At 62.7% G+C, this 114,838-nt stretch carries 102 protein-coding genes and 1 pseudogene (2 of these 103 cut by a window edge); 52 read left to right on the top strand and 51 right to left on the bottom strand.

Annotated elements, in window-relative coordinates; all coding sequences use genetic code 11:
• A protein-coding gene (locus tag AC57B1_RS27785; RefSeq protein WP_091807353.1) for a TetR/AcrR family transcriptional regulator crosses the window boundary here: on the top strand, window positions 1-428 show its 3' portion. It extends 268 nt beyond the left edge of the window; 428 of the gene's 696 nt are visible here — the last part of the coding sequence; the start codon falls outside the window, past its left edge; the stop codon is at window positions 426-428.
• A gap of 72 nt (window positions 429-500) precedes the next feature.
• On the opposite strand, the gene AC57B1_RS27780 is transcribed toward AC57B1_RS27785, so the two are convergent.
• The 3 genes from AC57B1_RS27780 to aroQ are packed head-to-tail and all read right to left on the bottom strand — an operon-like array spanning window position 501 to window position 3,265.
• On the bottom strand, window positions 501-1,877 hold the full coding sequence (locus tag AC57B1_RS27780) for an MFS transporter (RefSeq protein ID WP_408295731.1): 1,377 nt from the start codon (window positions 1,875-1,877) through the stop codon (window positions 501-503).
• A 45-nt stretch (window positions 1,878-1,922) separates the two neighbouring features.
• Window positions 1,923-2,813, bottom strand: a complete 891-nt coding sequence (locus AC57B1_RS27775; RefSeq protein ID WP_496419265.1) for a shikimate dehydrogenase — start codon at window positions 2,811-2,813, stop codon at window positions 1,923-1,925.
• Window positions 2,810-3,265: a type II 3-dehydroquinate dehydratase gene (aroQ, locus tag AC57B1_RS27770; RefSeq protein ID WP_408342578.1), complete on the bottom strand. Its 456-nt coding sequence runs from the start codon at window positions 3,263-3,265 to the stop codon at window positions 2,810-2,812. The genes AC57B1_RS27775 and aroQ overlap by 4 nt, the downstream gene beginning before the upstream one ends.
• 307 nt (window positions 3,266-3,572) lie before the next feature.
• On the opposite strand from aroQ, the gene AC57B1_RS27765 reads away from it, so the two are divergent.
• The 3 genes from AC57B1_RS27765 (at window position 3,573) to AC57B1_RS27755 (ending at window position 6,397) form a co-directional block, all read left to right on the top strand.
• Window positions 3,573-5,456 (top strand): bifunctional sugar phosphate isomerase/epimerase/4-hydroxyphenylpyruvate dioxygenase family protein, encoded by a 1,884-nt coding sequence (locus AC57B1_RS27765; protein WP_496419264.1) that lies wholly within the window; start codon window positions 3,573-3,575, stop codon window positions 5,454-5,456.
• Window positions 5,457-5,647: 191 nt separating this feature from the next.
• Window positions 5,648-5,980 carry a YdgH/BhsA/McbA family protein gene (locus tag AC57B1_RS27760; RefSeq protein ID WP_091807342.1) on the top strand — a complete coding sequence of 111 codons (333 nt, stop codon included), beginning with the start codon at window positions 5,648-5,650 and terminating at the stop codon, window positions 5,978-5,980.
• Between the two features lie 156 nt (window positions 5,981-6,136).
• The gene (locus tag AC57B1_RS27755; protein WP_091807340.1) at window positions 6,137-6,397 is read left to right on the top strand and encodes a hypothetical protein; all 261 of its coding nucleotides are present in this window, start codon (window positions 6,137-6,139) and stop codon (window positions 6,395-6,397) included.
• Window positions 6,398-6,505: 108 nt separating this feature from the next.
• On the opposite strand, the gene AC57B1_RS27750 is transcribed toward AC57B1_RS27755, so the two are convergent.
• From AC57B1_RS27750 to AC57B1_RS27725, 6 genes are all read right to left on the bottom strand, one after another.
• A complete protein-coding gene (locus AC57B1_RS27750; RefSeq protein WP_007177862.1) occupies window positions 6,506-6,835 on the bottom strand; it encodes a hypothetical protein in 330 nt (109 codons plus the stop codon).
• A 10-nt stretch (window positions 6,836-6,845) separates the two neighbouring features.
• Window positions 6,846-7,613, bottom strand: a complete 768-nt coding sequence (locus AC57B1_RS27745; RefSeq protein ID WP_496419338.1) for a PAS domain-containing protein — start codon at window positions 7,611-7,613, stop codon at window positions 6,846-6,848.
• Between the two features lie 154 nt (window positions 7,614-7,767).
• Complete coding sequence (locus tag AC57B1_RS27740) at window positions 7,768-9,051, bottom strand: FAD-dependent oxidoreductase (protein ID WP_496419263.1); 1,284 nt, start codon at window positions 9,049-9,051, stop codon at window positions 7,768-7,770.
• Between the two features lie 82 nt (window positions 9,052-9,133).
• A complete protein-coding gene (locus tag AC57B1_RS27735) occupies window positions 9,134-9,412 on the bottom strand; it encodes a (2Fe-2S)-binding protein (RefSeq protein ID WP_408342572.1) in 279 nt (92 codons plus the stop codon).
• On the bottom strand, window positions 9,402-10,532 hold the full coding sequence (locus tag AC57B1_RS27730) for an NAD(P)/FAD-dependent oxidoreductase (RefSeq protein WP_496419262.1): 1,131 nt from the start codon (window positions 10,530-10,532) through the stop codon (window positions 9,402-9,404). The genes AC57B1_RS27735 and AC57B1_RS27730 overlap by 11 nt, the downstream gene beginning before the upstream one ends.
• Complete coding sequence (locus tag AC57B1_RS27725) at window positions 10,529-11,485, bottom strand: 4-hydroxyproline epimerase (RefSeq protein WP_091809192.1); 957 nt, start codon at window positions 11,483-11,485, stop codon at window positions 10,529-10,531. Before AC57B1_RS27725 ends, AC57B1_RS27730 begins: the two co-directional genes overlap by 4 nt.
• Before the next feature lie 347 nt (window positions 11,486-11,832).
• Here AC57B1_RS27725 and AC57B1_RS27720 point away from each other — a divergent pair, with 347 nt between their 5' ends.
• Complete coding sequence (locus AC57B1_RS27720) at window positions 11,833-12,738, top strand: dihydrodipicolinate synthase family protein (RefSeq protein ID WP_408342566.1); 906 nt, start codon at window positions 11,833-11,835, stop codon at window positions 12,736-12,738.
• Window positions 12,739-12,754: 16 nt separating this feature from the next.
• Here the strand turns inward: AC57B1_RS27720 and AC57B1_RS27715 are convergent, their stop codons facing one another.
• On the bottom strand, window positions 12,755-13,513 hold the full coding sequence (locus AC57B1_RS27715) for a response regulator transcription factor (RefSeq protein ID WP_496419261.1): 759 nt from the start codon (window positions 13,511-13,513) through the stop codon (window positions 12,755-12,757).
• A gap of 396 nt (window positions 13,514-13,909) precedes the next feature.
• Between AC57B1_RS27715 and AC57B1_RS27710 the strand changes: the two genes are divergently transcribed.
• Window positions 13,910-15,211 carry an MFS transporter gene (locus AC57B1_RS27710; protein ID WP_496419260.1) on the top strand — a complete coding sequence of 434 codons (1,302 nt, stop codon included), beginning with the start codon at window positions 13,910-13,912 and terminating at the stop codon, window positions 15,209-15,211.
• A 170-nt stretch (window positions 15,212-15,381) separates the two neighbouring features.
• Window positions 15,382-16,875, top strand: coding sequence for an MFS transporter (locus AC57B1_RS27705; RefSeq protein WP_496419337.1), 1,494 nt, complete (start codon window positions 15,382-15,384; stop codon window positions 16,873-16,875).
• Window positions 16,876-17,024: 149 nt separating this feature from the next.
• On the opposite strand, the gene AC57B1_RS27700 is transcribed toward AC57B1_RS27705, so the two are convergent.
• The 6 genes and pseudogenes from AC57B1_RS27700 to AC57B1_RS27675 form a co-directional block, all read right to left on the bottom strand.
• Entirely contained in the window at window positions 17,025-17,297 is a 273-nt protein-coding gene (locus AC57B1_RS27700) for a hypothetical protein (protein ID WP_408182811.1), read from the bottom strand.
• Between the two features lie 63 nt (window positions 17,298-17,360).
• Window positions 17,361-17,819 carry a DoxX family protein gene (locus tag AC57B1_RS27695; RefSeq protein ID WP_408295758.1) on the bottom strand — a complete coding sequence of 153 codons (459 nt, stop codon included), beginning with the start codon at window positions 17,817-17,819 and terminating at the stop codon, window positions 17,361-17,363.
• A 222-nt stretch (window positions 17,820-18,041) separates the two neighbouring features.
• The gene (locus AC57B1_RS27690) at window positions 18,042-18,449 is read right to left on the bottom strand and encodes a VOC family protein (RefSeq protein ID WP_496419259.1); all 408 of its coding nucleotides are present in this window, start codon (window positions 18,447-18,449) and stop codon (window positions 18,042-18,044) included.
• 164 nt (window positions 18,450-18,613) lie between these two features.
• Window positions 18,614-19,078: an RbsD/FucU family protein gene (locus AC57B1_RS27685; protein WP_091807314.1), complete on the bottom strand. Its 465-nt coding sequence runs from the start codon at window positions 19,076-19,078 to the stop codon at window positions 18,614-18,616.
• Between the two features lie 292 nt (window positions 19,079-19,370).
• Window positions 19,371-19,601, bottom strand: a pseudogene (locus AC57B1_RS27680) (hypothetical protein); the annotation flags it as partial.
• A 25-nt stretch (window positions 19,602-19,626) separates the two neighbouring features.
• Window positions 19,627-19,995, bottom strand: coding sequence for a nuclear transport factor 2 family protein (locus AC57B1_RS27675; RefSeq protein WP_408342560.1), 369 nt, complete (start codon window positions 19,993-19,995; stop codon window positions 19,627-19,629).
• A 291-nt stretch (window positions 19,996-20,286) separates the two neighbouring features.
• On the opposite strand from AC57B1_RS27675, the gene AC57B1_RS27670 reads away from it, so the two are divergent.
• The 6 genes from AC57B1_RS27670 to flhC all read left to right on the top strand — a co-directional run bounded on the left by AC57B1_RS27670 (window position 20,287) and on the right by flhC (window position 24,172).
• Window positions 20,287-20,658 (top strand): type II toxin-antitoxin system RelE/ParE family toxin, encoded by a 372-nt coding sequence (locus AC57B1_RS27670; RefSeq protein WP_496419258.1) that lies wholly within the window; start codon window positions 20,287-20,289, stop codon window positions 20,656-20,658.
• Entirely contained in the window at window positions 20,655-20,957 is a 303-nt protein-coding gene (locus AC57B1_RS27665; protein WP_496419257.1) for an addiction module antidote protein, read from the top strand. The genes AC57B1_RS27670 and AC57B1_RS27665 overlap by 4 nt, the downstream gene beginning before the upstream one ends.
• Before the next feature lie 187 nt (window positions 20,958-21,144).
• Entirely contained in the window at window positions 21,145-22,011 is an 867-nt protein-coding gene (locus AC57B1_RS27660; protein ID WP_496419256.1) for a helix-turn-helix domain-containing protein, read from the top strand.
• A 78-nt stretch (window positions 22,012-22,089) separates the two neighbouring features.
• On the top strand, window positions 22,090-22,620 hold the full coding sequence (locus tag AC57B1_RS27655) for a GNAT family N-acetyltransferase (protein WP_496419255.1): 531 nt from the start codon (window positions 22,090-22,092) through the stop codon (window positions 22,618-22,620).
• A gap of 641 nt (window positions 22,621-23,261) precedes the next feature.
• The gene (gene flhD, locus AC57B1_RS27650) at window positions 23,262-23,582 is read left to right on the top strand and encodes a flagellar transcriptional regulator FlhD (protein ID WP_028194930.1); all 321 of its coding nucleotides are present in this window, start codon (window positions 23,262-23,264) and stop codon (window positions 23,580-23,582) included.
• Between the two features lie 14 nt (window positions 23,583-23,596).
• Window positions 23,597-24,172 (top strand): flagellar transcriptional regulator FlhC, encoded by a 576-nt coding sequence (flhC, locus tag AC57B1_RS27645; protein WP_091807302.1) that lies wholly within the window; start codon window positions 23,597-23,599, stop codon window positions 24,170-24,172.
• A gap of 125 nt (window positions 24,173-24,297) precedes the next feature.
• Here flhC and AC57B1_RS27640 read toward each other — a convergent pair whose 3' ends face one another.
• The 10 genes from AC57B1_RS27640 to AC57B1_RS27595 all read right to left on the bottom strand — a co-directional run bounded on the left by AC57B1_RS27640 (window position 24,298) and on the right by AC57B1_RS27595 (window position 37,309).
• A complete protein-coding gene (locus AC57B1_RS27640; protein WP_408182828.1) occupies window positions 24,298-25,626 on the bottom strand; it encodes an Nramp family divalent metal transporter in 1,329 nt (442 codons plus the stop codon).
• Window positions 25,627-25,686: 60 nt separating this feature from the next.
• On the bottom strand, window positions 25,687-26,889 hold the full coding sequence (locus tag AC57B1_RS27635) for an acyl-CoA dehydrogenase family protein (RefSeq protein WP_496419254.1): 1,203 nt from the start codon (window positions 26,887-26,889) through the stop codon (window positions 25,687-25,689).
• 183 nt (window positions 26,890-27,072) lie between these two features.
• Complete coding sequence (locus AC57B1_RS27630) at window positions 27,073-27,729, bottom strand: methionine ABC transporter permease (protein ID WP_408342550.1); 657 nt, start codon at window positions 27,727-27,729, stop codon at window positions 27,073-27,075.
• Window positions 27,722-28,882: a methionine ABC transporter ATP-binding protein gene (locus tag AC57B1_RS27625; RefSeq protein ID WP_496419253.1), complete on the bottom strand. Its 1,161-nt coding sequence runs from the start codon at window positions 28,880-28,882 to the stop codon at window positions 27,722-27,724. The genes AC57B1_RS27630 and AC57B1_RS27625 overlap by 8 nt, the downstream gene beginning before the upstream one ends.
• 13 nt (window positions 28,883-28,895) lie before the next feature.
• Window positions 28,896-29,045, bottom strand: coding sequence for a hypothetical protein (locus AC57B1_RS27620; protein WP_496419252.1), 150 nt, complete (start codon window positions 29,043-29,045; stop codon window positions 28,896-28,898).
• 11 nt (window positions 29,046-29,056) lie between these two features.
• Window positions 29,057-29,896, bottom strand: coding sequence for a MetQ/NlpA family ABC transporter substrate-binding protein (locus AC57B1_RS27615; protein WP_496419251.1), 840 nt, complete (start codon window positions 29,894-29,896; stop codon window positions 29,057-29,059).
• A 383-nt stretch (window positions 29,897-30,279) separates the two neighbouring features.
• The gene (locus AC57B1_RS27610) at window positions 30,280-31,887 is read right to left on the bottom strand and encodes an efflux transporter outer membrane subunit (RefSeq protein WP_408342542.1); all 1,608 of its coding nucleotides are present in this window, start codon (window positions 31,885-31,887) and stop codon (window positions 30,280-30,282) included.
• A 13-nt stretch (window positions 31,888-31,900) separates the two neighbouring features.
• Window positions 31,901-35,086: an efflux RND transporter permease subunit gene (locus AC57B1_RS27605; RefSeq protein ID WP_408182842.1), complete on the bottom strand. Its 3,186-nt coding sequence runs from the start codon at window positions 35,084-35,086 to the stop codon at window positions 31,901-31,903.
• Window positions 35,087-35,142: 56 nt separating this feature from the next.
• Window positions 35,143-36,399 carry an efflux RND transporter periplasmic adaptor subunit gene (locus AC57B1_RS27600; protein ID WP_408342540.1) on the bottom strand — a complete coding sequence of 419 codons (1,257 nt, stop codon included), beginning with the start codon at window positions 36,397-36,399 and terminating at the stop codon, window positions 35,143-35,145.
• A gap of 55 nt (window positions 36,400-36,454) precedes the next feature.
• A complete protein-coding gene (locus tag AC57B1_RS27595) occupies window positions 36,455-37,309 on the bottom strand; it encodes an alpha/beta hydrolase (RefSeq protein ID WP_091809182.1) in 855 nt (284 codons plus the stop codon).
• 183 nt (window positions 37,310-37,492) lie between these two features.
• Here AC57B1_RS27595 and AC57B1_RS27590 point away from each other — a divergent pair, with 183 nt between their 5' ends.
• Entirely contained in the window at window positions 37,493-38,497 is a 1,005-nt protein-coding gene (locus tag AC57B1_RS27590; protein WP_408342538.1) for a LysR family transcriptional regulator, read from the top strand.
• 235 nt (window positions 38,498-38,732) lie between these two features.
• Window positions 38,733-39,041: a DUF4148 domain-containing protein gene (locus AC57B1_RS27585; protein WP_408342536.1), complete on the top strand. Its 309-nt coding sequence runs from the start codon at window positions 38,733-38,735 to the stop codon at window positions 39,039-39,041.
• A 221-nt stretch (window positions 39,042-39,262) separates the two neighbouring features.
• Here AC57B1_RS27585 and AC57B1_RS27580 read toward each other — a convergent pair whose 3' ends face one another.
• Window positions 39,263-40,336: a purine-nucleoside phosphorylase gene (locus AC57B1_RS27580; protein ID WP_496419250.1), complete on the bottom strand. Its 1,074-nt coding sequence runs from the start codon at window positions 40,334-40,336 to the stop codon at window positions 39,263-39,265.
• Between the two features lie 261 nt (window positions 40,337-40,597).
• Here AC57B1_RS27580 and AC57B1_RS27575 point away from each other — a divergent pair, with 261 nt between their 5' ends.
• A complete protein-coding gene (locus AC57B1_RS27575; protein ID WP_408182854.1) occupies window positions 40,598-41,578 on the top strand; it encodes an aldo/keto reductase in 981 nt (326 codons plus the stop codon).
• A 16-nt stretch (window positions 41,579-41,594) separates the two neighbouring features.
• Here AC57B1_RS27575 and AC57B1_RS27570 read toward each other — a convergent pair whose 3' ends face one another.
• The 4 genes from AC57B1_RS27570 to AC57B1_RS27555 all read right to left on the bottom strand — a co-directional run bounded on the left by AC57B1_RS27570 (window position 41,595) and on the right by AC57B1_RS27555 (window position 49,486).
• Entirely contained in the window at window positions 41,595-42,500 is a 906-nt protein-coding gene (locus AC57B1_RS27570) for a cation diffusion facilitator family transporter (RefSeq protein ID WP_408342534.1), read from the bottom strand.
• Between the two features lie 156 nt (window positions 42,501-42,656).
• Window positions 42,657-47,498: an NAD-glutamate dehydrogenase gene (locus AC57B1_RS27565; RefSeq protein WP_496419249.1), complete on the bottom strand. Its 4,842-nt coding sequence runs from the start codon at window positions 47,496-47,498 to the stop codon at window positions 42,657-42,659.
• Between the two features lie 156 nt (window positions 47,499-47,654).
• Complete coding sequence (locus tag AC57B1_RS27560; RefSeq protein ID WP_496419248.1) at window positions 47,655-48,455, bottom strand: alpha/beta fold hydrolase; 801 nt, start codon at window positions 48,453-48,455, stop codon at window positions 47,655-47,657.
• Complete coding sequence (locus tag AC57B1_RS27555) at window positions 48,452-49,486, bottom strand: M14 family zinc carboxypeptidase (protein WP_408295809.1); 1,035 nt, start codon at window positions 49,484-49,486, stop codon at window positions 48,452-48,454. Before AC57B1_RS27555 ends, AC57B1_RS27560 begins: the two co-directional genes overlap by 4 nt.
• A 291-nt stretch (window positions 49,487-49,777) precedes the next feature.
• Between AC57B1_RS27555 and phnC the strand changes: the two genes are divergently transcribed.
• The 4 genes from phnC to AC57B1_RS27535 all read left to right on the top strand — a co-directional run bounded on the left by phnC (window position 49,778) and on the right by AC57B1_RS27535 (window position 53,682).
• Window positions 49,778-50,683, top strand: a complete 906-nt coding sequence (gene phnC, locus AC57B1_RS27550) for a phosphonate ABC transporter ATP-binding protein (protein ID WP_496419247.1) — start codon at window positions 49,778-49,780, stop codon at window positions 50,681-50,683.
• A gap of 41 nt (window positions 50,684-50,724) precedes the next feature.
• The gene (phnD, locus tag AC57B1_RS27545; protein WP_408342524.1) at window positions 50,725-51,702 is read left to right on the top strand and encodes a phosphonate ABC transporter substrate-binding protein; all 978 of its coding nucleotides are present in this window, start codon (window positions 50,725-50,727) and stop codon (window positions 51,700-51,702) included.
• Window positions 51,699-52,541, top strand: a complete 843-nt coding sequence (gene phnE, locus AC57B1_RS27540) for a phosphonate ABC transporter, permease protein PhnE (protein WP_091807260.1) — start codon at window positions 51,699-51,701, stop codon at window positions 52,539-52,541. Before phnD ends, phnE begins: the two co-directional genes overlap by 4 nt.
• 304 nt (window positions 52,542-52,845) lie before the next feature.
• Window positions 52,846-53,682, top strand: a complete 837-nt coding sequence (locus AC57B1_RS27535; RefSeq protein ID WP_408182871.1) for an EamA family transporter — start codon at window positions 52,846-52,848, stop codon at window positions 53,680-53,682.
• Between the two features lie 9 nt (window positions 53,683-53,691).
• Here AC57B1_RS27535 and pdxR read toward each other — a convergent pair whose 3' ends face one another.
• Window positions 53,692-55,197 (bottom strand): MocR-like pyridoxine biosynthesis transcription factor PdxR, encoded by a 1,506-nt coding sequence (pdxR, locus tag AC57B1_RS27530; protein WP_496419246.1) that lies wholly within the window; start codon window positions 55,195-55,197, stop codon window positions 53,692-53,694.
• Between the two features lie 123 nt (window positions 55,198-55,320).
• Here pdxR and AC57B1_RS27525 point away from each other — a divergent pair, with 123 nt between their 5' ends.
• The 21 genes from AC57B1_RS27525 (at window position 55,321) to AC57B1_RS27425 (ending at window position 81,380) form a co-directional block, all read left to right on the top strand.
• Window positions 55,321-56,604, top strand: a complete 1,284-nt coding sequence (locus tag AC57B1_RS27525; RefSeq protein WP_408182875.1) for a 4-aminobutyrate--2-oxoglutarate transaminase — start codon at window positions 55,321-55,323, stop codon at window positions 56,602-56,604.
• A gap of 10 nt (window positions 56,605-56,614) precedes the next feature.
• Window positions 56,615-58,075, top strand: coding sequence for an NADP-dependent succinate-semialdehyde dehydrogenase (gene gabD / locus AC57B1_RS27520; RefSeq protein WP_408342520.1), 1,461 nt, complete (start codon window positions 56,615-56,617; stop codon window positions 58,073-58,075).
• A gap of 419 nt (window positions 58,076-58,494) precedes the next feature.
• Window positions 58,495-60,090: a methyl-accepting chemotaxis protein gene (locus tag AC57B1_RS27515; protein WP_496419245.1), complete on the top strand. Its 1,596-nt coding sequence runs from the start codon at window positions 58,495-58,497 to the stop codon at window positions 60,088-60,090.
• A gap of 135 nt (window positions 60,091-60,225) precedes the next feature.
• Complete coding sequence (locus AC57B1_RS27510; RefSeq protein WP_408342516.1) at window positions 60,226-61,158, top strand: hypothetical protein; 933 nt, start codon at window positions 60,226-60,228, stop codon at window positions 61,156-61,158.
• A gap of 198 nt (window positions 61,159-61,356) precedes the next feature.
• Window positions 61,357-62,895 carry a methyl-accepting chemotaxis protein gene (locus AC57B1_RS27505; protein ID WP_408342514.1) on the top strand — a complete coding sequence of 513 codons (1,539 nt, stop codon included), beginning with the start codon at window positions 61,357-61,359 and terminating at the stop codon, window positions 62,893-62,895.
• 101 nt (window positions 62,896-62,996) lie between these two features.
• Complete coding sequence (locus AC57B1_RS27500; protein WP_408342512.1) at window positions 62,997-63,374, top strand: hypothetical protein; 378 nt, start codon at window positions 62,997-62,999, stop codon at window positions 63,372-63,374.
• A gap of 837 nt (window positions 63,375-64,211) precedes the next feature.
• On the top strand, window positions 64,212-64,439 hold the full coding sequence (locus tag AC57B1_RS27495) for a hypothetical protein (RefSeq protein WP_496419244.1): 228 nt from the start codon (window positions 64,212-64,214) through the stop codon (window positions 64,437-64,439).
• A 41-nt stretch (window positions 64,440-64,480) separates the two neighbouring features.
• The gene (locus AC57B1_RS27490) at window positions 64,481-64,735 is read left to right on the top strand and encodes a hypothetical protein (RefSeq protein ID WP_496419243.1); all 255 of its coding nucleotides are present in this window, start codon (window positions 64,481-64,483) and stop codon (window positions 64,733-64,735) included.
• Between the two features lie 91 nt (window positions 64,736-64,826).
• Window positions 64,827-65,024: a hypothetical protein gene (locus AC57B1_RS27485; RefSeq protein WP_496419242.1), complete on the top strand. Its 198-nt coding sequence runs from the start codon at window positions 64,827-64,829 to the stop codon at window positions 65,022-65,024.
• A gap of 207 nt (window positions 65,025-65,231) precedes the next feature.
• Entirely contained in the window at window positions 65,232-65,630 is a 399-nt protein-coding gene (locus AC57B1_RS27480) for a hypothetical protein (RefSeq protein ID WP_496419241.1), read from the top strand.
• A 351-nt stretch (window positions 65,631-65,981) separates the two neighbouring features.
• Window positions 65,982-66,971, top strand: coding sequence for a GlxA family transcriptional regulator (locus tag AC57B1_RS27475; protein WP_496419336.1), 990 nt, complete (start codon window positions 65,982-65,984; stop codon window positions 66,969-66,971).
• A gap of 599 nt (window positions 66,972-67,570) precedes the next feature.
• A complete protein-coding gene (locus AC57B1_RS27470) occupies window positions 67,571-68,590 on the top strand; it encodes a GlxA family transcriptional regulator (protein ID WP_496419335.1) in 1,020 nt (339 codons plus the stop codon).
• 50 nt (window positions 68,591-68,640) lie between these two features.
• Window positions 68,641-70,029 (top strand): undecaprenyl-phosphate glucose phosphotransferase, encoded by a 1,389-nt coding sequence (locus tag AC57B1_RS27465; protein WP_496419240.1) that lies wholly within the window; start codon window positions 68,641-68,643, stop codon window positions 70,027-70,029.
• Between the two features lie 112 nt (window positions 70,030-70,141).
• Window positions 70,142-71,266, top strand: coding sequence for a polysaccharide biosynthesis/export family protein (locus AC57B1_RS27460; RefSeq protein WP_496419334.1), 1,125 nt, complete (start codon window positions 70,142-70,144; stop codon window positions 71,264-71,266).
• Window positions 71,267-71,312: 46 nt separating this feature from the next.
• On the top strand, window positions 71,313-72,968 hold the full coding sequence (locus tag AC57B1_RS27455; protein ID WP_496419239.1) for a hypothetical protein: 1,656 nt from the start codon (window positions 71,313-71,315) through the stop codon (window positions 72,966-72,968).
• Window positions 72,953-73,525 carry an arsenate reductase/protein-tyrosine-phosphatase family protein gene (locus AC57B1_RS27450; RefSeq protein WP_496419238.1) on the top strand — a complete coding sequence of 191 codons (573 nt, stop codon included), beginning with the start codon at window positions 72,953-72,955 and terminating at the stop codon, window positions 73,523-73,525. The genes AC57B1_RS27455 and AC57B1_RS27450 overlap by 16 nt, the downstream gene beginning before the upstream one ends.
• Window positions 73,522-75,783, top strand: a complete 2,262-nt coding sequence (locus AC57B1_RS27445) for a polysaccharide biosynthesis tyrosine autokinase (protein ID WP_496419237.1) — start codon at window positions 73,522-73,524, stop codon at window positions 75,781-75,783. The genes AC57B1_RS27450 and AC57B1_RS27445 overlap by 4 nt, the downstream gene beginning before the upstream one ends.
• Complete coding sequence (locus tag AC57B1_RS27440) at window positions 75,780-77,933, top strand: glycosyltransferase (RefSeq protein WP_496419236.1); 2,154 nt, start codon at window positions 75,780-75,782, stop codon at window positions 77,931-77,933. The genes AC57B1_RS27445 and AC57B1_RS27440 overlap by 4 nt, the downstream gene beginning before the upstream one ends.
• A gap of 49 nt (window positions 77,934-77,982) precedes the next feature.
• On the top strand, window positions 77,983-79,023 hold the full coding sequence (locus AC57B1_RS27435; protein WP_496419235.1) for an EpsG family protein: 1,041 nt from the start codon (window positions 77,983-77,985) through the stop codon (window positions 79,021-79,023).
• 6 nt (window positions 79,024-79,029) lie between these two features.
• A complete protein-coding gene (locus AC57B1_RS27430; RefSeq protein WP_496419234.1) occupies window positions 79,030-80,193 on the top strand; it encodes a glycosyltransferase in 1,164 nt (387 codons plus the stop codon).
• A complete protein-coding gene (locus tag AC57B1_RS27425) occupies window positions 80,190-81,380 on the top strand; it encodes a polysaccharide pyruvyl transferase family protein (RefSeq protein ID WP_496419233.1) in 1,191 nt (396 codons plus the stop codon). Before AC57B1_RS27430 ends, AC57B1_RS27425 begins: the two co-directional genes overlap by 4 nt.
• A gap of 116 nt (window positions 81,381-81,496) precedes the next feature.
• Here the strand turns inward: AC57B1_RS27425 and galU are convergent, their stop codons facing one another.
• Window positions 81,497-82,378, bottom strand: a complete 882-nt coding sequence (galU, locus tag AC57B1_RS27420; protein WP_496419333.1) for a UTP--glucose-1-phosphate uridylyltransferase GalU — start codon at window positions 82,376-82,378, stop codon at window positions 81,497-81,499.
• A gap of 437 nt (window positions 82,379-82,815) precedes the next feature.
• On the opposite strand from galU, the gene AC57B1_RS27415 reads away from it, so the two are divergent.
• The 3 genes from AC57B1_RS27415 to AC57B1_RS27405 all read left to right on the top strand — a co-directional run bounded on the left by AC57B1_RS27415 (window position 82,816) and on the right by AC57B1_RS27405 (window position 84,636).
• The gene (locus AC57B1_RS27415; RefSeq protein ID WP_496419232.1) at window positions 82,816-83,049 is read left to right on the top strand and encodes a flagellar transcriptional regulator FlhD; all 234 of its coding nucleotides are present in this window, start codon (window positions 82,816-82,818) and stop codon (window positions 83,047-83,049) included.
• 367 nt (window positions 83,050-83,416) lie between these two features.
• The gene (locus AC57B1_RS27410) at window positions 83,417-83,725 is read left to right on the top strand and encodes a hypothetical protein (protein WP_408342510.1); all 309 of its coding nucleotides are present in this window, start codon (window positions 83,417-83,419) and stop codon (window positions 83,723-83,725) included.
• Window positions 83,726-83,775: 50 nt separating this feature from the next.
• Window positions 83,776-84,636, top strand: a complete 861-nt coding sequence (locus AC57B1_RS27405) for a transposase (protein WP_496419231.1) — start codon at window positions 83,776-83,778, stop codon at window positions 84,634-84,636.
• A 42-nt stretch (window positions 84,637-84,678) separates the two neighbouring features.
• On the opposite strand, the gene AC57B1_RS27400 is transcribed toward AC57B1_RS27405, so the two are convergent.
• From AC57B1_RS27400 to AC57B1_RS27380, 5 genes are all read right to left on the bottom strand, one after another.
• A complete protein-coding gene (locus AC57B1_RS27400) occupies window positions 84,679-84,888 on the bottom strand; it encodes a hypothetical protein (protein ID WP_091807236.1) in 210 nt (69 codons plus the stop codon).
• A gap of 416 nt (window positions 84,889-85,304) precedes the next feature.
• Window positions 85,305-85,937 carry a response regulator gene (locus tag AC57B1_RS27395; RefSeq protein ID WP_408342504.1) on the bottom strand — a complete coding sequence of 211 codons (633 nt, stop codon included), beginning with the start codon at window positions 85,935-85,937 and terminating at the stop codon, window positions 85,305-85,307.
• Window positions 85,912-87,564, bottom strand: coding sequence for a response regulator (locus tag AC57B1_RS27390; RefSeq protein WP_496419230.1), 1,653 nt, complete (start codon window positions 87,562-87,564; stop codon window positions 85,912-85,914). Before AC57B1_RS27390 ends, AC57B1_RS27395 begins: the two co-directional genes overlap by 26 nt.
• On the bottom strand, window positions 87,561-89,720 hold the full coding sequence (locus AC57B1_RS27385) for an ATP-binding protein (RefSeq protein WP_496419229.1): 2,160 nt from the start codon (window positions 89,718-89,720) through the stop codon (window positions 87,561-87,563). Before AC57B1_RS27385 ends, AC57B1_RS27390 begins: the two co-directional genes overlap by 4 nt.
• Before the next feature lie 197 nt (window positions 89,721-89,917).
• Window positions 89,918-90,259 (bottom strand): hypothetical protein, encoded by a 342-nt coding sequence (locus AC57B1_RS27380; RefSeq protein WP_408342498.1) that lies wholly within the window; start codon window positions 90,257-90,259, stop codon window positions 89,918-89,920.
• A gap of 268 nt (window positions 90,260-90,527) precedes the next feature.
• On the opposite strand from AC57B1_RS27380, the gene AC57B1_RS27375 reads away from it, so the two are divergent.
• A complete protein-coding gene (locus tag AC57B1_RS27375) occupies window positions 90,528-91,409 on the top strand; it encodes a transporter substrate-binding domain-containing protein (RefSeq protein WP_496419228.1) in 882 nt (293 codons plus the stop codon).
• A 31-nt stretch (window positions 91,410-91,440) separates the two neighbouring features.
• On the opposite strand, the gene AC57B1_RS27370 is transcribed toward AC57B1_RS27375, so the two are convergent.
• The 5 genes from AC57B1_RS27370 to AC57B1_RS27350 form a co-directional block, all read right to left on the bottom strand.
• Entirely contained in the window at window positions 91,441-92,130 is a 690-nt protein-coding gene (locus AC57B1_RS27370; RefSeq protein WP_496419332.1) for a substrate-binding domain-containing protein, read from the bottom strand.
• 31 nt (window positions 92,131-92,161) lie between these two features.
• On the bottom strand, window positions 92,162-92,845 hold the full coding sequence (gene ligK, locus AC57B1_RS27365; RefSeq protein ID WP_496419227.1) for a 4-carboxy-4-hydroxy-2-oxoadipate aldolase/oxaloacetate decarboxylase: 684 nt from the start codon (window positions 92,843-92,845) through the stop codon (window positions 92,162-92,164).
• Between the two features lie 2 nt (window positions 92,846-92,847).
• On the bottom strand, window positions 92,848-93,873 hold the full coding sequence (locus AC57B1_RS27360) for an amidohydrolase family protein (protein WP_496419226.1): 1,026 nt from the start codon (window positions 93,871-93,873) through the stop codon (window positions 92,848-92,850).
• Window positions 93,874-93,938: 65 nt separating this feature from the next.
• Window positions 93,939-95,288: an MFS transporter gene (locus tag AC57B1_RS27355; protein WP_496419225.1), complete on the bottom strand. Its 1,350-nt coding sequence runs from the start codon at window positions 95,286-95,288 to the stop codon at window positions 93,939-93,941.
• Window positions 95,289-95,513: 225 nt separating this feature from the next.
• Window positions 95,514-96,809, bottom strand: coding sequence for a gallate dioxygenase (locus tag AC57B1_RS27350; protein WP_408478609.1), 1,296 nt, complete (start codon window positions 96,807-96,809; stop codon window positions 95,514-95,516).
• A 502-nt stretch (window positions 96,810-97,311) separates the two neighbouring features.
• Between AC57B1_RS27350 and AC57B1_RS27345 the strand changes: the two genes are divergently transcribed.
• Window positions 97,312-98,550, top strand: a complete 1,239-nt coding sequence (locus AC57B1_RS27345; protein ID WP_408342486.1) for a LysR family transcriptional regulator — start codon at window positions 97,312-97,314, stop codon at window positions 98,548-98,550.
• A gap of 320 nt (window positions 98,551-98,870) precedes the next feature.
• Here the strand turns inward: AC57B1_RS27345 and AC57B1_RS27340 are convergent, their stop codons facing one another.
• A complete protein-coding gene (locus AC57B1_RS27340) occupies window positions 98,871-99,200 on the bottom strand; it encodes a DUF4148 domain-containing protein (protein WP_408342484.1) in 330 nt (109 codons plus the stop codon).
• A 247-nt stretch (window positions 99,201-99,447) separates the two neighbouring features.
• On the bottom strand, window positions 99,448-100,401 hold the full coding sequence (locus AC57B1_RS27335) for a GlxA family transcriptional regulator (RefSeq protein ID WP_496419224.1): 954 nt from the start codon (window positions 100,399-100,401) through the stop codon (window positions 99,448-99,450).
• Between the two features lie 370 nt (window positions 100,402-100,771).
• Between AC57B1_RS27335 and AC57B1_RS27330 the strand changes: the two genes are divergently transcribed.
• From AC57B1_RS27330 to AC57B1_RS27310, 5 genes are all read left to right on the top strand, one after another.
• Window positions 100,772-101,728 carry a choline ABC transporter substrate-binding protein gene (locus AC57B1_RS27330; RefSeq protein WP_496419223.1) on the top strand — a complete coding sequence of 319 codons (957 nt, stop codon included), beginning with the start codon at window positions 100,772-100,774 and terminating at the stop codon, window positions 101,726-101,728.
• Between the two features lie 41 nt (window positions 101,729-101,769).
• The gene (cdhC, locus tag AC57B1_RS27325) at window positions 101,770-102,699 is read left to right on the top strand and encodes a 3-dehydrocarnitine:acetyl-CoA trimethylamine transferase CdhC (protein WP_496419222.1); all 930 of its coding nucleotides are present in this window, start codon (window positions 101,770-101,772) and stop codon (window positions 102,697-102,699) included.
• Window positions 102,700-102,775: 76 nt separating this feature from the next.
• The gene (locus tag AC57B1_RS27320; protein WP_408342480.1) at window positions 102,776-103,741 is read left to right on the top strand and encodes an L-carnitine dehydrogenase; all 966 of its coding nucleotides are present in this window, start codon (window positions 102,776-102,778) and stop codon (window positions 103,739-103,741) included.
• Window positions 103,742-103,836: 95 nt separating this feature from the next.
• A complete protein-coding gene (locus AC57B1_RS27315; RefSeq protein ID WP_496419221.1) occupies window positions 103,837-104,346 on the top strand; it encodes a thioesterase family protein in 510 nt (169 codons plus the stop codon).
• The gene (locus AC57B1_RS27310) at window positions 104,339-105,304 is read left to right on the top strand and encodes an alpha/beta hydrolase (RefSeq protein ID WP_496419220.1); all 966 of its coding nucleotides are present in this window, start codon (window positions 104,339-104,341) and stop codon (window positions 105,302-105,304) included. The genes AC57B1_RS27315 and AC57B1_RS27310 overlap by 8 nt, the downstream gene beginning before the upstream one ends.
• Here AC57B1_RS27310 and AC57B1_RS27305 read toward each other — a convergent pair.
• The 3 genes from AC57B1_RS27305 to AC57B1_RS27295 all read right to left on the bottom strand — a co-directional run bounded on the left by AC57B1_RS27305 (window position 105,295) and on the right by AC57B1_RS27295 (window position 108,723).
• The gene (locus AC57B1_RS27305; RefSeq protein WP_408182922.1) at window positions 105,295-106,731 is read right to left on the bottom strand and encodes a sensor histidine kinase; all 1,437 of its coding nucleotides are present in this window, start codon (window positions 106,729-106,731) and stop codon (window positions 105,295-105,297) included. The two genes, AC57B1_RS27310 and AC57B1_RS27305, sit on opposite strands and share 10 nt — an antisense overlap.
• Before the next feature lie 23 nt (window positions 106,732-106,754).
• The gene (locus tag AC57B1_RS27300; RefSeq protein ID WP_408182924.1) at window positions 106,755-107,717 is read right to left on the bottom strand and encodes a response regulator; all 963 of its coding nucleotides are present in this window, start codon (window positions 107,715-107,717) and stop codon (window positions 106,755-106,757) included.
• 331 nt (window positions 107,718-108,048) lie between these two features.
• Window positions 108,049-108,723, bottom strand: coding sequence for an HAD family hydrolase (locus AC57B1_RS27295; RefSeq protein WP_091807190.1), 675 nt, complete (start codon window positions 108,721-108,723; stop codon window positions 108,049-108,051).
• A gap of 142 nt (window positions 108,724-108,865) precedes the next feature.
• On the opposite strand from AC57B1_RS27295, the gene AC57B1_RS27290 reads away from it, so the two are divergent.
• On the top strand, window positions 108,866-109,834 hold the full coding sequence (locus tag AC57B1_RS27290) for a MerR family DNA-binding transcriptional regulator (protein WP_408342472.1): 969 nt from the start codon (window positions 108,866-108,868) through the stop codon (window positions 109,832-109,834).
• 196 nt (window positions 109,835-110,030) lie between these two features.
• On the opposite strand, the gene AC57B1_RS27285 is transcribed toward AC57B1_RS27290, so the two are convergent.
• The 3 genes from AC57B1_RS27285 to AC57B1_RS27275 all read right to left on the bottom strand — a co-directional run.
• Window positions 110,031-112,319 carry a hypothetical protein gene (locus AC57B1_RS27285; protein WP_496419219.1) on the bottom strand — a complete coding sequence of 763 codons (2,289 nt, stop codon included), beginning with the start codon at window positions 112,317-112,319 and terminating at the stop codon, window positions 110,031-110,033.
• A 1,212-nt stretch (window positions 112,320-113,531) separates the two neighbouring features.
• Window positions 113,532-114,272 (bottom strand): peptide-methionine (S)-S-oxide reductase MsrA, encoded by a 741-nt coding sequence (gene msrA / locus AC57B1_RS27280; RefSeq protein ID WP_496419218.1) that lies wholly within the window; start codon window positions 114,270-114,272, stop codon window positions 113,532-113,534.
• 53 nt (window positions 114,273-114,325) lie between these two features.
• Window positions 114,326-114,838 carry the end of a cytochrome c biogenesis protein DipZ gene (locus tag AC57B1_RS27275; RefSeq protein ID WP_496419217.1) on the bottom strand. The gene runs 1,356 nt beyond the window's last position, so the window shows 513 of its 1,869 coding nt (coding positions 1,357-1,869); its start codon lies beyond the right edge, outside the window — the gene reads right to left on this strand; it ends in the stop codon at window positions 114,326-114,328.

Here is a 114,838-nt window from a genome sequence, read left to right as displayed (position 1 = left end):
ACATTCGCGCGCTCGAACAGGATCTGCACGTCAGCGAACTCGACCCAATCGAGGGAATGCGCGCGCTAGTCGAGTTCACGTTCGACTATCACGACCGTCAGCGCGATTTCGTGCGGCTCGTCACCATCGAAAATATTCACGGCGCCAAGTACGTCGAGCAGGTCAAGAGCTTCAAAGGCCGCAACGTCACCGTGATTCATACGATCGAAGATCTGCTCAAGCGCGGTATCGCGACCGGGCAGTTCCGCAGCGACCTCGATCCGATCGATCTGCATTTGCTGATCAGCTCGCTGTGCTTTCACCGGGTCGGCAATCGCCACACCTTCGGCGCGGCGTTCGGGCGCGATCCGTCGCATCCGCGCTTGCGCGCGCGGCATCGCGCCATGATCGTCGACGCCGTACTGCGTTTCGTGCGCAAAGACGACTGAGGCAAGCCTCAAAGTGAAAAACGGGACGTGGCTCGCGCCACGTCCCGTTTTTTTCGTCTGGTCCCGGACCGCTCAATCCACCAGCACGATCCGCTTGATATCGCCGACGATAAAGATGTACGACAGCGCGCCGACCAGCGCGATCGCGCCGATGAACACCAGCGCGCCGACAAACGAGCCGGTTGCCGCGACGATGAAACCCACCACCAGCGGCGTCACGATGCCGGCCAGGTTGGCGGCGAAGTTGAAGATGCCGCCGGTCACGCCGAGCAGGCCTTCCGGCGCAATGTCCGACACCAGTGTCCAACCCAGCGCCGCCATGCCTTGGGCAAAAAACGCCACCGACAGAATCGCGATCACCGCCACGTTGCTCTCGACATAGTTGGCGAGAACGATGGTCGACGCGAGCAGCAGGCCGGCAATGATCGGCAGCTTGCGCGCCACGTTCGCCGACTTGCCGCGGCGCAGCAGCCAGTCGGAGAAAATGCCGCCGAACATCACACCGATCGAAGCGGCAATGAACGGCATGATCGCGAAGAAGCCGATCTTTAGCCATGCCATGTGGCGTTCGGTGGCGAGATACGTCGGGAACCAGGTGAGGAAGAACACCAGCGTCGAGTTACCCGCGAACTGACCGAGACAGATGCCGGCCAGTTGACGATGCTTGAGCAGCCGTCCAATGGTGCGCCATTCGAAGCCGCTCTTCGCCTTCGCCGCCGCACCTGTGGCGTCCGATGCATCGCCGCTCTTCTTCGCGCTCGTGAGACCGCCGCCCGCTTCGATATAGTCGAGTTCCGCCTGATTCGCCGACGGGTGATCGCGCGGCTCGCGATAGAACATCCACCAGATCACGCCGAACACGAGCCCGACGCCGCCCACCACGTAGAACAGCGAGCGCCAGCCGAAAGCGCCCATCAGCATGAACAGGAACGGGCTGAAAAAAGCCAGGCCGATGTATTCGCCGACCGTGTACGTGCCGGTCGCCATGGCGCGTTCGCTCTGCGGGAACCACGTGGCGACCACCCGGCTATTGGTCGGAAAACACGGCGCTTCCGAGACGCCCAGGCCGAGCCGGAACGCGAACAGCCCGCCGATGCCGTGCACCAGCCCTTGTGCGAGCGTGCACAGCGACCAGAAGGTCATCGACAGAAAATAAGTGAGTTTGCTGCCGAAGCGGTCGAGAAACAGACCGCCCGGAATCTGCGAGGCCACATAGCTCCACGAAAACACCGAGAAAAGCAGCCCCATGAGCGCGGCGTTGATGCCGAGCTCTTTGGTCAACTGCGGCGCGGCGATGCCGAGCACCGTCCGGTCGAGATAATTGATCATCGTTCCGACCGCGAGCAGCGCCAGAATCTGATAGCGGGCTTTCGAGCGGCGCGCGGTGCTTACCGCGGCGCCTTTCGGCGGCGCGGCGTCGGCCTGGGTGGATGAAATGGGTTGCTGCATGTGGTGATCGTCTCCTCTGCTTGTTAGCGGTTGGTGCGCTGCCGCTTAGCGTTGCAGCAACGATTGAAAATGGCTGTACACCCGCTCGGCGTCGGGTTCGAGACCGGTGAAGATGCGCATGGCGTCGACCGCCTGATACACCGCCATGCCGCCGCCGCTCAGCGTGCGGCAGCCGATTGCCTCGGCCGCCTCCAGCAGCGCGGTGCGGATCGGAAAATAGACGATGTCCGCCACCCACAAATCGCGGTGCAGCAATTCGACCGGCAGCGGCAGGCCGGGCAATTTCGCCATGCCGGTGGGGGTGGCGTGAATCAGGCCATTGGCGGCCGCGAGCGACTCGGCGAGCGAACTGCCGGCGCTGACCGCGGCGGCAGGAAAACGCTTCTGCAATTCCTCGGCTAGCGAGGCGGCGCGCGTGGCATCCACATCGAATAGCGTGAGCGATTTCGCGCCCATGTTCAGCGCGGCGTGCGCGACCGCCGCGCCGGCGCCGCCCGCGCCCAGTTGCACGACGCGCTCCAGCAACACGTCCGGCAAGCCGCGCTGGAACGCGCGGGCGAAACCGGACCAATCCGTGTTGTGGCCGATACGTTTGCCGTCCTTGAACAGGACCGTATTGACCGCGCCAAGCGCGCGCGCGTCGTCGGACAGATCGTCGAGCAGGGGAATTACGGCCTGCTTGCACGGATATGTGATGTTCAGACCGTTGAAGCCCATGCGTTCGGCGGCCGTGAGCAGATCAGGCAAGGCGGCGATGTCGAGTTTCAACGCTTCCAGGTCGATACGCCGGTACACGTAGTGCAGGCCGAGCTTGCTGCCCTCTTCCTCGTGCATTGCGGGCGTCAGCGATCCGCCAATGCCCGATCCGATCAGACCGACCAGATAGGAATGAGGTGTTGCTTGTGAGTTCACTTGTGAGTTCGCTTGTGAGTTCATTTCGCCGCCCTATGCTTAAGAATGCTGGCCATCCGCTCCAACGCCAGTACATAGCCTTGCGTGCCGCAACCGATGATGACCGCCTCCGCCACCGCTGACACGTACGAGTGATGCCGGAACGCCTCGCGGCGATGCACGTTTGAAATATGCACTTCGATCACCGGCTTTTCGATTGCGGAAAGCGCGTCGGCGATGGCAACCGAGGTATGGGTGTAAGCCGCCGGATTGATCACGATTCCATCGACCTTGGTCCGCGCCGCGTGCAGCCAGTCGATCAGTTGATGCTCGGCGTTCGACTGGCAGAAGTCGATCGACAGATCCAGCCGCTCGCCGGCATCGCGGCAGAGTTTCGCGACGTCGTCGAGCGTTTCCGAGCCGTAGAAGGTCGGCTCGCGCGTGCCGAGCAAGTTGAGATTCGGTCCATTGAGGACCAGTACGGAGGCAAAACTCATGAGATCCACTCCTGCAAAGTGAGGCCTGAGCCAACCACGGCGACCGCGATGCTCTGGCAACGTGACCGAAGTGTGCGCGCATTGGCCGCCGCCGTCATTCGGGGTTTCTACGAATTTGTACCATCTAGTTAGTTTGTATAAACTGTCGGAAACTTCGGTTAGCGTGGGCCATTGTGGCCTGCGTCTTGCTGATATTGGTAACGGAGTGGCTCATTTTGCGCATTGCAGCATGCCTGCCGAGTGCCGCGCGAGACGCCGTTGCCCGCCTTATCCAACAGCCGTTTGATTGTTTTAGCAGGAGCCGTCCATGCAACGTTCGATTGCCACCGTGTCGATCAGCGGAACCCTTGTCGAGAAGCTGGCCGCGATTCAGGCGGCGGGCTTCGAAGGCGTCGAGATCTTCGAAAACGACTTGCTGTATTTCGACGGTTCACCCGCCGACGTACGGCGTATCGCCGAAGATCTCGGGCTGAAGATCATGCTGTTTCAGCCGTTTCGCGATTTCGACGGTGTCAGCCCGGAGCGCCTCGAACGCAATCTCGACCGCGCAAAGCGCAAGTTCGACGTGATGCATGAACTCGGTACGGACCGCATTCTGGTGTGCAGCAACGTATCGCCCGACACCATCGGCGACGATTCGCTGATGACCGATCAGCTCGGCGCGCTGGCCCGCGCCGCCGAGGCTGCCGGTGTGATCGCGGGCTACGAGGCGCTCGCGTGGGGCAAACACGTCAAGACGTACCGGCACGCGTGGAAACTCGTGAATGCCGTCAATCATCCCAATCTTGGGCTCGTGCTCGACAGCTTTCACACGCTTTCGTTGAACGACACGGTGGACGGCATCGCCGATATTCCGGGCGAACGCATCGCCTTCGTGCAGATCGCCGACGCGCCGAAGCTCGCCATGGACGTGCTCGAATGGAGCCGTCACTATCGCTGCTTCCCGGGCCAGGGCGATTTCGATCTCGCCAATTTCACCGCGCAGGTCGTGAAAACGGGCTATAGCGGGCCGCTTTCGCTGGAAATCTTCAACGACGGCTTTCGCGCCGCGCCCACCACCATCACGGCCGCGGACGGCCATCGTTCGCTGCTGTTCCTCGAGGAACAGACGCGCGCGTTGCTCGAATCCACGCAGCAGCCGGTCGGCGACCTGTACCGCTCGCCCGCGGCGCCCGCGCACGTCGGCTATCAGTTTCTCGAATTCGCGGTGGACCACGGCACGCGCGCGCAACTCGTCGACTGGCTCGGCAAACTGCGCTTTCGCGAGGCCGGCCGGCATCGTTCGAAAGAGGTGACGCTTTACCAGCACGGCGCGGCTTCGATCGTGCTGAACGCCGAGCCGGATTCGTTCGCCAATGCGTTTTTCCAGCAACATGGTTTGTCGCTGTGCGCGTCGGCGTTTCGCGTGGACGACGCCCACCAGGCGTTCGAGCGCGCCGCCGGCTTCGGCTACGCGCCGTTCTCCGGGCAGATCGGGCCGAACGAACGCGTGCTGCCCGCCGTGCAGGCGCCGGACAGCAGCCTGAATTATTTCGTCGACGAAACGCCGGATCAGCCCACCTTGTTCGAGGCCGATTTCGTTCTCACCGACGTCAACGGCCCGACCGAAGTCGGGCCGCTCAGCCGTATCGACCATGTTTGCCTGTCGGTGCCGGCGAATTCGCTGGATACGTGGGTGCTGTTCCTGCGAACCGCCTTGGGGTTCGACGCCGAGCCAGGCGTGCTGGTGCCCGATCCCTACGGTCTCGTACGCAGCCGCGCGCTGCGCAGCCGCGACGGCTCGGTGCGCATCGTGCTGAATGCCTCCGTGGACCATCACACGGCGGTAGCCGAGGCGCTGCACACGTATCACGGGTCCGGCCTGAACCACGTCGCTTTCAGCACCGGCGACATTTTCAGCGCGATGCCCGAATTCGTCGCCGACGGCTTGCCGGTGTTGCGCATTCCGCGCAATTACTACGAGGATCTCGCCGCTCGCTACGCGTTACCGGACGAGACGCTGGAGGCGCTGCGCGCTAACAACATCCTGTACGACCGCGACGAGCGGGGTGGCGAATTTTTCCACGCTTACACGGAACAGCTCGACCAGCGTTTCTTCATGGAAATCGTCGAGCGGCGCGGTGGTTACGACGGCTATGGCGCGGCCAATGCCGCCGTGCGGCTTGCGGCGCAAGCGCAGCGCCGCAAATAGGCTTTCCGGCGGGTCGCACAGGCACAGGAAGGTCCGTCCGGCGGGGCCAGCCGGGCACGGCGCGTGCGGCATCGACTGGGGAGCCGCGCCGCACCGATATAATGGCGCCTGATTTCGCGGTCCATGCCGCGCGGCTGTGCCATGTGCGGGCGTCGCACGTACTGTCAGCCGAATGTAACGCCAGGAGAGATATGAAGAAGTTTGCCGTAGTCCTGTCAGTTCCCCTGCTTCTCAGCGCGTGTGCGTACTTCCAGAAGAATCCGGATGCCGGCGAGCCGGTCGCGGACACCACCACGCAGCGCTCCGTCAACGACGTGGTCTCGTGTCTGACGCAAGTGGCCTCCAGCCACAACGCCGCGTTCAAATCCACGGCGATTCCGCAAGGCCAGATGCTCGACTTCGGCGATTCGAATATCGTCAAGGTGCGCAGCGACAATGGCGCCACGACTTACCGTTTCTACGCGGGCAAACGCCACGTGAACAACCTGTGGATCGAGACAGCGGGCAAAACCTGCGCCCCGTAAGGGTTTGCGGCCGAAAGCACGTGTCAGTGTGACAAACGGTAACTTGGGTCGGTGCAATCTTCGTGTCACGGTGTTACAGGATAATGGTGTCTTAAGAATCGTTTAAGACTTCGTCCTCATCATCCAGTCGACACTAACCCGCACAAGGTGTGCACCATGAACCAGCCCGATTCGAACACAAACGACGCCGCGGCGCCGGCAAAGCGGCCTACCATCCTGCGCCGCCTGCTGAGCCACCACGAACTGGCGACGTTGCTGCTGTTGCTGCACGCGCCGATCGACGCGTCCGCCAAACCCGAGATCCCGCAGCTTCACGAAGCCGGACTGATTGAAACGGTTTCCAGCGACGCCGGCAATTCGCATATCCGTTTGACGCCTGAAGGCAACGCCGTGCTGCGTGGCCTCGGTGTGAAGTAACGCGCGCCGCGATAACCGCATTCAAAGGCGCGCGCGAAGGTTCGAGCCCCTTAGGCGGTCAAGCGGTGACGAGCCCCGCGGACAAACGCCACGGCCGGATCGCGCAACTCACGCCTGCCACACCCCGTAGCCCGCTTCGCGCAGTCCAATCGCCAGTTCCACCTCCATATCCTGTGCGCCGCGGTAAGGCATGGGATTGAACACCTCATATAACTCAGGCACGAGCCGCAAGCCGTAATCGCGCACATAGCGATTGGCCTGAATGCCGGCCTTATGCCGGTCAAAGCGCAGATCCGGGTCCAGTCCCGTCATTCCCACATAGACGCAAGGCTTGTCGAACCGGTAGTCCGGATTCGCGCGCCGAAAGCGCGCCTCGTTCCACACCTTGTCGTCCAGCGCGACGACGTAGACATAGTAGTGATGCTTGCGACGAGCCATGTCCGGCGATTCAGCTCCGCGAAGTGCCGTGCAGCAGCATGCGGTACTCGGTCGGCGTCACGCCGACGGTCGCCTTGAATTGCCTCGTGAACGCACTGTGGTCGGTGTAACCGCACAGCGCGGCGACGTCGGTGACCTTGTCGTGCGAGACCAGCAGCGCCGTCGCGGCGTCCAGCCGGGCCTTCAGCAAGACCTGGCGCGGCGTCAGATGAAACACCTTGTGAAAATAGCGCTCCAGTTGCGCGACCGACATATCGGCCATCGCCGCAAGCTGCTTCAGATTCAAAGGCTGAACGTAGTTTGCCTGGATGGACTGCACCACCGCGGCGAGTCGGCTGTAGGCCGGATGACTGCTTTCGTCCGCTTTCAGGTCGCGGGAAATGCCGGCGAGGCCGACCACCTTGCCCGCCGCATCCCGCAGCGGCTGCTTGCAGGTCAGACACCAGCCCGGCTGCCTGCCGGGATACAGATGCAGTTCCAGCTGGTCGATCAGCTGATTGCCGACGTTGATGATCGCCTTGTCCTGCGCCGTGTAGATGCGCCCAAAACGGCGCGGAAACACGTCCTCGGCGGTCTTGCCGAGCAGCGCCGTCTTTTCCTTGAAGCCACAGCGGGACGCGAGCGTGCGGTTCACCAGCGCATAGCGCGCCTCGGCGTCCTTGACGAAGAACACGACATCCGGCATCGCGTCGAACACCGGCTCCAGCAGCCTGAAGTGCGACAGCATGCCGGACAGCGTTGCGTCGTCCGTCTCGAGCGGATGAGCCAGCGTGTTCATCATGCGGGTCTCGTTGGTCCGTGCGTTGATGGAGCATTGGGGGGCGCGACCGCCGTTGCAGGCTCGCGGTCGACGCGTGCGGTCGATTATAGGTCCGCGCCACGGCCGAACAATATCCGCCAGCCTGTGTCCACACGGCCTGTGGGCAAACGGCTTATTCGGTTGGCGGCGGCTCCACATTCGCCGCCATCAAGGTGCCGATTTGCGCCGGGCTGAAAGGCGGGCGCGGCGCCGCGGCCTCCCAACCGAAATACAGGCTCGCCGCCGCGCCGCAAATCCTTCCCTGACAGGCGCCCATGCCGCAGCGGGTATGCAGCTTGGCGTCGCGCGAGTTCGCAAACTCGCGGACTTCGCCGATGCTCACGTCCTCGCAGCGGCACAGCAGCGTGGCGTCAGCGGGCGGCGTGCGTGCGGCGGCGCGCAGGGCGAAGGCCGCGTCGACACGTCGGCCGAACCCGCGCCATCGCGTCCGCTGCGTGTCGAGCGCGGCGTGGACCGCTGCCGCGCCGCTTGCAGCGAGGCCGGCGATCTCGCCCTCCACACCGGCCAGCTCGGCGCCGCCGACCCCGGTACACTCGCCCGCCGCGAACACGTTCTCCACCGATGTGCGCTGTTCGCCGTCGACGACAATCTCGCCCGCCTCGCCAATCGCGCAGCCGAGCGCTTGCGCCAGCGTGACGTTCGGCACGAGCCCATAGCCGCACGCGATGCGGTCGCAATCGAGCGTGACGCGCCTCCCCGTCCCGCGCGCGATGGTGACACGCTCGACGCGGCCGTCCCCATGCGCCGCTTCGACGATACTGCCGGTCCAGTAATTCAGGCCCGCGAACCCGCGCGTCATGCCGACGGCTTGCCGCAACTTGGCGGGCTCGGCCAGCAGGGAGACGCCGAAACGCGCGACGTCGAATGCCGACGCCTGCTCCACCACCGCCACCACCTGCGCCCCCGCCGCGCGCGCCGTGGCGAGCGCGGCGATCAGCAACGGACCGCTGCCGGCAATCACGATCCGCTCGCCACGCACCGGCATGCCGCCCTTGATGAGCGCCTGCAGCGCGCCCGCGCCGGTCACGCCCGGCAATGTCCAGCCTGGGAACGGCAAGAGCCGTTCTCGCGCGCCGGTCGCAAGGATCAGGCGCTCATACGTGATACACGCGCCGCCGTGCTGCGCGGATTCGAGCAGCAACCCGCGTGAATCCAGCGGCGCAACCACGCGAGTCGACGGCCAATGCGTGAGGTTGCCTTGCCCGCTCAGCGCGTCGAGGAGGTGACGCAACGGCGCTTGCGGCGAATCGCCCGGACCTTGCCGCCAGATCTGGCCGCCGGCGCGCGGATTGTCGTCCAGCAGAGCGACCGTGGCTCCCGTGCGCGCGGCAGCGTGCGCGGCGTTCAAGCCGGCCGGACCCGCGCCGACAATGACGATCTCGAAGTGTTGTTTCATAGTGTGGCTGGCGCGTCGTCGAGTCGGCCCAGACGGGACTGCGCCAGAGAACGCCCTCCGCCTTCGATGTCGAATGGCTGTTTCACGGCATGTCCACCGCAATGTTCGTACGAACGACCTGGTCCTCCCGGCACACGGCCTGGCACGCCAGCACATGCGCCCGGCCGTCGATCGTCACGCGACATTCCTGGCACACACCCATGCCGCACAGCGCGGCGCGAGGCTCGCCGCTCACCGACATCCGCGTGCTGCGAATGCCCGCCAGCACGAGCGCAGCGGCCACCGTCGTGCCGGGCGCGACAGCGATGCTCCGGCCGTCGATCGTCAAGTGGATGCTTGCCGCATCGCTGCTACGAGTCATGCGCCACCTTTCGGGCAAAACGCTCAGGTAGATAAGGCTCGACCGCAATCGGCGCGACGCTCGCCACGATTTGCGCGGCAAGCAGCTTCGCGCTCGCGAGCGAGGTCGTCACGCCGAGGCCCTCGTGCCCGACGGCAAGCCATACGCCGGGGGCGAAATCGCCGGCCGCGCCGATCATCGGCAGGCCGTCCGGCGTGGCCGTGCGAAATCCGGTCCACGCGCGAATGCCGTTGAGCGTCGGCAGCACCGGCAGGTAGTGCGCGGCGCGCTGCAGCATCTGCGCGAGCACGGGCATGTCGACGGCGGGATCGGTGCTGTCGAACTGGCGCGACGAGCCGATCAGCAATTGCCCCGTGGGCCGCGGTTGCGCATTGAACGCCACCGACGTGCCCGCCGCGTGATGCGCGCTCTTGATGTAGCCGAGTTCCAGCAGCTGATGCCGGATCAGGCCAGGATAACGGTCCGTGATCAGCAGGTGGCCCTTTTTCGGCTGCAGCGGCAGCGACGGCACGAGGTGCTGCGCACCCAGACCATTGGCAACGACGACGTGCGCCGCGCCGACACGTTCGCCGTCGGCAAGCGTGAGGCCGTTCGCGCCGATCGAGGTCACCTCCGCACCCAGGCGCACGCGAATATTTGCGGCGGCCGGCGATTGCGTCAGCAGCCATTCGGCAACGGTCGGCGCATACACGATGCTGTCGTGTTCAATGCGCAAACCGCCCGCCATCGACGGCGCCAGTGCCGGCTCGCAAGCCCGCAACGCGGCCGCGTCGAGCAGTTGCGCCTTTATGCCTTGAGCCTCGAACGCGGCATGCATCACGCGGGCGGCCTGTCGCTCCTCTTCGTCCGCCGCGACCCAGAGCGTGCCGCAGCGCGCGAACGCGTCGCGCGCGCGCAGTTGCGGCGCGAGTTCGAGCCACAAGTCTCGTGAATACCGACTCAGCGCGAATTCCGCCGGCGAGTCGTTCATCACGACGATGTGGCCCATGCCCGCCGCCGTCGCTCCGCCGCCGATGCCCCGCGCGTCGAACACGTCGACCCGCATGCCGAGCGCCGCCAGTTCCGCCGCGCAGGCCGCGCCGACAATGCCGGCCCCGACGACCAACACGTCTGCCGTCATGCCGTGCGGATGCCCCACGCAAAGGGATCACGCTCGTCGAAGCACAGACGCGCTTCCGCCGTAATGTAGGCGTGGCCGGTAATGGTGGGAATCACGTGGACGGCGTCGCCGGCATGGCGATAGCTCGCCTCGAACACGCTGCCGATAATGCTTTCCTGCCGCCACACGGCCCCTTCGGCGAGCTTGCCGTCGGCGGCGAGACAGGCCACTTTGGCGCTGGTGCCCGTGCCGCATGGCGAGCGGTCGTATGCATTGCCGGGACAGAGCACAAAGCTGCGGCTGTCGATACCGTCGCGCGAACCGGGGCCAAAGAGTTCGATGTGGTCGATCAAGGCACCCTCCGCGCCGGTGATGCGCTGTGCGATCAGCGCGTCGCGAATCGCTCCGCTGAACGCCGTCAATTCGCCGATACGCGAGGCCTCCAACGCGCGCCCATGATCGGCGACGAGAAAGAACCAGTTGCCGCCCCAGCCGATGTCGCCCGTCAGCACGCCGTGGCCCGGCACCTCCACCTGCACGGACTCGCGATAGCGATAGGCCGGCACGTTGCGTACGGCGACGCTGCCATCCTCGTTGAGCGTTGCTTCGACCACGCCGACCGGCGTCTCGATCCGATGGCGCCCCGGCCCGATCCGTCCCAGGTGCGCGAGCGAGACGACGAGCCCGATCGTGCCGTGCCCGCACATGCCGAGGTAGCCGACATTGTTGAAAAAGATCACGCCGGCCGCGCACGTGGGGTCATCGGGCTCGCAGAGCAGCGCGCCCACCACCACATCCGAGCCGCGCGGCTCGGTGACGATGCCCGCGCGCCAGTCGTCGAAGTGCGTGCGGAATACTTCGAGCCGTTGCGCCAGCGTACCGCCGCCGAGATCCGGGCCGCCCGACACCACGAGGCGGGTCGGTTCACCGCCGGTGTGCGAGTCGATGATGTTTAAGGTTTTCATGATCGTCATGGTAGAAACGGCGGACAGCCGAGTCTTGGTGTGCTTAAGCGCGGATTGTGACGATTTCGGCATAGTCACACTAACGCGCGGCGACCTCGCGCTCTCAATAGATAGCGGTCCAGCAGCGTCTGCCGGGCGCGCACGGAGAGCGGCCCGCAGCAGGTGGCGTCGCGCCGGCCATGCACTTCAACTCACTTCGCGTCTTATCCCAAAATAAGGGATACGCCTTGACCCGGCGACGCTTCAGGCAAAGCGGTTATGCTGAAATCGTCATTCGCCGCGCGCGATTCACGCAAGACGGCAGGATTTTCCCTGCTTACACTGCGCTGGAACACATCACACTCAGGAGAGCAGTCGTGGCGCATATCTGGGAAGGCGTATTGCCCGCAGTCACCACCAAATTCAACGCGGATTTCAGCATAGACCGCGCATGGACCGGTAAGAATATCGAGGCGCAGATCGACGCGGGGGTGGACGGCATCATTGTGTGCGGATCGCTGGGCGAAGCGTCGACACTCTCGCTGGATGAAAAGCTGCAAGTGCTCGACATCGCCGTCGAGGCCTCGCGCGGCCGTGTGCCGGTCCTGTTGACGATCGCCGAAAACAGTACGCTCGACGCCTGTCGTCAGGCCGAAGCCGGCAGCCGCCATGGCGCGGCCGGTTACATGGTGCTGCCGGGACTGCGCTATCTGTCGGACCGCCGCGAGACACTGCACCATTTCCGCAGCGTCGCCGACGCGAGCGAACTGCCATTGATGATCTATAACAATCCGCTCGCCTATGGCGTCGACATGACGCCCGACATGTTCGCGGAAATCGCCGACGAGAAGAAGATCGTCGCGATCAAGGAGTCATGCGGCGACGTGCGGCGCGTGACTGACCTGATCAACGTGGTCGGCGACCGCTTCGCCATTCTGTGCGGGGTCGACAATCTCGCCATGGAAGCCATCCTGATGGGCGCGCATGGCTGGGTGGCCGGTCTCGTGTGCGCGTTTCCGCGTGAGACGGTGGCGATCTACAAGCTATTGAAGGCGGGACGCCTCGAGGAAGCGCGAGCGATCTACCGCTGGTTCGCACCGCTGCTCGCACTCGACGTCTCGGCAAAGCTGGTGCAGAACATCAAACTCGCCGAAACGATCGTCGGACTGGGTACCGAGCCGGTGCGCCCGCCGCGCTTGCCGCTGGTGGGCGACGAACGCAAAGCGGTCGAAGCGTTGATTCGCAAGTCGATCGAAACACGGCCCACGCTGCCGCAGATCTGATCTGACCGGATCGGCTTCAGGCTGCCTGCTTCTCGGTGTCGGCGTCGGCATCGACGTCTGCATCTGCGTCTGCGTCGACGGATTCGCCGCGGCGCAGATGCAGCAGCCTGTAGCCGCTTTTATAAACTGGTTGCAACCGGAATTCGTTTTGCGGCTCGATCTCGAGCAGCAGGCGCAGCCGCGAAACGTGACTGTCGATCGTGCGGGTGAACTCGCGGAATTCGCGCCCCCATACCATTGCGAAAATGTGATCGCGTGACAGCACGCGGCCGATATTGGAGAAGAACAACGACGCCAGCCGGTACTGCGTGCCGGATAGCTGGACCGGCTGGCCGCGCAGCATGACGAGCTGGCGGCGCGTGTCGAAATGGTATGGGCCCACGTCGAAACTCGCGGCACTGAACCTGTCCGGATACGCTCGCCGCAGCAGCGCAGCAACCCGCTCGCGAAACTCGGCAGCGCGCAGCGGCAACCCGACATAGTCGTCCGCGCCGGCAACGAAGGCGCGCACGACATGATCCTCCGCCATGTCCGCCGAGGCGAACATCACCGGCAGACGGTCGCCGCCCACCGCACGCGCCGCCCGTAGGACCTCGCCGCCCGAGAGCCGCAGACCCTGCCAGTCCAGCACCAGCAGATCCACGGTGGAGCGCGCGAGCATTCTCGACATGCTCAAGCCGTCGTCGAAAGCTGTGCAGGTGTGGCCGGCGGACGTCAGGACCCTTTCGATCGACTGACGCATGACCGGGTCACGTTGAAGGATGGCGATGCGCATGGGATAACTCTTAACTGATAGCTCGGACGCGATTCTCAGAGGCACGCCCGCGCCATCCCATAGGAGCAGTCCGAATTTGCATATGAATCCGCCGACCCCGACACCACTGGCGCGTATTCCCATACTCGGTTGCGACGATTCTGATGGCGCCATCGTCAATGCCACGAAAAAGCGCGTTTTGCGGAACTTTTTCAGTCCAATTAAGCACCTCCAGAAACGATTGGCTTTCATCCTGTAAAATCCCCGCCTGGCCCCAGTCGTCATCGTGCTTGCCCCAACCCGGGCCGGCGCGCCGGTGTCCCGTGCTCTACCCAGCGCCTGCCACACTTCTCGCCCGACGACCGCCGTGTTTCCACGCGCTACGTGTGGCTCCCAATTCAAGAAAAGACACAAGCAATGCAAGCGACAAATCTGGGTGGAGCGCAGGCTGTCACCCCACGCCCTCTTGGGCGCAGCGATTACAAGACGCTCGGCCTCGCCGCCCTCGGCGGGGCTCTGGAGTTCTACGACTTCATCATCTTCGTATTCTTCGCGCCGGCGATCGGCCAGCTGTTTTTCCCGGCGGCGATGCCGGACTGGCTGCGCCAGGTGCAAACCTTCGGCATCTTCGCCGCGGGCTATCTTGCCCGGCCGCTCGGCGGCATCATCATGGCGCATTTCGGCGATCTGTTCGGCCGCAAGCGCATGTTCACGCTGAGCGTGCTGCTCATGTCCGTGCCGACGCTGATGATGGGTCTGCTGCCCACTTACACCAGCATCGGCGTGCTGGCGCCGGTCCTGCTGCTTCTGTTCCGCGTAATGCAAGGCGCGGCGGTCGGCGGCGAAGTCCCGGGCGCATGGGTATTCGTGTCGGAGCACGTGCCGCAGCGGCACGTCGGCTATGCGTGCGGCACGCTGACGGCCGGCCTCACGGCGGGCATTCTGCTCGGCTCACTGATCGCCTCGGCGGTGAACCGCAACTTCGCACCGGCGGAAATCTCCGCTTACGCGTGGCGTATTCCATTCCTGGTGGGCGGCGTGTTCGGCATGTTCTCGGTCTACCTGCGCCGCTGGCTGCATGAAACGCCGGTGTTCGCCGAACTCAAGCAACGCAAGGCGATTGCGGCCGAAGTTCCGCTCAAGGCCGTGCTGCGCGACCACGGCCGCGCCGTGATCGTCTCGATGCTGCTCACGTGGATGCTGTCGGCCGCGATCGTCGTGGTGATTCTGATGACGCCGACGCTGCTGCAAAAGCAGTTTCATATCGCGCCGGCCACTGCGTTGCTGGCGAACTGCGTGGCGACGCTGTGCCTGACGATCGGTTGCGTGATGGCGGGCTCGATTGCCGGCCGCATTGGCGCGGGGCGCACCATTTTCATCGGCGGCCTGGCGCTGGCCGTGACGTACTACGTGATGTTCCAGCAACTCGCGCTCGATAGCTCGGCGCTGCTGCCGCTGTACGCGCTCGCCGGCCTGTTCGTCGGCGTGATCGGCGCGATTCCGTTCGTGATGGTCAAGGCGTTCCCGCCGGTGGTGCGCTTCTCGGGCATCTCGTTCTCGTACAACGTGGCCTACGCGATTTTCGGCGGCCTGACGCCGATCGCCGTCTCGCTGATGATGAAGTCGAATCCGATGGCCGCACCGATGTACGTCGGCGCAATCTGCATTCTCGGGGCATTGACCACGCTGTTCATCAAGGACGCGCCGCAAAAGCGCTGATCGGCGGCTTTTTCTGCTGTTCTCGGCTGCTGTTTTCCGCTTCTGCTTCGCAATGACGGCGCGCCACACGGTGCGCCGTTTTTGTTTGCATTGAGGTCGGCGTCACGCGCTTCTGGCGACATCCACAGTTCACGCCGCCGCGAAACATCATGCGCCGCATCGGCCCTACGATGTATCGCATGAACTCCGCTCATCTCCCCCATTCGCCGGCCCTCGGCCGTGTCCTCGCGACAGTCAGCGTCGGCTTCGTCGTCACGCAACTCGACGTCACTATCGTCAACATCGCGCTGCCGAAAATCGGCGCGGACCTGCATGCGAATGTGGCAGGCCTCCAATGGGTCGTCGATGCCTATACGCTCGCGTTCGCCGTGCTGATGCTGTCCGCCGGCGCGCTCGGCGACCGCTTCGGCGCGCGGCGCCTGTACGCCGCCGGAATCGTACTGTTCGCACTCGCGTCGCTCGCCTGCGGCCTTGCGCTCGACGCGGCCCTGCTGGTCGCGGCGCGCGCGCTGCAAGGCGTCGGCGCCGCCGCCATGCTGCCGAATTCGCTGGCGCTGCTCAATCAGTCGTACGGACACGATCCCAAGCTCCGGGCTCGCGCGGTCGGGCTGTGGACTGCCGCGGGGGCGATTTCGATCGCCGCGGGCCCGGTGGTCGGCGGCGTGCTGATCGCGGCGTTCGGCTGGCGCAGCATTTTTCTCGTCAATCTGCCGATCTGCGCCGCCGGTTTTCTCGCGACCTTGCTATGGGTGCCGCGGCCCGAGACCGCCGTGCGTCGTCCGGGGCTGCAATTAGCGGCGGGCACAACGGCTCACGCAAGCCCGCGCGGCATCGATCTGAGCGGTCAGTGTCTGGCCATCGTCGCGCTGACCGCCTTCGTCGCCGCAGTGATCGAATGGCGGCCGCTCGGCCTCGGTCACCCGCTCGTCGCCGGCGGTTTCGTGCTGGCGCTCGTCGCTGCAGGCGCCTTCATCGCCGTGGAGTCGCGCGCCGCGGCGCCAATGCTGCCGCTCTCGCTCTTTCGCAAGCGTTCCTTCAGCGTGGCGGTGCTGTTCGGCATCTGCGTGAACCTGACCTACTACGGCATGGTGTTCGTGCTGAGCCTGTATTTGCAGCGCGTGCGCGGCTATACGCCGTTGCAGGCCGGCCTGGCCTTTCTCCCATTGACGGGCGGGTTTCTGCTGTCGAATGTGGCAAGCGGCTGGGTAGTCGGCCGCTTCGGCGTACGGGTGCCGATGATCGCGGGCGCGATCACCGCCGGTCTCGGCTACGGCCTCCTGCATTTCGTCGCCGCCGGTACGCCGCTCATCGGCTTGCTGCTGCCGTTTCTGCTGATTCCGTCGGGCATGGGCCTCGCGGTTCCGGCAATGACCACCGCCGTGTTGGCCTCGACCGACGCGAAACGCGCCGGTACGGCTTCCGCCGTGTTGAATACGGCGCGGCAGGCCGGCGGCGCGGTCGGCGTGGCGGCCTTCGGCGCATTGGCGAGCGGCGCGGCCGCTACGCAAATCGTCTCGGGCATGCAGGCGGCGACCGCCGTGTCAGTCGCCCTGCTGATGCTCGGCGGCGGGTTGAGCTGCCTCGTGCATCCGCAGCCGCAGCCGCAGTCGTCGGACTCCGCGCTTCGCGTTGCCGGCCGCGAGAGAGTCGGCGAATCGAACTAAGCGTACCGCCTGCTGTATTGGGCGCGCAAAAAATAACCCCCGCCATGCGCGTGCATGGCGGGGGGTGGTCCGGGTTCACACTGGCGATTAGCGCGATGCCGGCGGCAAGTGCCGGCGACGCCCTGCCCGCCGACGCCGCGCCGCCTGACTTAAAGCGACGCTTCCTGGATCGTGCCGGTGTCGATTGCGCGCTCGATCAGGCCTTCGTTTTGCGCTTTGGCGATGGCGTCGGCGATCAGTTTCTCCGGCTCCTCGATCTCGGCCTTGATCGTGCTGATGATTCCGGATGCGTCCAGAATCACGAGGGTTGTCGCCGAATCGGCCAGACTGATAATCACTCGATGCGGCGTGGGCCCTTCACCGAGACTCGCGCACAATTGCGTGGCCTTGCCGCCAATGGTTTGCTCAAAACTTTGAATCATTATTTGCTCCCTTGGTTACAGCTGGAATCGAAAGCGACTCGCACAGACTACCTTACTGCTGCTTCAAAGACCAAGCCCGCCGCGCGGCGAGCGAGCGCCGAGAGAATTGCCTCCGGGACGCGCGCCGTCGATGCTGATGCGACCCGCGCCAGTCACGAACAGCAGCAGGAAACCACCGGCAATGCCGATGTTCTTCCAGAAATGGATCACCATGTCGCGCTGCAAGGCGGCGTCGGTGACATTCCAGAAATCGTGGCCGAGAACTGCCGTCGCCACCGTGTACACGGCCATGATGAGCGCAAGCGGGCGCACCTTGAAGCCGACGATCAGCAACAGACCGCCGAGCGCCTCGACGGCGACGGCGATCGGCGCGGCGACCTGCACGAACGGCACACCCTTCGAATGCAGGTAGCCGACAAAGCCCGCATAGCCCAGCAGTTTCATCACACCGCCCCACAGGAACAGCACGGCAAGGGCAATACGCGCGATAAGAATTACGCCGGAATCGACGGGACGCGTCATGAGGGGCTCCTGTAGATGAATAAGCAGCAGACCCGGCCGGGAGGCCGCAGTTCCCCGTATCGCAACTGAGAATATGTGCATTGCCCGCCTTTTCCAAGCTCACAAGCTCGGGCGAAGATGCGCGGGCACACGGCGCGCCGCATGCGGGGCGAGAAAAAGGGGCTCGCGAGGGCCGCAGGGTAGCCTTGGCGGTGCCTGCCGCGGGCGGAATCGCCGACGCGCTTATGCTCGAGGATAGGTCGCGACTTCGATCAGATTGCCGTCCGGATCGCGGCAATACACCGAGGTCATCTTGCCGCGCGCGCCGTCGCGCTCCACGGGGCCGGCCTCGATTTCGACGCCTTGGGCAAGCCAATGCGCCTTGACCTCGGCCGGGCTCGTGGTCGTGACGAAACACAGATCGGCGCTGCCGGGCACCGCCTCGCGGCCGGTGAACCACGCGACGGTGTCGGCCACCACGGGACGCAGGTTGATCTTCTGATCGCCATAGGTCATCGCGACCCGCGTGCCGGTGCGCGATTCGAACTCGTGGCGCCGCATGCCGAGCATGCGCGCGTACCACGCCGCACTGACTTCCACGTCGGCCACGTTCAGAACGAGATGATCGAGACTTTCTATAGAAAAGCTCATGGCTTCAGTTACCGTGATGTGAGCCGATGCCTGTTGACGAATCGGGCCGATCCGCCAACAGCGGCCAGACGAAAAATCAGCACCCGCGCGACGTTCGCGTACGGCTGCCGGCTGATGGCGCTCATGACCTCACGCCCGCGCTTGCCGCGACACTTGGGCCCGGGTTACGACTGCGGCGCGTCCGGGGCGAGCAGAACGCCCTTCGTGAAGACGAAGCAACCGTAGCCGCGCGCTTCGCCGGTGGCGATCACGCAATACGCTTTGCGCGCCCGCTCATAAAACGCAAACCGCTCGATCGACGCAAATGGCACATCGCGCCCTTCCGCGGCATTGACCTCGATCTGCGCTTCACGCTGCACCGACGGAATCGTGTGCGGCTCGCCCACCACTTCCATGCGCGACGCGGGGTGCTCGATGAACGTGTCCAGCGGCATCACCGAAAGCACCGCGCGAATCGCCCGCGGCGCGTTCACGCCGTCGAGGCGCAGCACCTTGCCCAGCACGCTCTCGCGCGCAACCGAGTCGCCCGGGAAATTGGCGTCGCAAATGACGAGTTCGTCGCCGTGGCCCATCGAGCGTAGCGCATGCAGTATGTCGGCGTTGAGCAGCGGGTCCAGATTCTTCAGCACGGTGTCTCCTTGTGTTCCGGTTAGGTCCGGTTGGTCCGGTCAGGTCCGATCGCCGGCTGGGCGCCAGGATCTGGACGTTGGTTTTCGGATGCGCGAAGCACTCGCCTCACGCCCGTGTTCGAATCGGGCCGAAGCGGCAGCCACTCGGCTCGACGAAGACGGGACAGCGCTTCGAATCGCATTCGAGCGGACGATTGTAGCAAGCAATGTTGCGCGCATCCGTTGAAGGCGACTCGCGGCGACGGCACGCTGAGTGGTTGCAGCGGCGCGTGTTCTGCATGGCGGACACGGCCGCGCCGCCACCGCATTGCCAACGCAACCAGCCGACCAGCGCCAGCAGCACGAGACCCGCGCCGCCGAGCACCGGCTCGCGCCAGCCCAGCAACGCGATGAACATGAACGCGCGCGCTCCGCCGAGCAGCGCAAAGCCGGCGATTGCGCTGGACAGCGAGTCGACGGCGCCCGTCAGGCGCGCGAACGCGATGGCCGTTTGTGGACCCGTGGCGACGGCGGGCTCGTCCATGATCTTCTCCGTCAAGAAGCGATGCTCAGGCGCCGTCCGGCACCTGATCGAGGAAGCCCGTGACCGTTTGCAAGCGTCCTTGTGGATCGACCACACCGAAGTCCGATCCCTTCACGACCGCCTCGCCCGAAGGCGTGATCAGCTCCCAGGAAAAACGCAGCCGGTTGGCGAAGCCGTCAACCTGGCCTGTACGCCGAAACGTGTGATGCGGGAAGCGCTCATGCACCGCCCGGATCATCGCGTCGATGCCTGCGTGGCCCGAGCCCGCCAGCAGCGGATCGCAATAGTCGGCGTCGGCGCTCCATGCCGCGGCGATCAACTCGCGACGGCGCGCGCCATCGGTTTCGTTCCATGCGTCGAAATAACGGTTGATCAGATCGGTATGCGCATTCATCTCAAGACTCCTTCATTGGCATGACTGAGCACTACGCTCGGCAGACACGGTTGTGTGCGGCGGGCTCGGATTGAAGCTTGAGGGCCGGGGCGCGGTGCGTCGATTACCTGAGAGGTAAGCAGTCTTGCGCTGCGGCGCGAGCGCATCGCGTCGAGCGCCGGATTGGCCATCCGGCCGAGTCGTCAGCCGCGGCGGCAGCCGCTAATCTCGTGTGGCAATGGGGGCTGCGCGGCGCTGGCGCGCGGCTTGTGACGCACTCAACAAACACGGGCACGGGGACGCTTTTTCAATATGGTTTTTACACTTGCAAGATCGTATCTACACGGATACACTTCTCGGCAGATCGGTTCACCACCTGAGTACACGCTCAACCGCACCGAGGAGTTCGACACCTGGCTTGCACGGCTCTCCGATTTAAGAGCCAGGGCGAAAATACTCGTGCGTATCCGGCGTGCGGAACGCGGGCATTTCGGCGACGTGAAGTTGCTTGAAGAAGGTGTGTCCGAGATGCGCATCGATTGTGGCCCCGGCTATCGGGTCTACTTCGCGCGTGAAAAGGGCATGATCTATCTGCTGCTATGCGGTGGCGACAAATCCACCCAGCCGGCCGATATCAAGCACGCCAAAACAATGTGGGCAGCAATCAGAAAGGAACTGTCATGAGCAGAATCAAAACCGCACGGTTCGACGCGTCGCATTACCTCGATAGCGAGGAAATGATCGCGGAGTATCTCAACGCAGCGCTCGAAGAAGGCGACGCCGACGTCCTGCTCGCCGCGATCGCCGACATCGCCAAAGCGCGCGGCATCACCAAGGTCGCGGCAGATGCCGGACTTGGCCGCGAAAGCCTCTACAAGACGCTCGCACCCGGCTCCAAACCGCGTATGGACACGGTGCTCAAACTGCTGCGTGCGCTCGGGGTCAAACTCAACGTGGTACCGGAAGGCGTGGCGGCGGCCTGAGTCGGGTGTCCCGCTCTGTCGGCTTTGCCATTTCGTCGATATGCCGCGGCTTACTACGGTGTCACGGCTCTTTCCGAAGTTTCGTAGGCGTGGCAGACGGTATTCCGCGGTATTCCGCGGTGTTACGGGGTATTCCATTACCTCTGAGGTAATGGATCGCTAGCGCGGTTTGGCTATGATCGGTGGCATGAACACACTCTCTCTTGCGCAACCCGTCCCGCCGCACTTGCCGGCGGCGAGCCGCACGGTCGGCGACCTGCTGCGCGAATGGCGACAGCGTCGAAGAATGAGCCAGTTGCTGCTCGCCGCCGAAGCCGAAATTTCGACCCGGCATCTGAGCTTCGTCGAATCAGGCCGCGCGGTGCCGAGCCGGGAAATGGTCATGCATCTTGCTGAACGGCTCGACGTGCCGCTGCGCGCGCGCAATGCACTGCTGGTCGCCGCAGGCTACGCGCCGCTGTTCCGGGAACGCCCGCTATCGGATCCGCAGTTGGCCGCTGCACGCGAGGCGGTCGAGTTGGTGCTGAAAGGACACGAACCCTACCCGGCGCTTGCCATCGACAGGCACTGGACCATCGTTGCCGCGAACGGCGCGCTTGCGCCTTTGCTGAACGGCGCAAGTCCGGAACTGCTGAAGCCGCCGGTCAACGCACTGCGCCTGAGCCTGCATCCGGACGGTATCGCCGCGTCCATCATCAATTGGCATGCATGGCGCGAGCACATACTCGCGCGACTTCAGCGGCAAATCGACGTGAGCGGGGACGACACGTTGAGCGCGCTGCGCGAAGAATTGGCGGCGTACCCCGCGCCGCCGGGCGCGGATGCGACCGAGCACGACAACACCGCCGTCAACCAGATTGCAGTACCGCTGCGGCTGCGCACGCCGATCGGCGTGCTATCGTTTTTCAGCACGACCACCGTGTTCGGCACGCCGGTGGACGTGACGCTCTCGGAACTCGCCATAGAGGCATTCTTTCCGGCCGACCCGCGAACCGCTACGGCATTGCGCGATTTCGGCGAAAGCCAGCGCGCCGAAGCGGCCCGCCAACCATAGCCTGACCGTGACAGACAGGTCGCAGTTCGATATCGAATCTTTTAGCCTTTCAATCGCCGCCCCCGCACGGAGAGACACTTGAGCGAGAACGCCGTACTCGTACGCCAACTTGGTCCCGAAGACCGCGACGACTACTTCCACCTGCGGCTGCGCGGACTGAAAGCGCATCCGGATTCGTTCGGCCAGAGTTACGAAGAAGCATTCGCCAAAGGTCCGTCGCAACACAGTGCAATGCTGGACGGCTCGCGTGCGGCCGAAGGTGACTTCTTGCTCGGCGCTTACGCATCGGCAGGAACACCATTGATCGGCGTGGTTGGACTGATCCGGATCCCGAGCGACAAACAGCGGCATAAGGCCGCCGTGGTCGGCATGTATGTCGCGCCGGAGGCTGCCGGCCGCGGCGTCGGGCGCGCTTTGCTGAAGGAGTTGCTGAGGCGGGCCTCACGTATGGACGGCCTGCGGCAAATCCAGTTATTAGTCGGCAGCCGCAACGAGGCCGCGAGGAAGCTTTACGAGTCGCTCGGCTTTCGCAAATATGGTTGCGAAGTCGGAGCGCTGAATGTCGACGGGGTCTTCCACGACGCCGATCTGATGGCCCTGTTTATCTAGTAAGCCATAACGGCGCGGCGGCCCGCGCCACCTTCCCCGCCGTTCAGGAGCACGTCTGCGGCCGGCGTTTCGCGTCGAAGTCGAGCATGTCCACCGCGCCACCCGATCGAAGTTACACAAGAAGTTACAAATCCGACCTCGTTTGTAACTGGGGCGCGACCAACCTGTTACACCTCTGTTGTGTCCCCCAAGCGTAGCCAAAGAGCGGCATTTATTACTTTATATCGACCTCGCTTTCTATTTCCTTTCTGACTTGAGTGGGAATTACCGGTACGTGATGGGTCCAGCCTATTTGCTCAGACGAAAGAGCGAAAAGCCCGTCGTACAAGGGTTTTCATGGATCAGACAAAAATCCAGGGTAGCGGAAAATTCGCTATGCATCGCGTATTACGCGACTGTGAAAGAGTTACCGAAAATTGATGTATCTTTTTGAGATATTTTTTTGAGAAGGGATTGATTTCTTGTTTTACCCTTCATACAATTCGTCCCAAGCTGTTACGAAATGTAACGCCATGTATCAAAAGGTCGCCGTCTGTATCAGGTGGTGACAGTAGCCGGAGGACAACGTTTCCGGCGAGGCAAAAAAGACATAACGGCAAAAAATGCCGACATCGTAATTCGGGGCTTCGGAAACAGAGAAAATGGACCGTAGCAGCGAGACGCTGGATTCAATCCGCGAGATCAACTTGTCTTACATCATGCTCGCGCAACGTATGTTGCGTGAGGACAAACCGGTCGGCATGTTCCGGCTGGGACTGTCGTCGGAACTGGCTGATTTGCTTGCCGGGCTGTCGCTCGCGCAGATCGTCAAGCTGGCCGCTTCCGATCAGCTTTTGTGTTTCTTCCGCTTCAACGACCACTCCATGTTGTCGGCTTTGACGCAAACGACGAAACACGCCGCAGTTGCACCGACTCACGCGGCGATCCTGCTTGCAGGCCAGCCTGCTGAACAGTTCGCTTGACCGGGGTGACTGCCATGCTCAAGCGTAGCCTGACGGAAGACGCACAAGAAGTATTCCGCGCCATCGCACTGATCGAACTCGGCGCGCGCATGCAAGTGCTCGAGAGTGAATTGACGCTCTCGCGCGACCGCATGATCCGCCTGTACCGCGAGGTCAAGGGCGTATCGCCGCCCAAAGGCATGCTGCCCTTTTCGGCGGACTGGTATATGACGTGGCTGGCGAACATTCACGCGTCGCTGTTCTACAACACGTACCTGTTCCTGAAGAACGAAGCCCGCTGCTCGCATCTGGATGCGCTGACCAAGGGGTATCGGCTGTATCTGGAACATTGCAAGCACAGCGAGACCGAACCGGTGCTGGACTTGACGCGTGCGTGGACGCTGGTGCGTTTCTTCGACGCCGACATTCTGCAATTGACCAAATGCTGCCGTTGCACCGGCAAGTTCGTGGCGCACAAACACGATCTGCAGCACAACGTGGTGTGTGGCGCATGCCAGCCGCCGTCGCGTGCCGGCAAGACGAAGAAGGCCGCCGCCGCTCGTCAGGAACAGGAAGCGCTCGATGCAGCGCAGATCGCGCAAGCTGCCTGAGCTGCATCGACTCTCACTCGACGAGGGCTGGTCCGGCCCGACTCGAACCGAAGCCCGAAAAAAAGTCCGCCTCCGCGGACTTTTTTTTCGCCCCGATCACGCCGCGCTGGCAGCGCGAGGCCGGCTCATCCGGCGAGGCCCACCGTCTGCACCACCAGCCAAAGGTTCGCCGCGCTGATCACCACGAACAGCATCCACGCGACGCAGCGGGTCAGCAACGTGTTGGCGAATTCGCCCATCAGCGAACGGTCGTTGGTCATGCGAATCAGCGGATAAAGCGCGAACGGCAATTGCAAGCTCAGCACGACCTGGCTTGCGACCAGCAGCTTGCCGACGGCGCCGTTGCCCATCATCTGCACGCCGATCAGCGCGGGGATCAGAGCGAGTGCGCGCGTAATGAAGCGCCGTTGCCAGCAGGGAATCTTCAGCTTCAGGAAGCCTTCCATAATGACCTGCCCCGCCACCGTTCCGGTAAAGGTCGAGCTTTGTCCCGAGGCGAGCAAGGTCACGGCGAACAGCACCGCCGCGAAACCCGTGCCGACAATAGGCGCGAGCAGCTTGTAGGCATCTTCGATTTCGGTGACCTGATTGTGGCCGGTGGCATGGAACGCAGCGGCGGCCAGAATCAGGATCGCCATGTTGATCAGCAACGCGAGCATCAGCGAGACGATCGTATCGATGCGCGACATACCGATCGCCGATCTGATGCTGGCTGGATCGCGCTTGACCGCGCGCGTCTGCACGATCGACGAATGCAGATAAAGGTTATGCGGCATGACCGTCGCGCCGAGAATGCCGATCGCCAGATACATAGGCTCGCGCGAACTCAAAGCCTGCCACGACGGAACCAGTCCCTGCGCGACCGAGGGCCAGTGCGGCTGCACCAGCGCGAGCTCGATGATGTAGCCGACGCCGATCGTCGCGATGAGGCCGAGCATGATCGCTTCGAGATCGCGGAAATTCTTGCCCTTCAGGCCGAGCACGATCAGCGTATCGAACGCGGTCAGCAGCACGCCGGTGGTCAACGAGCATTTAAAGAGCAGATGGAAAGCAAGCGCGCCGCCAAGCACTTCGGCCAGATCGCAGGCCACGATCGACAGTTCAGCGAGCAGCCACTGAAAACGTGCGACGGCAGGCGAATAGCGCGTTCTCGACAACTCGGCGAGGTCGCGCCCGGTCGCAATGCCAAGACGCATGCTCAGGCATTGGAGCGCCATCGCCGCAAGACTCGACAGCATGACGACGAACAGCAGGCTGTAGCCATAGCGCGATCCGGCTTCGATGTCGGTGGCCCAGTTGCCTGGGTCCATATAGCCGATCGAGACCAGCAGGCCGGGCCCCGCGAATTGCAGAATCTTCTTCCAGAACGGCGCGCCTTGCGAAACGGCCACCGAGCCTTGCACTTCGGATGGGCAAAACGGTGCCGTTGCTGTGGTCGGTAGTTTGAACTGCAATCCGGGAGCCTCTTGAAGGGAATAAACCACGGCGCATCGTACAGGCCGCCGCGAACCGCCTCAAGTGTACAAAGAAACCTCCGGCAACGCGCCGGTGAGCGCGTAGCGGCCAACGTCGCGCACGCGATAGTCGAGCGGATCATGCAGCGTATGCACGCGGGCGTTGCGCCAGAAACGGTCGAGCGCGAGCGGCGCATGCGTGGCGCGGGCGCCACAGGCGTCGAAGAGTTGCTCGCTGACGTCGAGCGCCGCGCGGTGCGCGACGATCTTTGCCTCCGAGGTGGCGAGCGCAACCTGCGCGCGAGCCTCCGCGGAAAGCGCCGGACCTTGTTGCCAGGCGTCTTCGAGCAGCCATGCGGCGCGCGTGGTCAGCGCTTCGGCGCTCACCGCTTGCAGGCGCATCTCGCCGAAACGCTGGATCAGGTAGGGATCGTCGGTCGCTTTGTCGACGCCCGAATAGATCCACGCCTTGCCGTGTCGCGTGACGTAGGCCCGTGCTTCGTCGAGCGCGCCCTGTGCGATGCCCACGAACAGATTGGTCAGCACCAACTGCGAGATCAGCGTGCGCAAACTGGCGTACGGCGTGTCGGGCCGCACCATCACTTCGTCCGGTTCGACCTTGACGCGCACGAAGGACACGCTGCCGCTGTCGGTCTGCCGCTGGCCGATCGGATTCCAGTCTTCGTGAACGGTGATGCCTTCCCGCGTGGTCGGCACGACGCCGAACACCGGGGTGCCGGTGACCGGATCATGCGCGGAAACGGTCATCATCTGCGAGCCGCGCGTGCCGGAGCAAAAGCCCTTCTGGCCATCGAGCAGATAGCCGCCGTCGCTGGTTGCGCTCGCAACGAGTCGCGTATCGAGCGGATTGACGGCATTGCCCCACCACCATCGGTTTTCGACGGTGCCGCCCAGATAGCGGGCACGTTGTTCGGGACTGCCCCATACATTGACGCTGACCACCTGCAAGCACGTAAAGCCCAGCAGATGCGCGAGCGCGCTGTCCACCCGCGCAATCTTGCGAACCGTCTCGTAGATGTCGGGCCAACGCGCGCCGAGGCCGCCGAATTCGCGCGGCACCGCGAGCGTGAGCAGCCCCGCGTCGGCGATCCATTGTTTTTCCTGTGCGGCGTGGCCGCCGTCGAGATCGCGCTGCGCGGCAGTGGCGTGCAACGCGTCGAGCAAACTCGCGAGATCGCGCACCACCGCCGCAGCGGATGCCTGAGGCGTGTGTAACGCGTCGGCATGACGAGGATCGTTCATGCAATTTCCACGTGAAAAGTTTTTCGGCGAGCGGTGGCAGGCAGAACGCCCGCGGCGCTCAATGCTTTAGCTAGCATGATAGGCGTTGTTGATGCGGACGACGGAAACGTGCGCGGCGATTCTTCATGCAAATAGCCGCAGCAAGGCAGAACGGGACAGAACGGATCAACCGATCATGTGCGATCACGCTCGCTGCGCGAGCCGCCGCACGAATCGATCGCCGACGAACTGCACCGCCGTGACGATCACGATCAGCAGTACGATCACCGTCACCATCACGGTCGTATCGAACCGCTGGTAGCCATAGCGAATCGCCAGATCGCCAAGACCGCCGGCGCCGACCGCGCCCGCCATCGCCGACGAACCGATCATCGCCACCACGGTTATCGTGAAGCCGCCCAGGATGCCCGGCAGCGCCTCAGGCAGGAGCACATGCCGGATGATGTGCCGGCGCTGCGCACCCATGGCCTGCGCAGCTTCGATCAGACCGCGATCCACTTCACGCAAACTCACCTCCGCCACGCGCGCGAAAAACGGAATCGCCGCGATGCTGAGCGGCACGATTGCGGCCCACACGCCGATCGTCGTGCCGATCAGCAAACGCGTGAGCGGCAGCAAGGCGACCAGCAAAATGATGAACGGCGTGGAGCGGAACGCATTGACGAGCGCACCGAGCGTGCTATTCACCGCCCGCTTCTCGAAGATCCCGCCGCGTGTCGTGGTGACCAGCACCAGTGCCAGCGGAATGCCAACCAGCGCCGCGATAAAGGCCGACACGCCGACCATGACGATGGTGTCGCGAATCGCGTCGGCGAGTTCGGAAAGCCACAACTCAGACATAGCCCAATACCTCGACATGGTTCGCATAGCGGCGTGCGCGGTCGAGCAACGTCGCGACCTGCTGTTGCACGGTGCTGTCTGCATTCGCATGCACGTGCGCTGACACCACGAGGCGCCCCTGCGCATGCCCCTGAATCCGGTCGATGCCGCCATGCACGAAACTCACACGCCCGCAGTCCGCACTCAACGCCGACGCCAGACCGCCGAGATCCGGCTCGCGCGCGTCGACGCCGGTGAAACGCACGTCCAGCAGAATCTGCGCATCCGCTTGCGCGATGTCGTGCAATGGCTTGACACGTTCGGCGAGATCCGCCGGCAAATCGTGCACCAAGGTGCGCAGCAGGGCCCGTGTCGCGTCATGTTGCGGATCGCCGAACACGCGCCACACGGGGCCGGACTCCACCACTTCGCCACGCTCGATCACGGCAACCGTATCGCAGACCTCGCGAATCACCTGCATTTCATGCGTGATCAATACGACGGTCAGGTTCAGGCGCCGATTGATATCGCGTAGCAACGCGAGGATGGCTTGCGTCGTTTCCGGATCCAGCGCGGAGGTGGCTTCATCGCACAGCAGAATATCCGGGTCGGTGACCAGCGCGCGCGCAATGCCGACTCGCTGCTTCTGACCACCCGACAGGCTCGCAGGATAAGCATCGCGCTTGGCGGAGAGGCCCACCAGCTCCAGCAATGCATCGACCTTTTTCTCGATGACCGCCTTCGGCACACCGGCGATTTTCAGCGGCAGCGCAATGTTCTCGCGTACCGTCTTTGCGGAAAGCAGATGGAAGTGCTGGAACACCATGCCGATACGTCGGCGCAACGTGACCAGTCCGCGCTCGTCGAGTTCGCCGACACTGACGCCGTTCACGCGCACCGCGCCTGAACTCGGCTTCTCCAGGCCGTTGACGAGTCGCAGCAGCGTCGACTTGCCCGCGCCGCTGCGGCCGATAATGCCGAACACTTCGCCCCGCGCCACGTTCAACGTGACGTTGGCGAGCGCCGCGGTCGGCACGCCGCGCGTGTTGGCAAACACCTTGCCGACGTTGTCGAATATCACGGCGGGGTGCGTCGCCGCTGCGGGCGAACCCGCATGCACAGCGAGAGACGGCGCGTCTTCGATGAACTGCGGCGCGTCGAAAAGATTGCCCATGATTTAGCTCCTTTCAGGCTTTCGCAATGGCCAGCGCAGCGGTTTGCATCGGGCACCGAGGCTGTGCGCCGGCATGCACGCCGCACAGCCGGGCAAGCTCGCCGCTGAACCGCTTCTTGCGCGGCGTCGGCGCGGGATCGTCGTCTTCGAACGGTCCACGCATGACGGTGCGCGTTACCAAGCGACGGCGTAGAGATTGCCGAAGGCCTTATCGAGCGCGGCGCGCACCGCAGGCGAATGCTGATAGATCGAAATGAACTTGCGGATACGCGGGTCGTTCACGCTTTCCGGACGAACCACCCATTGGATCGCGTAGTTCTTGTTTTCGAGGCCGTCGAACAGCAGCGCGCTATTCGGATCGGTGGTGCCCGCGAGCTTGATGAAGCTCGGGTAGCCCTGTGCGAGGTCGACGTCGTCGAGCGAGCGCGCCAGTTGCGACGCTTCCAACTGGACTATCTTGAGATGCTTCGGGTTGTCGGTAATGTCGAGCGTCGTCGCGCGATAGTCGATGCCCGGCTTCAGCTTGATGAGACCGGCTCGTTGCAGCAGCAACAGACCGCGGCCACCGTTGACCGGATCGTTGGCAATCGCAACCGTAGCGCCGTCTTTCAGTTCGTCGAAGCGTTTGATCTTCTTCGAATACAGGCCGATTTTCATGATCGTGCCGGGCGCAATGGCGACAAAGTTATAACCGCCCTGCTTCTTCGCATTCTCCAGAAACGGAATGTGCTGGAAGTAGTTGACGTCGATATCCTTGTTGGCGAGCGCCGCATTCGGCGTGTTCCAGTCGGTGAACTCGATGATCTTCACGTCGAGTCCCTGATCTTTGGCTTCGTGCGCGGCGATTTTGAGCGCTTCGATTTGCGGGCTGGTCGCGGTGCCGATTTTCAGCGTGGACGTGTCGGCCGCTGAAACAGGCGTGGCTTGCAATGCGAGCGTCAGACCGAAAGCGCTGATCAGCGAGATAGCCGGCGTGTAGAAAAAGTGCCGCACGTTGGATAGAAAAATGCGCATGGTGAACTCGTGGGATTGGGGCGTGGTGTTGATTCGTGGCGAGCCGATCCACCGGCATGCACCTCCGGGTCGCCAAAGCGTTACGGACTTGCTTCGGGTCAGGAACCGGCACGCCGGACTCATCAGGCAACTGAATTCCGCGACGCGCGGCTCAGCCCTCGCGTGGCAGCGACAGGACGCGCATTCGCTCAGCGCGGACAGCGAAAGGTCAGACAGGTCATCGCCTCTCTCCAGATGAGGTGCGGCTCATCATAGAGGGCGGAAATGCGGCGGTCTACGAAGGGATTTTCGAAAGGAAAGCGGGAAAAATGATTTGGGCAAAAAAAACCGGGCCGCGCTTTCGCGCGACCCGGCGTCTACCACTCGCTCCTGCTTCGGCTACCCTACCGCTTCGCCACCTGCTGCACGGAAGCGGCCACAGGAGCCGCGGCAGCCACCGAAGCCGAAGCCGGCGCGACGGCGCCCACCGCCGTGTCGGGCGCCCCGTCCCCACTCCAACCACCGCCCAGCGCACGAATCAGATTAACCGTCGCCACCGCTTGCGTGCCCGACAAATGGCTCGCCTGCAGTTGCGAAATCAGCACCTGCCGTTCGCCGTCGATCACGTCCAGGTAGCTGACCGCGCCTTCCGTGTACTGCGTACGCGACAGATGCGCCGCCCGTTGCGATGCCTGCACCGCATCATTCTGCTCGCGCATCTGATCGTCGAGCAGGCGCAGATCGGCCAGGTTGTCTTCGACCTCACGGAATGCCACCAGCACCTGCTGACGATACTGCGCCACGTCCTCGTCATACTTCGAACGGGCCTGCGCGAGGTTCGCCTTGCGGCGGCCGCCGTCGAACAAAGGCAGCGTCAACGCCGTGCCCGCAAACGGCCCGAGAATGAACGCGCGGCTCGACCACATGAAAAGGTTGCCGAGCGTCGCCGATTCAAAACCCGCCGCGCCGGTGATATCGAGCTTCGGGAAGAACGCCGATTTGGCAAGACCGACTCGCGCATTCGCGGCCTGCATCGCGCGTTCCGCCGCCGAAATATCCGGCCGGCGTTCAAGCAATGCCGAGGGCAGACCTGGCGGCACACGCACCGTCACGGGAGCGAGCGGCGCTTCCGCGAACGAGAAATCCGCCGGCGGCTTGCCGAGCAGAATCGCAAGGCTGTGCTCCGACGCCGCGCGCTGACGCGCCACGCCCACGGCATCCGCTCGCGCACTCGCGAGTTCATTGCGAGCCCGCGACACATCCAGCTCGCCGATATCGCCTTCCCTGAAACGCCGCTCGACGAGTTTCAACGTATCTTCGCGCAGCGCCACGGTACGGCGGTACAGATCCTGATCCGTATCCAGCTCACGCAACTGGAAGTAGTTCTGCGCGACGTCCGCCTGCAACGAGAGTTGCACGGAACGGAACAGCGCCTCGCTTTGCTGCTCGTCCGCACGCGACGCGTTCACGTTTGAGCCGACCCGCCCGAACAGATCCGCTTCGTACGACGCGCCGACTTGCGCGCGCCAGATCGTGCCGTTCGTGCCGCCCGCGCTATCCGGCTGGAATTGCGATGCCGCGGAGGCACGCTCGCGGGTCGGGCCGAAGCCCGCGTCGAGCTTCGGGAACCAGTCGGACTTCGCCGCCTGCGTCACCGCCCGCGCCTGCTGCACGCGCGCCGCGGCCGCCTTCAGATCCTGATTGGCGGCGGCCGCCTGCTCTTCGAGCGCATTGAGTTGCGCGTCGCCGAAAATCGTCCACCATTCGCCGCGATGCGCGTCGTCCGCGGGCTGGGCCTGCTTCCACGTGCCGTTCTCCTGCGCCGCTGCACCCGATATTGCACCCGAAGCAGCCGACGGCGCCGAAGCAGCCGGCGCTTCCTTGAACGCCACCGGCGTATCCACTTCCGGCCGCTTGTACGTGGGTTCCACGGAGCAGGCGGCGAGCAACGCGACCAGCAAACCGCTGGTAGCCGCCCGGCCCCACCCACTCAAAGATTCAAAGCGTTTCATTATTGTTTTCTCCTCAGGCGTCCGTCACCGGCGCGCCGTAGTGCGGCGAATCCTTCTGCGCGACGTGAATCGTTCCACCCGCCAGCGTACGCAGCACCACATAGAACACAGGGGTCAGCATCAAGCCGAACAGCGTGACGCCGAGCATGCCGAAGAACACCGCGATACCCATCGCGTGACGCATCTCCGAGCCCGCTCCGCTCGACAACACCAGAGGCACCACGCCCATGATGAAAGCGATCGACGTCATCAGAATCGGCCGCAGACGCAAGCGGCTCGCTTCGATCGCCGCGGACAGCGGCGTATGCCCGTCGTGCTCCAGTTCGCGAGCGAACTCGACGATCAGAATCGCGTTCTTCGCCGACAAACCCACCAGCACCATCAACCCGATCTGCGTGAAGATGTTGTTGTCGCCTCCCGTGAGCCACACGCCGGTCAGCGCGGACAGCACGCTCATCGGCACGATCAGGATCACCGCGAGCGGCAGCGTCAGGCTTTCATACAGTGCGGCGAGCACGAGGAACACGAGCAGCACGCTGATCGGGAACACCCACAAGCCTGCATTGCCGGCCAGAATCTGCTGATACGTCAGGTCGGTCCACTCCAGCTTCACACCACGCGGCAAGACTTCTGCCGCCACGCGTTCGGCCGCCGCTTGCGCCTGCCCCGACGAGAAGCCGGGCGCCGGTCCACCGTTGATGTCCGCAGCCGTGTAGCCGTTGTAGCGCACCACCATTTCCGGACCGAACGTCGGCGTTACCGTCACCAGCGACGACAACGGCACCATGTCGCCCGCGGCATTGCGCGTCTTCAGTTGCAGGATGTCGTCGGCGCGTTGACGGAACGGCGCATCTGCCTGCACCCGCACCTGATACACGCGGCCGAAACGGTTGAAGTCGTTCACATACAGCGAGCCGAGATAGATCTGCATCGTGTTGAACACGTCCGTGACCGGCACGCCGAGTTGCTTGGCCTTCACGCGATCCAGGTCCACGTTCAATTGCGGCACGTTGATCTGATAGCTGGAGAAGGTCGGGCCGAGTTCAGGCGTCTGCGCCGCCTTCTTCACGAATGCCTCCGCTGCCTTGTTCAACTCCGCGTACCCGAGCGCGCCGTGATCCTCCAACTGCATCTTGAAGCCGCCGAGCGTGCCGAGACCGAGCACGGGTGGCGGCGGGAACACCGCGACGAACGAATCCTTGATCGCACCGTATTGCTGGTTCAGCGCTCCGGCAATCGCACCGGCCGAGAGCTTTTTGTCGCCACGATCCTTGAAAGGCTTGAGCGTGACGAACACGATGCCCGCGCTGGAGCTATTCGTGAAGCCGTTCACCGAGAGACCCGGGAACGCCACCGCGCTCTCCACGCCCGGCTGCTTCAGTGCAATCGCGCTCATGTCGCGGATCACTTTCTCCGTGCGATCCAGCGACGCACCGTTCGGCAATTGCGCGAAGGCAATCAGATATTCCTTGTCCTGCGCCGGCACGAAGCCGCCGGGCACCACACGCGAGATCAGCACGGTCGCGCCCAGCAGGATCGCGTACACCGCGAGCATCGCACCCTTACGGCGCAGCACGCCGGTCACGCCACGGCCATACTCGGTCGAACCGCGATGGAAGACCTTGTTGAAACGCTTGAAGAAACCGCCCAGCAGACGATTCATCACACGCGTCAGGAAGTCTTCCTTCGCGCCGTGGCTGCGCAACAGCATTGCGGACAGCGCCGGCGAGAGGGTCAGCGAGTTGAACGCGGAGATCACCGTCGAGATCGCGATGGTCATCGCAAACTGTTTGTAGAACTGGCCCGTCAAACCCGTCATGAACGCGAGCGGCACGAACACGGCAACCAGCGTGAGCGCAATGGCGATAATCGGCCCGCTCACTTCCTGCATCGCCTTGTACGTCGCGTCGCGCGCACTCAGCCCGTTTTCGATGTTCCGCTCGACGTTCTCCACCACCACGATCGCATCGTCCACCACGATCCCGATGGCGAGCACCATGCCGAACAAGGACAACGCGTTGATCGAGAAACCGAACGCGAGCAGCAGCGAGAACGTCCCCACGATCGACACCGGCACGGCAATCAACGGAATGATAGAAGCGCGCCACGTCTGCAGGAACACGATCACGACGATCACCACCAGCGCAATCGCTTCGAGCAGCGTATGCACGACCGCCTCGATACTCGAACGCACGAATTGCGTCGGGTCGTAGACGATCTTGTATTCGACGCCCGCCGGCATGTCTTCCGCGAGTTCCTTCATCGCGGAGCGCACCTGATCGGAAATCGCGAGCGAGTTCGCGCCCGGCGCCTGGTTGATGGCGAGCGCCACCGCCGGCTTGTTGTCGAGCAGCGAACGCAGGCCGTATTCCGAAGCCGCGAGTTCGATTCGCGCGATATCCTTCAGGTAGGTCACGCCGCCGTCCGGCGTAGTCTTGACAATGATGTCGCCGAATTCACCCTCGGTCTTCAGACGGCCGCGCGCATTCACCGACAACTGCAACTGCGTGCCCGGCACCGAAGGCGATGCGCCGATCACACCGGCCGCCACCTGGATGTTCTGCTCACGGATCGCGTTGACCACTTCGGTCGCCGTCAAACCGCGTTGCGCCACTTTCTGCGGATCGAGCCACACCCGCATCGCGTAGTCGCCCGAACCCCACAACTGCACTTCGCCGACACCCTGAATCCGCGCGAGCCGGTCCTTGACGTTCAACAGCGCGTAATTGCGCAGATACGTCATGTCGTAGCGATTGTTCGGCGAGATCAGGTGGACCACCATGGTCAGCGTGGGCGAGCTCTTGATCGTCGTGACGCCGAGACGCTGCACGTCTTCCGGCAGACGCGGCAGCGCCTGGTTGACGCGGTTCTGCACGAGCTGCGTCGCGAGGTCCGGATTGGTGCCGAGCTTGAAGGTCACCGTGAGCGTGAGATTGCCGTCGCTATTCGCTTGCGACTGCATGTACAGCATGTTCTCGACGCCGTTGATCTGCTCTTCGAGCGGCGAGGCGACCGCCTCGGCGATCACCTTCGGATTCGCACCCGGATACTGCGCGTGCACCACCACCGAAGGCGGCACGACTTCCGGATACTCCGAGATCGGCAGCTTGAAGAGCGAAATCACGCCCGCCAGCAGGATCAATACCGATAGCACGCCGGCAAAGATCGGCCGATCGATGAAGAATTTGGATATGTTCATTGGAAGCTCTTAACGTTGGAGCATGCGCCGCGCAGTCAGGCCACGGCGCGCGAGGCTCACGAGTTCTTGTCCGCTTTGGTGCGCGTCTGCGCTTGCGCCTGTGGCTGCGCTTGCGCCTGCGGCTGCGATTGCGTCTGTGCAAGCGGCGCGCTGTTCGGATCCTGATCGGCCGTCATGGGCACCATATGGGCGCGCACCGCATCGCCGGGACGCACGCGCTGGATGCCGTTCACGACGATCCGGTCGGTGGCTTTCAGGCCGCCCTTGACCACGCGCAGATTGCCCTGCATGCCGCCCACCGCGATCTCGCGATAGACGACGTGATTGCCCGCGTCCACCACCAGCACGAATTTCTTGTCCTGATCGGTGCCCACCGCGGCGTCGTCGATCAACAGCGCGGGGTGCGGCTCGCTGCCGCCGACCTTCACGCGCGCATACAGACCGGGAATCAGCGCACCATCCTGGTTATCGAAACGCGCGCGCACGCGGATCGTGCCCGACGAGGTGTCGAGCCGGTTGTCCACCGACTCGATCACGCCGCTGCGCGAGTAGCCGCTCTCGTCCGCGAGACCGAGTTCCACCGGCACCTTGCTGCCGTCTTTGGCGCGGCTCAGGTATTGCAGATAGGTCTGTTCGTCCGCGTCGAACGATGCGTAGATCGGCGAAACCGACACCAGCGTGGTAAGCGGCGCCGCGCTGGCGCCCGCCGAAATCACGTTGCCCACCGTGATCTCCGCGCGCGAGACGCGGCCCGACACCGGCGCGACGATCTTCGTGTAGCCGAGATTGATGCGGGCGGTTTCGAGCGCGGCTTGCGCGGCCTTCAGGTTCGCGCTCGCTTCACGCGCGGCGTTCTGCTTCTCGTCGTAGTCGCGCTTGGCGATCGCATTGTCGGCGATCAGGCGTTGCGCGCGCTCCCAGTCGCTTTGGGTGTAGCCCGTGCGTGCCTGCGCGGCGGCAAGCTGCGCTTCGGCGCGATCCACTTCGGCGGCATACGGACGCGGGTCGATCACGAACAGCGTGTCGCCTTTCTTCACGAGCGCGCCGTCCTTGAAGTTGACGGACACGATGGTGCCCGGCACCTGCGATCGCACGTCCACTTTCTCGACGGCTTCGAGACGGCCCGAATAGCTTTGCCAATCGGTGATGGTTTTCTGCACGACGGTGGCGACATCGACTTCCGGCACGATGGTCGGCGCGGCGGGCGAGCTCGCATCCACGCGGATTGCGCCGAACGTGCCCAGCCCGGCCACGGCGATGACGACGAGTGCGGCAATCGCCACACGGCGACGGGAAAGAGGAAGGATAGTCATGTGAAGCTCCCGGTATCGTTGATCAAAGTTCTACTTGTTTCCGCTTGTTTCTGTTCTATCGATGGGCGCGCGCGTCGAAACGCCACTGAAAAAATCGCACCGCTTCCTGCAAGGCGGGCGGATGATCGGCCAACGCGGCATGCGACACACTCGGATAGCGGACCACCTGGGTCAGCACTCCGGCGTCGATCAGACTGCTGGCGTATTTCTCCGCTTCCACGTGCAGCACGTCGTTTTGCGCCGTCGCGATCAGCGTGGCGGGCAGCCCCGCGAGGCGCGACGATTCGAGCGGCGCGGCATACGGATGCATGCGCTGCGACGCTTGCGGCAGATACGCGCGATAACACGCCGCGCACTCTTTCGCGGTAATGTCCGAACCGAGGCGCTTTTCGTCACCCAGGCGCGTGAGGCTCGGATCGAGCATCGGCCCGAACAGCGCCTGCGCCGAAATGCGCACGTCGCCACGATCGCGCGCAATAAAGGCGAGGCAATTGGCCAGCTGGCCGCCCGCATCGTGACCGGCCACACCCACCTTCTTGCTGTTGCCGCCGAATGCACGCGCTCGCGTTTGCACCCACAGCGCCGCGCGGTGCGCGTCTTCAGGCGCGGCCGGAAACGGAAACTGCGGCGCGAGCGAGTAGCCCACCGACACGACGAGAGCCGGTAAGTGTTCTGCGAAATAACGCGAGGCGTAATCGGCCTGTTCGATCGATCCCTTCGTAAATCCACCACCGTGGAAATAAAGCAGTACCGGCAATGCGGTTTTTTTTGCCTGCCGGTACAGGCGTAACGTGATGTCCTGCGCGTGTCCTTCGATCTGCACGTCAGTGACTTCCAGTGCCGTGCTGTCGGCCTCTGCCGGCTCGCTGCCGGTGGGCACGAAGGAGTACGGCGGTTTAAATGCTTCCATGTCGAGCCGCGCAATGCGCATAGAACTTCAATGGTGCGAATTGTGGGTTCAGCAGACTCGTAAATAAATGCCTATAATCCGGCAACACAATTCGGCGCCCCTGAACAATCGAATGCGATTGTCTGCGGATTCGCGGTGGAGTCCATTCCTGCTCGGTGCGCCCGCCCCTATTGGAGGTCTGCAATGGACCGGCTTCAGGCCATGCAAGTGTTCACACGTGTTGTCGACACCAACAGCTTTACCCGCGCAGCGGAAACGCTCGACCTGCCGCGCGCATCGGTTACCACGATTATTCAGAACCTCGAAGCGTTCCTCGGCACGCGTCTGATGCATCGGACCACGCGGCGCCTGTCGCTCACGCCGGACGGCGCGGCGTACTACGAACGCTGCGTGCGCATCCTTGCGGACGTTGAAGAAACCGAGGCCAGTTTTCAAAGCGGCAATAAAAAGCCGCACGGCAAGCTGCGCATCGACATGCCGGGCTCGATTGGCCGCTTGCTGGTGATTCCTTCGCTGTGTGAATTCCACACGCGCTATCCGGACATTGACCTGCAACTCGGCCTGACGGACCGGCCGGTGGATCTGTTGCAGGAAGGCGTGGACTGCGTGGTGCGGGTTGGCGCGCTACAGGATTCCTCGCTAGTGGCGCGCCGTATCGGTTTGTTCGAGGGCGTGACCTGCGCGGCCCCCGATTACATCGAGCGCGCAGGCATGCCCAGTTCGCTCGAAGACCTGGAGAATCACAAAGCAGTCAATTACTTTTCGAGCCGCACGGGGCGTACGCTCGATTGGGCCTTCATGGTTGACGGCAAAGAAGTCGAAGTGAAAATGAAGAGCATCGTGTCGGTGAACGACGCCGATGCCTACGTGACGTGCGGGTTGGAAGGCTTCGGCCTGATTCAACCTGCGCTCTTCATGGTGCTGCCGCATCTGCGTTCGGGCCAACTGGTGGAAGTCCTGCCGGAGCTGAAACCTTTGCCGATGCCGATTTCCGCAGTCTATCCGCACAGCCGGCATCTGTCGCCTAAAGTCCGCGTTTTCGTAGACTGGATCGCGGAGTTGTTCGACCGTTGTCCATTGCTGAGCGGACGCGGCAGTCTCGACGCAACCTGCACGATGCGCACGTTCGAAGAACGCGAGTCGGCACCGAGTCTCGACACGCCGGTGATAACGGAATGGGTCGCGTGATCGACTCGGCTTGAAGTACAGATTCTGAAACAGTGAATTCCAACCGCGGCTCTAATGCCGCGGTTTGCTTATCCAGCACCGTAATTACTACGGTTTAACGCAGCGTTTTCGCGATTGTTCTGGAAACACGACAATTCATTTCGCGAAAGTGCGATTTATCCGCCCTGCCTCAAAGTCTACATTTCACCCTGTCGCAGCGCCGCTCGTGCTGCAAACGAATCGACAGGAGTGAATCATGAAACGCAATCTCTTGGCAGGCCTGGCTCTTTCGCTGCTCGCGAGCGCTTCGGTGTTTGCCCAAAGCAGCAGCGGCGGCATTGGCCGCGCCGGCACTTATGAAACACAACCCACGCCGACCACCAGCGCGAAAACGCGTGAAGAAGTGAAGGCCGAACTCGTCGCGGCCTATCGCGATGGTTCTCTGCCCGCACTGAATCGCACGACGTATCCGAACAAAGGCTTGATCGGTCAGACGCAGGCTGCACGGATCGCATTGCAGGAAGGCAGCAACGGCGACGTCACGCGCGTGGCCGACGGACAGTAAAACGAACCTGTTGCAATGATTCGGTTTCCAAAAGAAATAGTCATTGCGGCGCTTTCATGCACTCTTCAAAAAGGAGCACATCATGACCCCCTCTGAACTCGACCATTGGGATACTGACACGCCAGTGTGGACGCCGTACCGCGCGCCGCAGCACTAAGTGTCGAAAGTAGCGGCACGTACCCGCGGATCCTGTCCGCGGGTACACACGCATTTGAAGACGCCTAGCGCTTGGGCACGCCGTCGCGCCACTCGCCCCAATGGGTGGCGATATCCTGTACGAGCGGATTGCCCGAGAGGAACAGGTTCTGGATAGCGATCGTAAAGCCGCCTTGCGCAGCGTAGTTCAGCAGGTTGTCCGCGCTCGTCTGTCCATCGTACGGGCGGTCGAAATCGGAGCTGGCCCGCAGCACGGCGACGCGATTCAAATCCACCTTATGGACCGAGGCCGCGCGTTTGAGCGCCTCGTAAGTGGCGTTATCCTCCTGCTGCGTCGTGCAGTAGACACCCTTGCCATCGGTCAGGATCTTGGTCCAGTCGCGCGCGCGCTGCCCGAGCAGCGTGCCTGACCACCAGGTATCGCCTGCCAGCGTGTCGCACTGAATCACAGTGGGCGGCCGATTGGCGGGCGCATACGAATACTTGGCCCGCGCGGCCTGAGCCTGCACGTTATCGGACAACGTCACGCTACGCGACAGGGCGAACGCCGTATCCGCGAGCCGGGTGTTCAACTGGAATACTTCAGTGCGGTAGTCGAGCGGCGGCTTGGCGGTAGGACTCGTGGTATTGATGCCGAGGTAGCCCGTCGTCCAGCCAGGCGGAATTTCACGCCCGTCTATCTCCCACTGAATCCCAAAGTCGACCAGATACTTCGCCCAAGCTGCGGATCCGACCGTTCCCTGCTGCGGATCGATCCCCGCAATACCGGCCACCATGAAGTAGGTATGCCGCAAATCGAAACGTGGCGAGAACGTCAGCGCCATGATCGACGCAGCAGCGTTGCTGTGCCCCATGCCGGTGGTCATCACGCACACGTCCTGCTTGTTGCAATGGACCGTCGGGTAATCGGGCGACAAACCGTCCACGGCGATGTCGCGCCAGGGCCCGAGGTTGTCGAGCCACACCTGCCCTTCCGGCCCGAACATCGAAATGATCATCACCTTGACGGGCCGCCCTCGCGAGCCGCCATCGTCATGCGAGAAACCGTCGTTGTCGTCCGCACTGGCCGGTCCGGACGAAAAGGCCGCACATGCCGCGAGTGTAATGGCGGCACTAGCGCCGAGTGAACGAGTCAGCATCGTGATCTTCCTTTTTTGCTTGTGATGCAGGTTGGGAGAGAGTGCTGCTTTCAAGCCGAAAGAAGTATAGGTGCGAAGAAATTATTTTCCACTACACGATGCACTATCGGTTCACGTTTCCGCACGCCGCCGCGCAGCTATGCGAATCGGCTCCGCACGCGCTTTTCGCCGTTTTCCTATAATCGAGCGTCCGCAGCGCGCCCGAGGGCAACTCACTCGGGCGCGCACCGCGTTTGTGCAGTTAACAGCAGGAGCACCACGATGGATTATGTGAAACTCGGCCGTACCGGCCTCGATGTATCGCGTCTTTGTCTCGGCTGCATGAGCTATGGTGTGCCGTCTCGCGGCACTCATCCCTGGTCGCTCGACGATGAGGCCGCGCGGCCCTTCATCAAGCAGGCGCTCGATCACGGCATCAATTTCTTCGATACCGCGAATGTTTATTCCGACGGCACGAGCGAGGAAATCGTCGGCCGCGCGCTGAAGGACTTTGCGAAGCGCGACGAGATCGTGCTCGCCACCAAGGTGAATAGCCGCATGCATCCGGGCCCGAACGGCGCGGGCCTGTCGCGCAAGGCCATCATGGCGGAAATCGATAACAGCCTCAGGCGCCTCGGCACGGATTACGTGGACCTGTACCAGATCCATCGGTGGGACTACGGCACGCCGATCGAAGAAACCATGGAAGCGCTGCACGATGTCGTGAAGGCCGGCAAGGCGCGCTATATCGGCGCATCGTCCATGTATGCGTGGCAGTTCGCGAAGGCGCTGCACGTGGCCGAGCGCAACGGCTGGACGCGCTTCGTGACGATGCAGAACTACGTGAATCTGCTCTACCGCGAGGAAGAGCGCGAAATGTTGCCGCTATGCGAGAGCGAGGGGATCGGTGTGATTCCGTGGAGCCCGCTCGCGCGCGGCCGCCTGACGCGTGACTGGAACACGGAAAGCGCGCGCTCCGAAACGGATGAATTCGGCCGTACGCTCTATGCGCACACGGAGGACGCGGATCGGCGGATTGTCGAACGGGTCAGCCAGATCGCCAACGAGCGCGGCGTGCCGCGCGCGCAAGTCGCGCTAGCGTGGGTGTTGCAGAAAAAGCCGATCACCGCGCCGATCGTCGGCGCAACCAAACTGCATCATCTCGACGATGCGGTGGCCGCGCTCTCGTTGAATCTGAGCGCGGAGGAAATCGGCCGCCTCGAGGAGCTGTACGTGCCGCACGCGGTGACCGGGTTCAAGTAAGCGGCGCGCGTGCCGCTCAAACGCGCGGCACGTCCGGTTCAAAAAACACCCAGCGGACTTGTGGAAACGTGGTCTGCAAGTCCTCTTCGATTACGTTGATCGCATCGATCATCGCGCGCCCGCTTGCGTAGTCGATCATTTCCGCCTGCACGGCCACCACGACGTGCCGGCCCCATTGCAGCGTGATCATATTGATGATGCTGCGAATCTCGGTGCGCCCGCGCAGATGTGCCTCGATCGCGTGCCGCACCTCGGGGCTCGCCGATTCGCCAACGATCATCGACTTTACTTCGCGCGCCACCAGCCATGCGATCAACATCAGCAGCAGGCCGACGCCGATAGAGCCCAGCGCGTCATAGACCGGATTGCCGGTCACGAGCGTAAGCAGCACGGCAACGAAGGCCATCGCCAGGCCCGCGAGCGCGGCGATGTCCTCGCCCGCCACCACGAGCAGTTCGGACTCGCGCGTCTCGCGAAACCAGCGCCACATGTTCTTGTCGGGATGCGTCTTGCGGATTTCCTTCACCGCGCCCCACAGGGAAAGCGCCTCGAGGACCACGGACACGCCGAGCACTACCAGCGCCACATACGCATACTGCAGAGGCTCGTGCACGAACAGACGATGCACGCCCTCATAGACCGAGAACGCGCCGCCGACAAAGAACAACAGCAGCGCGACCAGCAGCGAATAGAAGTTGATCTCGCGCCCGCTGCCCATGGGATGCAACGGGCTCGCCGGCTTACGCGCTTCGCGCAGTCCGAATAGCAGCAGCAGTTGATTGCCGCAGTCGGCGGTCGAGTGAATGGCCTCGGCGAACATCGAGCCGGAACCGGTGAATGTGGCAGCAGCGAACTTACAGATGGCGATGCCGAGGTTGGCGGCGAGCGCATAGAAAATGGCTTTCGGCGATTCTTCTTTCATCGTCGTGGCGGGCGTCCGTGAGTTTGCAAAGAGCTTTCGGTTGGCAACAGCCCGTATTATGGCCATGCCGGGCGCCATGCGTCCAACCCCGGTGCGATTTGCACCGTGCCCCTGCCTGTACTCGAGAACGCCGCCTTTGGCGCGCCGAATGCCGCGTCAGACTCGTTCGAGCGCCGCCATTTCGCGCACGATCACCAGCAGCATCGAGAGACTCGCGCCGCCCGTGGCCCGCAGATCCGCCAGCAGTCGTGCGTAGCGCTCCAGTTGCGCGATGCGCTTCTCACGCCATGCTTCGACGAGCGCGTCCGGTGTGGATGCCTCGTCGGCGCCGGCCAGTGCGCTCGTGGTCAACGCGCGTTTGAGACGCGCAAGTTCGGCCAGCGCCGTGGCGCGCGCCAGCATGTCCCAGTGCGTGGGCACCGGCAAAGCAGCCGCGCGCTCACTGATCCAGCTGGAATTGAGCAGCGTGCCGAGCGCGAAATACACGCCCGCCACCAGTTCGAGGCTGCGCCCGCAGGTCGACGCGACTTCGGCGATGTCGAGCAACGCGGCGGAGATTTCGCCGCTCGCGATCCGCACCGCCAGTTCGCTATCCACGCCGGCATCCACGAACACGCGCTGTCGTTCCGAGAGCGCTTCGAGGTCGGCGCCCGGCAACAGCGCCGGCCATTGCGGCGCGAGGCGTTGCGCTGCGTCGCGGCAGCGCGCGAGCAGGCCGGCCACGTCGCCTGCGTTGACCGCGCCCGACTGCAATTGCCGCAGGAACCACAGCGCGGAACGCTCCACCAGGCGCGCGACTTCGACGAACATGCGCGCCTGAACGTCGTCGGCAACGCGGTTGTCGAGCGCGTCGATACTGCGCCAGACGTGGTCGAGATCGAACACGTCGCGCGCCATGATGCAGGCTCGCACGATGTCACCCGGCTGGGCGTCGGTTTCTTCCATCAGCCGGTGCACGAATTCGCAGCCCACCCGATTCACCAGGGCATTGGTCAAATGCGTCGCGAGAATTTCTCGGCGCAGCGGGTGGCGTTGCATCGGCACGCTAAAGCGCTGCCGCAGCGGCTTCGGGAAATACTCCACCAGCATGTCGGCGACGAGCGGGTCTTCCGGCATCGACGAGTCGAGCAACGCGTCGTACAGCCACATCTTGCTGTACGCGAGCAGCACCGCGCGCTCCGGCGTGGTGAGCCCCTGTTTCGCGGCCTGCCGCTCGGCGACTTCCTCATCGGTCGGCAGAAACTCGATGACGCGATTCAGACGCCCGGTCCGTTCGAGGTAGCGCATCAGGCGCGCTTCCGCATCGAGCAATTCGACGCCGTAACGGCCGGCGATCGACAGCGCCTGCGTCTGGTAGTAGTTGTCCTGCAATACGAGCAGGCCGACCTCGTCGGTCATTTCAGCGAGCAGCGCGTTGCGCTGCTTCTCCGTCATCTCGCCGTCGGTCACGACCAGTCCAAGCAGAATCTTGATGTTGACCTCGTGATCCGAGCAGTCGACGCCCGCGGAATTGTCGATCGCATCGGTATTGATACGGCCGCCACGCTGCGCGAACTCGATGCGCCCGAGTTGCGTCAGACCGAGATTCCCGCCTTCGGCCACGACCTTGCAACGCAAGTCGGCACCGTTGACGCGGATCGCGTCGTTGGCGCGGTCGCCGACCTGCAGATGCGTTTCGCGGCTCGCTTTCACATAGGTGCCGATACCGCCGTTGTACAGCAGATCGACCGGCGCCTGCAGAATCGCGCGCATCAATTCAGCGGGCGCGAGCGCCGGCGCGCTGATGCCGAGCACCGACTGCACGGCCGGCGAGAGCGGAATCGTCTTGGCGCTGCGCGGAAACACGCCGCCACCCGCCGAGATCAACGCAGGATCGTAGTCGGCCCAACTCGAACGATCGAGGATGAACAATCGCCCCCGTTCGGCAAGACTGACCGCCGGATCGGGACTCGGATCGAGAAAGATATGCCGATGATCAAACGCGGCCACCAGCTTGATATGCGGCGACAGCAGCATGCCGTTGCCGAACACGTCGCCCGACATGTCGCCGACGCCCACCACCGTGAAGTCCATGGTCTGGGTATCCACGCTCATTTCGCGGAAGTGCCGCTTGACCGACTCCCATGCGCCGCGCGCCGTGATGGCCATTTTCTTGTGGTCGTAACCGACCGAGCCGCCCGATGCGAACGCGTCGTCGAGCCAGAAACCATATTCCTGCGAGATCGCGTTCGCGTAGTCGGAGAACGTGGCCGTGCCTTTGTCGGCGGCGACCACCAGATAGGGATCGTCGGGATCGTGACGCACCACGTCGGGCGGCGGCACCACGGCCGTGCCCGCGAGGTTGTCGGTCAGATCGAGCAGGCCGCGCAGGAAGGTCTGATAGCACGCGATGCCTTCGCGCATCCACGCGTCGCGTTCAGTCTGCGGCGGCGGATTCTTCACCACGAAGCCGCCTTTGGAACCCACCGGCACGATCACCACGTTCTTCACCATCTGCGCCTTCATCAGGCCGAGCACTTCCGTGCGAAAGTCCTCGCGCCGGTCCGACCAGCGCAAACCACCGCGCGCCACGCGTCCGCCGCGCAAATGCACGCCTTCCACGCGTGGCGAGTAGACCCAGATTTCGAACATCGGTTTCGGTTCGGGCAAGCCGGGCACGAGCGCAGGGTTGAACTTGAAGGACAGATACGGTTTTGGATGACCTTCCGCGTCGAAGCGATAGTAGTTCGTGCGCTGTGTCGCTTTGATCACGCCGAGAAACTGCCGCAGTATCCGGTCTTCGTCGAGATTCGGCACCTGATCGAGCGCGCTGTCGATCGTGTGCAGCCAGCCGTCGACGCGCGCCTCGCGCGTTTCGCCCAACACCGGGTCGAAGCGGGCCACGAACAACTCGACCAGCATCCGCGCAATGGCCGGATTGCCAGTCACCGCGCGTTCGATATAGGCATCGCTGAAGGTCGATCCCACTTGCCGCAGATATTTGGCGTAGGCACGCAGTATCGTTACCTCGCGCGCATTCAGTTGGGCCCGCAAGACGAGGCGATTGAAGTCGTCGCTCTCGATCGCTCCGGTCCATACCTGCTCGAACGCTTCTTCAAAGAGATCCTTGACACGTTCGATATCGAATTCCGCGTCGTCGGCGAGTTCGAGGCCGAAGTCGTGAATCCACGCCGGCGTCGCGCCCAATGCCTCGATCAGATAGGGGCGCTCTTCATCCACGCGTACGCCGAGGTGTTCGAGCATCGGCAAACTGCGTGACAGGGCGATCGGCAGACCCGCGCGATACACCTTGAAGCGGAATGCACGCGGACCCGATTCGATTGGGCGGTACAGGTTCATGGCGAGCCGCTCGCTGCCTTGCACGCGTTCGATCAACTCGATATCGCGCACCGCCGTGCGGGCCGGATAATCGTCGCGATAGCCGGCTGGAAACGAATCGCCGTAGTGTTGCAGCAAGCGGTTGCCCTGCTCTTCGCCGAAAGCGTCGAGCAACGCATCGGCGAGATCGTCCTGCCAGCGGCGCGCGACCTGCACGAGCCGCGCTTCCAGCTCGCGCGTATCGACATTGGGCATACCGCCTGGCTTCGCATGCACGACGAAGTGAATGCGCGCGAGCGTCGACTCCGAAAGCAGCGGCGTAAACTCGACGCTCTCGCCGTTGAACGCGTCGGCCAGCAGATTGGCAATTCGCTGGCGCAGATCGGTGTTGTACTTGTCGCGCGGCACGAACACAAGGCACGACACGAAGCGGTCGAAACGGTCTCGTCGCACGAACAGACGCGTGCGCTGATGCTCCTGCAAGCGCAGCACACCCAACGCGATGTCGTAGAGCTGATCTTCTTCGGCCTGAAAAAGTTCGTCGCGTGGATAGGTTTCGAGCACCGTGAGGAGCGATTTCGCGAGATGACCTTTTGCCAGAAAGCCGGCACGCCGCACGATATTCGCGCATTTGCGCCGCACGATCGGAATCTCCGAGGCCGACACGAAATACGCGGTGGACGTATAGAGACCGATGAAACGCCGCTCGCCGGTCACCTTGCCGTTGGCATCGGTCAGCTTGATGCCGACATAGTCCAGATAGCCCGGCCGGTGCACAGTGGCCCGCGAATTGGCCTTCGTGAGAAAGATCGGCGACGTAGCGGAAATGATTTCGACCGCAGCCGGCGGCAAAGGCGTGACTTCGGCGGTGGCGACGGGCCGTAGCGCGTCGCGCAGAATGCCCAGGCCCGAGCCCGGCACCGCGCGCAGACCGTAGCCGATATCGTGCTGCACCAGTTCGTAATCGCGCTGGCCGAGAAAGGTGAAATGATCGGCCACCATCCATTCGAGAAACGCGCGCGCTTCCAGACCTTCCGGGCCCGCCTCACCGGCTTTCATGCCTTTGATCGTGCTACGCGCGAGTTCGACGATTTTCGGCCAGTCCTCCACCGCCGCCCGCACGTCGCGCAATACCCTCGCGATGTCGTCGCGCAACGCGTCGAGTTTTGCGGCATCGCCGCAACGGTCCACTTCGAAGTGAATGAATGAGGTCAACTGCGAACGCGTGTCAGTGGCTTCTTCGGCGCCCTGGCTCACCCGCGCGATGCTGCCGTCGGGCGCACGCCAGATGCGAAACACCGGATGCACGACGGAATGCAGCGCGAGGCCATGCCGGTTGACCGCCATCGACACCGAATCGACCAGAAACGGCATGTCGTCATTGACGATCTCGATCACCGTGTGATCGGAGTGCCAGCCATGCTGTTCGAGAATCGGGTTATAGACGCGCAAGCGCTCGGCGCCGGGTACGAAACGCTGCGCCGTTTGCCAGTGCGCAAGCGCCGCGCCGTAGAGATCGGCGATCGAACGGCTTTGCAGGTCGTCGGCGTCGACGAAATCGTAGTAGTGCCGCAGAAAAGGCTCGACGACCTTGAAGGTGGGTTCGGGCAGGCGCCCTCGCGCAAATTCGACGACATCGTTCAGCAAGTGCGTGACAGCTTCTTCGTTCTTTGCTTGCATGATCAACTCCCCGGCTGGAGGCAATGGCGAGTATCGCTTGATTCGCATGCATCGTCTGAAGGGGAATTATGCACCTGCCGACCATGATGCGAAGGATGACCGCACTTAGGTTATACCCGCTGACGTTCGCCGCGCCGCAACGTAGGATCGCCCCGCTCAGAGCACGGCTTTGGGCACCGCATGCTCTTCGCCGAGCCATGCGCGGACCTGCTCGCCAGTCCACACGGGGTCGTCGTGCGGCAGATCGTGCCCGGCCCACGGGTGCTCGCAGTGCAAAGCGCCCCATGCTGCCGCGAGCTTCGCCGAGCATACCGGGTCGACCAGTTTGTCGGCCCGCGAAGACAGTATCAGCACAGGGCATTCCGGCCGCGCCGTGCCCGCGGTAAAACGTGCCGCGGCCCAAAGTTGCCGCAACGCATTGCCACGGCTCACGGGCGCGCTGCGGCGAATCCGGCTCCACGTGTCGAGATCGTCGCCCAGCGTCTCCACGTTATTGCACGTCAGGCGATGAATGCCGTGTTCCGCTCGCGGCGCGTCGCGCCAGCGCGCGGCCACGCCCAGCAGGCCCGGCCACGCAGAAGGACGCAAGCGCTCCTGCATCTGGCTGAACGGCCGCATGCTCGTATTGATCAGCACCAACCGTTCGATTTCGTAGGGATGCCGCTGCGCCCAGTCCGTCGCCACCATGCCGCCGAGCGACATCGCCAGCACGCAATACGGGCCCGGCAAGCCGCTTTGCAAAGCAGCATTTCGCACGAAGCCGACCATCTCGGCGACCGTCGACGGCGCGCGCAAATGCGCGAATTCGCCGTTGCCCGGCAGATCGAGCAGCAGCAGCCGGCCAGGCGCGCCCGTTTGCCAGGGCACCTCATTGACGGCGCCCTGCAGCAAGCCGGGCAAGCGGCCCCAGTGGCGGATTTCGCGCGTGAGTCCGCGCAGCAGAATCCACGTGCTCATAGGCTTTCCGGTTGATACCAATGGTCGATCGCGCTTTGCAGCAATTGCTCGCGACGAGGGCCTTGCGGCAGCCAGCGTTGCGACGAAAACGCCGCACGCGCCAGAAAGTCGAGCAGGTTCGCATGACGCCGCAGCACACGCGCGGTTCGATGTGCCTTGACCGGATTGAACATGCCCTGACGCGAAAACAATTGACGCGGGTTTTTCTTGATCCAGAGCCACGAGCCCAATTCGAGCGTCATCGGCAGGAAGACATTGGGAGCGGGCGCGCGATCGTAGGCGAAGTCCCACAGATCGCCGTGCAGCAGATATTGATGGCTTTGCGGTTCGAACGCGTAGCCATGATGGGGATGCGCGCGTTCGAACATGGTTTTCAACACGTACATTTCCGGCAAATGCGGCATCAGCTTGCGCGTGCGTGCGTACGGAAACCAGATGCTGTCGCTCCAGCCGTAGCCCGAGTGGCAATCGAGCGCAATGCTCAACGGCCGCGCGGCCAACTCGGTTTCCACCACCTGCAGCAGCGCGGCCGCCTCGGGTTCCATCGGCGCACCCATGCGGCCGCGATACCACGGCAGCCACGCGCCCACGCGCTGGCCGCCCGCCAGCAGCGGCACGCGTTCGTCCGCATTCTGTGGCGCGTTGCGCATCAGATCGACGCCGTTCGGATTCGCACGCGTGGCCGCCCACATGCCGCCCGGATTGACGATCGGCATAAAGATCAGACGAATCGACTGCAATTGCCGCACCAGCAGTTCGTCCCATTCGAGCCGCGCCAGCAGCGCGCGCATGTAGTCGAGCACGAGTTGCGAGCCGATCCGCTCGAGCCCGTGAATGCCGCCGAAAAAGCCGATGGCCGGAGCCTGCGGGTCGGTGGACCCAATGCTCGCGGTCTGGATGGCAAATTGCCGGCCGCGCACCGTTGTTTCGCAGACTGTGCGGATCGCGAAGCTCGCGCTGCCCTGCTCGAGGATCGCCCTGAGATCTTCGTACTCCGCAAAACTGTCGGGAAGGAAGCTCAGGGGCTGCATGAGGACGTCGAAAGGGATTGCAAGGTTATTGGGGACGGCACACCGATTGACGCAATATAGCCTGGTGCAGCGCGATCATGCTGAAGCGTCGCCAACACAACTGAATCGTGTCACACGCATGACATTTTTCACTCGAACGAATGACATCGTTCTGCCTTTCTGGCGACGCAAAAAAGACACGAGAAGATATAGTCGTCTAGACGTTGCGATGCCTTCACTCAACCGTCACAGACGCTTCCTAGAATGAGCCCCACACATGCCGGCAGCGGCCGGATGCATCAAGGGGTACTTATGGACGCAATTCGGGAAGCAATCCGTATCGAACGGTTGAGCAAGACGTTCAGCAATGGCCGCAAGGCGCTGGACGAGATCGATCTGCGCGTCGAACCGGGCGAGATGGTTGCGTTGATCGGCGCCTCGGGCTCGGGCAAATCGACGCTGCTGCGTCACATCGCGGGCTTCACGGCTTCGGATGCGCAGCCGTCGCAGATCGCTATTCTGGGCCGGCCGATTCAGCAGAATGGGCGCATTGTGCGTGAAGTGCGCAGCATTCGCCGCGATATCGGCTTCGTGTTCCAGCAATTCAATCTGGTGAACCGGCTCACCGTGGAAAGCAACGTGCTGATCGGCGCACTTGCGCGGCTGCCATTGTGGCGCCGACTCAGCGGGCGTTTTCCGCGCGCCGAGCGGGCGTTGTCGATGGCCGCGCTCAACGAAGTCGGCATTGGCGAACATGCGCGCGAACGCGCCGTCAATCTCTCCGGCGGCCAGCAGCAGCGCGCGGCGCTCGCCCGTGCCTTGGTGCAACGCGCGCGCATCGTGCTCGCCGATGAACCCATCGCATCGCTCGACCCCGAGTCGTCGCGCCGCGTGATGGAGATGCTGCGCACGCTGAACATCGAGCATCGACTCACGGTGCTGGTGTCGCTGCATCAGGTCGATATCGCGATGCAGTATTGCCCGCGCACGGTTGCGCTGCGCCGCGGCAAGGTGGTCTACGACGGCCCTTCCGCCGCGCTCACGCCAACCTTGCTCAAGACGCTTTACGGCGAGGCCGCCAGCGAACTGCTCGATGAATCCGCCCCCGGCGCGGACGATAGCGAGGCTAACCACGCCGCCGGCAGCACACCGCTTCAGGACGCCGCGCCCGCTTCGGGCCGCTATGCATTCGCTCTCAATCCGGCGCACTCGAACTGAGCGCGTCCATCCACTCTGCTAACTCAACCGGGTCTCAAACAATGAAATTCCTGCGTTCGTTGATCACGCTGGCCGTCGGCGCGGCTGCTTTCGCCGGTGCCGCCACCGCGCACGCCGAGGACATCAACCTCGGTATCATTTCGACCGATTCGTCCTCTGTGCTGAAACAACGCTGGGAGCCGCTGATTCAGGACATGAACAAGCAAACCGGCCTGAACATCAAAGCGTTCTTTGCAACGGACTACGCCGGCATTATCGAAGGCATGCGCTTTAACAAGGTACAGGTCGGCTATTTCGGCAATGCGTCGGCGATCGAGGCGGTGGACCGTTCGCAAGGCGAAGTATTCGCGAAGATCCAGTATGCGAACGGTGACGCAGGTTACTACTCGGTGCTGATCACCAACGTGAATAGCCGCTTCAAAACACTCGACGACGTGTTCAAGAATACGAAGGACGTCACGCTCGGCTTCGGCGATCCGAACTCCACCTCGGGCACGCTGATTCCCGGCTATTACCTGTTCGCCAAACACAATACGCCGGTCAACACTTCATTCAAGACCGTGCTGCCGTCGAGCCACGAAGCCAATCTGCTGGCCGTGGTGAACAACAAGATCGACATCGCGACCAACAACACCGAGATGCTCGACACGTTGAAGAAAGAGCATCCGGACAAGTTCGCGCAGGTGCGTGTGCTGTGGAAATCGCCGCTGATTCCGTCGGACCCGCTGGTATGGCGCAAGGATCTGCCGCAAGCCACCAAGGACAAGCTGCGCAACTTCTTCCTGAACTATGCGAAGACCGATCCGCACGAAAAAGCGGTGATGGCGGCGATTACCGGTTACGGCGGCTTCGCGGCGTCCTCGGATGCGCAGTTGGTGCCGATCCGCCAGGTCGCGTTGTTCCAGCAGAAGCAGAAGATCGAGAGCGACGCGCATCTCTCCGATGACGATCGCAAGACCCAGTTGGCCGCGCTCGACGCAAAGCTGAGCGCGCTGAACAGCGCGCAATCGAAGCAATGAACACGGTCGATCTGATCACGTCGCCGGCGCGTGCGAGCGAAACGCTCGCCGCGCAGGCGGCGAGTCATCCCGCGCCGGTTGCGGGCAAACGCAGCTGGCTGTCGCTGCTCGGCTGGATCGCCGTGCTCGCAGTGTTGGGCGGCGCATGGCACGGCGCCGATATGCGCCCGCTGGATCTGCTGAGCGACTCCGGCAACATGGGCCAGTTCGCCAAAGACTTCTTTCCGCCCGACTTCACCGAATGGCGCAGCTATCTGCACGAGATGTATGTGACGCTCTCGGTGGCGGTGTGGGGCACCGCCCTCTCGCTCGTGTGCGCGGTGCCGTGCGGACTGATGTCCGCCCACAATATCGCGCCGATGTGGGTCGTGCAGCCCATGCGCCGCATGATGGACGCGTGCCGCGCGATCAATGAAATGGTCTTCGCCATGCTGTTCATCGTGGCGGTCGGACTCGGGCCATTTGCCGGCGTGCTGGCGCTGTGGGTGCACACTACGGGCGTGCTCGCCAAGCTGTTCGCCGAAGCCGTCGAGGCCATCGATCCGCGCCCCGCCGAAGGCGTGCGCGCGACCGGAGCAACCGGCCTCGACGAAATCATCTACGGCGTGTTGCCGCAAGTGCTGCCGTTGTGGATCTCGTACGCGTTATATCGCTTCGAATCGAACGTGCGCTCGGCGATGGTGGTCGGCATGGTCGGCGCGGGCGGCATCGGCGTGGTGTTGTACGAGGCGATCCGCTCGTTCAACTATGCGCAAACCGCCGCGGTGATGATCATGGTGATCGTGGTCGTGACGGTGATTGACCTCGCGTCCGCGTGGCTGCGTGAACGCGTGACCTGAGGTGGCAGAAGTCTCATGAGGTTGCCGGCGTGACGGCGTGACGGCTCGGTGGGAGGGTCCGACGAAGCAGCGCTTCGTCGACTTCTTGCCCGGCGTCGCGCCGCGTTTCAGTTTGCAGTTCAACCTGCGTACGGCGCTGCCAGCCCGTCCGGGCGGCGTCTCTTTGACGCCACAAATCGCCGCATTTCCCCAAATAAAACCCCTCCAATCGAGTCGTCCACTCCTCTATCCCGGCGTTCTGCTGGAATAATCACGGGCTTGCGGCCCGCACCCGGGCCTTCGCTTCCCCTCTTCCCGGTCTTCGATGGAAACCTTTGTCGTTTTGCTGGTGCTGCTCTCCGCGCTGCTTCACGCCACGTGGAATGCGTTCCTGCATCTTTCGGAAGATCGCGTCTGGCTGCTCGGCATGATGGCGATTCCGTATATCGCCGTGAGCGCGGTCGGCGTGGTCGTACTGCCCATGCCCGCGCCACAGGCGTGGCCGTACATCTTTGCATCGGTCGTGCTGGAATTCGGTTATCTGCTGGCGCTGATTCGCGCCTATAAAAGCGGCGACTTCGGGCAGATCTATCCGATTGCGCGCGGCCTTTCGCCGATGCTCGTGTTCGTCGGCGCACTGGTCTTCGCCCATGAGGCGCTCAAGCCGTTGGCCGCGATCGGCGTCGCGCTGGTGTCGATCGGCATCGTCTCGCTGGCGTTTCGGCGCGGCATGCGCTTTTCCGGCGAGAGCGTGCCCTTCGCGCTCCTGACTGGCCTGTTCATCTCGGCGTATTCGGTGGTCGACGGAATCGGCGCGCGCGTGGCGGGCAACGGCCTGAGCTACATCATGTGGGTCTATCTGATCTGGAATATCCCGCAGTTTCTGCTCGCCTGGCATTGGCGCGGCGGCGCGAAAGGGCTTTTCATCGGCCGCGCCGTGGTGTTCAAGGGCATGGCGTCGGGCGTGCTCGCGTTGAGCGCTTACTGCCTGATCATCGAGGCTTACCGCTATCTGCCGATCGCGATGGTCTCCGCGCTGCGCGAGATGAGCTCGATCTTCGCGGTGCTGATCGGCTGGCTGTTCATGCGCGAGAAGCTGACCACGCGGCGTATCGTTGCGTGCGCGCTGGTGACGTTGGGGGCGGTGCTGATCAGGGTTTGAGTTCTTCCCTCACGCAAACTCCGGCAACGTCGCATCGATCGCATCGGCCAGCGTATTGAACGCCGGCGCGATCTCCTCATCCGGCACGCACGCGTAGCCGATCAGCAAACCCGACGGCGCCAGCGACGGCTGCGCGTAGTATCCCGACAAAGGCCGCACGACGATATTGCGCTCCAGCGCCGCGGCGGCCACCCGCCGGTCGTCGCTGCCGTCGGGCAACTGCATCACCAGATGCAGGCCGGCGTCGCCGCCCACGGCCGGCAACGCGTCGCCGTAACGCTGCGCGGCGGCATCGAGCAGCGTCTGGCGGCGCTGTCCGTAGAGCGTGCGCATCTTGCGGATATGCGACGTGAAATGCCCTTCGGCAATGAACTCCGCGAGCATCGCCTGCTGCAACAGCTGCCCCTCGCGATACAACTCGGCGCTCGCGGTGGCAAAGCTCTCCGCCAGCGCCTCCGGCACGACGAGGTAGCCAATGCGCAAACCCGGAAACAGCGTCTTGCCGAAGCTGCCCACGTAGATCACCTGCCCCGACGTATCCAACCCTTGCAACGATGCCAGCGGCCGGCTGCCATAGCGGAACTCGCTGTCGTAATCGTCCTCGATGATCCAGCACTGGTTCTGCCGCGCATATTCGAGCAGCATGCGGCGCCGCGCGAGACTCATCACCATGCCGAGCGGGTATTGATGCGAAGGCGTGACGAGCATCAGCTTCGGCGGCTGCGCGAGGTCGTCGGCGGAAGGATTGATGCCTTCCTCGTCGACGGCGATCGGCCGCGATTGCAGGCCGGACACGTGGAGCACGCTACGCACGCCCCAATAACAGGGATCCTCGGTCCAGATCACGTCGCCCGGATCGGACAACAGGCGCACGGCGAGGTCGACCGACTGGTGAATCCCGGTCGTGATGATGATCTGCTCCGGCGTACAGCGCACCGAGCGCGAGGTGCGCAGATAGTCGGCCAGCGCGTGCCGCAGCGACGCCAGCCCGCCGCCCGGCGCGTACGTGAGCAGGTCCGGCCGCAGCCGGCGCCAATATTTGTTGTGCAAGCGGCTCCACACCCGCGCGGGAAATTTCGTGACGTCCGGCACGCCAGGCATGAACGCGCCCCACTGACGCTTGGACACGCCCGCGCCCGCCACCAGCCGCGCACCACGCGTGGAAAGCGCTCGCCTCGCCTGCAGCGGCAGCGGCTCCGGCCGCACGTCGGGCGCCACGGCATCGGGCACGCCGACGATCTCGTCCGGGGCGCTGTCGGCAACGAACGTGCCACGCCCGGTCGCCGAACTCACATAGCCTTCGAGCACGAGTTGCTCGTACACCTGCGTGACGGTATTGCGCCCGATGCCCAACTCCTGCGCCAGCAAACGCGACGACGGCACCTTGCTGCCCGGCGGCAGTTCGCGCGACAGGATCGCCTGCTGCAACAGCCGATGCAGTTGACGATAGATCGGCTGGCCATTGCCGCGGTCGAGGCGCTGGGCCAGCCAGTCGGACAAAACGCTCGCACGCATGGATTGGCTCCTATAATTTTATTGAAATGGCTCTGAAGTTAAGAGCCAAATCTCATTATAGTCGCTGCATGTGCTGCGCTGAGCGCGCGGCGTCCGCAAAACCGAGGAGCGAAGGAGATGACCATGAAGAATGCCGAACTGAAAAGCCGCAAAGACGCTGCCACACCGCGCGGCGTCGGAGTGATGTGCGATTTCTACGCCGAGCGCGCTGAAAACGCGGAATTGTGGGACGTCGAGGGCCGCCGTTTCATCGACTTCGCGGCCGGTATCGCCGTGTGCAACACGGGCCACCGTCATCCGAAGATCGTCGCCGCGATTCGCGATCAGCTCGATCATTTCACCCACACGGCGTATCAGATCGTGCCGTACGCGTCGTATGTCGAACTGGCCGAAAAACTCAACGAGCGCGCGCCGGGCGACCATCCGAAGAAAACTGCATTCTTCACGACCGGCGCCGAAGCTGTCGAAAACGCGATCAAGATCGCCCGCGCCGCGACCGGCCGCCCGGGCGTGATCGCCTTCACCGGCGGTTTCCACGGCCGCACGTTGATGGGCATGGCGCTGACGGGCAAGGTCGCGCCGTACAAGATCGGCTTTGGCCCGTTCCCGTCGGACGTGTTCCACGCCCCGTTCCCGAATCCGCTGCACGGCGTGACCACGGCCGACTCGCTGAAGGCCATCGAATTCCTGTTCAAGGCCGACATCGATCCGAAGCGCGTGGCCGCGATCATTTTCGAACCGGTTCAGGGCGAAGGCGGTTTCTATCCGGCGCCGGCCGAATTTGTGCGCGCCTTGCGCAAGCTGTGCAATGAGCACGGCATTCTGCTGATCGCCGACGAAGTCCAAACCGGTTTCGCACGCACCGGCAAGCTGTTCGCCATGCATCACTACGACGTGGTGCCCGATCTGATGACGGTCGCCAAGAGCCTCGCGGGCGGCATGCCGCTGTCGGGCGTGATCGGCCGCGCGGACGTGATGGATGCTGCCGCGCCTGGCGGGCTCGGCGGCACGTATGCGGGCAATCCTTTGGCCGTTGCCGCCGCGCATGCGGTGCTCGATATCATCGACGAAGAGAAGCTGTGCGAGCGCGCCACGGTGCTGGGTGACCGCGTCAAGGCCAAGCTGATCGCGCTGCAAAGCGAAGTGCCCCAGATCGCGGACGTGCGCGGCCCCGGCGGCATGGTTGCCGTCGAGTTCTGCAAGGCAGGCAGCACGGAGCCGGATGCGGAGTTCACCAAGCGCGTGCAGACTCGCGCGCTCGAACGCGGCTTGCTGCTGCTGGTGTGCGGCGTCTATTCGAACGTGGTGCGTTTCCTGTTCCCGCTCACGATTCAGGACGCGGTTTTCGACGAAGCCATGGCAATTCTCGGCGACGTGATCAAAGACAGCGTCGCGATCGCGGCTTGAGGATCGACACATGACCACGTTGACCCTGAAAGACCCGTCGCTGCTGAAAACGCACGCCTACATCGCAGGCGAATGGCAAGGCGCGGACGACGGCGCGACCTTCGAAGTGAAGAACCCCGCCACGGGCGAAGTCATTGCGACGGTGCCGCGCATGGGCACGGCGGAAACCCGCCGCGCGATCGATACGGCCAACGCCGCGTGGCCCGCATGGCGCGCCACGACCGCGAAGCAGCGCGCGGTGATCCTGCGCAAATGGCATGACCTGATGATCGAGAACGCCGACGATCTGGCGACGATCCTCACCACGGAACAAGGCAAGCCGCTCGCCGAAGCCAAGGGCGAAATCCAGTACGCCGCTTCGTTCCTGGAATGGTTCGCGGAAGAAGGCAAGCGCGTGAACGGCGACACGATCCCGACACCGGCGAATGACAAGCGCATCGTCGTGACGAAAGAACCGATCGGCGTTTGCGCGGCTATCACGCCGTGGAACTTCCCGGCCGCGATGATTACCCGCAAGGTCGGTCCGGCGCTCGCGGCGGGCTGCCCGATCATCGTCAAACCGGCTGAAGCCACGCCGCTCTCCGCGCTCGCGCTCGCCGTGCTGGCCGAGCGCGCCGGCGTGCCGCGCGGTGTGTTCAACGTCGTGACCGGCGAGCCGAAAGCCATTGGCGCGGAAATGACGGGCAATCCGATCGTGCGCAAGCTGTCGTTCACCGGCTCGACGCCGGTCGGCCGTCTGCTCATGGCGCAGTGCGCGCCGACGGTCAAGAAGGTGTCGCTCGAGCTCGGCGGCAACGCGCCGTTCATCGTATTCGACGACGCGGATCTGGATGCCGCGGTGGCCGGCGCGATTGCGTCGAAGTATCGCAATAGCGGCCAGACCTGCGTGTGCACGAACCGTTTCTATGTGCACGACAAGGTCTACGACGCGTTCGCCGAGAAACTGCGCGTCGCCGTCGAACAGCTGAAGGTGGGCCGCGGCACCGAAGACGGCGTCACGCAAGGTCCGCTGATCAATGAAGCGGCCGTGCTCAAGGTCGAGTCGCATATCGAAGACGCGCTCGCCAAAGGCGCGCGTATCTTGACCGGTGGCAAGCGTCATGCGCTCGGCCACGGCTTCTTCGAGCCGACGGTGCTCGCGGATGTCACGCCGGCCATGAAGGTCGCGCGCGACGAAACCTTCGGGCCGCTCGCGCCGCTGTTCCGCTTCTCGTCGGACGAGGAAGTGATCGGCCTTGCCAACGATACCGAGTTCGGCCTCGCGTCGTATTTCTATAGCCGCGATATCGGCCGCGTCTGGCGTGTCGCCGAAGCGCTCGAATACGGCATGGTCGGCATCAACACGGGCCTGATCTCGAACGAGGTCGCGCCGTTCGGCGGCGTCAAGCAATCGGGCCTGGGCCGCGAAGGGTCGCATTACGGCATCGACGATTACGTGGTCATCAAGTATATGTGTGTCGGTGGGATCTGAGCCTTACCGCCCAGGCTCGAATATTGGACTGACGCCGAAAGCTACGCCGACAGAATCCTGTTGCGCATAGCCTTCGTGAAATACACCCCGCGCGCGACTCGGTTCGCGCGCGAACTCCCCTCTCTATTCAGCGCTGCCGTCCGGCCAGCGATGCTCACGCCCCCTGCCAGCCTGCCGGGCTGCACGAAAACGCTCGCATGGCGTGCGCGCAGGCACCGCGTGCCACTTGCCACGCACCTGGGAAACCGCCCACAACCAAGGGTTTCACAGGACGAAACTTCCGCTGACATCCGCCGATAACTCGAAAAGGAACGCCCCGGGCGCAGGCCAGTCCACCGGCACCACGCGGCGGGCCCAGTCACGCGCCGCTTCGCCCGGCAACCGTGCGCGATTTCCATTCGTTTTCGAGAGGACTCACGATGCACAAGCTCAGTTTTACGCAAAAACTGTGGCTGCCGCTGATCATCAGCCTCGGCGCCCTGCTGGCCGTTTCGGTGTCGGCAGCGTGGCAGTCGCGCGAGACGCGCATCGAGGAACGTAAGCACGACCTCACCAACGTCGCGCACGTCGGGCTCAGCATCGTGGCGGAATACGGGGCGCTGGCGCAAAGCGGCGCGCTGTCGGAGGCGGACGCCCGCAAGCAGGCACTCGAACGCCTGCGCGGCATCCGCTATGGCGAAGACGGCTACTTTCTCGTCATCAACTCGACGCCGCGGATGGTGATGCATCCGATCAAGCCGGCGCTCGAAGGCAAGGATCTCGCGAACAGCGCCGATGCCGACGGCCGTCACCATTACGTGACGTTCGCGTCGGTCGCGCAGGCGCCGGAAGGTGGCTTCGTCGACTATGTGTTCCCGCATCCTGGCGCGGCGGCCGCGCAGGCGGTCGGCAAGATCGGCTACGTGGTGCGCTATGCGCCGTGGGACTGGATCATCGCGACCGGCGCCTATGTCGACGACATCGACGCTGCGTTCATGCAATCGCTGTGGCTGATCGGCGCGATCTTCGTGGCGGTGTCGGTGGTGCTCGTGACACTCGTCGCGCTCACGAACCGCAGCATCGTGCGCACGGTCGGCGGCGAACCGGCCTACGCTGCGAACGTGGCGGATGCGATCGCATCAGGCGACCTCACGGTGGCGATCCACACACGCGACGGCGACACGTCGAGCCTGCTGCACGTCATGCAGCGAATGCGCGATGCGCTGACGGGCACCGTCCGGCAGATCAAGCACGCCTCGGACAACGTCGCGTGCGGCGCGAACGAGATCGCGAACGGCAATGCGGATCTGTCGTCGCGCACCGAGAACCAGGCGGCCTCGTTGCAGGAAACGGCGTCGAGCATGGAGCAGATGGCAGCGATAGTCCGTCAGACTGCCGACCATGCGCGTACCGCGAGCGGGCTTGCGGCCAGCGCGGCGGATATCGCCAACCGCGGCGGCGACATGATCGGGCAAGCCGTCTCGGCAATGAAAGCCATCTCGACCGAATCGGGCCGCATGGTCGAGATCATCGCGACGATCGAAGGCATTGCGTTCCAGACCAACATCCTCGCATTGAATGCGGCGGTCGAAGCGGCGCGCGCGGGCGAACAGGGCCGTGGTTTCGCTGTCGTCGCGGGTGAGGTGCGCAGCCTCGCGCAGCGCAGCGCGACCGCGGCAAAGGAAATCCGCCAGTTGATCAGTCGTGCGGTGGACAGCGTCGGCAGCGGCGCGACCCTGGTCGAAAACACCGGTTCGACGATCGACCAGGCGCGCGACGCGATCATGCGCGTGACCGGCGTCGTGCAGGAGATCGCGGCGGCGGCCGCCGAGCAGAGCGCCGGCATCGACCAGGTGAACCTCGCGGTCACGCAGATGGACAGCATGACGCAGCAGAACGCGGCACTCGTCGAGCAGGCGGCAGCCGCGGCGCAGTCGCTGAAGGAGCAGGCAACGAGCCTGCAACGCGCGGCCGGCGCCTTCCATGTGGACGCCGAAGCCGGCACGAGCGGCGGCGCACCGGTACTATCCTTCTAATCCGGTTGCGAGACAGCCGCGATTACGGATGTACAAACCACGCCGCCGGCTGCAAGAATGCGGAGGCAACCGGCGCGCCACGATCCGATCCATGCACGGCGCCCTGCAACCTGAGCGAGGAGAAGGAGCATGTTCATGGGTAGGCTTGTCAAATCCCCAGCCGGCAACCGGAGCGCGCGACAGTGGCTGATAGCCGCGCTGCTGGCGGTGTTCAGCTGCCTTACCCAGAGCGCCTTCGCGCAAGCCGCCGACAATGCGGCGAGCCTGGGTGACAAATACCGGAGCCTGACGCAGCAACTGGCTCACAACCCGTTCCAGCGACCGCTGTACCTCGAATCGCAGGAGTTGCCCTCGGCACTCAAGGGCGATATTTACGGTGTGCTCGACTATCCGTTCGCGACGGTCAACGCTACGCTCAACGACCCGACTCAGGGGCCGGCCAACTGGTGCGACGTGCTGATCCTGCACCTGAACACCAAATACTGCCACGCATCGACGAGCGGGAGTGGTGCGGTCCTCGCGGTGAACATCGGCAAGAAAACCGAGGAATCGCTTTCCTCGTCGTACCGCGTGCAATTCGACTATCATCCGGTCGCGAGCAGCCCGGACTATCTTCGCGTGGAACTCTCCGCCGCCACGGGACCGCTGAGCACGAAAGACTACCGTATCGTGATGGAGGCGATACCCGTGGGCGATAACCGCACCTTTATCCATCTGACCTACGCCTACGGTTACGGCACGGCGGGACGGATTGCGATGAAAACCTATCTGGCGACGCTCGGCAGCGACAAGGTTGGCTTTTCTTCCGCGCCCGATCCGTCGACGGGCAAGTCGCAATTTATCGGCGGCGTGCGCGGTCTGGTCGAGCGCAATACCATGCGCTATTACCTCGCCATCGACGCCTATCTCGGTGCGCTTTCCAGCCCGCCTAACGCCCGTCTCGACAAACGCCTCACCGACTGGTTCGATGCGACCGAGCAGTATCCGCGGCAATTGCACGAGGTCAGCCGCGCCGACTATCTGCAAATGAAGCACAACGAGTATCAACGTCAGCAGACCGCGCAGTAGGTCGCGCGGCAGGTCGCTGCCGCCCGCACTGAGGGACGCCCCGGTCGGCTCCGCCAATCGCGGCCGCAGGTTGCGACGTGCGCGGGGAAAGGGACGTCATGCCTGCCCGCCCCCAAAAAAAGCTAAAGGTTCAAGGGCCGTCGGTCGTTATATGTACCATACGGTTAATTTTGCATGCCCGCGGCCGGCTACATCCCTATGAAAATTTCGACCAAACTGATTTTGATTGTCGGCACCGCCTTGGCAGGTGTCGTCAGCATCGCTGCGATCGCCCTGTCGCAACTCGACCATGCCCTGATCGAGAGCCGTCAGGCGCAGATTGAAACGCTGCTGACCAAAGCGGAACACCTCGTGCTGTACTACCAGTCGCTCGAAGCGAGCGGCAAGATGAGCCGCGACGACGCGCAGGCTGCCGCCAAGACGGCGCTCAGTCAGTTGAACGCGAACAGCCAGAGCTACTACTGGGTGACGAATACCGACAGCGTCAATCTGGTCCACCCGAACCCGAGTCTCGTCGGCACCAAAACCGGCGGCAACAAGACCACATCTGGCGACCTCACCGATACGCAGGCGTATCAGCAGGGACTTGCAAAGAATCACATTGCGCTGGTGGACGTGCTGATCAAGCGCTCTCAGGACGCTCCGCTCGTCGGCAAGCTGCAAGGCGTGGTCGCCATTCCGGCATGGCAATGGTGGATCGGCACGGGGTTCTTCTATGACGACATTAGCGCGGCGTACTGGAAACTCGCGAAAATGCTGATCGTGATTTCGCTTGCGATCTTTGCCGCGGTTGGCAGCATGGCGTGGGTCATGACGCGTAGCGTGAAGCGTGAATTAGGCGGCGAACCGGCCGATGCCGCGGCGTTTGCGGCGCAAATCGCGTCGGGCAATCTGGCCGCCGCGATCAAGCTGGAGTCGGGCGACCGCTCGAGTTTGCTGTACGCGTTGAGCCAGATGCGGCTGCAGTTGTGTGAACTGGTGAAGGGCATTCAGCATTCGAGCGATTCGATTGCGACCGGCTCGGGTGAAATCGCGCAAGGCAACACCGATCTGTCGCAACGTACCGAAGAGCAGGCTGCTTCGTTGCAGGAGACGGCGGCGAGCATGGAGCAGTTGACGGCGACCGTGAAGCAGAATGCCGACAACGCGCGGCAGGCGAGCCAGTTGGCGGTGCTCGCGACGGATGCCACCCAGCGCGGCGGCAATGCGGTCGATGAGGTGATCGGCACGATGCAGAGCATCGCCGACGAATCGCGCAAAATCGGCCAGATTATCACGGTCATCGAAGGCATCGCGTTCCAGACCAACATTCTCGCGCTCAATGCAGCGGTGGAAGCGGCACGGGCCGGCGAGGAAGGGCGCGGTTTTGCGGTGGTCGCGGGCGAAGTGCGCACGCTCGCGCAACGCAGCGCGGCGGCCGCGAAGGATATCAAGGAGCTGATCCATTCGTCCGTGGCGCGCGTTGACGACGGCACGGATCAGGTGGCGGTCGCGGGCGAACGGATGAGCGAGATCGTAGAGTCGATCCGGCGCGTGAGCGACATCATGGGCGAAATCGCCGCTGCGTCGATCGAGCAGAGCACCGGTATCGAGCAGGTGAATCGTGCGGTGTCGCAGATGGACGAGGTGACGCAGCAAAACGCGGCACTGGTCGAACAGGCGGCAGCGGCCGCGGCATCGCTCGATGAGCAGGCCGCGCGGTTGCAGACGATGGTCGGCACGTTCCGTATTCAGTAGCACGTTGGAGCGGTTCCCGGCGAACGCGGCATTTGCCGCAATCCACGCACCCGGTGCGCCGTTTCGCGAAGCGTCTCCATGGAGTAAGGGCCCGCCTCCATGTGGAAAGAAAACAAGGTATAGTCCGCAAGCGCAGGTATTTCGATTACCCCATTCTGATGGATGTGAATATGATTCCACTCGGTGCAGCATCCACCCTGCTCGGCGGCGTACGCAGCGCCATCAGTTCCGGGCTGTCGATGCTAACAGGCAAAAGCAGCACAGGTGAATCCAGCCAGTCGAGTTTTGCGGCGCATCTGAAGTCGGCAACAACATCGCAGAGCGGCTCTGGAAAAAGCGTGCATCACCTTCATGTACCTGCCGCAGGCAGTACGGTGAGCGCATTGGCCAGTTCTTCGTCTTCGCCAGTGCATGGCGCTGCTGGCGCCGGCGCGACACAGGGCGGCGCGGCCGGCTCGGTGATCAATACCAGCGCGTAAGCGACCGCCGATACCCGACAGGGTAACGCATTTACGATACGCGTTACCCTCGAGCCCTGTGCAAGCCCACAGACGCGGTTGGTCAATGTATACCCGTTCGAGAATGCGCCCCACGTGCTGTCCGTTACATTCCTCTGCACGCTTCATTGGCATTCCGACTCGACGTCCTCCTACGTATAGCCGTACCGTCAGCTTTCGTGATAGATGGCCGACACTCGTGCATTCTTCTTCAGCCTCGAAGATTCAGGCTCATCCTGCCTCGACGGACCCGACTTCACGTCCAGTCCTGTCAAAAACTTGATGCAATCCGCCGCCTGCGTCCGCAGCCTGTTTCGAAAGACTAAACTCAATCCCGGTCTTTCGAGGGGGTCTGTCTCAGGCGAACCCCACCCCTCGAATTTTTAGCCTGCCGCTCCCCCGGGCGGCAGGCTCTTTTTCGTCCGAATTAGTCTTCGTGGCAAAGCTTCATGAATAGCCGCAGAGCGCCCGCGCGCTTCGAAGGCAGTGCTCTGTGAGCGCCATATGATCGACCATCGATCTCGGGAAGTAGTTGCTGGGCGATATTGACAAAAGCATGGTCGCATCCGCCACGTCATTGCCGGCTTCTAACCAGAGCGGCTTGTCATGGCGCGCCAATCGAGTGCCTCACACGCAACCGCCGTTCGCTTCTTTGTCTTTCCACGTAAGGCTTTTCGGCGCATTTGAATATCTCATCGACGATGCCTCCATGCGATCCCAGCCTCTTCCGAAGCGCCCTTGCGGCGCCAAGCGAAATCACCCTTAGTTGTGCGAGACTTCCATCGACCAGAACTCGTGTCCTTCACTACCGGGGTCGACATGGATGAAAGAGTGACGTTCGTGTACGAGTACAAGGGCGGATTCGGCACCTACCGCACGACGGGCTCACGCGCAGCCCAGCAACTTCCTCTCGTAGGCGACAACGTCACGATGAAGGTCGACGAAATGGGATTCGACGGCATTCTCAAGGTCAAGTCACGGCTTTTCCACTACGACAAGGCGGGCTCGTTGACCGTCATTCTAAGTCTGTCCCATACCGTCGCCTGAAAGGCCGGTTGCCCGCACTACCTTTTTGAATAGAGACACTCATGGAAGATATTCAACAGATGCGGATGCAACTTCTCGCATACCAGACGCTGATTGCGGCGCTGCTGGCGAAAACATCGCCGACCATCGGCGAACTCGAACGGGTGCGTCGTGCGATCCGGCGCAGCGCGACGTTTCATCCGATGGAGGAGCATAGTCGCGACTCGGCGGGTGAATACGCGGCGGCGATCGAAGACGTGTTTCTCTCCGCATCGATGGTCATTCAGGATCTAAGAGAACCTTCGGCCGCGTCCTGACGGCGACCTTTGCGCCCTTGCTCTCACGGACGAGTCGGCTACCTATGCCGTGGTTCGAAACAGTCCGTCCCGCATCGCATTCGAGGAAACCATGCAGCTACCCAGCGTCGATAATTTTGTCAAAGACCCGAGGCTCGGCATCACGTACAACATTTGCGCCTATCGCAAGCTCTCTGGAGAAGAGATGATGCGCGCCGTGCAGGTATTTACCCAGCAACAAGGAGGTTATCGCCCTAGGCAAGGCGCGGTCGTCAAGATCTTCTCGGTGATTGGACTCAATGACAGTTAGCCGTGTCGGGTCACGATGGATCGCATGGCAGTCGTGTGAGCGGCCGCTGCATTGCCGCTTCGCCAGATGGCGATTCAAACCGGATGCGCCAACACAGACGCACTGCGCAACGAGTGCACCCATTGGGAAGCCGTGACGCAGTGACGCCGGCGCGCAACCGGGTTAATTCAACCTCGAAAGGAGATCGGTAACGCTCACGTTGGGCAATTGTTTGACGATCATGTCCCAGAAGATCGCATCGTGCATCGCGCGCGCTTCCTCGGCCGTTTTCCAGTGCCGCGCGCCGACGATCGAATCGGCGGTTTCGCTGGCGGCGTCAACGATGGTTTTGATGTCTTCTTTGTGCATGAACGGATGAACGGCTACGCGGGCGCTTATTTAGGCTCTTGCGCAATCGTTTGCCTAAAAGTCTGTGAGCCAACCTTTCCAAGCATGCCCTCGACGCTGCCGGGTCGATCCTCAGATCAGAACGCATATGCCGGCGACCGACGCAACTCTATCAATTCCGGTTCGGCCTGCAATGTTCTGGCAGTTACCGACAAGATTCTGTCCGAGCGTGACCTGCCGCGTTTGCCTCGTGGGCCGGATTTTCTTAGGCATATGTGACGACATGCCATTCTTCCCGCGCATACAAACGGCCACACAATCGCCACACAAACGCAGCGCCACCTCAAATACGAGGCCCATTCATTTGAACACACGATTTCAGCAAAGGCACCATGCACCCGGTCCCGCTTTTCTCCGGATATGGCTTGCGCACATTCAATTTTTGGCTGATATATGCACCGCAATGACGAATTCGCCAGCCATTCAATGTCGCCAACTGCCAACCTCCTGGCGGAATCGGCAATACAATAATGGCGTCAGTATCATTTGCATAACATACGCCGACAAACAGATATGACAGGGTGTCGAGAGAACGCCTTTGTTGGCCACAACATTCCGGGGAAAAACCAAATGGAGCTGTTAGAAACTGAGCCGCGTAGCTCGAGGCAAAGCGCCCTGCCGCCGCAAACAGGCGCGCTGACTCGCGTCGATATCGCGCTGTTCAATGACTTTGCGCTGCCGAAGGTCGCGGCGCTCATTGAAATCTTCCACAAGGCGAACGCACTCGCCGCGTCGAAACGCTGGGGCCGTGCACGTTATGACGTCTCGCTGCTTTCCGCCGCGGGCGGCCGCATTGCGAGTTCGTCGTCGGTGTTCGTCTGGACCGAGAGCGTCGACGCATACAGGGGCACGAACGACACGCACGTCGTGTTCATCGCCGGCGGCGCGGGCGCACAACACGCGTGCATCGATGAACGCCTGCGCAACTGGTTGCGTCACCGCCATCCACTCAGCGAAATCGTCCATCCCGTTGCCGAGGGTGAGTTGTTGCTGGAGGCAGCAGGGCTTTCCAGCCGTTACGGTTCGCCGCTGCGCGGCGGCACAGAAGTATCCGACACGGCGCCCGCGGGGTCGCGGCGCGTGGCGCCGACGGCCGTGAGCGTGGCATTGCGCACGATCGAACGAGACCTTGGGCCGGAGCTGGCTCGCCAGGTGGCCGATTCCATCGCACCCCAACAGGAAACGCCGTTCAGTGCCTCCATAGCCCGCAGCTCGGCGCCCAATGTGAGCGAAAAAATCATGGCCTCGGCCCGTTGGCTGGAGGCCAACATAGATCGTCCGATCTCGATCGACGACGCGGCGCGCCTCGCGGCCATGAGCGAGCGCAACTTCTTGCGGCGCTTCAGAAACGAGATTGGCATGACGCCTTCCGACTATCTGCTTCGTGCGCGTCTGAACCTCAGTTGCCGGATGCTCGTAGAGTCGCGTTTACCCATCGACAAGATAGCGCGGCGCTGCGGGATCGGCAGCGGCGGTCAGTTATCCAAGCTGTTCAGAAAGTATCTGTCGACCACGCCCACCGACTACCGTCAGACCCAAGAAGTCTTCTGCCCAGAGTAACCACGCCAGCGCGCTGTCCGACTGGCCCTACAGGGGCCGCAGCTATCTGCTGCAATTCAATTTGACGAGAGACCCGCGGCGCCGCGAATCCGAGACCGATAGAGAAGCCGCCTGCGCTCGCGATTGCTTTAGGCGTCGCGCGCGAGCCGCGTCGATCTGCGGCACACGCTCCGTCGCGCGTCAATGCTCCATAAATTTTCTTTGAAAAGATTGGTAACTTATGCCAATGCTCTTTTCGACCGCCAATTCATTTAATTGAGTCGGGTAAGCGAGCGTCATTGAAACGGAAATCCGTTTTCATCGAGTACGCCTTTTCACATAGCGAGCTCTCCAGCTGTATTCACTCCCCCCGGCACAAAAAGGCGTTCGGGAATGCCCCGCGCTGCCCCGCGGCAGTGGTTACATTCCAGCCCGGCAAATTTCCGCTTAGCCCTTCTTGATCGATTCAGACAAGAACGTGGTTGAATCAGACGCTTTCATCTGATCAAAGCTTCCCGCGAATATGATGCACTGCAGAAAACCTAATTTCCATAATAGTGCCGGGGGCCAGCGGTATGGAATATGCGACTGATATAACGAGGAAATCAATTCATTTCATGATGAGCCGCAGCATCGGCTTGGCACGCCGTCGCAGACAGGTTGTGATTCTCCTTTTCGAAGGATTTTCGCTGATTCACATGGGGCGGCTGGCCGAGACATTCAGTCTTGCGAACCGTCTTCGCGATCCTGAGAACGCAGTGCACAACTACTACGAATTGGAGTTGCTGTCCGCGAGCGGCGGTGCCATCCGCTCGTCGTCGGGCGTGTTGATCTGGACCGACGCGGTCGACGCGCATTACGCCAAGGACGTGCATGCGCTGTTCGCGCTCGGCAGCGCCACGGCTTTACCTGCCGCAAACGACGAACGGCTGCTCTCCTGGCTGCGCAATACCTATCCGCACGCGCAGGTGGTTCAAGGCATCGGCGGGGGTCACGGCGCGCTCGAAATGGCCGGACTCGAGCCGAAGGACGTCGCGCCGACGGAAATGGCCGGCCTGTCGATGCCGCAGATTGCACTATCCGCCACGAAAACGGCTGGCATGGATACCGACGCAGGGGGCGCGCTGACCAGCGCGCTGTCCGTGGTCAAGCGTGATTGCGGCTACGAGACAGCCAGCCAAGTCGCGCACGACCTGCTGCTCGCCACGCCGAAGCGGTTCACCCAATCGGTCTTCGATTCGCGCGAAGCACGCGCCAGCGACCTCATTCGATCGTCGGCGCATCACCTGCGCGTCAACAGTGAGAACCGCGTGTCGATTGCGGAAGCTGCTCAGCGCGTCGCGATGAGCGAGCGCAATTTCCTGCGCCGCTTCAAGCAGGAGATCGGCGTGACGCCGACAGAGTTCGTCCTGCGAGTGCGCCTTGAAAAAGCCTGCCATATGTTGGTGGACACGGACCTGCCAGCAGACAAGATTGCGCGACGCACGGGACTCGGCAGCGGCGATCGGCTCGCGAAGCTGTTCCGCCAGCATCTGTCGATTTCACCGACGGAGTATCGAACGATCGAACGCAACCGCCTCGCGGATAACGATTCGCCCCAACCGGACGCGGTCAGGCGGATGCGCCGCCCCGCTTCGTAAAGATAGAGAAATCGCGGGACCGCTCACTCCCCGCCTCCACGGAGATTCTCATGAAACAAGCTGTCGCCCGCCTTGTCGATACCGGGTGCATTGCGCTCGCCGCTGTCGTATCGGCCCATATCGCCGCTGTGCGGGGCCCGGAAAACAGACCACTGCAATTGCTGTTTGCCATTGTGATCCTGATATCGTCAACCGCCTTGTTGCCAGCGCTCGGCATTTACGCTGTAGCGCCGGCTCGGGCGCTACAGCGTCTATACACGAGACTGCTTCCGGCATGGCTCGCCTTGCAGTTCGCCGGCCTGCTGCTTCTGCTGTCGATGCACCGGCAGGAAACCGCGCTGGTTTCGTGGGTCGCATGGTGGACGGGTATCGGCGCGGTACTGATCGCGTCGTGGCGGCTGGCCGCTTCCGAGTTGCAGTTCCCGCTGCACAGTTTCAGGCTGCATGTGCGCAATGTCGTGGTCGTGGGCCACGGCGAATACCTGAAGCAGATCGTCGCGAAGGTCGACTCCAGCCATCAGAGGAATTTCCGGGTCGCGGATGTGGTCGAGTTGCACGGCTCCGACGGACGCACCGGTGCCGGCGCGGACGCCAGCAAGCATCGCGACATGGAACTCGCTCGCCTCGCGGCACTGGCGGGGTCCGGCGGGGTACACGAAGTGTGGCTTGCGTTGCCGTTATCCGCGCACGCAGCGGCGGCCCATTGCATCGAAGTGCTGAAGAGCACGCTGGTGGAAATACGGCTCATGCCCGACTTCATGCCGCTTGGCCTGTATGCCGGCGTCGCATCGCTCGACACCCTCGACATCCCATCGCTCAGTCTGTCGCCGTCTGCCATTTCCGGCGAAACAATGACCGGTAAGGAAATTTTTGACAGGACGTTCGCACTTGCCGCGCTCATCGGACTTGCCCCGCTGTTCGTCGTGATTGCGATCGCAATCAAGCTGTCGTCGCCGGGGCCGGTCTTTTTCCGGCAGCGCCGCAAGGGTCTGAAGGGTCGCCCCTTCTGGATCTACAAGTTTCGTTCGATGCGGGTTCATTCGGAAGAGCGTGGCGTGGTGCGTCAGGCAACCCGCAACGACTGTCGCATCACGCAAGTGGGTCGCTTCCTGCGCCGCACGAGTCTCGACGAATTGCCGCAATTCATCAATGTGCTGCGCGGCGAAATGTCGATTGTCGGTCCCCGTCCACACGCGCTCGAGCACGACGATCTTTACGAGCCGTTGATCTCCGGCTACCTGGACCGCTACCGGATCAAACCTGGCATTACAGGATGGGCACAGATCAACGGCTTCCGCGGCGAGACGGACGCGCTGGAGAAGATGGCCGGACGTGTCGAATACGACCTGTATTACCTGCGCCATCGCTCGTTCTGGATGGATATCAAGATCGTGCTGCGCACCGTCGTTCGCGGGTTCTTCGGCAAACAGGCCTACTAATCATCACGTGGAGCCGTGGACCGCGAGAAGGAGGTCGGCGAGCCCAATCAAAGGAATCGGAGTGAAGCAATTGAAAGTCAGGTCCAACGCGCTGCGTCGCCGCGGTATCAAGATGTTTTCCATGAGCCGGCTGGCATGGATCGCGGCGCTCCAACTCGCCCTGTCCGCCTGCACGATAGCGCCCGGCATGAAGATGCAGAAGGCACCCAGTTTGCCGATGACCAGTGCGACTGAACAGGCACCGGCAGAACAGTTGCCGGTGCCGATGACCGAAGTGACCTTGTCGTCGATCGATGTAATCAGAAACGAAGCCGAACGTCGTGACGATGCCAGCGCGAGCGCCCTGCTCGGTCGCAGTCATGCCTATACGATCGGCGGCGGGGATGTCTTGCAGATCACTGTCTGGGATCATCCGGAACTGGCCGCAGCGCTCGGTGCCCAGCCGCCCGCGAACGCCCGCACGTATGACCCGCCGCCAGGGTTTGTCGTCGACGACGCCGGTTATCTACAGTTTCCGTTCGTCGGCAATATTCATGTCGAGGGCATGAAGGTCGATGAGGTACAACGCAAGCTCGCGACGGAACTGGGTAAGTCGTTCCACGACCCGCAGGTGACGGTGCGCATTGCGTCATTTCGCGCGAAGCAGGTGTATGTTGACGGCGAAGTCCGCACGCCGGGAGCGCAATCCATCAACGATATCCCGACCACGCTGTACGACGCGATCAGTCACGCGGGCGGCTTCAGTTCCGCGGCGGACCAGAGCCGCATTACGCTGACCCGCAACAGCCGTTCGTACGACATCAACTTCACGGGCATGCTGCAACGCGGCTTGAATCCGTCGACCATTATGCTGCGTCCCGGCGATCTGATACGTGTGTCAGCCCGGGAAGAAAACGGCGTGTTCGTGCTGGGCGAGGTCACCAAGCCCGTTACCGCGCTGCCGCTTCGGAGCGGTCAACTGACGCTGAGCGACGCACTTTCGCAGGCGGGCAGCATCAACTCGGCGACCGCGGACGCAGCGCAACTGTACGTGATCCGCGGGCTCGGCAAGGACGCACGCGTGTTTCACCTCGACGCCGCGTCGCCCGTTTCGATGATCCTCGCCAACCGGTTCGAACTGCAACCGAAGGACGTCGTCTATGTCGACGGCAACGGGCTGGTCCGCTTCAGCCGTGTGCTGAGTCTTCTGCTTCCCGCCATCAACGCGGGCCTGACCGCGGGGCTGGTGACGAAATGACCACGAGTTCGCGATTCCTTCCCAACCGGCGCGCGACGGTGATGCCATGGTAAATCGCCGCTCCGCCATTGGTCTGTCCGCCGGCATCGCGTTTCTTGGCTCAGGCGCCGTTTCGCGCGGCTGGGGCGAATCTGTAGACAACCCGGCCCCGAACGGCTTTCGCTGGCTCGGCGACTTCGCCGCCAAAGGCAAAGGCGCGAGCGACGACACGGGCACGTTCCAGCGCGCGATCGACTACGCCCGTAATCTCGCATTGCGCGCGCGCGACACGTCCTGTCTGCCATCGTTGCTGATCCCCGCCGGCCGATACGTGCTCACGCAGACGCTCGACACCGCGCCGTGGATCAAGTTGTGCTCGGTAGGCGGCGTTCTGCTCGACTTCTCGCAAATGCCGGTGGGCTGGGACGGTCTGACATGCAGAAACGAAACCACGCTGCCTGCCACGGAGTTGCGTTTCCCCGGTGACCGTTCACCGTTCCTCGACGGCACCGGCGGCACGATCTCGATACTCGGACCCGGCAAAGCGCGGGCGGAAGGATCCGGCATCGTGCTGGGCAACCGCCAGCCCGGCTTTCCCGGCGCCGTGAGAGACGCGGGCGGCCGCAATGTCGTAGTCACCGGCTGGGGTAGCGCGCTGCGGATCGATCCGCTCAACACCTACCTCACGGCGTGGTTCTCTTCGCGCTTCGAACAGAACCGAGAGGCTGCCATCCGCGTGGCGCCCGGTGTCGGTAGAAGCGTGAACAGCGGCGAACGAATGACCTTCATCGATTGCACGTTTGCGGGGTCCGCACGCGCGCTCGACATCGACTCGGACAGCATGGACTTCGTCTTCGACGCCTGCTCGTTCGATTTCAACGGAGACGTCGTGTATTTCGGCAAGCACGCCCGTTTCGGTACGGTGGCGTTCAACCACTGCCACATCGAGGGGATCGACGGACTGCTGGTCGATGCGACCGACGCGGGCAAGCATCTGCGCACCGTGTTCCGCGATTCGATCGTCTTGCCGAGGCACTGGAAGCGCAAGGACCTCGACAATGCACCTCGTCAACTGGTCGCCGGTACAGCGAAGTTCGCGGCGTCCGGGCTCGAGTGGCGTTTCGAGTCGCCGCAACAAGGCTCGCTAACGCCCTTGATCAGCGACGAAGTGCCGGTTGAAGCGCTCAGCGCGATGAGCTTCCAGAAGGTTCCGGCACTGCCATGGCGGGGCGCCGTGATCAATGCCGACAGCCGCTTCACGCTGGATGGTCCCGGCACGCCGGTGAGCGCGCTGACGCACTGGACCCTGTCGTCCACAGCCGCTGCGCGAGCCACCGGCGAACTTGTCACGCTCAACACCATGGCGGGAAACGGCGCATCGACCCGATCGCAACAGCTATTGCGGCTGGCGGCGGATCGGGACGACGAGCCGTTCTCACTGACCACGCGAACTCCTTTCCCGGTGAACCCGGGTGACACCGTGCTCGCTGCCTGCACGGCGACCACGGCGGCCAACAAAGGCCGCACGGCATTCACCTTCCAGTTCTACGCGGCGGGGGGCGTTCCGCTCGGCATCAGCGAATCGCAAAGCCCGGCTAACGCGCTTGCTGGCGCACAAGCCACTGTTCCCGCTGGCGCCGTTCAGGCCACGCTCAAGATGAGTTTCATCGACTGGACGGGGACGCTTGAGTTAAGCGAACTGGCGGTATGGCGCTCGTCATGAAGTCCGCTCCACCGCGCCGGGTTCGAGTCCGCAACGTCTCAACACAAAGAAACCAAGACCAGATGATTTCCAACGTTCTCATGGTTTGCCACGGAAACCTTTGCCGCAGCCCAATGGCTGCGGCTCTTCTTCAGCAACGCAGCGACGGCCTACGCGTCGGCTCCGCCGGCCTCGCTGCCGAGGTGGGGCAACCCGCCGCGAAAGAGGCCGTCGCGGCGCTTGCCGAAGTGCGCATCGACATCCGCGCACACCGCGCCGTGCAGTTGACCCGACAGCTCGCGAACGACGCGGATCTGATACTGACCATGACCGCCGCGCAGACCCGCAGCCTGCACTCGCTATATCCGTTGATGCGCGGCCGCATCTTCCCGCTGCGCGACTTCGACGACACGGATATCGACGATCCGATGGGCATGCCGCTCTCCGAGTTCCGCACCTGTCGCGCAGCCTTGCTGACCGGCATCGATCACTGGGTCAAACGGCTGACGGACCTGAACGGACCAGTGGGCGGCCGTGCCCGTTCCGAAGCACTCTGCGTCGACGGAGGTGCTAAGTGAACGCGTCGAATATGCCATACGAAGCCACCGCCGAAAAGGAGTTCAATCTCGCGGCCATGCTCGATGTGTTCATGCTGTACCGGCACATGATGCTGTGGATTTTCGGCACCGTGTCGGCTCTCGGGATCGCGGCGGCCCTGTTGTCGGACCCGCAGTATCAGGTCAACATCATCACGCAGGTCGACGAGGGCTCTGCCGCCACCACCGCGTCGTCTCTGCTGGGTCAGGATCTGTCGTCGATGCTCGACGTCAAGTCGTCTGCGGATACGGAAATGCAGGTCCTGCAGTCTCGGCTCGTCGTGGCTTCGGCAGTCGATAATCTGCGCCTCGACATCGACCTGGAGCCGGCTCGCTTCCCGCTGATCGGCCGCGCTATCGCGCGCTCCAGCAAGGGGCTGTCCCGTCCCGGCTTTCTCGGTATGGGCGGCTACACGTGGGGCGACGAGAGCGCCCGCGTCGAGCGCTTCGACGTGCCCGTCGGCTTCGAGGGAGAACAATATCGCCTGACGGTTCTGGACGCCAGCACCTACCGGCTTTCCGGCGCCGGCATCGAACAGGGCGTCGTGGGACGGGTCGGCAGGACCGAGACCTTCGTCAGCGACGACGGCCCCATTACGCTGCAGGTCGGCGCGATCCACGCGATACCCGGCGCGCGCTTCAGGCTCACCCGACAATCGCGCCTGGAAACGATCGACAAGCTGCAGCGCAGCCTGTCGATCAGCGAGCTCGGCAAAGACTCCAACGTTTTGCAGGTCAAGCTGCGCGGCAGCGATCCGGTGCTGATCACCGCGATTCTCAACGATATCGCGCGCCACTATGTCGGTCAGAACGAAGACCGTAAGGCGGAACAGGCCGCGCGTTCGCTGACCTTTCTGCGCGGCCAGGTGCCCGACTTGCGCCAGAAGCTCGATACTGCGGAAAGCGCGTATGCCATGGTGCGCAGCAAGCTGGGATCGGTGGATCTCGACGGCGAGGCGCGCGCGCTCCTGCAACAGTCAGCCGACAACGAAACACTGACCAGCACGCTGCTGCAAAAACGCGCTGAAGCATTGATCCGCTTCGAGCCGACGAATCCGACGGTGGTCGCGCTCGATCACCAGATCAAGGTGCTTCAGTCGCAATCGGCCGGCTTCAACCAGCGCATCGATCGCCTTCCGGAGATCCAGCGTCAGGTGGTGACGGCGCAACGCGACGTTAAGATCAGCAACGATCTGTATGTCGGCTTGCTGAACAACATCGAGCAGTTGCAGATTCTCGAAGTGGGCCGGATCGGCAACGTCCGCGTGCTCGATAACGCGCTGTTGCCCGATCAGCCAATCCGGTTGTGGCGCCCCGTGCTGTGCGTCGTCGTGGTGGTGCTCGCGCTGTTCGCGGCCGCCGCCGCCGCGTTCATCCGCGATTTGCTGTTCCGCGGCATTTCGGATTCGCACGAGATCGAAGAACAGACCGATCTCAGCGTGTTCTCGGTCGTGCCGATGGCGAAGCGGCGCGGTTTCATGTGGTCCGGCTTTCTGCGGCGCAAAACGCCGGCGCGCCGCCCGCTGGCGTTCGTCGATCCGGCCGACCCGGCGATCGAGAGCTTGCGCAGTCTGCGTACGGCGTTGCAGTTCTCGCTGTCCGATTCCGGCAACAACGTCGTGATGTTTACCGGGCCTTCACCCAATATCGGCAAATCGTTCATCGCGTCGAACGTGGCCGCGGTGCTCGCGCGGACCGGCAAACGCGTGCTGTTGATCGACGGCGACCTGCGGCGCAGCGGACTGAGCCGTGCATATGGCTGCCACTCGGCGGTCGGTCTCGCCGACGTGATCGCCGGAGCCAGCGAGCTCGACGCGTCGATCCGCAAAGTCGAGCGCTCGACGCTCGACTTCCTGCCAAGCGGGTCGATGCCGCCCAACGCCGCCGACCATCTTAGCGGTGCGGGCGTGGCCGGACTCTTCGGGAGGCTCGCCGCCCGATACGACGTGGTGATCGTCGACACCGCGCCGCTGCTGCCCGTACCCGACGCAGCGATTCTCGCGCCCTATTCCAGCGGCAATGTGTTCCTGGTGGCGCGCGCCTCCATCACGAAGCCGGCGGAACTCGAAGAATGCGCGCGCCGCCTGCGCCAGGTCGGCGTCGACGTGAAAGGCGTGGTGCTCAACGGAATCGACCGGCACGCCGGACGTTTCCGCTACGGCACGACCTACGGCAGCTATCGCTATACGCGCTCCCGAAACGAAGAACCCCGTCCTGTGATGGACGAGGTGGCGCCATGACGCAGCGAAGCCGCGACGCTTGGGCGGCATCCCTACTGTCCATCAGCGCACTGGGTTCAGCCGGGCTGGCCTTCGCCGTGCAGGCCAGCCTCGCGCGGTCCCTCGCGCCGGCGGAATATGGACGGCTCGCCGCCGCGCTCGCCGTCGTGACAATCATCGCGCCGGCGGTCGGCTTCGGCGTGCCTTCGTTCTGGCTGAAAGCCTACGGCACCGAAGGCTGGGCGGCATGGCGCTGGATGGAGGCGTCGGTGCGTTTCATAGCACGCAGCGCCGCGCTGTGCGTCGTCGCCGCCGTGCTGTGGGCTTGGATCGGCACAGCCGACGCGCGCACCAGCCAGTTGCTGCTGCTGATGCTGCCGGTGATCCTGACACAGTGCGCAATCGAAATGGCCTCGGCGAAACTGCAACTCGAAGAGCGGTTTGGACGGGTTGCGCTGTGGCAGGCATTGCAGCATGCAGCCCGTCTCGCCTTGGTGCTGACCTGCTGGAAGCTCGCGACGAACAGCGAAGCGATCGCGCTCGGCTTCGGCTGCATCGGCGCGGTCGTGACGCTCGGCGCCTGGCGGTCGGTCTCCGCGCTGCGGCGCGGCGCGGTGGAACTGGTCGGCCACGGACCGCAATCTGCCGCGTACGTCGCACACGCCGGATTGCCGACGCCATCGACGCATGAACTCTGGCGCAACGCCCTGCCGTTCGGCATGTCGAGTCTGCTTTTCTACGCATACGGACAAAGCGGGCTGGTGATTGTCGCGCACCTCGGTATGCCGCAGGACGTCGGCGTGTATAGCGTCGCGGTAACCATGCTGACGGCGCTCTATCTGTTGCCGACCGTGCTGTTCCAGAAACTGCTGATGCCGCGTCTGCACCGCTGGGCTGCTTCGGGCGACGAACGACTCGAACGCATGTACCGCGACGGCAGCAAATGGATGTTCGCCTCGGGCACCTTACTGGCGCTTGTCGCGGCAGTGCTCGCGCCGTTCGTGATCCCCGTGGTGTTCGGCCGCCAATACGAGCAATCGGTCCGCGTGGTCGTCCTCATGACGTTCAGCACACCCTTCAGGTTTCTGACGGTCTGCGCTTCCTCGGTGATGACGACCCGCAATCTGATTCGCGTGCGCAACCGCTGCGCGTTCGCCGCCCTGCTGGTTAGCGTGATTGCCAGCGTGATCGGCGTGTCGGTGGCGGGTATCGTCGGCGCCGCGCTTGCTTCCGTCGCAGGCGAAGTCGTGTGGGCCGCGCTGTCCGTGCTGTGCGCCCGCCACTTCCTCGCCGGCGCACGGCATGAAGCGGCGCCCGCTGCCGCGATTCAGCCACCCATCGACGCGTCCTCGTCCAGCGTCGCCAGAATGATTCCGGTCTGCGCGATCGTTCCATGCTTCAACTGCCGCGATACGATCGAGCGCGCGGTCCAGTCCGTGTTCCTGCAAACGTGCCGCCCCAAAGAGCTGATCCTGGTCGACGATTGCAGCACGGACGGCACCCGTGAGCTGCTCGGCGAGCTCGCGCGGACGTATCCGCCCGGCTGGATTCACATCCTGCTACAGCCCCGCAATGCGGGGCCCGGCGCCGCACGCAATGCCGCATGGGGCGCGGCGGGACAGCCCTACATTGCCTTTCTCGACTCGGACGACAGCTGGCATCCCGCGAAGATGGAGATCCAGTACGGATGGATGCGCGCGCGTCCCGAGGCGACGATCACCGGCCACCCGGTCGCGCAACTCGACGCCGGCGAACGGGCCCAATCGCAACCATTGCCGCCCGTCGGCGCGCCACGCCGCATGTCGCGCCGGCGCGTGCTGTTCTCGAATCGCTTCACGCCTTCCAGCATTCTGATGCGCGCGGACGTCGGCGCCCGCTTCGACGAAACCAAACGTCATGCCGAGGACTACTTCATGTTGCTCGAAGTCGTTCTAGTCGATCGCGGCAACGCTTATTTGTTCCCGACGCCGCTTTCGTACATCTATAAGGCGCAATTCGGCGCGCGGTCCGGCCTGAGCGCTCAACTCTGGAAAATCCAGAAAGGCGAGCAGGATAACTATCTGCAGTTGCGCAGACGCAAGGTCATCAGCCCTGTCGAATGGCTGTGTTTTTCGCTGCTGAGTGCAATGAAATATTTTCGACGCTGCGTGGTGTCGCGGAGATTCGCGTGACCGACGCCCTCACCTCCATCGCAACGCAGCAAACGGCCGGGCGTGCGACATGACTTACTATCTCGTTCCCCTCGCAATCTTCTATTTCGGCGTGGCGCTGTGCGTCGCCTATGGCGGGACCAACCCCGCGGTCGTTCTGACCTGCGCGCTGCCGATGGTCGCGCTGGCCGTGTTGCGTGGCCATAGCGGGACCGACACCGCAGCGTATTACCAGGCGTTTACGGATCTCGGCCAAGGCAACGGCTACGGCGCCGAGCCGCTGTTCAATGCGTATGCGCGGCTCCTCTGGTCGATCGACCCCGACCCGCGGTTCGTCGTCAACAGCATTTCGATGACGACCGCGCTGTTGTTGCTGTGGTCCATTTCCCGCAGCCGCTTCGGCATCTGGTTTGGTGGACTGATCCTCATGCCGGGCATGTTCTACGAGCTGACCATGAACGTGATGCGCTTCGGTCTCGCGTCGGCGATCTTTCTGCTTGCGACGCGTGTGGCTCCGCACAGGAAGCCGCTTCGCTACTTCGTCTACGCGTTGCTCGGCACCTGCGTGCACTTCTCTTCGGCGCTGTTGTTCCTGCTATTCGTCGCGACCACCCGCCGCGGTCACACGCTGATGTTCGTCGGCGTCGCGGTTGTCGTCATCGGCGGTTCGCTCGTGATGCCAGACTACTTCGCCGACAAGACGAGCCTCTACACAGGCATCGCGGCGCCGAACGCGTCGTCGGGACTCCTCTTCCTGATGATCCAGATGCTGATGCTTGGCGTGATGATCGTCTACCGGCGGCAATTCGCCATTCCGCCGATCGGCTGGCTGATCTGCGCCGTGCTGGCGGCGGTGCTATACGGGATGACCCAGGTGACTTATGCGGGCATCCGTTTTCAGCTGATTCTCGTGAATCTGATGCTGGTCGTGCTGTGGCGTCAGTTTGCGCCGCCGACCGGCCGCATGCGGACCAATCTGGCGACCTGCCTGTTCGTCATCGGACTGATCGCACTGGCCGGACGCATCCACAACATGACCGATGAAGAAGGACGCGGACAGTCGCCGTTTCTGCCTTATCAGGCGGCTCCATCAATTCAGGAACTGGGGTGAGCGATCATGCGACAGAAAATCGTACACGTAACGGAAGCACTGGGTGGCGGCGTACTGCACTGCGTCGCGCTGCTGGCCAACCGTCAGGCCGCCGCCGGCGACGAGGTCCTCGTGCTGCATTCGATGCGGCAAGACACGCCGCCGGCCGCAAAGCTGAACGAACTGTTCGACCCGCGGGTGCGTCGCGAGGTCGTCGACATGCGCACCAGCATCGGCGTTCACGACATCGTCAGCGTGTTCCGGCTGCTCGTCGCGCTGCTGCGCGAGCGCCCGGACATCGTTCATCTGCATTCGTCGAAAGCCGCGGCCGTGGGCCGTATCGCGGCGCGCCTGCTCGGCATCACCGCGCGCACGATTTATTCGCCGCACGGCTTCGCCTTTCTCAAAGAAGATATCTCGCCGCGCAAGATCAGACTGTTCCTGCTGGTGGAACGGATGCTGCACGCAACGGGCGGCCATATCGTCGCCTGTTCGAAGAGCGAATTGCGCTATGCACGCATGCTGCTGTTGCGCGCCGAGCGCACCAGTCTGGTCGAGAACGCAGTGAAGCTCGACGAATTCCACAGCGACGGTGATAAAACGGCCGGCGAACGGATCGTCGTATGCACATCGGCACGCGTCACTTATCAGAAGGCGCCCTGGCGCTTTACCCGGCTCGCGCAACAGCTTTCGTCCAGCCCGGACGCCCGCTTCGTATGGTTCGGCGACGGCGAATCCGAGGCGATCGAGCGCTGGATCGATCGCGACACGGTTCAGGTAAGCGGCTGGATTCCGGCCGCAGAACTTCGCCGGCGGCTTTCGCAGTGCGACATCTTCGTTTTGCCGTCGCTTTGGGAGGGCATGCCGATCGCGCTGATCGAAGCGCAAGCGGCCGGACTTCCCGCTGTGGCCAGCCGCATCGTGGGCAACCGCGACGTGATCGTTCACGGCGTGACCGGCTTTCTCGCCAACGATGACGAAGAGCTCGAACGCTATACCCGCCAGTTGATCGACGACGCGCCACTACGGCAACGAATGGCGGCCGCCGCGAGCGCGCATGCGCGCAGCCGCTTCGGCGACACGCAGCTGTTCCGTTCTTATGTGGGGGTCTACCGGCGTTTGCTGACGCCGATACAAGACCGCCGTCTGCCGGCCGTCACGCACGCGCTTTCCCATGAGGTCCTGAAATGAATACATCTGAAATCGGCACCCCTCCGCGCGTCGCACCCAGTTCGCCGGCACGCCGTGCTCCGGTCCGCCGCCATGCGCGGAGAAGCGCTGCCGCGAGACGCGAGACGCGCATCGCGTTCTTCGGTTTCTACGGACGGCACAATTTCGGCGATGATCTCTTCGGCTACCTTCTGCAGTCGATGTCGATCAGGACACCGGGGATCCTCCCGCTGATTGTCGGCGCATCGCCCGCGCACGAATTGACACATTTGTTCCATTTGCCGGTCGCAAGAGCGTTGTGGACCCGTCCGGGGATAATGGGCGCGGCGGCCCGGTCCGTAACCTATGTGGCGGCCGTATTGCGCGCGAGAGCAGCGGTGTTCGGCGGCGGCTCTTTATTCGGCGCCAACGCTTCGCTCGCGTTCGCGAAGCTGATCGTCAACGCGGGGCGGTGGTTCAACAGGCCCGTCGCGGCAATCGGCGTGTCGGTCGGGCCGTTCGCGACAGCTGAGCGGCGCCACGCGTTTACCGGCGTACTCAGGGCGTTGCCCTGCATAGCGGTTCGCGATGAAGCCTCGGTTCGCGCGGTTGCGGACGCGACAGGCTCGGCGCCCGCCAACCTCAAGGATCTGGCATTCGCACTGCCGGCACTCTACACGCCGAAGCGCAGGCCGCACGATCGGCGCACGCTGGTGGTGTCCATTCATCTGCGGCAATACATGGATGCGGTACTGGCCGTGCTCGCCGACATCGACAACCGGCGCCTCGTCGACGAAGTGCTGTTCGTCTCGCTGGACGACGAGAGCGTTGCGGTCACGGGCGACATTGCCCGCCTGTTCTCGCCCTCGAACATCGCGGTAAGCCGCTTTCAATACGGCGATTCGATTACCGAGGTGGTCGATCTGCTGGCGGCTGCGGCGTGCGTCGTCACCTCTAAGCTGCACGGCGCGATCGTCAGTTTCGTGTACGACGTCCCGGTCCTGCTGTTCTGCTATCAACGCAAGTGCGCAGAATTCCTGCTGGACAACGGACTGCCTGGGCCCAAGGAACCGCAGCCGTCCGACGAGGTCTGCATCGCGCACGTCACCGCGCTTCTCTCGCCTACCGCTCGCGAGAGAAGCTATTCGAACGCCGATTGGCACCTCGATCAGTTCACGCGGTTCATCGCGGGTATTAGCGGGGTTGAAACACCATCTGGCGCGCGCTGAGCGCGCTCTCGATGCAGTGAGGTCGCGAACGCGGCCCGCGCTGCGTCACTAACTTTGCCGCAGACAGCGGCGGCCTGCCCCGTTCCCACGTTGACAGGCCTGCCACACGGAATCGATTAAATCTGCAGCTCCGGCATGCGGCTCGCGAGATATTCGCTGAAGTCCGACGACACTTCGGGATGGCGCAGCGCGAACTCCACCGTCGCCTTCAAGTAGCCGAGCTTGCTTCCGCAATCGAAACGCGTTCCGCTATACCGATAGGCCAGCACCTGTTCGTCGGCGAGTAGCGCCTGGATCGCATCGGTAAGTTGCAGCTCGCCGCCGCTGCCCGGCCGCAATGCGCGTAGATGCTTGAAGATTCTCGGCTTGAGGACATAGCGGCCGATTACGCCGAAACGGGACGGTGCGTCCGCGGGCGCAGGCTTCTCGACGATGCCCGACAATTTGAAAATATCTTCTTCCCATTGTTTGCCGTCGATTACGCCATAAGACTTCGACTCGTCCGGCGCGATCTCTTCGACACCGAGCACCGAGGTATGGTAATGATCGAACACGTCGATCATCTGCCGCAACACAGGCGGCCTCCCGTCCAATAAATCATCGGCCAGCACGACGGCAAACGGACTGTCGCCGACCAGCTTTTCCGCGCACAACACCGCATGGCCCAACCCCAGCGCTTCGGCCTGGCGAACATAGAAACAGTCCACATGGCTCGGCTTGATGCTGCGTACGAGCGAAAGGAGCTTCTCCTTTCCTCGTGCTTCGAGTTCGGCCTCGATCTCGTACGACTTGTCGAAATGATCCTCGATGGCCCGTTTGCTGCGTCCCGTCACGAAGATCATTTCAGTGATCCCGGCCGCGATCGCTTCTTCGACCGCGTACTGAATCAGCGGCTTATCTACAATCGGCAGCATTTCTTTCGGGCTTGCTTTGGTTGCCGGAAGAAAGCGGGTACCGAGCCCCGCAACCGGAAAGACGGCTTTCGTTACTTTAAGCATAGGACTTGAATCTCGCGCGTGGAATGAACGGGCATTTATATGGCATTCCCGGGTGTCTGAATCGCAAAAAAGAACCTGCCCGCCCAAATCCACTGACGAGCAGGTTTAACCGAGGTTGAAAGGGTTCACCGAGAGCAGAGAACCCCGAAACCAAGTATCGTCTTTCAATAGACGATCAGGGTAACCGTTTGTCTGATCAGGCTTATTAAATGACGGAACGCTACAGCAATGTGATTGGCCGGCATAACCACGTCGATATTCCGGCGCGATCACTTACAAGAGATTTCGACGGATTGTCAATATAGGCGGATTGAATCAAGGTTTTGTCAGAATTGGGAAAACCGCAATGAGTAGACTAACAAAAGGAATCTGTCGCCTGTCTGCCGCCCAAATAACCGGCGGCGAACCATTCAACTCTCCCGGACGAAAAAATCCAATTGGCCAAGAATTCAGACAGCCTGCAGGCAATCGCCGCATTCAACCAATCGTATCTGCTGCTCGCGCAGCGAATGCTGAAGGAAGACAGAGAGCAGGCAAAACGCGCGCTCGGCGTCTCCGACGCGATGGCAACGAGGATCTGTTCGCTGACACCGGCCGAAATCGAGGTTCTCTCCGATAGCGCGGAACTGATTTGTCAATTCCGATTCGACGCGGCGCCACGCCGAGCGTGACGCCTGCGCGCGCCTCGAGCGCGCGATGATATGGCTTCCGAACCCTGACATTCGTTCGGGTCAGGTGTTGCGCATTTCATCGGCAAATCAATGCACACCGTGGTTGACTCCATACCAGCCGCATCGATGAATTGGGTCGGACAGGCGTCCCGATTTATCGGCCGGCTTTAAACGATTCGGTTCGAAGCTACGCCTGATAACCGCTTCTCCGGGCAGCAGTCGCTCTGACAAGGACGACCAGCGAGTAAGGATTCCCTGACCCGTAGTTCAGCATCTACCGCCCACATTTTCTTGATCCCCTGACTGCACCGCGAAAAGTGGCCGCATAGGATGAATGCACGTCAATTGCCTTCATCCGAGTGTTGCCATGGTTCCCTATCTGTCAGAGAGAGAAAATTCGATCGAGCACATCAACGCAATGTGCTTATGCCTCTTTGACCGGTGGTGCGAGACCAGAAGCATCGCGCCGCTGACGTATCTGCTGCAAGGCTGGCCGATGATGAACAGCGAGCCCGACACCCTCCGGCGTCTTGGCAACGCTCTACGCGAGCTTAGACGGCAACATCCGCACGATTCCAGCGACGCCTCGTTTCAGGAGGTATGCGAACTATCGGATTGTGTCGAGGACCTGCTGATCCTGTCGTCACTGCCAACGTGGCTGACGAGCGGTTTGTAGCGGCAACGCCGACACCCGGGTTCGCCCAAAACAATGGTGTGGAGGACAGCGTGCATTTCGACGAAATCAGTGACGAAGAATGGCTGCTGCTCGCGCCCCTCCTCGCGGACCCTCCCATTTCTCACCGGCAGCGCGGCCGGCCACGCGCGCAGGTTCGCGTCGTGGCGAACGCCGTGGTGTGGGTGCTGACGACCGGCGAATCCTGGTCGATGTTGCCGAGCCACTATCCGTCGGCGCCGACCTGCCGGCACCGCTTCGAGGCGTGGCGTTCGAGCGGCGCCCTGGCGCAGATGTACCGGATTCTTTCGAGCACTGGACGCAAGTTCCGGTGCGGTCCGCAGTTCACACTGGAGCGCCGCGATGCCTCATCGCGACGCATCGATCGAGAGACGTGGGAAGATGGTTTTCGCCGGGTGTTCTGGAGGGAGCAGGCGTCCTGGCAAACACCGCGCGAGGCATGGCAGTCGTCCCATACCGCCGATACGTTCAGACATATTGCGCGGCAACTCCCGAATTCCCTGAATGCAGGGGATCCCGTACCCGGGTGCGCCGAATCGTGCGCGCCGGTGACACGCCCACACACCATGCAGCGCCCCGCCTCGCCATGGACGACCCTCGCGTCGAAAGGCCAGACCGAATCCGACCCGCGCGGCTACGTGATCCATGTTTCCGCCGATCAGCTGCCCAATGCGCGTTTCCGCGGATGGGCCGAGATCGTGCGTGATAAAAAGCGCGTCGCACGCTCCGGGCTGATCGGTCCGAGCTTTGAACACCGCGAGACGGCGCAGCAATACGCGCTCGAATGGGGGCGGCGATGGATCGGTGAGGAATGCGGCGAAAGCAGCGAAAGCGACGACGACGCCGTCGAATCGAACAGCGATGTTCGCCAACAAAGAAAATGCTCGGGGTGATCCGCTCCCGAAAGCGCCGGATGCTCCGGCGCCCCTGGCGAGTCAATGCACCACGCCGAAAATCGCCTTGACACCCTCCGCGGGCGTCAATCCCACGTCGAAGTAACCTTCGAGCCTCAATGCGGTCGCGTCGTCGAGTATGAAAGGCGGCCGGATGAAGCCCGTCGCGAAGGCGTGGTCGTACCATTCGCTCAGCCACGCGCGCAATGCCGCTTCGTGCACCGACAAGGTCCCCAGTTTGTCTGCGTTCATCGATGACTCCTTTGTCCGGCCTCGTTCATGTCATCCGACGAGCGGCTCGAAGCGCATTCTGCACAGTTTCTCTGCCGGCGGAAATACGTGCCACGTACCGTCGCTGTGCCGGAAAAAGAACAGCAGGATCGGTCCATCCGGTCGTCTGATTTCGACGCATACGCGGCAAGTCAGACCGTCCACCGAACCATGCAGCGTGAGCACACGGACCGGAAGCGCGCCCGCCGTCGCCAGTAATTTCTCGCGCAGTCCGCGTAGTGAGCTTTTCGTCGCATCCACATCTGCCCCCGCACGTCAGGTTCCCATTTGCCAATCGTGGGACAACGGCGAGGTTTCTTCAGTCAGCAGCGCCGGATTGTTGATTCGGGAAACGCTGCTTCGCGCCTCAGGATTTCCCTACCGGCACGGGCACTTCGTTACTCTGTCACCAGACCGTGCCTGATCGCATAGCGGATCAGCTCGGCGTTGTTGTTCAGGCCAAGTTTCTGCATGAGCCGCATCTTGTGAGTGCTGATGGTCTTGGCGCTGAGCGAACACGACTCGGCAATCTCGTTGATGCTCTGGCCGGCCGCCAGCATCTGCAACACCTGGAATTCACGGTCGGATAGCACTTCATGCGGCGGCGCGTCGCCGGAATGCGTTTCGAAGACCATCGCGTCGACCAGCTTCGGGTCGATGAAACGCCCGCCTCCAGCCAGCTTGCGGATCGCCGCGAGAAGCACGTCAAGATCGCTGTCTTTCGTCACATAGCCCGTCGCGCCCGCGCGCAGCGCGCGCGACACGACCTGTGCCTCGTTGTGGATGCTCAGCACGAGAATCGGCAGGGACGGCTGCTCGGCACGCACTCGCCGGATCAGATCGACCCCGCTGATGCCGGGCATCGTCATGTCCAGCAGCACCAGATCGAACCGCCGCGCACGCAGCCGATCGAGCACTTCCGAACCTTGCGCGGCCTCGGCGGCGACGACGATATCCGTGGTCGTCGCGAGAATCTGTTTCAGGCCGCCACGCACCACGGCGTGATCATCGGCAATCAGGACGTCGATCATTTTCTGCTGCGCCTGTAAGCGGAATGTGAATGGAAATCGCGGTGCCCATACCCTGCGCACTGTCGATACTCATCGCGCCGCCGATCAGGCGGGCGCGCTCCTGCATACCCAGCAGTCCGTACGAATAACCCGTACGCGCCATGGATGGATCGAATCCGCAGCCGTCGTCGCTCACGTGCAGATCGAGCGCCGCCGCCGTGCTAGTCAGCGTCACGTCGGCACGCGTTGCCCGCGCGTGGCGACCGACGTTGGTGAGCGAAGCCTGAACGATCCGGAATACGGCTGTGGCGCAAGCCTCCGGCAGCACGGGTTCCCCCCCGTTGATGTGCAACTGGCAAAGAATGCCATGGCGCCGCATGAAATCCTCCACCAGCCATTCCAGCGCCGACACGACCCCGAAGTTGAGCGCCACCGGCCGCAAATGGTTCGCGACATTGCGGACCATCCAGATGGTCTTTTCGACGAGTTCGCGCATGTCGTCGGCTTTGCGCATCGCCTCCGGATCGGTGCCGAGACGCATTTTCAGCAGGGAGACATCCATTTTCAGCGCGGTCAGCAATTGGCCGAGTTCATCGTGAATCTCCATGGCGATGCGCTTGCGCTCTTCCTCGCGAATCGCCTCCATGTACGCAGACAACTCGCGCAACTGATTGCGCGATTCGAACAACTCCTGCTCGATACGCTTGCGCGACGTGATGTCGCTCAGACCGACGTAGATCGCCGGGGCATCGCCGAAGGTCGCCACGCGGGCGGTCGCCATGGCCCAGAACGGCGAGCCGTCCGCGCGCCGCATATGCACTTCGCTGTTGCTGAAACTGCCCTCCGTGCGCAGATGCGACAGGAGCCGGTCACGGTCGCCGGCATCCATATAGAAATCGACGATGTTGGTCAACGGGCCCATGCCCGAATCGAGACCGACCAGTTTTCGCAACGGCTCATTCGCGTACAGAATGACGCCGTCGGGCATCGACGTGATGCACAGCGGAATCGGGCTGGTTTCGACAATGGTGCGAAAACGCGCTTCGCTCGCCTGCAACTTCGCTTCCGCCCGGCGGCGCTCGTCCACCTGAGCGGACAGCCGCGCATTCGACTCCGCGAGTTGCCTCGTGCGCTGCTCGACCGTCTGTTCGAGCGCGTCGCGCGCGCGCGACAATTCGGCCTCGGCCTCGTGGCGCACCGCCACCTCGTTCATGAGCTGGCGGTTCTGCACGACAAGCTGCCGGTGCATCACGCGCAACGCGAGATGGGTCTCGATGCGCGCCATCATTTCGTTGACACGGACGGGCTTCGCCACGTAGTCGACGCCCCCGGCCGAAAAACCCTCGACCATGTCTTCCGCGCCCGTCAAGGAGGTCATGAAAATGACCGCGATATCGCGCGTGCGCGGGTCCGCCTTGAGCCGCCGGCAAGTCTCGAAGCCGTCGATTCCCGGCATCTTCACATCGAGCAGGATCAGGTCCGGCGCGGAAAACAGCGCACGCTCCAGCGCCTCTTCGCCGTCGAGCGCAATGAGCACCCGAAAGCCGCGGTCCGTCAAACTGTCGACGACCACGCCGAAATTCGCCGGCGTGTCGTCGGCGATGAGGATTGTCGGCCGTTCGCGGCCCTCCGCGTTGGGCTCGTTCATGGCTTGCCCTCGAGAGTCAGATACCGTTCGACCAGATGGAGAATCGACTTCGACTGATAGTTTTGAGCCAGTGCACAGAGTTGCCCCGTGAAAGAGCGGTAACGCGAATCGCGCGCCGCCAGGCTCTCGGCCCAGGCGATGATTTCATGCATATCGCCAAGGCGTGCAAGATGATGCAATTCTTCCATCTGCCGCCGGGGCACGGCCGCGAGGCTGACCTCCGGCGTCACTTCACGCTCGGCCGGCGACGCATGGATCCACCTCAGCCCGAGTAGCGTGGCGATCTGGGCCAGCAGCGCTTCGAGGTCGACCGGCTTTGGCAGGAACGCGTTCACGCCCGCTTCCATGCTCATCGCCTTGTTGATTCCGGAAGGGCTGGCGGACATGGCAATGATCGGAACATGAGCGAACCCCTGCGATTTTCGCAGGTTGCGCGTCAATTCGAGGCCGTTCATTTCGGGCATCACGATGTCCGTAAGAATGAGTGCCGGTCGTTCGCGTTGCGCCGTCTCGAACCCATCGCGACCGTCTTGCGCCTCGACGGTGTCGAAGCCGAGACGGCCTAGCAGATCTACAACGATCGCACGATTGACCTCGATATCGTCGACGACCAGCACCTTCCTGCGCGGCCCCTCATAGCCCGTCGCCGTGGACGAGAGCGACGCTGGGGCCGCCGTCTTGCGCAACACGGGCGTCACGCTCGCGGGCGGCAGTTCGAAGCGGAAAGTACTGCCCTGCCCGAGGCGGCTTTCCACCTCGATCTCGCCGCCCATTGCACGCACGAACTCACGGCTGATGGCAAGGCCGAGGCCGGTCCCGCCTGCTCGCCGCTCAGCCGCGCCCAGTTGTTCGAAGGGCTCGAAGATCGTATTCAATTGATCGTGACCAATGCCCACCCCCGTGTCGCGCACCTCGAAACGGACGCGGTTTGCCTCGGACCTGGAGACAAGGAGGCTCACGCAACCGGAGTCGGTGAACTTGACGGCGTTGGCAAGCAGATTGAGCATGACCTGCCGCAAGCGGCGCTCATCGGCACGCACGCCGTCGGGCGCATCGTCTGCGAATTCGCAGATGAAGTCGAGATGCTTCTGCTCGGCTTTCACGCCGATGATGTCCCGAATGACATCGACAAACCCCGCCAGCGGCACGTCGTTTATTTCGACTCTCAGCTTGCCCGCTTCGATCCTCGCGAAATCAAGCGTGTCTTCGATCAACGTTAGCAGATGCTCGCCACTGTGGCGGATGACCGCCACGCGTTCTCGCTGCCGCTCGCTCAACGTGGCATCGCACTCGAGAATCTGCGCGTAGCCGAGAATACCGTTCAGCGGTGTGCGCAACTCGTGACTCATGTTCGCCAGGAACTCTCCTTTGGCCCGGTTAGCCGCTTCCGCCAGATTGCGTGCTTCGCGTTCAGCCGCCGTATTCTGCTCGTCGCGATACGCGCAATGAAGCCGCGCGCCCATCGCATTGAATGCGGCCGCCACGCGGTCGAGTTCGTCCGGCTCACGCCGTTTTCGGCGCTGGAGGCTGAACGGCCTGGGCGGTTCACGGAAATCGTAGTTCTCCACCGTCCGCGCGATGGCCGCGACGTGCCGCATCACAAGACGGGACAGGATGTAGACGATGAACAGCGAGACGAAAAAAGTGTTGGCGGCCTGCGTGATCAGAATCGTCGCGGCGGTCCGCTTCAACTGGCGGTAGAGATCGAGCAGCGTTGCCTCCACGTAGAGCTTGCCGATCTCGCGCTCCTTGCCCTGCACCCTGTAGAGGAGCGGAAACTCGCGAGCCATGACGGGACCGGCGGAGCGTTGACCCGCGCTCAGGTAGGCAGATTGCCCGGCTTTCCCCGTCTCGCGTATTTCCACGGCACGGATATCCGCGAGACGCAGAATGCCGTTCAACTCCAGTTGCAGTTGCGCATCGTCGAGTCGCCAGAGCGCTTCCGCCAGACTGTCGCGACTACTGCGGTCAATGTCCACGAGGCGATTGTCGATCTGCTTCACGCCCTGCTCGTAGTCGCGGTAAAGCTGCAGCCCGGTCAGCAACACCGTGACCGCGCAGCTGACGAGCAGCACGGTCACGAGAAGCCGTGACACAAGGCTGCTCCTGAAGCGGCTGATCAAACCCCACCATGCGTCGAACAGGTTGTGCTTCATACTTCCCCGCGAGTGCTACGGTTCTAGTTTCGTCTATTCTGCACTCGTTGCCGCTACACGGGCTCTGAACGGTCGGCCAGCGCTTTCGCAGGGTGGCGCTTCAAGTTTGCCTGCCCAAGTCAGCCAGTCACTCTCATTTGCCGATACGCCCGGTGCTCGGCCCCGGTGAAACGCGTCCTGATTATTCTGACGAAAGTCTAGTTGACGTACATGCCCGTCGCGACGGCCGGCGAATCGTTGACCGCTCGCGGCAAGCAGATCCGCGGATACTGCAGGATCTCATCGATGCATGAGGTCACCTCCGCGAGGATCGGCCGTATGCGGCCACCGAGCGCATGGGGGTTCGACATCCGCAGCTCGCGCAATCCGTCGGACAACCGCTTCACGGACGCGTATCCCCTATCCGGCAATGGCCAGCAATGCAGCAGGTAGCTGAGCGGTATGACACTTCTGCTTTCACACCAGATGTCGAACAGCCGCTCGCACGCGGTGTCGAGGAATTCGACCGCGATTTCGCGGCTTTCTGAATGACCGTTCATAACGGGACCGTTGATCTAGACGATTTCGATAAACCATCCTAAGGAGGCCGGGAGCGGCACGCAGTCAGGAAGCCCGGAAAAAAACCCTTCCAATCCGCTGAAGATGCCGTCAGGAAATCCTGAATGCGCGCCGCACCCTAACAACGGGATTACACGGTTTGTCAGTCACGGCAGGACGTGGCAGGATGAAAAAACCGCTCAGGCGAGAATCTGTGCGGACAAGCGCCAATCCGAGCGCACCACTGCTGTTTCGAGAAACCGACCATCCATGGATCGCAGGCGCTTTGTACTGGCAGCGCTGGCTGCGGCGGGCAGCACGCTTCGCGCGCGTGCCGCGCCTGCCGACTCTCCCGTCTACTTCGACGTTGTCTATCCCCGCATTCGGCCTGCCCGCGACGTGCACGCCGCGTTTGCGCTCGCCGTACTCGATCTGGCCATGAAGACAGCAAACGTTTCGTACACGTTGCGGGCAGCCGACATCGAAATGGAGCGCGCTCGGGCGCTAGCCGAACTGGCCGGCCCCGACAACATGATCAATCTGCACTGGACGAGTATGGAGGCGCAAGCCGAGCGCGGCAGGAATGTCGTGCGGATTCCGATTCATCGTGGACTGATTGGCCACCGGCTATTCATCATCCGAAAGGATCGGCAAGCGGATTTCGACAAGGTCGAACGCTTCTCCGATCTGAAAGCATTCATGTGCGGGCAGGGACTGGGGTGGATCGATACGGAGATCCTGAAGGCAGCCGGCCTGAACGTTCAGACTTCGACCTATGACACGATGTTCGAGATGACCCAGGGTGGCCGGGTCGACTATTTCCCGCGCGGCTTAGTTGAAGCATTTACTGAACTCGATGGCCGTCAGCACCAGGAGCCCGATCTCGTGGTCGAGAACCGGCTCCTGTTGAAATACCGATCGGATTTCATCTTCTATGTCGCCTCGGGCCACGAAGCATTGGCGGAGGCGATCGAAAGCGGGCTTACCACTGCGTATCGCAATGGCGCCTACATGAGACTGTTCAACTCCCATCATTACATTCAGGATGCGCTGGCACGCGCAAAGATCGGATCGCGCCTGACTTTTACGCTCGACAACCCTTTCCTTTCCGAAGCGGACCGTAAAATTCCAGACAAGTACTGGATGAGCTGACGATTCGAGACTTCATATACGCGGCGGCGGTTCACGCCGGCTCCATGCCGTGCGCCAGTTTGACAGACGCCGCAAGGGGCGAGGCAAGGAACGAAACGAATGCCTGTGCCTGCGCCGCTTGCGCGGACGCCACGCAAACCGCGGCGGAAAAAGTCGTGACGACCTGAAGATCAGACGGAAGGATCCCCACCACATCGACGCCGGGCAGGTGCATCAATTCGCTCAATTGCTGGAAGCCGAGTTGCACCTCACCGCTCGCGACGAGTGAGCCTACCGGCACGCCCGGCGGAGCCTGCACAACGCGCGGCGCGATAGTCCCTGAGATGCCCCAGCGCTCGAAAAGCCGCAACAGATGCGAACCGCTCGGTCCGGTGGAATATCCGATACTGCGGGCAGCCAGAATCGCACTGCGCACGGCGGGTCCGGTCGAGATGTCGGGATGCGCCGCGCCCGCCGCCACGGCGATTGCCACGTGAGAGCGGGCGATCTCCCGCTGACTGCCCGCCACGATCCGGCCGGCCGCCGCCAGCCGGTCGATTGCGTCGGCCGACAGCGCGACGACATCGAACCGCTCACCGTCCATCACACGCCGGGCCGCATCGACGCCGCCTACCGATTCGACCGACACCGATCGCCGCGAATCCTGCGCGTATCGTTCGGCGAGATCGGCGAGCACATTCCGGGTCGCCATTGATGAGATAACGGTGACCGTCTGCCCCATGGTTTGATCGATAGCCAAGTTACACGCCTTTTCAGTCGATATAGCTCAGCCCTGCTTCCTGCAAGGGCTCGCGCATGCGATACATATCCAGACCGAGCACGCCGGCAGCGAGCTTCGCGCGCTTCTCGGCCTCATTGGCTTCGCGCGCCGCCGCCTTGTCGAGCACCTTCTGCGCCGACGCTGCGGGGACCACCACGACGCCGTCTTCATCCGCGACGACGACGTCGCCGGGATTCACCAGCGCCCCGGCGCACACCACCGGAATGTTCACCGAGCCGAGCGTGGCCTTGATCGTCCCTTTGGCGGAAATCGCTTTGCTCCAGACCGGGAATTGCATGTCGGCCAGCACGCTTACGTCGCGCACGCCCGCATCGATGACGAGCCCCTGCGCGCCGCGTGCCTTGAAGCTCGTTGCCAGCAGATCACCGAAATAGCCGTCCGTGCAATCGGCCGTGACACCGGCAATGACAATATCGCCCGGCTGGATCTGTTCGGCGGCGACGTGCAGCATCCAGTTGTCGCCGGGCTGCAACAGAACCGTGACCGCCGTGCCATGGGCGCGCGCACCCGCGTAAATCGGCCGCATGTATGGCTTGAGCAGGCCGACACGGCCCATTGCCTCGTGCACGGTGGCCGTCCCAAGCGCACCGAGATTCGCAGCGACATCCTTCTGTGCTCGCTGAATGTTGCGATACACCACGCCTAATTCATACATGATCAAAGCCCCTTCATTTTCAATGCTGCATCGAGGCGCGGATAAACGCGCCGCGCGTTGCCTTCATAAATCTTGTACCGCTCGTCCGTATCGATCTGCGCGGACTCGATATAGCGCCGGGTGTCGTCGAAATAATTGCCCGTCTCGGGATCGATGCCGCGCACGGCGCCGATCATCTCGCTTGCAAACAGAATGTTGTCCACGGGAATCACGCGCGTCAGCAGATCGATGCCCGGCTGGTGATAGACGCAGGTGTCGAAGAAGACGTTGTTGAGCAGGTGGTCCTTCAAGAGCGGCTTCTTCAATTCCTGTGCGAGTCCGCGAAAGCGTCCCCAGTGGTACGGCACCGCACCGCCGCCGTGCGGAATCACGAAGCGCAGCGTTGGAAAATCGCGGAACAGGTCCGACGTGAGGCATTGCATGAACGCAGTGGTGTCGGCGTTCAGGTAGTGCGCGCCCGTTGTGTGGAAACACGCATTGCAACTCGTGCTCACGTGAATCATTGCGGGGATGTCGTACTCGACCATCTTCTCGTAGATCGGATACCAGTAGCGATCGGACAGCGGCGGGCTGGTCCAGTGACCGCCCGACGGGTCCGGGTTGAGATTGATCGCCACGTTGCCGTACTGCTCCACGCATTTCACGAGTTCCGGAATGCAGGTGGCGACATCCACGCCGGGGCTTTGCGGAAGCATTGCAGCCGGAATGAAATGATCGGGAAACAACTGGCTCACACGGAAGCACAACTCGTTGCAAATCGCCGCCCACGTGCTGGAGACCTGAAAATCACCGATGTGATGCGCCATGAAACTGGCGCGCGGGCTGAAGATCGTGAGATCGAGGCCGCGTTCGCGCATCAGGCGCAACTGGTTGCTTTCGATCGATTCGCGCAGTTCGTCGTCGCCGATCTGCAATTCGGAAACTTTGGGCACTTCCGAAGGAGTGTTGATGCCCGCAATCTGGCGGTTGCGCCACGTTTCCAGTGCTTTGGGTGCCGTTGTGTAGTGGCCGTGAATGTCGATGATCATCGTGACTCCGAACAGCGTTTGAATTGTTGCCGCAATGCCGGACGTGGCATCGCTCGATTACCTGGTCAGTGTGCCGTGTTGGGCTGCGCGGCCGGCTCGCTTACCCTGACCCGCTGGGCCAGCAGGATGGCCACCGCAGCCAGCGTTGCGGGCACCGCAAGCAGCGGGAGAATCGCGCTGAACTGCAAGCCGAGGCCGAGCAGCGCGCCGCCTATTGCCGAGCCGAAGATGCTGCCGAATCGCCCCATGCCCAACATCCAGCTCACGCCGGTGGCACGTGCGACCGTCGGGTAACGGCCTGGCGCAAACGCATTCAGCCCCGTCTGCGCACCGCTCATGCAAAAGCCGGCTGCAAACACGAACCACGCCAGCGAGGACGACAAAGCGCCGATCCATCCCAGCGCAAGAACACACAGCCCGCCGCCGAGATAGGCCGCACTGATGACCGGCGCCGGCCGCACTTTGTCCATCATCCACCCGACAAGAACCGCGCCGATCGTTCCGCCAATCTGGAACATCGCCGTCACGTTGGCCGCCGACGTGACGGTCAGCCCCGCATCTTTCATGAGCGTGGGCAGCCAGCCCGTCAGCAGATAGATCACGAGCAGGCCCATGAAATAGGTCGCCCAGAGCGCCACGGTCATGAAGCCGTAGCCGTGCGAAAAGAGCACGCCGATCGGTTTGCGCGTCGGCAACGGGGGCTCGCTGGAAACAAAAACCTCGTCGCCTGTAAAGCGCTCACCGCATACCCGGCCCAGAGTCGCGCCGATACGCGAGGGCGACGCGCCGCGCACCGCCAGGAGACGGGCCGATTCCGGTAGCAGCCACACCTGCAAGGGGATCAAGGCGAGCGGCAGAGCGCCACCAAAGATCAATACCGAACGCCAACCATGGTCGGGAATGAGCCAGCCGGCAACAAAACCGATCAAGGCCGAACCCAGATTGAAACCAGTGAACATGATGGTGATCAGCAGTGACCGCTTGCGCTGAGGTGCGTACTCCGAAAGCAGCGTGGTCGAGTTGGGCATCGCGGCGCCAAGACCAATGCCGGTCAGCAAACGCAGCGTGGCCATTTCCACAGGCGACCGGGTGAAGGCGGTCGCTATCGTGAACACACCGAAAAGGAAAACAGAAGTAATCAACACCCACTTACGGCCCACACGGTCCGAAGCAGGCCCCGCCCCGAGAGCACCGATCACGAGGCCGAGCGGCGCCGCGCTCATCACCAGACCGAACGCGGGTCGCGAAATCCCCCAGTCGTGAATGATCGAAGGCGCCACGAAGCCCATGATCGCCACGTCCATGCCATCCGCCGTCACGACCAGGAAACACAGCGCCACCAGCAGCCACTGGTAAGGCGAAATGGATCGCCCGTCGATAAACGCCTTGATATCAATCGTTCTTCCGTTAGTCATTGTTGACTCCTGTCTCCTTCCTATATGTCTCGCCCGACGCAACGATCGCGAACGGCTCCACAACGGCAACGCCAAAGCGGGTTAAAGGCCCACTCGAACGATGGCCAGAGTGGCGCGGCTCAACGCGCCATCGGAACTGTTTGTGCCGTTGATCTGTGTCTGCGTCGCGGAATTACCGCTTGCATGGTTGCCATGCGATCCCGGTCAACTGCGCCTGTTCTCAGCTCACTCTTTCTTCGGGCTGTCCCAGTCAAGTTTTCCGGCGGTCTTTCCCGCCACCGAATACAGCGCGCCGGGTGCATTGCGCGTGCGCTGGAAAGCTTCCAGCGTTTCCCCGCGCATGGCGGCGTAGATGTGAAGGTTCGAGACGCCTGTCACGGCGCCCAGCTTCTCCAGCATGAAAAAGATAACGCCGTAGTGCAGCATGCCGCGCCAATCCCGGCGACGGATCAGGTCTCGCTCCTCTTCGGTCAGCGCGGCCGCTTCGAAACTTGCCTCGGGATCGCTCAGGAAAGCCTCGCGATGGGCCGGCTCCACCATCCGGTGAAGATAATCGTTGATCCGATACGCCTTCACGGCGAGTTCAATCGTGAACGGATAGGTGCCTTCGAGCTTCTCGATATCGGCTAGCTGCGTCGCCATCCGTTGCCGGTGGCGCTCCAGAATGGAAGGCTTCGTCTCACCTTCCTCACCTTCATAGATGGCGGTCGCGATGCCCGCCATCGACGGCAAGTAGTAACTGCGATGCTTGCATACGACGCTCGACGGCAACGCGCCTCGCATCGTGAGCCACATGATCACCTCCGCGCCCTCGAACCCGCCTAGTTCCGCATATTCGGCGATCGTCATATCAGCAAGTTGCTCGGGATCGCGTTCGAAAAGATCGAGAAAGCGCTGGTCCCATTCCGTGTTGTTGAAGCCAGCACGCTCCCCATGTACCTGATGCGACAGGCCACCCGTCGCGACGATCGCGACCTTGAGATCCTCCGGGTAACTCTCGATCGCACGCCTTAGTGCCTGGCCAAGCTTGTAAAAACGCCGCGCGCTTGGCACTGGCACTTGCAGCACACCCATCTGCAACGGCACGAGTTTCACGGGCCATTCGGGGGTATGCGGGCAGAGCATCGATAGAGGCGAGAAACAGCCGTGATCGAGCGCCTTGTTCTGGAAGAAGGACATATCGAACTCGTCGGTCATGAGCGACGTGCCGATGTGCGCGGCCAAGCCCGGATGTCCGCTGATAGGCGGCAGATCCCGCGCGCCCCCTCCCTCGTCGGCGACCTTCCACTCGGGCCCCACGCCTAGCGCGAACGCCGAATAGTGGTCAAAGAAGAACGACGTGACATGGTCGTTATAGATAACCAGCAGCACATCAGGACGCTTCTGCGCGAGCCAGTCCGCCAGCGGAGCGAAATTTTCGAAGATCGGAGCCCACACCGGATCGTCGCGCTTGTTCTTGTCGAAAGCAAAGCCAATGGTTGGTGTGTGTGAGGCCGCGATGCCTCCGATGATCCGTGCCATGCCCATACTCCTCAGAAATCTCAGATGACCGCCCATCGAGGCGCCTTAGGTGGCGAGCGCGGAGAATACGGTTAGCGGCGCTCCGGCGACGATGGGGCCCACCCTAAGTGGTCGCGACCTGGATACCGCCAACCATCATCCCGCTATTCGCTCACAGCCCTTTCCTTGCGCCGCACATACTTCCGCGAAACCAGATGGGTCGGGTAACCGGCGCGGCTATCTTCCGCACCGGCTTTCGGATACAAATATAGGGAGTTAATCTGCTGGAAGGAAGGGTGGGGAAACCACCGTCATTACCACCAAAGTTGCATAATTGATGGCCATTACCGACTCTTCGCTTGCGCGGCAAGTGCCGCGAAGCGCGCTGCGACAAGGGCTTTTGTAATCCCGCACCGGGAAAGATCCAACAATGGATCCCGCTCGGACCGTCCGGGTGCGATAAACAGAACAGATGCCTTATGAATGAAATAGCAATTCGGAATTCCAGAACACGGCCCCGTCCATGAGCAGCAACGAACTTCTCAACCTCTCGCAATTGCGCGCATTCCGAATGGTCGCCGACACGGGCAGCGCCACGCGCGCCGCCGCAGCCCTGTTTCGCGCCCAATCGGCCGTCACTCGGTCTGTCCAGGAACTCGAGTCGGCACTTGGCGAGCCGCTCTTTGTCCGCAGTCCGTCGGGCATGCTTCCAACGCCAGTCGGCCGGGCGATTCTCAAACGTTGCGAGCGGATCTTCGCCGAACTGGAAGAACTCGCGCAGTGGTGCTCGGCGCGGCAGGCACGCCGCCGCGCCGCGGCGGAGGGCGCGTTGCCGGCTTATCTGCTCAACACACGGCGGCTGCAACTGTTTGCGGCGCTCGCCCGCCATCGGCACATGCCTAGCGCAGCGAGGACCTTCGGCATCAGCCAGCCAGCCGTGAGCACCGCGATTCGCATGCTGGAAAGCGGCTCCGGTCTGACTTTATTTCATCGTAGCCCGCGCGGCATCCTGCTCACGACAGAAGGTGAAACGTTTCTGCTGCGCGTGCGTCGCGCGTTGAACGAACTAAGGCACGTACCCGACGACGTCGCGGCAACGCACGGTCAGATTCAAGGCACGGTGACAGTCGGTGCGCTGCCGCTCGGACGCACGCTGATCCTGCCAAAAGCGATCGCACGAATGACCAGGGAAAATCCAGGTGTGCGCACCATCACGAACGAAAGTGCCTACGAGGCGCTCGTTGCAGACCTGCGCGCGGGTGACGTCGACTTTATCCTCGGCGCGCTACGGGAGAACGACGCCGCGAGTGGCCTGAAGAACGAGCGATTGATGTCGTCCGACATGGCATTGCTCGTACGCCGCGATCACCCGCTCGCCCAAGCGCGCGATCTCAGCATCATGGACCTGCGCGACGCACAGTGGATCCTCCCGCGCAGCAACGCACCGGCTCTTGGGCTCTTCGAAAAACAGTTCAGGCGAATGAAGGTCAAACCGCCTGTGCCGACCGTGGAAACCGCGGACCTGGCAGTGATTCGCGGTCTGCTATTCGACACGGACATGATTGCCGCGCTGTCGGCCCACCAATTGCAACTGGAAATTCAGTCCGGACAACTGGCGATTCTCGACGTCAAGTTACACAACACGCGACGCGACATCGGTTTGACCATGCGCTCGACCGGCAGCCCGTCCCCGGCCGCGCGAGCTTTGATCGATGCGATCCGCGTGTCCGTTGTAGACGTGATGCGCACACACAGTGGCTGAAGTCCGGCAATTCGGCAGGCGTTATTCGACATGGCGAAAGCGATTCGCCAATTCCGAAAAACATGGAAGTTCGCGCGCTGCATCGCGGACTTTCAGGGGGGAGGATTTTGCGAGAACAGTCCGCGGAGAAACAGAAAGACTCGCTGATTCCCTGGAGCACTCTTCAGGGAATCAGCGAGTCATCGATCAGATACTTTCCGGCGTAGCCGGAGCCACTGCAGTCAGTACGAAAGCCGTCGTGATCGCCGTGTGCGGGAAGCCGATCCTTGTCGGCTGCCGCACACGCGGATGGAGCGAGCTATTACGCACTCACGTCGAAATCAGTTATGGCTGTAGTTGACGACAGGAGCCGAATAGGAGCTGCGGATCGTTTCCGAACGGCTGCCGGCCTGCGACGAACCATTCGTGGCCGAACCGTAACCGCTGGTTTGGACGGCGCCGTTTTGCGCGGCTACACGAGCCTCGGCAGCTTGGATATCAGCCGGGTATTGGGGGTCGCTCGCGGTGGCCGGGTTGTAGCCGGCCTTTTCCAGCTGAACCAGCTCAGCGCGCACTTGAGCGCGCGTAACCGGCTGATTCGATTGAGCAAAAGCGGCGAGCGGTGCGGTGATGAGTGCGGCGATGACAGCGGCTTCGATCAGGGATTTCATGATAACTACCTCCAGAGATTGTTTTTGCCACGCTGCGAATCGGTTTGTCTGCAGCGGATGAACACAGTCTAGGAGTCAGTCTATTTAGGGTAAACCCCCAATCGCCTAATTCACTGTTGCGATAATCGGGATAATTGCGTGGAGGGCACAAGATTTAACCTCTCCGACGGCGGCAATTCGCCGGCCTTTGTACCGCCTGTCCCCTGTCCCCCGTCCCCTCTCGCCTCGCGGTGGCGCTTCTGCGCCTTTACGCCGGCCCCATGGAAGGCTGCCGGTCGCTTCTCGGGCTCGCGCCGAAGCGCGCGCGATACGTCCGCGAAAAATGCGAGGGCGACTCGAATCCGCATGCCACGCAAATCGAAGTAATCGACATGTCGGTCTGTTGCAGTAACTCGCGCGCACGCGCAAGGCGCAACTGCAGATAGAAATGCGTCGGCGTGTCTTTCAGCGAGGCGCAAAAGAGCCGCTCGAGTTGACGCCGCGTCACGCCGATCTCCTGCGCGAGCCGATCCGGGGCGAGCGGCTCTTCCATATGCTGTTCCATCACGCCGATCACCTGAATCAGCTTGCGGTTGTGTACGCCGTAACGCGCGGCGATCTCCATACGCTGATGATCCGAGCGCTGGCGGATCCGGCCCACCACGAATTGCTCCGACACCGCCGAGGCCAGCGCGGCGCCATGCTCGCGGCCGATCAGGTCGAGCATCATGTCGATCGATGCGGTGCCGCCCGCGCACGTAATGCGCCGCGCGCCGATTTCGAACAGCTCCTGACTCGCGTCCAGCGACGGATAACGCTCGCGAAACGCCGACAGCGCTTCCCAGTGCACGGTCACGTTGTCCGCACTGCCCAGCAGGCCGGCTTCGGCGAGCACGAAACTGCCGGTGTCGATACCACCGAGCGTTGCCCCCGCGCGGTCCAGGCGCTTCAGACAATCCCCCAGCGCACGCGTATAGCAGGCAAGAGGCTCGAAGCCCGCGACGACGAAGAGCGTTTGCGCCGCGGCCACGTCGCCGATGGCCGCATCGGCGTTGATCGAAATGCCGTTGCTGGCGGCCACCGGCGCGCCGTCGACACTCAGAATGCGCCAGCGGTACAGATCGCCCTGAAAGCGATTGGCCACCCTCAACGGTTCCACCGCCGACATGAAGCCGATCGCCGAAAAGCCCGGCAACAAGAGGAACGACATATCTTCGGGCATCGTGCAAACACTCGATCAGGAGAGACGAAAACGCGGGCGGACGCGGGCTTGCGGCGAGCCTAGCAAGCAGCACGCAAGTGGGCAAGGCGCGTCAAAAATCCCTCGGCGGCGCTGTTGTACCCGCTGTACCACCCGCTGTTGCACTGCAAGACGAAGCGCCGCTGGTTTTCCCTCATAGTCGCGTGGAAGCAAGAACCGGTCGCTGGCGGTCGCTTTGTGCGGAATATGGGGCATTAACGTTACGTCATCGTGCAGTTCAGGCATCACACAGGCCGTATCGCATGTCCGGGGGCCGCTTCGCCAGGTTTCATCTGCTCAGGCGCGGCCCGGTTCGAAACACGCTGTTGAACGTGTCAGAAGAGGGAACATCATGAAGTTACGCATCAAAGCCTTGCTTGCCCATTTTGTATGCCTCGCGGCCTCGGCCGTTACCGCGCTGCCGGCCTTCGCGCAGGATCCGGCTGCCTGCCGCGCGGTGCATTTTGCCGACATCGGCTGGACCGATATCACTTCGACCACCGCGCTTGCTTCGACCGTGTTCGAAGGGCTCGGCTATCAGCCGGTGACGACCGTCGCCTCGGTGCCCATCTCGTTTGCAGGCCTGAAGAGCAAACAGCTCGACGTATCGCTCGGCTACTGGTGGCCGGTGCAGGAAAAGGCGATCGCGCCGTTCGTCGATTCGAAATCGATCCAGGTGCTGCAACCGCCCAATCTGACGGGCGCCAAAGCCACGTTCGCCGTGCCGAGCTACGAATACGACGCGGGCCTGAAAACCTTCGCCGACATTGCCAAACACCGTGAGCAGCTCGACGACAAGATCTACGGCATCGAACCCGGCAGCAGCGCGAATGCGGCGATCCAGAAAATGATCGCCAACAATCAGTTCGGACTCGGCGGCTTCAAGCTGATCGAATCGAGCGAAGCGGGCATGCTCGTTTCGGTCGATCGCGCGATCCGCGAGAAAAAGTGGGTGGTCTTTCTCGGCTGGGAACCTCATCCGATGAACATTCAGATCGACATGAAATACCTCACCGGCAGCGACGGCGTGTTCGGTCCCAACGACGGCGAAGCACGCGTTTATACACTGACGTCCCCCGACTTTCTGACGCGTTGCCCGAACGCGGGCAAGCTCGTGAGCAATCTGCGCTTTTCGACGCAGCTCGAAAACGTGGTCATGCAATCGGTCATGAACAAGGAAAAACCGGCCGACGCCGCCAAAGCCTATCTGAAGAAAAACCCGCAAGTACTCGACGCATGGCTTGCCGGCGTCAAAACCTACGACGGCAAGGACGGCTTGCCCGCGGTCAAGGCTTATCTGGGTCTTTGATCCCGACAGTCGCGCATTTCAATCCACAGGAACTAGCACGCATGAATCATGAAGTCATCGTGACCTGCGCGGTCACCGGCGCAGGCGATACCGTCGGCAAGCATCCGGCCATTCCCGTCACGCCGAAGCAGATCGCCGAGGCCGCCATTGAAGCCGCCAAGGCCGGCGCCACCGTCGCACACTGCCACGTGCGCGATCCGAAGACCGGACGCGGCAGCCGCGATCCGCAGCTGTATCGCGAGGTGGTCGACCGCATTCGCTCTTCGGGCACGGACGTGATCATCAACTTGACGGCCGGCATGGGCGGCGATCTGGAGATCGGCTCAGGCGAAGACCCGATGCGTTTTGGCGCGGGCACCGATCTGGTCGGCGGCCTGACGCGCCTCGCGCATGTCGAGGAGTTGCTGCCGGAAATCTGCACGCTCGATTGCGGCACGCTCAATTTCGGCGATGGCGACTACATCTATGTATCCACACCCGCGCAATTGCGAGCCGGCGCACAGCGCATCCAGGAACTCGGCGTGAAGCCGGAACTGGAGATCTTCGATACGGGCCATTTGTGGTTCGCCAAGCAATTGCTCAAGGAAGGCTTGCTCGACGCACCGCCGCTGTTTCAGATTTGCCTCGGCATTCCGTGGGGGGCGCCCGCCGACACCACGACCATGAAAGCCATGGCCGATAACCTGCCGCCCGGCGCGCAATGGGCCGGCTTCGGCATTGGCCGCATGCAGATGCCGATGGTCGCGCAGGCCATGCTGCTCGGCGGCCACGTGCGCGTCGGCCTCGAAGACAACATCTGGCTCGACAAAGGTGTGCCCGCAACGAATGGCACGCTCGTGCAACGCGCGGTGGAAATCATCGAACGGCTCGGCGCGCGTGCGCTGACGCCTGCCGAAGGACGCCGCAAGCTGGGCCTGCCCGCGCGTGGCGAACGCCAATTGGAGCGGCGTGCGGCGGGACAGTACGCGTGATCGTGCGCCACGCGCGTTGCCTGCATGGCGGCGCGCATCGCAATCAGACAACACACAGGCAAAGGAAACGTCAGCAATGGCAGTGATCGTCGATATCAAAACATTCGCGGCAATCGGAGTTGGCGTGATCGGCAGCGGCTGGGTGGCGCGCGCGCTCGCGCACGGGCTCGATGTTCTCGCGTGGGACCCGGCGCCGGGCGCGGAGAAACAGTTGCGCGAGAACATCGCGAACGCCTGGCCGGCGCTGCAGCGCGTGGGGTTGGCCGCGGGCGCGTCGCCGGAGCGACTGCGCTTCGTCGACACGATCGAAGCCTGCGTCGGGCAGGCGGACTTCATCCAGGAAAGCGCGCCGGAGCGCGAGGAATTGAAGCTCGCGCTGCATGAACAGATTAGCCGTGCGGCAAAGCCGGATGCGATCATCGCTTCGTCGACGTCGGGTCTTCTGCCGAGCGACTTTTACGCGCGTGCGGTGAACCCGCAGCGTTGCATTGTCGGCCATCCGTTCAATCCGGTGTATCTGTTGCCGCTCGTCGAAGTGGTGGGCGGCGAAAGCACCGCCCCGGAAACCCTCGACGCCGCGCAACAGGTGTATCGTGCTCTTTCGATGCGGCCGCTGCGGGTCCGCAAGGAAGTGCCCGGTTTCATCGCTGACCGCCTGCTCGAAGCGCTGTGGCGCGAAGCCTTGCATCTGGTCAACGAAGGCGTTGCGACCACCGGCGAAATCGACGACGCGATCCGTTTCGGCGCGGGCATCCGCTGGTCGTTCATGGGCACGTTCCTCACCTACACGCTGGCGGGCGGCGATGCGGGCATGCGCCATTTCATGCAGCAGTTCGGACCGGCGCTGGAGCTACCGTGGACTAAACTGGTCGCGCCGAAGCTGACGGATGAACTGATCGACCGGGTCGTGGACGGCACGGCTGAACAGGTCGGCCCGCGGTCGATCAAGCAGCTGGAACGTTACCGCGACGATTGCATTACGAGTGTGCTGACGGCGATTGCGGAGGCGAAGGCACGGCATGGCTTGCTGCCGGCCGATTGATGCCTTGAAATGCGCGGCGTGAGCAGCGAGCAGCGAGCAGCACCACGTTCGCCCGCAACCGACGCCTTTGATACAAAACACAAAGAGGACTGCCGATGCCGCAACCTGCTGCCCTGCCCTGCTATCGCGATACGGTGCGGGCCGAATGGGTCGATTACAACGGCCATTTGCGCGACGCGTTCTATATGCTGATTTTCAGCTTCGCGACCGACGCGCTGATCGACCTGATCGGTTTGCCGGACGCAGTGCGCAAAGCGCGCCGGCGCTCGATCTACACGCTCGAAGCCCACATCAACTATCTGCATGAGATCAAGGAAGGCGCACAGGTGCGCGTCGACATGCGGGTGCTCGGCCACGATGCCAAGCGCCTGCATCTCTACCTGGAGATGTTTACCGGCGACGGCGGCGACCCGGTGGCCGCGGGCGAGCAGATGTTGCTGCATGTCGATACCGGCGGGCCGCGCGCCGCCGCGTTCGATCCGGATGTCGCCGCGCACGTACGCGGGCTGGCCGACGCGCATGCCGCGCTGCCACCGGCCAGGTTTGCCGGCCGCGTGATCGGCTTGCCCGCCACCACGAAACCCAGCGGGATTGAACATGCTTGAGCCAGAGATTGCCGCGTTTATCGAAAGAACCGCCGCGATTTACTCAGGGCATTCGACTTCGCTGACGCCGTCCGAGCAGCGCCAGATTTACGACCGGTACGCGGCGGCGTTCACGCCCGCGCTGCCCGATAACGTCGCGACCCAGGACGCCGCGTTCCAATCCCGCGCGGGCCATTCGATTGCGCTGCGGCTGTACCGCAACCGCGCAAGCCGGCACGAAGCGCCGCCTGGCACCGTGCTGTACTTTCACGGCGGAGGCTTCGTACTCGGCTCGCTCGACAGCCATCAGGTCATGACGGCGCGCATCGCCGCGGACACCGGTTTTGACGTGATCGCGGTCGACTACCGGCTCGCGCCCGAACACCGCGCCCCAGCCGCGCACGACGATTGCCTGGAGGTCACGCTCGCCGCTTTGGCAGGACGCTTACCGTTCGATTTACAGTCCGGCGCCACGCTGCAACTGGCCGGCGACAGCGCCGGCGCCACGCTTGCGGCCAGTGTGGCGATGCGCCTACGCGATGACGGCATTGTGGGCCTGCGCGGCCTTGCGCTGGTCTATCCGATGCTCGGCACCGACCCTCAGCCGCCCGCGCGTGAAACCGAAGCGCATGCGCCCATGCTCAAACTGGCGGATGTTCACGCATTCCGCGATTTTTATTGGGGCACACACCCGCCGTACCCCGCGTGGACCATCCCACTCGACGCGACACGCTTCGACAGCCTGCCGCCGACGCTCGCGATCGGCGTCGAACACGATCCGTTGAGAGATGACGCGCGCGTGTTTGCGGAGCGTATCCATGCAGCCGGTGGAGAAGCGCGGCTGTGGATCGGCGCCGGACTCGTGCACGGATGCTGGCGCGCTATTGAATCCAGCCCAGGCGTGCAGAGCTTGCACGCGGAGGTGTGCCGTTTTCTATGCGCGCATGCGGCACCGGCGTCTTCTGCCGGTCAGCGCTGAGGTTCGCGCGGCGAGCGGCTCGGCGCCTTGCGCAGCGCACGGTCCGCGGGTGTATTCGGCGCCGGCAACCGCACCGTGAAGGTGGTATGCGTGCCGCTTATCGAACTGCACTCGATACTCCCGCCCAGAAGCTCCGTTGCGCGACGGCAGAACGCGAGCCCCATCCCCGCGCCGCTGCCGTGACGTTTGGTCGTGAAAAAAGCGTCGAAGATATAGGGCAGAACGTCGGGCGAAATGCCCGGCCCGGTGTCACGGAATTGCAGCACGCAAAAGTCCTGATCCTGAGCGGCGCTGATCGTGATCTGACCATCGCCGCCCAGGCGGATCGCATGCAACGCGTTTTTCAGCAGGTTGAACAGCACGAAGACCACCACCGTATCCGAACCCGAGAACGCCATGGCGGGATCGATGGGCGTCACCGTGACGCGCGCTCGCTCGCCGCTGTGAAACGGATAACGTTCCAGCGCCGACATCACACATTGCCGCACCGAATGCCGGCTGAAGCCGCTGCGGTCCAGACGATCGAGCGTGTAGGATGCGAGCGCCATCTCAACCATCGCGCTGGTTCCCGAGACTTCGCGCCGGATTGCCGTCGCCAGCTGGCCGATGCGCTCGGTTTGTCCGGATGGGTCATGGTCATCGTAAATGCCGTGCGTGACCGCCATCCGGTAGCCGTCGAACACGTGAGACCAGACGCTGGCGATCTCGTCGGCGTGCATGCCGATGGTCGCGAGCGGCGTCGATATCTCGTGCGCGATGGTCGCCGCAACGGCATACGGGTGAATCAGGTGATAGCGGACAATGGTGATCGCCAGCAGCGCGAGGCTGAGACCGATGAACAGGACGCCCGGTGGATAAAACCCGTAGCCGTAGTTGACCGCGTAATCCACCGCCGCAAACGAGTACAGGCAAAGGCTCGCCAGGCACAGGTCGAGGCGTCTGCGCGCGTGCCCCTCGGCCTTGCGGCGCGCGGCGAGCAGAAGCTGCCCGCTGCGCACGGCCAGCAACACGGTCTGCACGACATGCAACGGATGCAGCGGCCCGGCGACCGGATAGAAGCCGAAGAAGAAGCGCTGATAGCCGGCCACCACTTCGTTGCCGGGAAGCAGTATCGCGAGGACGAAGCACAGGCCGTACGACGCGAGCAGTATTGGCCGCTCACGGCGCTGCGCCACCACCTCCGTGACGAAGTGATAGAACGTGGTGGGTAGAAAGAGAATGAAGAGATAGCCGCACCGGACCAGCATTTCCGCGGTCTGCGGGTTGTCGGTCTGGAACAGTAGTGTCCAGGTGCCTTGCCAGGCGAACGTCGCCGCGCACATCAGGATAAACGGCGTGAATAGCCGCGTCGCCCCCTGCGTGATCAGTACGTACAGGCCGAACACCACGAACATCGCGGACACGAAGGCTGTCGGAATTGCGTACATGTGGCTCAACGTGTCGGCCGAATTTAGCGATTCCGCTCATTCCGCCATTGCGCGAAAGTTACGAGGTTCATGCCCACGTCGGCTGCGTCGATCGGGGACCAGCAGTAGAACACGTCACCCCAGCCCGGAACGGGCTGCGGTGTCAGCGTCCTGAAGTTCATGCCGGAACGGTAGGCCAGATTCGGCCAGAATACCGGCATCACCTCGCGCACCGCCATCTGTTTCAGCAGGTCGGCCGGGCCGTCCTCGTCCGCCACGATTTCGCCCTGTGAGATCCAGTCGTTCTCGGCCCATGCAACGAAAACGCTCGGGTTTCCGGCGCGGTCGAACATCAGAATGGCATCCTGTTCCGGGCGCCAATAGTATTCGACGATGTTATGCGCGGCCACCAGTTCGTCGATGACTTTGCGCGTACGCGGATCGCAGTACGTCATGCCGCTATCGCCCAACGCCAGCCAGCCGCCTTCTGAACAATGCCTGTTTTTTGCATCTTTCAGGAAGTTGGCCAGCCGGTTTGCGGAATCGATATCCGTCTTTCTCAGGTATAAATCGACGATCCCGGCGTTAAAGGCCTTGACCGCGACGGTTTCGTCCGCCACACCGGTCAACAGCACTTTCGCGCAGCGCAGATTGGAGATGGCCGAGAGAAATTCGACGCCGCTCATGCCCGGCATGTCGAAATCCACGACCACCGCCGCCACTTCCGAAAAGCGTGCGCCGCGCGCCAGAATGTCCCGCTCCGCCGAGCTTTCCACGTAGCGCTCGAAACCCGTCTCGCTCACACAGGCCGACGCCGGCGCAAACTCCAGCGAATTTTCGCGGGCATGCTGACGGATGAAGGCGAGCGCGGTTTGAGGCCGCGTAAAAAACAGATTCGTGGTGATATCGGGAAAGAAACGCCGCAGGGCGTCCAGGTAGCCGTCGTTGTCATCCACGAAAACAACCGTTGACGGGTACAGAACAGGTGGTCGGATAAAGTTGTTCATATTTTCACGTGGTTCGTCGCGCCGCCTCCGGAGAATGGCCGCGGCAGGCCAGCCGCCGGAAGACAAGGCGAGTCCGTAAGCCATGTCGCGGCGTGGCGCCCCCAGATTGGAGAGCGGCCGACGCTTCGACCACTGCCTGCACGCCCGCCCCGCACTTTGCCGCTACAGGTTTTCCGTGTGTTCGCATATGGAACACGCCGGCGTGCCTCTTACCCGCTCATAGGGCGGATTCTCTCATGCTGGTCCGCAAACTTCGTATTCCCCTGAACTATATAGTACCAACGGCAGCGGCGACGCGTGACCGGAAAAATCCGCGCGATTGAGCCGGCCGCTACGGCCGCGACGCGACCTCGTCCAGATGCTCCAGCAGATCGGCGGGGTCGTCGTACACCCGCAGCGCACCGGCGCGTTCGAGTTCCTCCGTGCCGTATCCGCCCGACAACAGGCCTACGCCCAGAGCGCGGCAGCGCCGCGCCGCGAGCATGTCCCAGATGCTGTCGCCGACCACCACCGTGTTTTCGACCGGCACGCCGAGCCGCTCAGCCGCGGCGATGAACAGATCCGGATCCGGTTTTGCATATTTGACGTCGTCGCGCGTAACGACCACCGCCTTCGCGGGATCGACACCCAGCGCCTCCAGATTGAGCGCCGCCGTCTCCATGCGGCCACTGGTCGCCACGGCCCACGGCGTTCCGGCTTGCGTGAGCGCGTCGAGCAACGCCCGCGCGCCCGGCAGCGGGCACACCTGCGCTCGCAGTCGCTGATAGGCTGCGGCGTGCGCACGACGCAGGCTCTCTACCCGTTCTGCACTGATTTCGCCGTGGGTTTCCCGCAGAAGCTGATGAGTGAAGAGGCCGCCGCTCATGCCGATCTTGCGGTGAATCCGCCATACCGACAAAGGAATCCCTTCGCTGTCGAGCGCTTCTTTCCAGGCCAGAACGTGCTGATAGACGCTGTCGACCAGGGTTCCGTCGAGATCGAAGAGGAAAGACGTCTGGATTCGCATGGTGAGCTCCTGTTGGTGACCACGGCCACCAATATGCCATGCCCCGGTTTGGCAGGTCGCAAGAATGCGCGCCTGATTTCCCCTTGACCCTCACGTAGCGTAAGGTTCTACGCTCCAACATGCACACTGACCGGAGGCTCGAATGCTGTTGAACGTGGGAGAACTTGCAAGGCGCAGCGCACTGACCGTCCGCACGCTCCACCACTACGACGCAACCGGGCTGCTCACGCCTTCGGCGCGCGCTGATAACGGCGACCGGCTTTACGATCGCGACGACATTGCCCGGCTAGCCTCGCCACTTCTGCTCACAGGACGTTGCATGAATACACTTCGATTGCGCCTTCATGGCCTGAGCCGGCAACGCACGATTGCGATGCTTGCCGCGCTACTGACGATTTCGACCAGCATCAATCACTCCGCCTGCGCGCAGACTGAAGACACGACCCGGGTTGCGTATTCCGGCACCGTCGGCGAAGCGAAGGTCGGCATGACGCTCGCTCTGCATGGAAAAGATCTCGGCGAAGGACATTACTTCTACTACCGCTACCTGAAGGACATTGCGCTGACCGGTCAGCAATCCGGCGGCACGCTGACGTTACAGGAAGCGAACGGCGCGTTCACGCTGCATTTTGTGGGCAACGGGTCGAACGGCGGCCAGCCACTTGATTTTCCCAATAGCGTGGGCCTTGCCGGCACCTGGACTGGCGGCGGAAAGACTCTGCCGGTCAAGCTCGCCCTCGAAAGTATGTCATCCGCGGACACGAATGCGGGTCGCCTGTACGGCATGATCACCGACGAATCGGACCATGCATTCGAGGCGCGCGCTCAAGGTTTCTATTTCGCCGCGCTGAAGGGTGATCCGAAGCAGGCCGCGCGTTTCGTTCACTTTCCGCTGCGGGTGAATTGGGGCGCAGCGCACCACGAGACGATCGGTTCGGCGAATCAGCTCGCCGCCAGTTGGCATCGCATATTCACGCCCAAGTATCTTGCGGCGTTACGCGACGCGGCCCCACACGATATGCCGGTGATCAAAAGCCAGTACGCAATGCTCGGGGCCGGGCTTGCGTTCTTTACAGATAAGGGTGTCGAGGTTCTGAACGCGGAGCAGTAAGCGCCGCTCGCGTAGTGGGATGGAGTACTGCGAGTGCGATCGGCTTCCGCGAATGCGTCAGCGCTGCACAGGGTGAGGGTTTTCTTGTTCCAAAACGCAATCGACGCGCCGCCATTCACATCAGCGGCGCGTCGATCGTTTTCCGCGCTTATTGGACTGCTAGTCGGACTGCTTGTCCGACTGCTTATCGGGTCATTTACTGGCCCGTGTACCCGAGCGGAACAGTCGAGTTGGCCTTGGCAACCGTCGCGTTGTTCGACACGATGTACTGCGGCACCTCGGTGAGCGTCAGCGCGACCTGGCCGTTGGTGTAGGCGACCGTGCTGACATTGCCGTAACCATCGATCTTCGTCACGTTGCCCGACGTGCCGGCATTGTCGACCTGGAGCGTATAGCTGGTCGAATAGGTCTGGCTATACGCGCCGTTGCTCGCCGGCCATTGTGCGTTGCTGTGCGTCCACGCCGCCGTTACGACCTTGCCGTTCCCCAGTTGCTGGAACGCATAAGCAAAGACGCCTGACGGTGCGCCCTTGATCCGGCCCAGTGTGTTCGTGCCGTCGAGAACCCGCGTCATCGTCGCGAAGGCCATCGCTTCAGGCTTCGGCGACAGGTTCGTCGCACCGAACGCGCCTTGTGCGTCATTCAGATCGAAGAACGAGCCGTAGCCCACTTCGCCCGGGTAGTCAGGACCGTAGAAAAGCGTCGTGACCTGCGCGCCGCCGCCCAGCACGATGATGTGTGCCCGCACGCCGACCGCCGCATGCGCGAACAGCTGGTTCTGCGAAGGAACGTTGGGACCGTAGTTGAGGCCCGGATCGTAGCTCACGCCGGCTTCCGTGAAGAAGAGCTTCATGTTCGGCTTGCCTGCCTGCATGACCGAGCGCAGCTGCGTCATCTGGTTGTCGAGCGCGTTGGCCTGGTTCGCCGGATCCGGATCCGAGTCCTGCAATTCAGGCGGATGCGACGGATACGTACCCGCATTCCAGTAGCCATGCGTTGCGACTGCATCGATGTAATTCCACAGGCCGAGTGCGCCGAACTTCTGCAGATAACCGGTTGTGCAAGTGTCGCAATTCGAGGCGAACGGATTGCCGGTGCCCATCACGACCGCATTCGGGTCGGTCGAATGAATGCCCTGGTAGGCGGCCTTGTACATGGCAACGAAATTCGCGTCACTATCGGCCCAACCGAGGCTCGGCTCCCACGTTACCTGATAGTAGTTCTTCTGCTGATTCGGGTAATTGGCAGCGCGGATCAGGCTGGTGTCGGTGCCGACCTTGCCCATGTAGGTCTGAAACTCAGCCATGTTCGACGGCGCATAGTAGCTGTCGTTGAACTGGCCGGTCTTCGAATCCCATGCCGGCAGGCCATCGAGACGCACGATACGCATCTGATCCGGATTGGCCTTGTAGAACGGATCGAGGTCATTCACGTTCGGCGTGTACGTGTTGGGACCGTTGGGTTCCATTGCCGATACCTGACGGTCATCGATCGTCCACGAGATACCCAGCGCGTGTAGCGCCGCGATGTTGCCGTTAAAGCCCTGCATGCCGAAGCGGTGCTGATCCTGATGCGCGTACGTCACGGTGCCCAGTGCCGAGCTCAGATTCGGCAACACACCGAACGTGGCGATGCCGACCGGACGGGTACCGCTTCGCGGCAACGTGCCACCGTTCGAACGCAAGGTCGCGGTGAGCGCCGCATAGCCGGACCACGTCGACGTACACGGAATCGTACTGGTTTGCACGCCGGCCTTGACTGCAAAACTTCCTTGCGTCTTGATCGCGCCGGTCGAATCCGCAACGGACCAGACGACGGTGTCCGCGCTCGGGGCGTTCGTCGTAATTGCCAGCTTGAACGAGGCGTTGTTCTGGAACACGCGCAGGCCGTCGGTGGTCGGCGTATCGGCGCTGATCACGCCGTTCGCGGTACCGCCGGACGTTTGCGTCGGCGTGCTGCACGACATGGTCGCACTGCTCGGGGTGGGCGTCGGGGTGGGCGTCGGGGTGGGCGTCGGGGTGGGCGTCGGCGTCGGCGTCGGGGTGGCCGCCGGCGTCGGGGTCGGGGTCGGGGTCGGCGTCGGGGTCGGCGTCGGCGTCGGCGTCGGCGTCGGCGTCGGCGTCGGGGTCGGCGTTGGGGTAGGCGTGGGAGTCGGCGTCGGTGTTGCAGCGGCCGCCTTAATCCAGCATGACTTGCCGTAGCCGTAGGCCGGGTCGGTCTGCGACACTGCGCCGACATAGCAGCCAACGCCATTGCTGAACGTATGCGGCGCGGTCAACATCACCGACGGCGCGTTGGGCGGAACCGCACCAAACACCACCGAGGCCGTTCCGAGGAAAGAGCAGTTGCCATTCTCCTGGGCGCACAACTTGTATTGCTGTCCCGAGACCGTGATGGTGCTTGCCTGAGCCTGCGCGCTTTCCGCCGCAAACGATGCCAACACTGTTGCCGATGCAACTCCCAATAGTTTCAAGTATCTCGTCATTGTCCGTAAGTTCGCTAAAAGCAGGTTTTCCCCGAGGATTCAGCAAGATCGATCAGTCGTCCGCTTTGGCGTTATTGAGTACAGAGAGAGGTGAACCTGAGAACGCGCCGACCGCGTTCATTGCTGATGAAGCTAAAGCTTTGATGTACTGCTATTCGATGGCGGACCTACTCGCCGTGCGCGTAGGCTGACCAGCGCCAAATAGCGGCGCGATCAACATTGCAATCAAAGTCGGCCCAACTTCTATTTATTACGTTATGCTTACTATGCTGTCGAGAAGTAATCCCTCGATAAGCCGCTACCCGCTACTACGCATGGATTTTCGACACAGTGGATCGAACGCGACACGCACCAAAATCAAACCGCACGCACCGCTTGCGTGAAAAACTCAAGCGTTTTCCTGAGCGACGTAAAGCGCTACGCGCCGGTCACCCGACCGGGAAAATGCCACAAGGGGGTCATGCAGGCCGCCGAAGCGACTGGAACATCTGCCGAGGCTCGCGCTGACAGACCGGCGCACCTCATGGTTGACAAACAAAATTCGTACCAACACGCACAACTTAAAACCTTAGGATGACGAATAATCAGCCCAGTTTCTTTTCGTATACCGTTGACAGTCCATTATTGACGTGAACCCGTTGTCTCGGCAGCGATCGAGGTTGTCCTCGTCTTGCGAGTCGGGTTCGGGATCCAAAAAAACAATTGATCCGTGCGTGCCTGCCCATTCGCCTCAATGCCGGCGAGAGACAGCGAGCGTCGAAATCGAAGTGCGCGCAGCGTTTCACCAGCACGCTTCGCGTACACAAATCGGTCCGTCGACGCGCGGCAACCACTACCGTAACTGTTACAGGAAAAACGGTGCTCGACCGCATGCCCGGTATTAGTTACAGAACTTTTTGGCAGACGAATTATAAACGTTTCATCCGCGTAACGTGCCGTGGTTCGAGGGCGATAAGTGATAAGAGCAAGGAACTACAAGACGATCCGGGCAGAGATTTTCGAAACGAGGGCGAATGGAAAAACTCCGCCTCGCGGCAATGCGTAAAACGTAAATCTTTGATTCGTCAGTTGATTAAGGACACCGTTCGGCCTGAGCGCTCCACCTGTGCAATTTTTATATTGGTAATACAAAAAGGCTCGCGTCCGCCGCGAGCCTCAAGACACAAGAACCAGACGAGTATTCGTCAGGCGCTCCGTGCAACGGCACGCATGCTATTGCGCCGCCGTAGCTAGCAACACGGGATCGTTGCGATACAGATCCGGGAACATGCGCTTCAGGCCGGCCACTTTCGGCAGATCGTTGATGGCAATGTATGGGTGATTCGGATGCAGCGCGAGGAAGTTCTGGTGATAGCTTTCCGCCGTATAGAAGCCTTTGAAATCCTCCACGCGAGTCACGACTGGCGCAGCAAAAACATGAGCATTGTTCAGTTGTGCGATATACGACTGCGCAATATTGCGCTGCGTGGCATTCACGGGGAAAATCGCCGAGCGATATTGCGTGCCGTGGTCAGGGCCCTGATAGTTCAACTCCGTGGGATTGTGCGCGACCGAGAAGAATATCTGCAGCAATCGCCCATACGTGATCTGCGTTGGATCGTAGGTGATCTGCACCGACTCCGCGTGTCCCGTATCGCCGTCGCTGACGGTTTCGTATTGCGCGGTCGAAGCCGCGCCTCCGCTATAACCGGACGCGACCTGTTTCACGCCACGCACATGTTCGAACACGCCTTGCACGCCCCAGAAACAGCCTCCCGCCAGCACCGCCGTTTCACTATGCGCTGCAACGCCCTTCTCGTCCTGTACGGGAGCCGGGATCTTCGTGGTGGCTTCAGCCGAATGCGCGACGTGCTGCGCGGCCGCAACGCTCAAAGCAACCACGACGAGACCTGCGAGTCGAGTGACTGAGAAATGTTTCCGCGGCGACGCGGTGCGGGTGGATATCGTATGCATGATGGTCATTCCTTTGGATCAGCTTGAAGTTGAGTCAGGCCGCTCGCGTCGGCTTAACCGAATGTGAAGGCAAATGCCTGCACACCCGGATCGAGAAACTCGATCGTGAACGTGTGGTCCTCGACCTGGCCGGTTTGCCGCACCAGTTGATAGAGACGTTGCCCGGTCACGATGCCGCTGCCGTCAGCGGCGACATCGGTGCCGTGCGAGGCGCGAGGCGCGGCACCGTCGACACTCACACGAAACCGCACTGGCTTGCCGTCCTTACCCGGCCCGAGCACCAGATGCAGGTCGCGCGCATGAAAGCGATACACGATACGTCCCGACGCGGCGACGAGCGTGGCTTGCTCCGCACCCACGTTCCATGAACCGGCGAGCCCCCAGTCATTCACGGCTGGTTGCGACGGCGCTGCATACGTGTGCGCCTTGTCCTCGACCGCCCCGCCCGGCGACGCGAAGTTCTCCGCGCGCTGATAACCGACATAGGTTTCCGGCGATTGCATATCGGCGTTGTCGGCAGCGGCTTGCACGCCTTGTGCGCCGGTGCTCGCAATACCGATTGCGAT

Source organism: Paraburkholderia sp. BGA-UO-ETr-F21, from assembly GCF_059567925.1.
Note: the sequence above shows the minus strand (reverse complement) of the source record. Positions and strands in the feature narration are given on the sequence as shown.

What these genes read in the sequence shown, in the direction of transcription:
- AC57B1_RS27780 (WP_408295731.1), bottom strand. Translation starts at nt 1,877, where the DNA reads ATGCAGCAACCCATTTCATCCACCCAGGCCGACGCCGCGCCGCCGAAA.
- AC57B1_RS27775 (WP_496419265.1), bottom strand. Translation starts at nt 2,813, where the DNA reads ATGAACTCACAAGCGAACTCACAAGTGAACTCACAAGCAACACCTCAT.
- aroQ (WP_408342578.1), bottom strand. Translation starts at nt 3,265, where the DNA reads ATGAGTTTTGCCTCCGTACTGGTCCTCAATGGACCGAATCTCAACTTG.
- AC57B1_RS27765 (WP_496419264.1), top strand. Translation starts at nt 3,573, where the DNA reads ATGCAACGTTCGATTGCCACCGTGTCGATCAGCGGAACCCTTGTCGAG.
- AC57B1_RS27760 (WP_091807342.1), top strand. Translation starts at nt 5,648, where the DNA reads ATGAAGAAGTTTGCCGTAGTCCTGTCAGTTCCCCTGCTTCTCAGCGCG.
- AC57B1_RS27755 (WP_091807340.1), top strand. Translation starts at nt 6,137, where the DNA reads ATGAACCAGCCCGATTCGAACACAAACGACGCCGCGGCGCCGGCAAAG.
- AC57B1_RS27750 (WP_007177862.1), bottom strand. Translation starts at nt 6,835, where the DNA reads ATGGCTCGTCGCAAGCATCACTACTATGTCTACGTCGTCGCGCTGGAC.
- AC57B1_RS27745 (WP_496419338.1), bottom strand. Translation starts at nt 7,613, where the DNA reads ATGAACACGCTGGCTCATCCGCTCGAGACGGACGACGCAACGCTGTCC.
- AC57B1_RS27740 (WP_496419263.1), bottom strand. Translation starts at nt 9,051, where the DNA reads ATGAAACAACACTTCGAGATCGTCATTGTCGGCGCGGGTCCGGCCGGC.
- AC57B1_RS27735 (WP_408342572.1), bottom strand. Translation starts at nt 9,412, where the DNA reads ATGACTCGTAGCAGCGATGCGGCAAGCATCCACTTGACGATCGACGGC.
- AC57B1_RS27730 (WP_496419262.1), bottom strand. Translation starts at nt 10,532, where the DNA reads ATGACGGCAGACGTGTTGGTCGTCGGGGCCGGCATTGTCGGCGCGGCC.
- AC57B1_RS27725 (WP_091809192.1), bottom strand. Translation starts at nt 11,485, where the DNA reads ATGACGATCATGAAAACCTTAAACATCATCGACTCGCACACCGGCGGT.
- AC57B1_RS27715 (WP_496419261.1), bottom strand. Translation starts at nt 13,513, where the DNA reads ATGCGCATCGCCATCCTTCAACGTGACCCGGTCATGCGTCAGTCGATC.
- AC57B1_RS27710 (WP_496419260.1), top strand. Translation starts at nt 13,910, where the DNA reads ATGCAAGCGACAAATCTGGGTGGAGCGCAGGCTGTCACCCCACGCCCT.
- AC57B1_RS27705 (WP_496419337.1), top strand. Translation starts at nt 15,382, where the DNA reads ATGTATCGCATGAACTCCGCTCATCTCCCCCATTCGCCGGCCCTCGGC.
- AC57B1_RS27700 (WP_408182811.1), bottom strand. Translation starts at nt 17,297, where the DNA reads ATGATTCAAAGTTTTGAGCAAACCATTGGCGGCAAGGCCACGCAATTG.
- AC57B1_RS27695 (WP_408295758.1), bottom strand. Translation starts at nt 17,819, where the DNA reads ATGACGCGTCCCGTCGATTCCGGCGTAATTCTTATCGCGCGTATTGCC.
- AC57B1_RS27690 (WP_496419259.1), bottom strand. Translation starts at nt 18,449, where the DNA reads ATGAGCTTTTCTATAGAAAGTCTCGATCATCTCGTTCTGAACGTGGCC.
- AC57B1_RS27675 (WP_408342560.1), bottom strand. Translation starts at nt 19,995, where the DNA reads ATGAATGCGCATACCGATCTGATCAACCGTTATTTCGACGCATGGAAC.
- AC57B1_RS27670 (WP_496419258.1), top strand. Translation starts at nt 20,287, where the DNA reads ATGGTTTTTACACTTGCAAGATCGTATCTACACGGATACACTTCTCGG.
- AC57B1_RS27665 (WP_496419257.1), top strand. Translation starts at nt 20,655, where the DNA reads ATGAGCAGAATCAAAACCGCACGGTTCGACGCGTCGCATTACCTCGAT.
- AC57B1_RS27660 (WP_496419256.1), top strand. Translation starts at nt 21,145, where the DNA reads ATGAACACACTCTCTCTTGCGCAACCCGTCCCGCCGCACTTGCCGGCG.
- flhD (WP_028194930.1), top strand. Translation starts at nt 23,262, where the DNA reads ATGGACCGTAGCAGCGAGACGCTGGATTCAATCCGCGAGATCAACTTG.
- flhC (WP_091807302.1), top strand. Translation starts at nt 23,597, where the DNA reads ATGCTCAAGCGTAGCCTGACGGAAGACGCACAAGAAGTATTCCGCGCC.
- AC57B1_RS27635 (WP_496419254.1), bottom strand. Translation starts at nt 26,889, where the DNA reads ATGAACGATCCTCGTCATGCCGACGCGTTACACACGCCTCAGGCATCC.
- AC57B1_RS27630 (WP_408342550.1), bottom strand. Translation starts at nt 27,729, where the DNA reads ATGTCTGAGTTGTGGCTTTCCGAACTCGCCGACGCGATTCGCGACACC.
- AC57B1_RS27625 (WP_496419253.1), bottom strand. Translation starts at nt 28,882, where the DNA reads ATGGGCAATCTTTTCGACGCGCCGCAGTTCATCGAAGACGCGCCGTCT.
- AC57B1_RS27620 (WP_496419252.1), bottom strand. Translation starts at nt 29,045, where the DNA reads ATGCGTGGACCGTTCGAAGACGACGATCCCGCGCCGACGCCGCGCAAG.
- AC57B1_RS27615 (WP_496419251.1), bottom strand. Translation starts at nt 29,896, where the DNA reads ATGCGCATTTTTCTATCCAACGTGCGGCACTTTTTCTACACGCCGGCT.
- AC57B1_RS27610 (WP_408342542.1), bottom strand. Translation starts at nt 31,887, where the DNA reads ATGAAACGCTTTGAATCTTTGAGTGGGTGGGGCCGGGCGGCTACCAGC.
- AC57B1_RS27605 (WP_408182842.1), bottom strand. Translation starts at nt 35,086, where the DNA reads ATGAACATATCCAAATTCTTCATCGATCGGCCGATCTTTGCCGGCGTG.
- AC57B1_RS27600 (WP_408342540.1), bottom strand. Translation starts at nt 36,399, where the DNA reads ATGACTATCCTTCCTCTTTCCCGTCGCCGTGTGGCGATTGCCGCACTC.
- AC57B1_RS27595 (WP_091809182.1), bottom strand. Translation starts at nt 37,309, where the DNA reads ATGGAAGCATTTAAACCGCCGTACTCCTTCGTGCCCACCGGCAGCGAG.
- AC57B1_RS27590 (WP_408342538.1), top strand. Translation starts at nt 37,493, where the DNA reads ATGGACCGGCTTCAGGCCATGCAAGTGTTCACACGTGTTGTCGACACC.
- AC57B1_RS27585 (WP_408342536.1), top strand. Translation starts at nt 38,733, where the DNA reads ATGAAACGCAATCTCTTGGCAGGCCTGGCTCTTTCGCTGCTCGCGAGC.
- AC57B1_RS27580 (WP_496419250.1), bottom strand. Translation starts at nt 40,336, where the DNA reads ATGCTGACTCGTTCACTCGGCGCTAGTGCCGCCATTACACTCGCGGCA.
- AC57B1_RS27575 (WP_408182854.1), top strand. Translation starts at nt 40,598, where the DNA reads ATGGATTATGTGAAACTCGGCCGTACCGGCCTCGATGTATCGCGTCTT.
- AC57B1_RS27570 (WP_408342534.1), bottom strand. Translation starts at nt 42,500, where the DNA reads ATGAAAGAAGAATCGCCGAAAGCCATTTTCTATGCGCTCGCCGCCAAC.
- AC57B1_RS27565 (WP_496419249.1), bottom strand. Translation starts at nt 47,498, where the DNA reads ATGCAAGCAAAGAACGAAGAAGCTGTCACGCACTTGCTGAACGATGTC.
- AC57B1_RS27560 (WP_496419248.1), bottom strand. Translation starts at nt 48,455, where the DNA reads ATGAGCACGTGGATTCTGCTGCGCGGACTCACGCGCGAAATCCGCCAC.
- AC57B1_RS27555 (WP_408295809.1), bottom strand. Translation starts at nt 49,486, where the DNA reads ATGCAGCCCCTGAGCTTCCTTCCCGACAGTTTTGCGGAGTACGAAGAT.
- phnC (WP_496419247.1), top strand. Translation starts at nt 49,778, where the DNA reads ATGGACGCAATTCGGGAAGCAATCCGTATCGAACGGTTGAGCAAGACG.
- phnD (WP_408342524.1), top strand. Translation starts at nt 50,725, where the DNA reads ATGAAATTCCTGCGTTCGTTGATCACGCTGGCCGTCGGCGCGGCTGCT.
- phnE (WP_091807260.1), top strand. Translation starts at nt 51,699, where the DNA reads ATGAACACGGTCGATCTGATCACGTCGCCGGCGCGTGCGAGCGAAACG.
- AC57B1_RS27535 (WP_408182871.1), top strand. Translation starts at nt 52,846, where the DNA reads ATGGAAACCTTTGTCGTTTTGCTGGTGCTGCTCTCCGCGCTGCTTCAC.
- pdxR (WP_496419246.1), bottom strand. Translation starts at nt 55,197, where the DNA reads ATGCGTGCGAGCGTTTTGTCCGACTGGCTGGCCCAGCGCCTCGACCGC.
- AC57B1_RS27525 (WP_408182875.1), top strand. Translation starts at nt 55,321, where the DNA reads ATGAAGAATGCCGAACTGAAAAGCCGCAAAGACGCTGCCACACCGCGC.
- gabD (WP_408342520.1), top strand. Translation starts at nt 56,615, where the DNA reads ATGACCACGTTGACCCTGAAAGACCCGTCGCTGCTGAAAACGCACGCC.
- AC57B1_RS27515 (WP_496419245.1), top strand. Translation starts at nt 58,495, where the DNA reads ATGCACAAGCTCAGTTTTACGCAAAAACTGTGGCTGCCGCTGATCATC.
- AC57B1_RS27510 (WP_408342516.1), top strand. Translation starts at nt 60,226, where the DNA reads ATGGGTAGGCTTGTCAAATCCCCAGCCGGCAACCGGAGCGCGCGACAG.
- AC57B1_RS27505 (WP_408342514.1), top strand. Translation starts at nt 61,357, where the DNA reads ATGAAAATTTCGACCAAACTGATTTTGATTGTCGGCACCGCCTTGGCA.
- AC57B1_RS27495 (WP_496419244.1), top strand. Translation starts at nt 64,212, where the DNA reads ATGGATGAAAGAGTGACGTTCGTGTACGAGTACAAGGGCGGATTCGGC.
- AC57B1_RS27490 (WP_496419243.1), top strand. Translation starts at nt 64,481, where the DNA reads ATGGAAGATATTCAACAGATGCGGATGCAACTTCTCGCATACCAGACG.
- AC57B1_RS27485 (WP_496419242.1), top strand. Translation starts at nt 64,827, where the DNA reads ATGCAGCTACCCAGCGTCGATAATTTTGTCAAAGACCCGAGGCTCGGC.
- AC57B1_RS27475 (WP_496419336.1), top strand. Translation starts at nt 65,982, where the DNA reads ATGGAGCTGTTAGAAACTGAGCCGCGTAGCTCGAGGCAAAGCGCCCTG.
- AC57B1_RS27470 (WP_496419335.1), top strand. Translation starts at nt 67,571, where the DNA reads ATGAGCCGCAGCATCGGCTTGGCACGCCGTCGCAGACAGGTTGTGATT.
- AC57B1_RS27465 (WP_496419240.1), top strand. Translation starts at nt 68,641, where the DNA reads ATGAAACAAGCTGTCGCCCGCCTTGTCGATACCGGGTGCATTGCGCTC.
- AC57B1_RS27460 (WP_496419334.1), top strand. Translation starts at nt 70,142, where the DNA reads ATGTTTTCCATGAGCCGGCTGGCATGGATCGCGGCGCTCCAACTCGCC.
- AC57B1_RS27455 (WP_496419239.1), top strand. Translation starts at nt 71,313, where the DNA reads ATGGTAAATCGCCGCTCCGCCATTGGTCTGTCCGCCGGCATCGCGTTT.
- AC57B1_RS27450 (WP_496419238.1), top strand. Translation starts at nt 72,953, where the DNA reads ATGGCGCTCGTCATGAAGTCCGCTCCACCGCGCCGGGTTCGAGTCCGC.
- AC57B1_RS27440 (WP_496419236.1), top strand. Translation starts at nt 75,780, where the DNA reads ATGACGCAGCGAAGCCGCGACGCTTGGGCGGCATCCCTACTGTCCATC.
- AC57B1_RS27435 (WP_496419235.1), top strand. Translation starts at nt 77,983, where the DNA reads ATGACTTACTATCTCGTTCCCCTCGCAATCTTCTATTTCGGCGTGGCG.
- AC57B1_RS27430 (WP_496419234.1), top strand. Translation starts at nt 79,030, where the DNA reads ATGCGACAGAAAATCGTACACGTAACGGAAGCACTGGGTGGCGGCGTA.
- AC57B1_RS27425 (WP_496419233.1), top strand. Translation starts at nt 80,190, where the DNA reads ATGAATACATCTGAAATCGGCACCCCTCCGCGCGTCGCACCCAGTTCG.
- galU (WP_496419333.1), bottom strand. Translation starts at nt 82,378, where the DNA reads ATGCTTAAAGTAACGAAAGCCGTCTTTCCGGTTGCGGGGCTCGGTACC.
- AC57B1_RS27410 (WP_408342510.1), top strand. Translation starts at nt 83,417, where the DNA reads ATGGTTCCCTATCTGTCAGAGAGAGAAAATTCGATCGAGCACATCAAC.
- AC57B1_RS27400 (WP_091807236.1), bottom strand. Translation starts at nt 84,888, where the DNA reads ATGAACGCAGACAAACTGGGGACCTTGTCGGTGCACGAAGCGGCATTG.
- AC57B1_RS27395 (WP_408342504.1), bottom strand. Translation starts at nt 85,937, where the DNA reads ATGATCGACGTCCTGATTGCCGATGATCACGCCGTGGTGCGTGGCGGC.
- AC57B1_RS27390 (WP_496419230.1), bottom strand. Translation starts at nt 87,564, where the DNA reads ATGAACGAGCCCAACGCGGAGGGCCGCGAACGGCCGACAATCCTCATC.
- AC57B1_RS27385 (WP_496419229.1), bottom strand. Translation starts at nt 89,720, where the DNA reads ATGAAGCACAACCTGTTCGACGCATGGTGGGGTTTGATCAGCCGCTTC.
- AC57B1_RS27380 (WP_408342498.1), bottom strand. Translation starts at nt 90,259, where the DNA reads ATGAACGGTCATTCAGAAAGCCGCGAAATCGCGGTCGAATTCCTCGAC.
- AC57B1_RS27375 (WP_496419228.1), top strand. Translation starts at nt 90,528, where the DNA reads ATGGATCGCAGGCGCTTTGTACTGGCAGCGCTGGCTGCGGCGGGCAGC.
- AC57B1_RS27370 (WP_496419332.1), bottom strand. Translation starts at nt 92,130, where the DNA reads ATGGGGCAGACGGTCACCGTTATCTCATCAATGGCGACCCGGAATGTG.
- ligK (WP_496419227.1), bottom strand. Translation starts at nt 92,845, where the DNA reads ATGTATGAATTAGGCGTGGTGTATCGCAACATTCAGCGAGCACAGAAG.
- AC57B1_RS27360 (WP_496419226.1), bottom strand. Translation starts at nt 93,873, where the DNA reads ATGATCATCGACATTCACGGCCACTACACAACGGCACCCAAAGCACTG.
- AC57B1_RS27355 (WP_496419225.1), bottom strand. Translation starts at nt 95,288, where the DNA reads ATGACTAACGGAAGAACGATTGATATCAAGGCGTTTATCGACGGGCGA.
- AC57B1_RS27350 (WP_408478609.1), bottom strand. Translation starts at nt 96,809, where the DNA reads ATGGCACGGATCATCGGAGGCATCGCGGCCTCACACACACCAACCATT.
- AC57B1_RS27345 (WP_408342486.1), top strand. Translation starts at nt 97,312, where the DNA reads ATGAGCAGCAACGAACTTCTCAACCTCTCGCAATTGCGCGCATTCCGA.
- AC57B1_RS27340 (WP_408342484.1), bottom strand. Translation starts at nt 99,200, where the DNA reads ATGAAATCCCTGATCGAAGCCGCTGTCATCGCCGCACTCATCACCGCA.
- AC57B1_RS27335 (WP_496419224.1), bottom strand. Translation starts at nt 100,401, where the DNA reads ATGCCCGAAGATATGTCGTTCCTCTTGTTGCCGGGCTTTTCGGCGATC.
- AC57B1_RS27330 (WP_496419223.1), top strand. Translation starts at nt 100,772, where the DNA reads ATGAAGTTACGCATCAAAGCCTTGCTTGCCCATTTTGTATGCCTCGCG.
- cdhC (WP_496419222.1), top strand. Translation starts at nt 101,770, where the DNA reads ATGAATCATGAAGTCATCGTGACCTGCGCGGTCACCGGCGCAGGCGAT.
- AC57B1_RS27320 (WP_408342480.1), top strand. Translation starts at nt 102,776, where the DNA reads ATGGCAGTGATCGTCGATATCAAAACATTCGCGGCAATCGGAGTTGGC.
- AC57B1_RS27315 (WP_496419221.1), top strand. Translation starts at nt 103,837, where the DNA reads ATGCCGCAACCTGCTGCCCTGCCCTGCTATCGCGATACGGTGCGGGCC.
- AC57B1_RS27310 (WP_496419220.1), top strand. Translation starts at nt 104,339, where the DNA reads ATGCTTGAGCCAGAGATTGCCGCGTTTATCGAAAGAACCGCCGCGATT.
- AC57B1_RS27305 (WP_408182922.1), bottom strand. Translation starts at nt 106,731, where the DNA reads ATGTACGCAATTCCGACAGCCTTCGTGTCCGCGATGTTCGTGGTGTTC.
- AC57B1_RS27300 (WP_408182924.1), bottom strand. Translation starts at nt 107,717, where the DNA reads ATGAACAACTTTATCCGACCACCTGTTCTGTACCCGTCAACGGTTGTT.
- AC57B1_RS27295 (WP_091807190.1), bottom strand. Translation starts at nt 108,723, where the DNA reads ATGCGAATCCAGACGTCTTTCCTCTTCGATCTCGACGGAACCCTGGTC.
- AC57B1_RS27290 (WP_408342472.1), top strand. Translation starts at nt 108,866, where the DNA reads ATGCTGTTGAACGTGGGAGAACTTGCAAGGCGCAGCGCACTGACCGTC.
- AC57B1_RS27285 (WP_496419219.1), bottom strand. Translation starts at nt 112,319, where the DNA reads ATGACGAGATACTTGAAACTATTGGGAGTTGCATCGGCAACAGTGTTG.
- msrA (WP_496419218.1), bottom strand. Translation starts at nt 114,272, where the DNA reads ATGCATACGATATCCACCCGCACCGCGTCGCCGCGGAAACATTTCTCA.